The sequence below is a fragment of the Kaistia defluvii genome, assembly GCF_026343955.1.
Lineage (GTDB): Bacteria > Pseudomonadota > Alphaproteobacteria > Rhizobiales > Kaistiaceae > Kaistia > Kaistia defluvii.
Genome location: NZ_JAPKNI010000009.1, coordinates 1 through 113,875 on the forward strand (window position 1 = coordinate 1; position 113,875 = coordinate 113,875).

A 113,875-nucleotide genomic window follows, 5' to 3' on the forward strand; every position below is an offset into this window, starting at 1 on the left:
AGGCTCAAGGACTTCCGCCGCGTCGCCACCCGATACGACAAGCTGGCCAGAAACTACCTCTCCGGCGTGCTCCTGGCCGCAATCCGCGCCTACTGGCTCAATTGAGTCCGGACCCTAGAGAAAGGCGGGGCGGGGAGCTACTGGCGGGCCAGTTCTTCGGCGCGGCTGCGCTTGCGCAGGCCCTTCTGGCGCTGGAAGGCGACGTCGACCGAGCCGACCGTCATGCCGAGCATCGAGATGACGCCCTTGTTGACGATGCTGTCTCGGCCGGTGCGGCGGATCGTATCCTCGAAATGCAGCTGCAGCTTGCTGCCATTCCTGCCGCGTGTGATCAGGTCGTAGGACATGCGGATGGCGTCCTCGCCCACCACGACCTTGGCCGTGCCGACGACATCGTCGCGCGTGCCGACATAGGTGTTGGGACCGGTCTTGCGGAAATGCCAGGTGCGGCGGTCGAGCGCGCCATTGTCGAAGCGGAAGACCTGGTCGAGCACGAACTTGCCGCCGGCGCTGCGTCCCTTGGTGGTGACGACGAAGCCGCGATCGACCCCGGCCAACTGGCTCTTGAAGCGGCCGACTCCCGTCGCCTCGCCGCGAAACGCCTCTTCCAGCGTCGGCCCGGCCTGGGCCGTGCCCAGCCCGGCGCCGGAAAGCAGCAGCACCAGCAGGAGGACGAGTGGATGCGCGATCTTCATTGCAAAGGCCCCGTGCATGCGCCCGATGCCCATGCCGCAGCCAGTCTAGCCTGAGTTTTTGCGTTTCGTCAGCCTTCGCGGCGCAATCGCCGCCGGAAGTCAGCCCGACGCGCTGACGGGCGCGGCGGCGGCGCTCTCGGTGAGCACGGCAAACAGCGCCGACTGGTCGCTGGAGGCGCGCAGCTTGTTGGCGAGCCCCGGCTCGCGCAGAAGGCGCGCGATGCGGGCCAGCGCCTTCAAATGGTCGGCTCCGGCATTTTCCGGCGCCAGCAGCAGGAAGATCAGATCGACGGGCTGATCGTCGAGTGATTCGAAATCGATCGGCTTGGGAAGGCGGGCGAACACGCCATGGATCCGCGTCAGTTGCGGCAGCTTGCCATGCGGAATCGCAATGCCGTTGCCGACGCCGGTCGAGCCCAGGCGTTCGCGTTGCAGCAGGGTGTCGAAGATCTGCCGTTCGTCGAGACCGGTCAGTTTCGCAGCCTTTTCGGCCAGTTCCTGAAGAGCCTGCTTCTTGCCATTGGCTTTCAGGGCCGGGACGATGGCGTCCAGGCTGATGAGATCACTGAGGTCCATGACTTGGTTCAAAAATGCCTCGGTTCAAACCTTCAAGACCCGTCGTTTCGGCGCACTCCCCGAGCGCGCCGAAATTCCATTCCGAGTTTACGCGGAATTAGCTGACGACGGAATCCCCTTTGCCGGCCTGGGCCGGGTCGATCCACCCAATATTGCCGTCGCGCCGGCGGTAGACGATATTCACGCCACCATGCCCGGCATGCCGGAATACCACGACCTGCGACTGTGCCAGATCCATCGCCATCACGGCGCCGGACACCGACATGGTCCGCAGGGCCTTCGTTTCCTCGGCGATGACCATGGGGTTGTAGTCGGCCGCCAGTTCCTCGTCCTCGTCCGGCGTTGCCGCCAGCACGGTGTAGTTGGCCTCGATATCCTGCGCGCCATTGCGCGGATGATGGTCCTTCAGCTTGCGCTTGTAGCGCCGCAACTGCTTTTCGATCCGCTCCGCGGCCTGGTCAAAGGTCGGGTAGATCTCGTGCCCGCGCCCCTCGGCGTGCAGGTCCGCTCCACTGTCGAGATGCAGGGCACAGTCAACGCGATAGCCGGTTCCATCACGCTCCAAGACGACACGGCCCGAGAAGCCGCCGGCGAAATATTTGCCGATCGCGTCACCAACGCGGCCTTCCACATGCGTGCGGTAGGCGTCGCTGATTTCGATATTCTTACCGGAGATGCGCAGAGACATGGATTTCTCGTACCCCTTGGTCGTCGTTGCGAACCGAAGCTCCCTCGCGCAATCGCGTGAAGCAGCCCCGTCGGGCACGTCGCGTTCCGGCGTCACCAAGGCCTGCCGACTTCGAGCCGATTTCCTCCCGGCTCAGAGGCCTCGGCTGCCGTTGGCGCCGCGCCCTTCTAGGGACAGCATGCCGGGAAGTCAAGAAAGGCGGCCCGGCAAGCAATCTCCCTGTGTTGAAGCTGGTCCTTCTGCGCCCGCAAGGCAAGGGGCAGACGCCTAAACTTTAAGTCGCCAGAAGGGCTTGCTTTTCCCGGCGGCGCTGAACGGAGGAGGGAATCCGCAACGCTTCGCGGTACTTGGCGACGGTGCGCCGCGCAATGTCGATGCCGGAATCACGCAGCATCTTGACGAGTGTATCGTCGGAAAGAACATCATCCGGTGTCTCGCCGTCGATCAGCGCCTTGATGCGGTGGCGGACCGCCTCGGCCGAGTGCGCCTCGCCGCCCTCGGACGAAGCGATCGAGGCCGTGAAGAAATATTTCAGTTCAAACACGCCGCGCGGCGTCGCCATGTACTTGTTCGAGGTGACGCGCGAGACCGTCGATTCGTGCATGGCGATCGCCTCGGCCACGGTCTTCAGGTTGAGCGGCCGCAGATGCGCCACGCCCTGGGCCAGGAACGCGTCCTGCTGGCGCACGATCTCGGTCGCCACCTTCAGGATCGTCTTGGCCCGCTGGTCGAGGCTCTTCACCAGCCAGTTGGCCGTCTGCAGGCACTCGCTCAGATAGGTGCGGTCCTCGCCCTTCGAATGGCGCGCGACATTGGCGTAGTAGCTCTGGTTGACCAGCACGCGCGGCAGCGTGTCGGTATTGAGCTCGATGCGCCAGCTGCCATCCGGCGCGGCGCGCACCACCACGTCCGGCACCACGGGATGGATCGGCGCCGAGCCGAAGGCGCTGCCGGGCTTGGGGTTGAGGGCGCGCAATTCGCGCAGCATCTCGGCCAGGTCCTCGTCGTCGACGCCGCAAAGCCGCCTCAGCGCGGCGTGATCGCGACGGGCGACAAGATCGAGATGGGCGAGCAGAATCGCCATGGCGGGGTCGTAGCGGCCACCTTCGCGCAGCTGGATGGCCAGGCAATCGGCCAGATCCCGCGCACAGACGCCCGTCGGCTCGAAGGTCTGCAGCACGGCCAGGACCTGCTCGACCAGCGCCAGCGGCGCGCCCAGGCGGGTCGCGACGGCCTCCAGGCTGCCGCGCATGTAGCCGGCCTCGTCGACCTCGTCGATCAGCGCCTGGCCGATCAGCCGCAGGCCGGGGTCGGTGACGGCGAGGCCGAGCTGGTCGCCCAGCGCGCCGGCCAGCGACTTCTCCTCGGCGACGAAGGCCTCGAGGTTGTAATCGTCGCTGCTGACCGAATGGCGATCGGACGGGGTCGCCCAGGGATCGGGGGCCGGCATGGCCGCGCCCTCGCCCGCCGGGGCGCCATGGTCGTCGGGAAAGACATTGGCGAGGTCGGTATCGAGCCGCTCGGCGATCGCGTCGGGCGAGACCTCCAGCCGGGTCTCCAGCCAGTCCGGCCGGTCGTCGGCGACATCGCCGGCGATGTCGCGATCCTCGGCCGCGTCCGACGCGCCCTCGACCGGCAACGCGATGCCGGCGCTGTCGTCACGCTCGTCGCGCTCGAGCAGCGGATTGCGCTCGAGTTCGGCATCGACATAGGCGACGAGGTCCAGATTGGAAAGCTGGAGCAGCTTGATGGCCTGCATCAGCTGCGGTGTCATCACCAGGGACTGGCTCTGCCGAAGCAGGAGTTTTTGTGAGAGAGCCATTCTTCGGCAGCGAATCCCGGATGTGGTCCAAGGCTTTTTGCCCTATGGCCACGGACCGTCCCGCCCGGTGGCCCAAGACTTGCTTGGTTCATCCATTCGTATCGCAAGCCGCGCCGGCTTCAAAGCGTAAACTGCTCTCCGAGATAGAGCCGTCGCACGTCCGGGCTGGCAACGATATCCTCCGGCCGGCCTTCCATCAGCACCTCGCCGGCGTGGATAATGTAGGCGCGGTCGATCAGACCCAGCGTCTCGCGCACATTGTGGTCGGTGATCAGCACGCCGATGCCGCGCTGGGTCAGGTGGCGGACCAGCGTCTGAATGTCGCCGACCGCGATCGGATCGATGCCGGCAAAGGGCTCGTCGAGCAGCATGAAGGCCGGGCGGCTGGCCAGCGCGCGGGCGATTTCGCAGCGCCGGCGCTCGCCACCGGACAGCGCGATGGCCGGCGACTTGCGCAGATGGCTGATGTGGAACTCCGCCAGCAACGAATCGAGTTCTTCCTCGCGCTTGTGGCGGTCGGGCTCGACAACCTCGAGCACGGCCATGATGTTCTGCTCGACCGTCATGCCGCGAAAGATCGAGGTTTCCTGCGGCAAATAGCCGATGCCGAGGCGCGCGCGGCGATACATGGGCAGGTTTGTGACGTCGTTGCCGTCCAGTTCGATGCGGCCGTGATCGGCCTGCACCAGGCCGGTGATCATGTAGAAGATCGTCGTCTTGCCGGCGCCATTGGGGCCGAGCAGGCCGACCGCCTCACCCCGCGCCACGGCGAGACTGGCCGAATTGACGACGCGGCGGCGGCGGTAGCTCTTGCCGATGCCATGGGCGACGAGCCAGCCGGGACCGCCGGCGTCCTGGGCATAGCGGGTGACTTGCGGCTCGGCGGCGCGCATGGCGGCAAGATCGGCCGTTGCCGGTCCCCGGCGCTTGAATAGGCTCGAAAAAATGTCCGGCGCTCCGTTCGATGCCCCGGCGCTGCCGGCTGCTGTTTGTCATCGGGACGATCCCTGCGGGATTCCGGCGTCCAGCGACGCCCCGCATCGGGCCGCCGCGACACGGCCGCCCGATGGCGCTACGCGACGGCTAGGGCGTCTTGCCCGGCGCCGAACCCGGCGTGAAGATGCCGCGAATCCGGGCGCCCGGCTTCTGGTCGACGCGGGCGCGGCCGGTGGTCATGTCCCAGGTCAGCTTGTTGCCGGTGATGACGTTGGGGCCCTGGCTCAGCACGACATTGCCCGAAAGGGTGACGAGCTTGCCGACCATGTCGACGACGGCGGTGTCGCCGGTCGCGGTCTGGGCGCCGGAATTGACGTAGACCTTGCCGCTCGCCTCGATGCGGGTGAAGCTGCCGGCGCCGGGAAGGCTGCCTTCGAGCTGCGATGCCTCCTTGGCGGCAGGCTTTGCATCGGCCGCGTCCGTCGCCTTGGCATCCGCAGCCTTGGCATCCTTGGGCGCCGTCTTCGAACCGGCCGAGAAGATCGAGATCTTGCCGGCCTTCAGCACGCTGTCGCCGCGCGTGACGGTGACGTTGCCGGTGAAGGTGGAGATCCGCTGCCCGTCCTTTTCCACCACGTCGAGCGAATCCGCCTCGACATTGACCGGGCCCTTCTGGCCGGTCTGGAAACCCTTGAACAGATCGGCGGACGACTGCGCCCGGGCTTCGACAGCGCCAAGCGCCATCGGCAGGAAGGCGAGTGCAAAGACGAGGCGGTGGGACAGTTTTGTCATTCGATCACCGAAGGTGCGGCGGGCTGCGGGGAAGGCGAGTCGGCAGGGGCAGAGTATGTCACCTTTACCCCATTTCTGAACAGAACGCGCTTGCCGCGATCCTGAACTTCGACGCTGTTGGCCTGGATGCGGCTTCCCTGGGCGGTGAAGTCGATCGGCTGGTCGGAGCGCATGGTGCCGGCCTTCATGTCGATGTCGGCGTTCTGCAGCGTGCCGGCAATGCCGGTCGAGGTCGACAACGTGATCGCCTTGTCGAGGTACAGGCGCTGCTTGTCGGCATAATAGGTGCCAGTGGTCGCCACGACCTTGGCCGTGCCGCCGGCATCGTCCATGCCGATGGTGGCGCCGATCTTCTGCAGCGTGACGACCTTGGTATCCTTCAGCGACTGCTCGGCCCGGTCGGCCTTGAGCTCATAGGCGCGGCCATTGTTGGTGAAGCCCGAGACATGCGGGTTTTCCATCACAACGGCGTTGTTGGTCACGTCGATCGAGCCGAACGAGACGCCCTCCGGCAGGCTCGGCACGAAATAGGTGAAGACGAAGAAGGCGCCGGCGACCAGCACGCTGACGGTGGGCAGGGCGATCTTGAGGATGCGCACGAAGCGGCTGTGGCGCATGGCCGCGCGATAGCGTGTGTCGACGCCCGGGCGGGCGTCCACATATCGGCCAGGGCCTCCTGCTGACCAGGTCGGGTCAGTCGACGCGCTCATGCACTCTCCGCTCTTTCATCGCTTCCCCGCCGCAGCGAGCCTGCGACACCATATGGATATCCGACGGCGCAAACCAAGGCGCGACGCAACGTCGCCCTGCGTTCAGGAATGCGCGAAGATATCCTGTTCCGGCCAGCCTGCAAGGTCGAGCGCCGCGCGCGTCGGCAGGAAGCGGAAGCAGGCCTCGGCCAGCTCCGTCCTGTTCTCGCGCGCCAGGCGCTCGTCGAGCCGGGTCTTCAGGCCATGCAGATACAAGACATCGGAGGCGGCATAGGCAAGCTGCGCCTCCGTCAGCTTCTGCGCCGCCCAGTCGGAACTCTGCTGCTGCTTCGACAGATCGACGTCGAGCAGTTCCTTGACCAGATCCTTCAGGCCGTGCCGGTCGGTATAGGTACGGGTCAGGCGCGAGGCGATCTTGGTGCAATAGACCGGATTGACGGTGATGCCGAAGGCATGACCAAGCACGGCGACGTCGAAGCGGGCAAAATGGAAGATCTTGGTGACGCCGGGATCGGTCAGCAGCTTGACCAGGTTCGGCGCTTCGCGTTGGCCCTGCGCGATCTGCACGACGTCGGCCGAGCCGTCGCCCGGCGACAGCTGCACGACACAGAGCCGGTCGCGATGCGGATTGAGCCCCAGAGTCTCGGTATCGATCGCGACCGATGCGCCATAATTCGAGAGATCGGGCAGATCGCCGCGATGCAGGCGGATCGTCATGACAGAAAAAATCCTCAGATTTCGGAAGCGTTTGCGTTTTCCTAGCGAAGCATGTCGACTTCTGCAATGACGCAGGTCACAGCGACGCGGGTGCAGCGCCCCGAAGCCGCGCAGACGGAGGAACGCCACCATGCCCAACCCGCCCGGCGAGCCCGCCACCGACCCGGTGCGCTGGGGCATTCTGAGCACCGCCCGCATCGCCCGCCAGCGGGTCGTGCCGGCCATGCTGAAGAGCCCGTCGACGCGTGTCACCGCCGTCGCGTCGCGCAGCCTCGACAATGCCCGCAACTTCGCCGCCGCCTTCGATATTCCCAAGGCCTATGGCTCGTATCAGGAACTGATCGACGATCCCGAGATCGACGCGATCTACAATGCGCTGCCCAACCATCTGCATGTCGAGACGACCCTCGCCGCCGCCGCCCGGGGCAAGCATGTCCTGTGCGAAAAGCCGATCGGGCTCGATCTCACGGACGCGCTGCGGCTGAAGGCCGTGCCGGCCGGGATCCTGGTCGGCGAGGCCTTCATGATCCGCCACCACCCGCAATGGCAGGAGGTGCAGAAGCTCCTCGCCGCGGGCCGGATCGGCACGATCCGTGCCGTACAGACCTTCTTCGCCTTCCTGAACGTCGACCCGGCCAACATCCGCAACCGGCCAGAGACCGGTGGCGGCGCCATTCTGGACATTGGCTGCTACGCCATCGCCTCGGCCCGGCTGATCTTCGGCGCCGAGCCGCTGCGCGTCCTGGCGCTGATCGACCGCGACCCCACGATGCATACCGACCGCACCACCTCCATCCTCGCCGATTTTGGTGGCGGCCGGCAATTTTCGGCGACGCTGTCGACCCAGGCCTTCCGCTATCAGCGCGTCGGCATCGTCGGCAGCGAGGGGCGGATCGAGATGGAGACGCCGTTCTCTGCGCCGACCGACGAGAAGTCGCGGATCCTGCTCGACCTGCACGGCCCGGGCCAGCCGGCCGAGACCATCACCTTCCCCCCGGTCGACCAGTATGCCCTGCAGGCGGAGGCATTTTCGCGCGCGGTGCGTGGCACGGGACCGTGGCTCTACGGGCTCGACGATGCGCTGGCGAACATGGCGGTTCTGGACGCGCTTTTCCGCTCGGAACGGTCGGGAACGTGGGAGAAACCTCAGCGTCTGGCTGCGGCAACGGGACCGTGAAGGATCGGTTGCCGACGTTCTTGAAGCGCCGGCCCGGCACAACCATATTGGGACCACGGGAAGGTTCCCGTCGGATGCCTCGTGGAGGGTCCGGTTACAAGGTCGCTTAGTGAAAGGACTTTGTGGATGTCGCGCGTTTCCGCGTTCTCCAGTCCGTTGCTTCTGGGATTCGACGAGATCGAACGGGTTCTCGATCGGGTCGCGAAGGCATCGGGCGACGGATATCCGCCTTACAACATCGAGCGGATCACCAAAAACGGTGCGCGCGACGAGTGCCTGCGGATCACGCTGGCCGTGGCCGGCTTCAGCCGCGAAGCACTCGAAGTCACCGTGGAAGAAAATCAGCTCGTCATCCGCGGCCGCCAATCCGATGATCGGGAGCGGATCTACCTTCACCGCGGCATCGCGGCACGACAGTTCCAGAAGACCTTCGTGCTGGCCGACGGGATCGAGATCATCTCGGCGGAGTTGAAAGATGGACTACTTGCCATCGATCTCGCCCGGCCCACGCCGGAGCGTGTGGTGCGCAAGATCGAGATCGGCGTTCGCGACTGAGGTCGCCGGTCCTTCTCGCTCTCAATGAGGAGACATATCATGTCTGCACGTATCGCCATTTCGCCCGAGAGCCTTGCGGGCCTCGGCAACGGCCAGATCGCCTATGTGAAGGCGGTCCAGTCCGAGAATATCCGCGACCTGTTCCCCGATGCGCCTGAACTCGCAGCCGGCCAGAAGTTCTGGGCCCTGCTCGACGCGCGCGGCACGCCGCTGATGATTTCCGACAGCCGCGACGCGGTCGTCATGAACGCGCACGAAAACGACCTCGAAGCGGTGAGCCTGCATTAGGCTCGCTTCCCCGCCGCGCCGGCCTCCCCCGGCGGCGGCGGACTACCAGACGATGCCAGGCATCGGATCCTTCCCGCGGGAAGATCCGGTGCCTTTTGCATTTTGGGGGACGGCCCGGTTGTCTTGACGGTCATGGGGCGGCGCGCCCCTCCCTCGCCGCCCGAACCAGGTCCGGACGGCTTTCTGCATTCAACCAGGTCAGGAACGCAGGACGCCCTGCGTCGCCTTGCCGACCTGGGCGACGATCTTGGCGGCGACTGCCTCGATCTCTTCGTCGGTCAGCGTCTTCTGCGTCGGGCGCAGCGTCACCTCGATGGCGATCGACTTCTTGTCCGCGCCGAGCGCCGCGCCCTCGAACACGTCGAACACCGAGACGCTGGAGATCAGCGCCTTGTCGGCGCCCTGCGCCGCCTTGACCAGCTTCGCCGCCTCGACCTTGCGATCGACGACGAAGGCGAAGTCGCGCGTTACCGGCTGGTAGGGCACCAGTTCCAGCGGCGGCTTGGTCTTGGTCGGACGGGCGCGCGGCACGGGAATGGCGTCGAGCAGGATCTCGAAGCCGACCAGCGGGCCGGAAACGTCGAGCGCCTCCAGCACGGAGGGGTGCAGTTCGCCGAACCAGCCGATGATGTTCTGCGGACCCAACTGGATCGTGCCGGAGCGGCCGGGATGGAACCAGGACGGCGCGCCCGCGACGATCTGGAACTTGTCCACCGGCGCGCCGAGCACGTCGAGCAGCGCCAGCGCGTCGGCCTTGGCGTCGAACACCGAAACCGCCGGCGCCTTGCCCTGCCAGTGGCGGCCGGCGCCGTTCACCGTCGCGCTCAGGCGACGGATGCCGGTGGCCGCGGTCAGCTGGTCTGTCGGCCTGGTGCCGCGGAAGATCTGGCCGACTTCGAACAGGGCCAGATCGGCGACGCCGCGATCGGCATTGCGCTGGGCGGCCAGCAGCAGGCCGGGCAGCAGGCTTGGCCGCATGTCGGACAGGTCGGCCGCGATCGGATTGGCCAGCGCCAGTTCCGGCTTGCCGCCGCCAAAGGCTTCGGCCACCGGCTTCGCCACGAAGGACCATGTCACCGCCTCGACCATGCCGCGCGCCGCGAGGCCGCGCTTGGCGCGGCGGGTGCGGGTCTGGGCCAGGGTCAGGACCGGCTTGGTGACGTTGTCCGACTTCGGCAGGGGCGTCGAGGGCACGCGGTCGACGCCGAGGATGCGCATGACTTCCTCGACCAGATCGGCCTTGCCGTGGACATCCGGCCGCCAGGACGGCACGCCAACGGTCAGCGACGGCGCGCTACCCGAAACGGAGAAGCCGAGCGCCGTCAAAACGTTGCGGATCTCGTCCTCGGCCGGATCGATGCCGGCCAGGCGCTTCACTTCCGTGACCGGGAAGGCGATGGTGAGATGCGGCTCCGGCACGCTGCCGGACACCACGACCTCGCTCGCCTCGCCGCCGCACAGATCCTGCACCAGGCGGGTCGCCAGCTCCAGGCCAGGCAGCATGAAGGCCGGATCGACGCCGCGCTCGAAGCGGTAGCGCGCATCCGAGTTGATGCCGAGCTTGCGGCCGGTCTGGGCGATGTTGAGCGGGTCCCACAGCGCCGATTCGATCAGCACGTCGACGGTGTTCTCGTCGCAGCCGGAAGCCGCGCCGCCCATGATGCCGCCGAGCGACTCGATGCCATTGTCATCGGAGATGACGACGATCGACGGGTCGAGCGCATAGGTCTTGCCGTCGAGCGCGAGCAGGCTTTCGCCTTCCTTCGCCCGGCGCACGACCAGATCGCCCTTGACCTTGGCCGCGTCGAAGACGTGCAGCGGGCGATTGCGGTCGAAGGTCAGGAAGTTGGTGATGTCGACCAGCGTGTTGATCGGCCGGAGCCCGATGGCGCGCAGCTGGCGCTGCAGCCATTCCGGCGAGGGGCCGTTCTTGACGCCGCGCACCAGGCGCAGCGCGAAGGCGGGCGTCAGCGACGGCGTGTCGCCAAAGTCGAGATGGACGCGGACCGGCGACGGGAATTTTCCCGCGACCGGAGCGACCGAGCGATCCTTCAGCGTGCCAAGGCCGGCGGCCGCCAGATCGCGCGCCACGCCGTGGATGCCGAGGCAATCCGGGCGGTTCGGCGTGATGGCGATGTCGATGACGGGATCGCCGAGGCCGGCATAGTCGGCGTAGGGCTGCCCGACCGGCGCGTCGGCTGGCAGTTCGATGATGCCGTCATGATCTTCCGACAGCTCCAGCTCGGCCGCCGAGCACAGCATGCCGTGGCTCTCGACGCCGCGGATGGTGCCCACCGTCAGGGTGATGTCCTTGCCGGGGATGTAGGTGCCGGCCGGCGAGAAGACGCTCTTCATGCCGGTGCGGGCGTTGGGCGCGCCGCAGACGACCTGCACGGGATCGCCCGAGCCGGTATCGACCATGCAGACGCGCAGCCGGTCGGCATTGGGGTGCTGAACCGCGGAGACGACATAGGCGATGGTGAACGGGGCGAGCAGCTTGGCCTTGTCCTCGACGCCCTCGACCTCGAGCCCGACGCGGGTCAGCGCATCGGTGATCTCGTCGAGCGAGGCGGTGGTCTCAAGATGCTCCTTGAGCCAGGAAAGCGTGAATTTCATGGGTCTTTCCTTACGAGCTCAGGCCGCCGACGAGCGTCGGCAGGTCCAGCGGACGGAAGCCGTAATGATTCAGCCAGCGCTGATCGGCGTCGAAGAAGGCTCTGAGGTCCGGCATGCCGTATTTCAGCATGGCGATGCGATCGATGCCCATGCCGAAGGCGAAGCCCTGGTAGACGTCAGGATCGAGGCCGGCGAAGCGGATGACGTTGGGGTGGACCATGCCGCAGCCGAGGATTTCCAGCCAGTCGTCGCCCTCGCCGAAGCGCACTTCATTACCGACGCGCTTGCAGCGGATGTCGACTTCCATCGACGGCTCGGTGAAGGGGAAGAAGGACGGGCGCATGCGCATCTCGACCTTGTCGACCTCGAAGAAGGCGCGGCAGAACTCTTCCAGCAGCCACTTCAGGTGACCGATATGGCTCGACGTGTCGATCACCAGGCCCTCGACCTGGTGGAACATCGGCGTGTGGGTCTGGTCGCTGTCGTTGCGATAGGTGCGGCCGGGCGCGATGATGCGGATCGGCGGCTTCTCGCGCTCCATGGTGCGCATCTGCACCGGCGAAGTATGCGTGCGAAGCAGCAGGCGGTCGCCGTTCTCGTCCGGATTGAAGAAGAAGGTGTCGTGCATTTCGCGCGCCGGATGGCCGACGGGGAAATTCAGCGCGGTGAAATTGTAATGGTCGGTCTCGACATCCGGGCCCTCGGCGATGGCGAAGCCGAGATCGCCGAAGATTGCCGTGATCTCGTCGATCACCTGGGAGATCGGATGGATGCGGCCCTGCTCGATGGGGCTCGGCCGGAGCGGCAGCGTGACGTCGACCGCTTCCGACGCGAGGCGCGCGGCGAGGCCGGCTTCCTTCAGCGTGATGCGGCGGGCGGTGAGGGCTTCGGCGACACGGTCGCGAAGTCCGTTCAGCGCCGGTCCCATGACCTTGCGCTCTTCCGGCGTCATGGCGCCGAGGCCCTTCAGCCGCTCGGAGACGGAGCCCTTCTTGCCAAGGGCTGCGACGCGGATGGTCTCGATGGCGGCTTCGTCGGAAGCGCCGTCAATGGCCGCGCGGATGTCGCGTTCGAGAAGTTCGAGATCGGACATGTCATTCCTCATGGGCGCCCGTGGAGCGCCGGATCATCGTCAGTTCGATCCGAAGAGGAATGCTCGCCGGATCACGCCAAACGCCGCAGCCGCTGTTCAAGCGGCGGCGGCGCGGTTGCGTTCCGGCCCCGGAAAGTCCGGCAGGAGGCCGCCCGGAGGCGGCCGCCCAACTCAGGCGGCCTGCTTCTGCAGCGCGCCCTGAGCCTGATCGACCAGCGCCTTGAAGGCTGCCGGCTGGCTGATTGCCAGTTCGGCCAGCACCTTGCGGTCGACTTCGATACCAGCCTTTGCGAGGCCATCGATAAATCGGCTGTAGGTCAGGCCCTCGGCAACTTCGCGGACGGCCGCGTTGATGCGCTGGATCCAGAGAGCGCGGAAATTGCGCTTCTTGGCCTTGCGGTCCCGGAACGCGTACTGGGCGGCCTTATCGACGGCTGCCTTGGCGGTCCGGATCGTATTCTTGCGACGGCCGTAGAAGCCCTTGGCGCGCTTCAGGACCTTCTTGTGCTTGGCGTGGGAGGTTACGCCCCGCTTAACTCGCGACATGGTTCAAACTCCAGGTAAGGGGGACGGTTCAGCCGTTCAGGAACTGCTTGACGATCTTCGCATCCGCATCCGAAAGCACGGTGGTGCCGCGTGCATTACGGATAAACTTCGCGGTGCGCTTGATCATGCCATGGCGCTTGCCTGCCTGGCCTGCCTTGACGCGTCCGGTACCGGTGAGCTTGAAACGCTTCTTCGCGCCGCTCTTGGTCTTCAACTTGGGCATTTTGCTCATCCTTAATCATGCTGCCGAGATGAGAACCACCCTCGCCCGTCTTGCAACGGGCGACTGAATGGTCGCTTCGGCATGGAAGCATTCGTGAGCCGACGCGGCATGCCCTGAGAAAATCGTCAACGAATTGACGTTCCTCGCGCCGGGCGGCTCGGAAACGGCGGATCTATAGCGGGAGACGATGGGCGTGGCAAGGTCCTGATGAAAGGGCGGGCCGATGATTCCGGTCCGCCGACTTGTCAGGCCTGCAAAGCCATGGGGCGACGTCCCTGCGAACGTCGATCCCGGGCTGCGTATCCGCCTAGCGCGGGGCCAGAACCATGATCATCTGGCGGCCTTCGAGCTTCGGTTCCGCCTCGACCTTGGAGATCTCGGCCGTCTCGTCGCGAACCCGCTCGAGAAGCTTCATGCCAAGATGCTGGTGCGCCATTTCGCGGCCACGGAAGCGGAGCGTCAGCTTGACCTTGTCGCCCTCTTCGAAGAAGCGCTTGATCGCCTTCATCTTGACCTCGTAATCGTGGTCATCGATGGCGGGGCGCATCTTGATCTCTTTGACCTCGACGACCTTCTGGTTCTTGCGAGCCTCGTTGGCCTTCTTCTGGGTCTGATATTTGAAGCGGCCGAAATCAAGGATCTTGCAGACCGGCGGCTCGGAATTCGGCGAGATCTCGACGAGGTCGAGGCCTGCTTCCTGGGCAGCAGCCAACGCATCCTGAATCGGGGTGACGCCAACATTCTGGCCGTCTTCACCGATCAACTGAACTTCACGGACACCACGAATATCGCGGTTGATACGCGGCCCATCCTTAGTGGGTTCCTGCGCTTTGAACGGACGGCGAATGGGGGCACTCTCCTCTAACGTTAATGAATCTGGCCGGATTGACTAAATGGGTACGGTCCCCTTGTTTGGCTAGGCCCCGGATTCGGAGGCGAGACAAAAAGCGGACACGTGGGTCAAAGATCCCGGACAGCCCGGCAAACCTCTGCCAAGCTGCCGGGAAAGTCAACCAAAAGCCGCCATTCCGCCCCCTCCGGGCGCAGCGCGGCGCATATTTCGAGTCGTGGATGAGAAATTGATACAGCCAGAACCCCGAACCATCCCCGTCGGCACCGGTGCCGAGGCGCGCGAGATCGCCGTGCTGGCGCGACCGGGACAGGCGCCCGGCGTGCTTTTTCTCGGCGGCTTCATGTCCGACATGATGGGCTCCAAGGCCGAGGCGCTCGACCAGTGGGCGGCGGAAACCGGCCGGGCGCTGACCCGCTTCGACTATTCCGGCCATGGCCGCTCGGGCGGCGACTTTGCCGACGGCACCATCACCCGGTGGCTGGAAGAGGCCCGCGCCGTGCTCGACCAGGCGGAAGGACCGCAGATCCTGGTCGGCTCGTCGATGGGCGGCTGGATCGCGCTGCTGCTGGCGCTGGAGATGACCAAGGCCGCGCCCGGCCGCATCGCCGGGCTGGTGCTGCTGGCGCCGGCCGTCGACATGACGCGCGACCTGATCCACGCCCGCATGACCCCGGCCGAGCGGGCCGAGATGGAGGCGACCGGCGCGCTCCGGCAGCCCAGCGCCTATTCCGACCAGCCCTATCTGATCACCCGGAAACTGATCGACGACGGCGAGAGCCATCTTCTCGGCCACAGGCCGGTTGCGCTCGGCGCGCCGGTCCATATCATCCAGGGCGTCCTCGACGAGGAAGTGCCGTGGCAGGTCGCGATCGACCTTGTCGCGCAGCTCGCCCAGGACGATGTGGTGCTGACGATCATCAAGGATGCCGGCCACCGGCTGTCGCGGCCGGAGGATCTCAAGAAGCTGATCGCCGCGGTCGAGGCGATCGCCTGAGCGGAATTTTGCGGGGAACCGGGATGCCGGATCGCCCGAAACAGGATCGGAGCAAGGCATGGCGACACGCGGCTTCATCGGCAAGCGGCCCACCGACGGCGTCGGCGACAGGCTGCCGCCGGGTCAGTACCTGACCGAGGACTTCCCCGTCCTCTCGGCCGGACCGACGCCGCGTGTCGGGCTTGCCGAGTGGCGCTTCACCCTCAAGGACGGCGTCCGGCCGGTGATGAGCTGGGACTGGGAGGCCTTCAACCGGCTGCCGCAGTCGAAGCTGACGCGCGACATCCATTGCGTGACGAAATGGTCGAAGTTCAATACCGCCTGGTCCGGCGTGATGGTCGACGACATCCTGGCGGAGGCCGGCATCGCCGCGCCCAGCGAATGGACGCTGGCGCATGCCTATGACGGCTACACCACCAATGTGCCGACCGAGGATCTGGTCGGCGGCAAGGCGATGGTGGCGACGCATTTCGAGGGCAAGCCGCTGATCGCCGACCATGGCGGCCCGGCGCGGCTGCTGGTGCCGCATCTCTATTTCTGGAAATCGGCCAAATGGGTGAACGGCCTGCAGTTCACCCGGCGCGACGAGGCTGGATTCTGGGAGCTGCGCGGCTATCACATGCGCGGCGACCCGTGGCGCGAGCAGCGCTTTACCGGAGATTGAGATTCCGCCTTGAGCAGCCTTCCCGACATTGCGCCGCAGCCCGCCCGGCTGGTCTGGCAGCCGGCCGCCGTGGTCGCGATCACGCGCGAGACACCGCGCGTCAAGATCTTCCGGCTGAAGCCGGCGGACTGGCATGGCTTCACCGCCGGCCAGCATGTCGACGTGCGCTTGACGGCACCGGACGGCTACCAGGCCGAGCGCAGCTATTCGATCGGCTCGGCGCCGGACGGCAGCGGCGAGATCGAGCTGGTCATCGACCTCATCGACGAAGGCGAGGTGTCGCCCTTTTTCCATGAGGTCGTGGAAATCGGCGACGAGATCGAGATCCGCGGACCGATCGGCGGCCATTTCATCTGGCGCGCCGAAGATGGCGGCCCGCTGCTGCTGATCGCCGGCGGCTCCGGCCTGGTGCCGCTGATGTCGGTGCTGCGCTACCGCGCCCAAGCGGCGCCCGAAATCCCGGCGGCGCTGATCTATTCCGCCCGCCGGCGCGAGGACCTGATCTGGTGCGGCGAGCTGCTGCGCCGCGCGGCCGAGGATCCGAATTTCAGCCTGTTCGCGACGCTGAGCCGCGAGACGGCCCCGACCGAGGGCATCCGCCACGGCCGGATCGACCGCGCGCTGGTGGACGCCGCGCTGGAGAGCCTGCCGGCTCCGCCGAAAACCACCTTCCTCTGCGGCTCCAACCCCTTCGTCAGCGCTGCCTCGACCTTCGCGCTCGATGCCGGAATCCCCTTCGCCAGCATCAAGGCCGAACGCTATGGGGGCTGAGCCGCACGCGATCGTGGCCTCTGCCGTCCCCGAGACCATCGACGCCCGCGCCACCGACGACGTGCTCGCCTTCGCGGCCCATCTCGACTGCACGGCAGCGGCCTGGCTCGACAGCCTCGGCCCGGGCGCCCGGCGCGACGGCAGGCGCGTCGCCTATGTGCTGGTCGGCACGGCGGAATATGCGCTGGGCCTGGACGTGCTGGTGCGCTCGCTGCGCGCCGTCACCGACCTGCCGATCCTGCTTCTCGCGGCTGGCGGCTGGAAGCCGGCGTTTCAAGCCCCGAACCTGGCCGTGCTGGCCGTGCCGGAAATCGTCAAGCTGGACCTGGAAGGAAGCATGGCGGCGCGGTTTCGCCGCACACTGACCAAGCTCTGGACGTTCGGCTTCGTCTCGCTCGACCGGCTGGTTTATCTCGACGGCGACTGCCTCGTGCGGCAGCCGATCGACGACCTGTTCGACGGGGCGGGCTTCGCCGCCGCGCCGGACCTGCTCAGCAACCAGCCGTTTCCGGTGTTCAACTCCGGCGTCTTCGCGCTTTCCCCGGATCCTGCGCTACGCAACGCGCTGTTCGAAGGCCTGCCGGCGACGCCTTCCTTCGACGGTGGCGACCAGGGCATCCTCAACGCCTTGCTCGGCAACGATGTCCGCTGGCTGCCGATCCGCGACAATTACCTGCGAACCTACGAGCCGATCCTGTCGAGCGCGGCCAGCGCGGCGCGCGTCCTCCACTATTCCGCCAAGAAGCCCTGGACGGTTGCCTCCGAAGCGGTCGGCGACCCCGCGCTGCTGGGGCTCGATGATGTCTGGACCGAAAGGCTCGATCGCGCCGGGCTGATGGCGATGGTCACCGCCTGGCGGCGCAGCGTCGCCGACAGCGAGATCGCCGCCAATGCGGCGCTCGGGCGGGTCGAGGCGGACCTCGCCCTCCAGCGCCGCCGGTTCAACCGGCTGATGCGCCGCGTGCTGGCCGGCCTCGGCCTCGTCGCCCTGTTGCAACTGGCCCTGCTCGGCGTGTGGCTGTTCGGCTGATCAGCCGCGCCAACTGCCATCCTTCCAGAGCGCGGCGATCCCCTCGCGATAGGTCGGATAGGCAAGCCGCACGCCGAGATCGGCGGCGAGGCGCTGGTTGCCGACGCGCTTGTTCTCGCCATAGAAGGACCGCGCCATCGGCGACAGATCGGCGGTCTCGAAATCGATCGCGGGCGGCACGGGCTTGCCGGCGATCGCGGCCGCGAAGGCCACCACGTCCTGCGGCGGACCCGGCTCGTCATCGGTGACGTTAAACACGCCGGAAGCCTTCTGCGCCGCCCCGGCCGCCACCGCGGTCGCGATATCGGCCACATGGATGCGGTTGAACACCTGCCCCGGCTTGACCAGGCGCCGCGCGGTTCCCTCCGCGATCTGCACCAGCGCGTTGCGGCCGGGACCATAGATGCCGGACAGGCGGAACAGCGCCACGGGCACGTGGCGTTCCTCGGCGAGGATCTGCCACTCCGTCTCGGCCCGCACCCGCTCGACCGAGCGGCCGGACTGCGGATTGGGCGGGGTCGCCTCGTCGACCCAGGCGCCGCCATGGTCGCCATAGACGCCGACGGTCGAGAGATAGCCGATCCATTCGAGGTTTTCCGCGCCGATCAGCGCCTCGCGCAGCAGGGCGATCACCGGATCGCCGGCCGTGCCCGGCGCGATCGACTGCACGACATGCGTCGCCCGCCGGGTCGCCGCGATCACCGCGTCGCTGGCAGTCTCGCCGTCGAAGACCAGTGCGTCGATGCCAGCCTCGCGCAATCGCGCCGCCTTCTCTTCCGTGCGGACCGTTCCGCCGACCGAGGCGTAATCGCCCTTCACCCGCTGCGCCAGCGCCTGGCTCGAAAAGCCCAGCCCGAAGATGAAGAGGTGCTTGCCGGTCATGCTGTCTCCGCGGGCCTGGGAAGGAAACCCGGTCTATCGCCCATCCGGGCGGGCGTACAAGCCCCTTCGCGGCGCGGTCCTCAGGCGTGGCGGACGGAGGCCAGCGCCTGGGTCAGGGCGGTCGCGAAGGATTCGCGATCGTCCGGATTGAGGAAACCGCCGATCGCAAGCCGCCTGCCATGCGAGGCGAGCGCCATGCGGATGATGCCCCAATCCGGCACGCGCTCGACCTCCAGCCGGGCCCAGTAGGGATTGAAATCGAAGGCCTCGGCACGGCCGTTCGGCGCGATCCGGCGCACCGTCAGGTGCTCCTGCGTCATCTCGACGATCTCGCAGGCGCGGGCCGAGCGATAGTTGAGGCGGAAGGCGAACTGGATGGCAAGGATGTCGAGCCCGAAAAAGGCGGCGATCGGCCAGGCGCCCATCGACCAGAACAGCAGCGCGCTGCCAAGGCAGGTGAAGACGACGACCATCATCAGCGCCGCGAAGCCGCGCGGGGTCAGCGATCGGTACGGCGTCAGCGTCGCCCGGAACAGCACGTTTCCGGGCGCCTGCGGCGCGGTCTGCGGCATGTCGACATTGCGGTCGCTCATGGGGTGTCAGTATAGAGGATGTATGTCCGATGCACAGCCTCTCCCGCCATCCGCGCCACCGCGCCGCAAGGCCCCGCGCGCCCTGAAGCGCTTCACCAAGGCGGAGGTGGCCGAGGTGTTCGCACGCTTCGAGGCGCGCGACCCGGAGCCGAAGGGCGAGCTCGAAAGCGTCAACACCTTCACGCTGCTGGTCGCCGTCGTGCTGTCGGCGCAGGCGACCGACGCCGGCGTCAACAAGGCGACCCGGGCGCTGTTCGCCATCGCCGACACGCCGGCCAAGATGCTGGCGCTCGGCGAGGACAGCGTGCGGGACTACATCAAGACGATCGGCCTCTACCGCACCAAGGCTAGGAATGTCATGGGTCTCTGCCGGCAATTGGTGGAACTGCATGGCGGCGAGGTTCCCGATGACCGCGCCGCGCTCGAAGCGCTGCCCGGCGTGGGCCGCAAGACGGCGAATGTCGTGCTCAACATCGCCTTTGGCCATCCGACCATCGCCGTCGACACGCATATCTTCCGGATCGGCAACCGCACGGGCCTCGCCCCCGGCAAGACGGTCGAGGCGGTGGAAAAGGAGCTGAACCGGATCATCCCGGCGCGATACATGCTGCACGCGCATCACTGGCTGATCCTGCACGGCCGCTACGTCTGCAAGGCGCGCAAGCCCGACTGCCCGGTCTGCCTCATCAACGACCTCTGCCGCTACCCGGACAAGACGCTGGCATAGCCGGGCTTTTCGCGCGCCCTGACCAACCCGGGCCGGCCGTCATCCTCGCGACAGCGAGCGCTCCGATCTCCAACATCCTGAGGCGCTTTGCGTAGCGAAGCCTCGAAGGACGCACCGCATCAGGGCAAATCTTGATAACGGCGCGCTCTGCGTGCTTCGAGACGGCCCTCCGGGCCTCCTCAGCATGTTGAGGAGGGTGTTATGCGAAGGTCTACCTTGGGAGGCGAAAAAGCCTCAGATCCCGATGCCACGCGCCATCATCGACGCGAAGATCACCACCAGCACCAGCATCGCCGTCTCGGCATGCACCAGCCGGCGCACGCCGGCGATCTCGGCCGCCGAGGGTGCGAAGCCCGGCTCGGCCCTGGCCCGCTTGCGCCAGGCGAGGATGCGGCGCGTCGGCTGGATCGAGATCACGCCCAGCGCCGCGAAGGCGAGAATCTTCGCCCAGAACACGGGATTGCCGATATAGAATTCGGCGCCCTTCAGGCCGAGGAACACCCGGCCGAAACCCGCCAGGATCAGCAGCGCCGCCGCCCCGCCATAGATCGCATCGACCCAGCCGAGCTTCTCCAGCGCCGCGCCGGCCAGCCCCGGCTTCAGCAGCATCAGTTCCATCGTCAGCACGGTGACGATGGCGAAGACGAGCAGGAAATGGGCGATAGCGAGCAGCAGATCGACGAGCATGAGAATGTCCCCCGTGGCGCGGAACCCCGAACCGGCCGCCTATCCTGTCGAGATTTCGGCCGGGCGGGAACCCGTCACGCGCTTGTGCACATGCGTCATGAAGGCGGTGGCGAAGAGCGGCGTCAGCAGGTTGAGGATCGGGATCGCCAGGAAGGCGGCGATGACGAATCCGGCGAACAGCACCGTCACCGCATTGTCGCGCCGAAGCTGCCTTGCTTCCGCGACGGGACGAAAGCGCGACGCGGCGGATTCAAAGAATTCGCGCCCGAGCAGATAGCCATTGCCGAGGAAGAAGGCGACGAGGTTGACGCCCGGGATCAGCAGCAGGAACAGGCAGACGATGTTGACCAGGATCACCGTCGCGGTGAAGCCGAGCGTCGAGACGACGCTGTCGATGAAGGAAAGCCCCCGTCCCGGCGGATCCTGCGGATAATGCGTGGTCTCGACCACCGCCGCGATATCGTCGGAAAACAGGCCCGCCATCAGCGCCGAGACCGGCGCGATCAGGAAGCCGAGGCCGATGACCAGCCCGAAGCCGGTAACGATGGCGACCGAGGTGTTGATCCAGGGCTGGCTCGGCCAATCGGCGAAATGCACCACCAGCGCCTGCAGGCCGAACCAGACGCCGATCAGCAGCACCAGGGTGAGCCCGAGCGTCTTCCACAGCACGGCGCGGAAGGGCGGCGTCCAGATATCGCTGAGAGCCAGCCAGGCAGCCGAAAGCATGTTTGGAACCTCCCCCGATCGACGCACGCAGATAGGATGCGGCCTCGCCCCGCGCAAGGCAACGCGCGCGGGCGCTTACGGGCGCGGCGAGATCCCGACTTCGCGCAGGAGATCGAGCGTCGCCGCGACGACCGGGGCGACGGGAATGTCCGTCATGGCGGAACCGCCAAAATCCTGCGCGCGCACGATGCGCGAGGCCGGCGTATTGGGTGCCCAGCGCTCCGGCTTGGTCGGACCGAACAGGCTGACCACCGGCACGCCGGCGGCGCCGAACAGATGACCGAGGCCGCAATCATTGGCCACCAGCAGTTTGATCGAGGGCGCCAGCGCCAGCGGCGCGTCGAGCTTTCCACGCGGGGCTTCGATCGCCATCGCCGTCATGTCGACGACGTCGACATCCGGCGCCGTCTCGGCCAGCACCGGCAGCGCCGCGCGCTCGTCCGGCCCGGCGAGCAAAACGGGCCGGTAGCCAGCGGTCCGCAGTTCCCGCGCCAGCGCAACAAAACGTTCGAGCTGCCAGTTCTTCCAGGCCTTGTTGCTGCCAAAGGCAAAGCCGATCCAGGGCTCCGGGGGCGGCAGAATGGTTGCCGCCAGCGCTTCGGCGCCGGCGCTCGCGGCGATCCGGCCCGTGGCATCGACGGTATCGAACGCCTGATGCGCCAGGTTGAGCGCGCGTTCCCCGATATGGGCCGGCCGCCGCCGATCCCACCAGGGCGCGCCGACGCGGCGGTTCAGCCCGGGCAGGCAGACGTAATATTCGTCCGCCGTCAGCGCCAGCCGCGCCGCCAGCACACTGGCCACGCGGGTGCGCGTATCGAAGATGGCGCTGAAGGCCGGCAATTGCTTCAGCGTGCGAAACCCCTGCAGCAGCGGTTCCGTGAAATGCAGCTGCGACATCACCCGGGCGATCTCGCCCTCGACATAGGGCAGGACGGCCGCCTCCATGGCGGTGTCATGCGCCGAGATCCACCAGATGGCGCGATCCGGCCGGGCATGGCGGATCGCCCTGAGCAGCGGCAGCTTGAGGATGACGTCGCCCAGCCCCTCGCGCTCGACGATCACCGCGATCGGACGGTTCGCGGCGGAGTCTCCGGTGGTCTGGCTCATCATCCTGCCCATTCCAATATAGTGCGTGCCGCCGCGCGCCGGTACGGCGGGAACCGTCCGCGGCGCACTCTGTGAGGTGCGTTTGTGTCGGGCTTGCGACGAGCCGCCGCGCGACACGGCCAGACGCAGCGTTTCTCCCGCGCCGCAGGGTGGTTGCACGGCGAACGACCGACTGTATAGTCCGCCTCCGTCACTCCCGCCGGCCAAGGGCCGCTTGCTCTATCAGGATTTTCTCATGACGGAAGCCCGCTACGACGTTCTCGGCATCGGTAATGCGATCGTCGACATTCTGGCGCGGGCGGAAGAGGACTTCCTGGTCGAGCAGCAATTGTCCAAGGGCTCGATGCGGCTGGTCGACATGACCGAGTCGAAGCGGCTCTACGCCGCCATGGGTCCTGCGATCGAGGCATCGGGCGGCTCGGCCGGCAATACCGTCGCCGGCGTCGCCTCGCTGGGCGGCAAGACCGCCTTTGTCGGCAAGGTCGCCGACGACGAGCTGGGCGCGATCTATGGCCACGACATGCGTTCGATCGGGGCCACCTTCGACGTGGCGCCGCTGGTCGGCGGCGCGCCGACGGCGCGCTGCATGATCTTCGTCACGCCGGATGGCGAGCGGACGATGAACACCTATCTCGGCGCCTGCCATGCGCTGACCCCGGACGACATCGACCCGGTGCTGTTCGCCGATACCAAGATCACCTATTTCGAAGGCTTCCTCTGGGATGCGCCCTCGGCGCGCGACGCCTTCTTCAAGGCGGCCGACATCGCCCATTCCGCCGGAAGGCAGGTGTCGCTGACGCTTTCCGACGCCTTCTGCGTCGACCGCTTCCGCGGCGATTTCCTGCGCCTGCTGCGCGACGGCACGATCGACATCCTGTTCGCCAACGAGGTCGAGCTGAAGTCCTTCTACGAGACGTCGAGCTTCAACACGGCGCTGAAGGCGCTGCGCCAGGATTGCCGCATCGCCACCGTGACGGTCGGCGCCGAGGGCTCCTATGTCGTGACGCCGGACGGCATCGAGCATGTGCCGGCCACGGTGGTGGAGGACGTGGTCGACACGACCGGCGCCGGCGACCTCTACGCCTCGGGCTTCCTCTACGCCGTCGCCAAGGGCCTCGACCTCCGGACGGCGGCGGCGCTCGGCTCGCTGGCGGCCGGCGAAGTGATCAACCATATGGGCCCGCGCCCGGCGACCTCGCTGATCGACCTCGCCCGCCAGTCCGGCTACGCACTCTAGTTTTCCGCAGCGGATAGGGTGCCGCGCCCCCCCGAACCGTAGCGGCGCAGGGCGGTGGTGCTTGGGGCCGTTCGGAGTGGGGTGAGGTAGGCGGCTCAGAGTTTTCCCCAGCCCCGAATTATCCCGAACGATCGCATCGTCTCGTGATTGACAAGCCCCCGGCCTCCCCGTATTCATCCCCCCGCGCCCAGATGGCGGAATTGGTAGACGCGCACGGTTCAGGTCCGTGTGACGAAAGTCGTGGAGGTTCGAGTCCTCTTCTGGGCACCAATTTCACGCAAAAAGCCCCGTATTCCGAACAGGATGCGGGGCTTTTGCTTTTTGGGATCCTCGCGGCTGCCCACCTAGTCGCTGGCGCCGTTGAGCCATGGCCGCCAAGCAGCGCCGCATTTCGAACCGCTGCGGATAAGCCGTTAGACGAGCTTAGAACGGACTCCCCCAGCACCGCCGAGATGCAGGAGGTTGCATCCACGCCGAGCCCCCTCTCTGACCCAGCATTGCGAGCGCGAGCGCGAGCAGGGCCGTCAGGGCCCCAGTTCAGCAACCAGGAAGCCCGGCCGCCGCTCAATGCGCATCTTGCGCCAGCGCATCAAGGAGATTGGCGACGGCGCGCACGGTCGAGCGCTCGACCGAGGCGTCGGTGAAGCCGCCGATATGGCTGGTCAGCACCACCTTCGGATGATCGAGCAGCGGCGAGGGAGCCGGCGGCTCGGTCTCGAACACGTCGGTCGCGTAGCAGGCCACTTGTCCGGAATCGAACGCCCGGAGCAGCGCCTCGGCATCGACCAGACCGGCGCGCGCCGTGTTGACCAGCACCGTCGCCGGCTTCATCGCGGCGATCCGCTCGGCCGTGAGCAGCGGCCGGCCGTCCTCAGGCAGCGGCGCGTGCAGGCTAACTGCGTCGACGCCGGTCATCGCCCCGTCGAGATCGACGCGGGAAAAATTCGAATGGACGATGCGGTCGGCATTGGCGAAGGGATCGTATCCGCGCACCTTGGCGCCGAGGTCGAGGCAAAGCTGTGCCATCGTCGCGCCGATCGCGCCGAGGCCGACAATGCCGATGGTCGCATCGCACATCTCGCGGCCGATCTGGCGCGGCCATTCACCCTTGCGCATGCCTTCATGCGTCCAGACGATCTGGCGCAGCCCCGCCAGCGTCAAGGCGAGCGCCAGCTCGGCGACGCCGCGCGCATTGGTGCCCTCGGCCCGGCGCAGCTCGATGCCGCGATCCTCGATCGCGCGCAGCGGTAGATTGTCGACGCCGGTGCCATTGCGGCTAATGACCCGCAACCGGTCGGCGGCCTGCAGCACGCGCTCGCTCACCGGCTCGACGCCGGCAAGCCAGCCGACGCAGCCGGGCAGTGCCGCCATCAGCGTCGCCTCGTCGGGGGTGGCACCCGGCGCCGGCATGGCCAGGCTGTAGCCGGCCGCCTCGAGCCTGGCGAGCGCCGGATGGCCGCCCTTCGACAGCGAGCGCGGCGTGATCAGGATCCGGTTCATCGTCAGCGCCCCGTCGCCCGCGCGGCGATGGCGGCTATGGCGTCGAACTCGGGACCGGAGACCGGGATCTCGATGTCGAACACTTCGGCGATCACCTGGGTCCAGCCATGGATGAAATAGGTCCATCCATCCTCGACCTGCAGCTGCCGCTCCTTCTCCTGCGCGTGCGCCTGGTCGAGGAAGACGAGATCGCCGCGATAGTTGAGCTCCCAGACCACGGCCCCCTCGGGAAACACGCCGTTGTCGGTGAGCGGCGAGCCAGGCGCGTCCTTGCCGAGGCCGGTGGCGTTGACGACGAGGCTGCCCGGCTTCAGGCCGGCCAGGATCGCGTCATTGTCCTCCGGCCGGGGCGCCAGCCGATATTCGACCGGGATGTCGGTACCGATGGCACGATGGATCGCCTCGATATGGTCGAGGCGCGCCTGCGAGCGGTTCGAGACGACGATGCGCGAGGGACGGTCGGCGCCGCGCGAGGGCTGCATCAAGTGCCAGGTCAGCGCAATGGTCGAGCCGCCGGCCCCCATCGAGAACAACTCTGCGCCGGTATCGGCGAAATGGTTCGGCAAGAGGAAACCGTCGATCGAGAGGCCCGACGAGATCGGGTCCTTGGCATGGCAGATCAGCCGGCCGCCGCGCTTCGAGAGGCAGCTCGTCTCCTCCATCAGCAGCGCATGCGGGTCGATCTCGTCGAACATGTCACGGCAGGCGGCGAAGAGATCGAGCTTGTGCGTGGTCACCAGCGCGCCGAGCGAGAGCGGATCGTCCCTCAGGAAGGCGACCGCCTCGCGATAACGCTCCGGCTCGTCATGCGGCACGAAGTCGATGCCCTGGATCGCGACGTCGCCGAGGCCGAGATGGCGCGCCCATTCCGGAAACACCTTCATGATCGAGGATTTCGCGGTGGTGACGCCGATGAAATAGAAGGTCGGTCGCGTCGCGGGCTGGTAGCTCATGAGTTTCCCCGGATTTCGGCGATGCGCGCCACGGCGGCGCGCGCATTGGCGGTGATCTTCGGCCAGTTGCCGGCGGCAATGTCGGCGCGCGTGGCGATCCACGTGCCGCCGACGGCGGCGACTTCCGGAATGGCGAGCCAGTCCGCCAGATTGGCCATGCTGACGCCGCCGGTCGGATTGAAGCGGATGCCGGTGTGGAGATAGGGGGCTGCGATGTTCTTCAGCATGGACGGCCCCCCTGCTGGCATGGCCGGGAAGAACTTCACCATCCGGCAGCCGGCGCGAAGGGCTGCCTGGAGGTCGGTCGGCGTCATGATGCCGGGCGCGATAGGAAGGCCGCGTTTGGCGGCATGGGCGAGCACGCCGGCGTCGAGGCCGGGCGACAGGGCGAAGCGGGCGCCGGCATCGGCCGCCTGGTCGAGCTGCGCCTCGTCGAGCACCGTGCCGGCGCCGACCAGAAGCTCCGGCCGCGCCCTGGCGATCGCCTCGATCGTGGCGCGCGCGGCGGCAGTGCGGAAGGTGATCTCGGCGACCGGCAGGCCGCCCTCGATCAGCGCGTCGGCAAGCGGCAGAGCGGCGGCCGGATCGTCGAGCGCGATCACCGGCACCACCGCATGGGCGGAAAGGGCATCGAAGATGGACATGGCACTCAGTCCTGCGTGGCGAGAATGGCGTCGATCTCGGCTTTTGTGCGCGGCCGATAGTCGGCGTTCAGCACGGCTTTCCATGAGGCGCCATCGGCGACGATGCGCGTCGCCATGCCGCCGGAGCGGGCGATCAGCCCGTAATCCTGGCCGGAATCGCTCGGGTAGCAGAAGCTCATGACGAGGGGCGAAGCGCCCGTATTGACCGAGCGGTGGATCCAGAGCGGCGGCACATAGACCATCACGCGCGGTCCGATCTCGAGGATCTTCGTCTCGCCCTCCGGCGATTCGAGCAGCATGAGCCCCTCGCCCGCCTCGCCATAATACGTCTCGGGGCGGTTGCCGATCGCGTGGATATGGCCGCGCGTGACGAAGAACTCGTCGCCGATCCTGCCCGGCTCCATGAAGGTGGTGCCGAAGATCAGATCGCCGCGCGCGGCGGCGGGGCGCACTTCGTGGACGGTGTAGACGACGCGGTCGCCCCCGCGGGCAACGGAGTCCGCGAACGCGGCTTTGTCGGCGTAGATCCCGTCGAGATCGGCGAGGCGCTTCTGGTAGCGGCCGGTGGCGGCGGATAGCACGCCACTGGCCGGATCGATGCGGTGGGATGTGGGGGCAATGGCCATAAGGGTCTCCAAATCGGTAGCAACACTACTCAATCGGTATCGCAATGCAATTGATTTGGATGCAGCTCGATTAATTTCGGATGGTTTCGATACAAATTGATCTTGATACCCGAAAATTATGTAGTATCAGTACGTAGCCGGCGCGGATGGTGTCGGCGCTTGCCGGGCGCAGGCGTCCTCGCCCAACCACGTCGGCCTCGCTCGTCGGGCTACCGAATTTCGGGAAACAAAGCGGCAGATGGCAAAGAGCCAAGCCGCGCTCACCGCTCTGGGAGGAGCTTCATGACCCACACCATCGCCAAGTCGGCCCCGGGCCTGCGCGCATCGTTGCTGGCGCTCGCTTCCGCCGCCGCCCTGTTGACGGCAGCCGGCGGCGCCCTCGCCGAGGACGTTGCACCGATTGCCGGCCGCCCCGAGCCCGTCGCCAACGAGGCCGGCACCAAGGCCAAGATCGCGATCATCGGCTTTGCCAATAATCCCTACTGGGTCGCGGTCCAGAAGGGCGCCGAGACCGCCAATGACGTGCTCAAGTCGCGTGGCGGCGAAGTGCGCTGGATCGTCGGCGGCGCCAATATCGACGTGCCGACCGTCAACCAGGCGATCAATGCCGCCGCCACCCAGGGGTATAACGGCATCGGCTTCTTCATCGCCGGCGAAGGCAATTGCGCGCTGGTCAAGAAGCTCGTCGACGAGAAGAAGATCGCGATGGGCGCCTACAACACCCTGTTCCCCTGCGTTGAAGAGGCCGGTGGCGTCATCAACTATGCCCAGGACCAGGTCACGGCCGGCAAGAACGCTGCCGCGGAACTGATCAAGGCGGTCGGCGACAAGGAAGGCAAGGTCGGCGTCATCGTCAGCCAGTTCACGGCGCCGGGCTCCGAGCAGCGCCGCAAGGGCTTCGTCGAGGGCTTGCAGGGCTCGAAGCTGACCGTCGTCAATGACGGCATCGAGGCCAAGGACTCGGCCGGCGCCACTTTCGCCGCCGCCAAGGACTTCCTGACCTCCACGCCGAACCTCGTCGCGCTCTATGCGACGGCCGGCGGACCGTTCGGCGCGGCCCAGGCCGTCAAGGCGGCCGGCAAGCAGGATGCCGTCAAGGTGATCGGCTACGACTTCACCAAGGAGAATGTCGCCGCGATCCGGGATGGCAGCATGTTTGGCGTCACCGGCCAGGACGAGTTCGGCCAAGGCTACAATGTAGCGATCGCGCTGTTCAACAACATCGTCGCGCAGCAGAAGGCCGAACCGGTTCTGCAGCCGGCCGTCAGCCTGTTCATGACCAAGGAAACGGTGGACCAGCTCGACCCGGACAAGCTCCCGCTCGGCACCGTTCCGAAGCTCTGAGCGAAAAGACTAGAGTTCGTCATGCAGGACCGGGTTGAACGTATGTCCATCGAAGATGAAATCGCCCTCGAGGTCGTCTCCGTCGACAAACGCTTCGGCTCGGTCCATGCGCTTTCGAATGTCAGCATGCGGTTTCGCCGTGGCAGGGTCACGGCCCTGCTCGGCGAGAACGGCGCCGGCAAGTCGACGCTGATCCGCGTCTGCTCGGGCGTCCACCAGCCGGACTCGGGCGAGGTTCTCGTCTCGGGCAAGGCGGAGCGGATGTCCGGATCTCTGGCTGCCAAGCGGATGGGCATCGCGGTGGTGCAGCAGGAGCCGCAGCTCGTCAGCCAGATGACGGTTGCTGAAAACATCTTCCTGGCCCGTCTTGGCTCGCGGGCGGGCACCGGCCTGCATCATCGCACCGGATTGGTCGGGGAAGCGGAGACGCTGCTCGCGGGTCTCGGCCTCGACAAGGAGCTCCCCGATCTCGGTGGCCGCTGCGCCGGGCTTTCGGCGGCCGAACGCCAGCTTGTCGAGATCGCCCGGGCGCTTGCCGCCGACCCGCACGTCCTGTTCCTCGACGAGCCCAATTCCAGCCTGACCCGCAAGGAGACGGACCGCCTGTTCGACATCGTCCGCCGCCTGCGCGATCGCGGCACGGCCGTTGTGCTCGTCAGCCATCGTCTTGGCGAGGTCTACGAAATCTCCGACGAGGTCATCGTCATGCGCGACGGCCGCAAGGTGGGCGAAGGATCGGTCGACGCGCTGCCGAAGCAGCAGGCCATCCAGTTGATGGCCGGCGAGCGCCTGAAGGCGGCGCTCGATCTCGCCGAGAGCGCCACACCGAAGGCGTCGCCCGCCGACGCCGCGCCCGTTCTTTCGGTGCGCGACGCTTCGGGGCTCGCCTTTTCCAATGTCTCCTTCGATATCCAGGCGGGCGAGATCGTCGGCATGGCCGGGCTCGTCGGCTCCGGCCGAACCGAGATCATCCGCGCCATCATCGGCGCCGACCCGCTCTTTGGCGGCGACGTCCGCCTCAACGGAAAGTCCGTGCGCTTCGGCTCCCCCCGCTCGGCGCTGCGCGGCGGCATCGCTTTCATCACCGAGGAACGGCGCACCTCGGTCTTCTACGGCCACAGCATCAGCTTCAACCTGACGTCGAACGTGCTGGAGCGGTTCGGCCACTTCGGCTTTTTCAGCGAACGCAAGCGGCGCGCCTTCGCGCAGGAGAGCGCGAACGAGATCGGCGTGAAGGCCGACAATGTCGATGTCGGCATCCGCACGCTTTCCGGCGGCAACCAGCAGAAGGTGCTGCTCGCCCGGGCGCTCGCTTCCAATCCGTCGCTGCTCATCCTCGACGAACCGACCCGCGGCGTCGACGTGCGCACCAAGGCGGACATGTATCGCCAGATCCGCACCCTCGCGCATGAAAAGGGACTGGCGGTGTGGTTCGTCTCCTCCGAACTCGACGAGATCCTCCAGCTGGCCGACCGCATCGTGGTGGTGCGCGGCGGCGAGGTCGTCGACAGCCTCGCCCGGGGACCGGAGGCGGCCCGGGTCGTCGCATCGGCGCTGGGCGAGAAGATCGAGGACGCCGCGACCACCGTTCTCACATCGGGCATGGCCTGACATGAGCGCCGCGCCCAAGGAGCCCGCACGCAGAGGCGGCCCCGAAACCATGATGAACAAGGGTAATAGGATGAGTATCGCCAGCCTGAAGCGTCTGCCTCTGCTCAGGGGCCAGGAGGCCGGGCTGATCGGCGTGATCCTCGGCCTTTCGATCGCCTTCTCCTTCGTCAATCCGAGCTTCCTGACGACGGACAATCTGCGCAATGTTCTGGTCGCGGTGGCCGTGGTCGGCATCATGTCGATCGGCCAGTGCTTCGTCATCATCGCCCGCGAGATCGATCTTTCCGTTGGCTCGGTGATGGGTCTCAGCGGGCTCTGCGGCGCCTGGCTGATGGCGGCCGGCCTCAATCCGTGGCTCGCCATCGTGCTGGCGATCGGCGTCGGCGCCACCGCCGGCCTGGTCACGGGCCTGATCGTGGTGGTGTTCCGCGTCAATTCCTTCATCGCGACGCTCGGCATGCTTTCGGTCGCGCGCGGCCTGACCCAGGTGATTTCCGGCGGCCTGCCGATCATGGTCGACCCGTCCGTGATGTTCATCGGCCAGGGCACGTTCTTCGACATCCCCGTCCAGGTGCTGATCTTCGTCGGCCTCGGCATCATCTGCCAGTTCATCCTGACCCGCAGCGTGGTCGGCCAGCGCATCGTCGCCGTCGGCGACAATGACGAGGCGGCGCGCCTTTCCGGCATCCCGATCAACACGACGCGCATCGCCGTGTTCGTCGCCAGCGGCGCGCTCGCCGCCATTGCCGGCATCGTCTACACCACGCAGGTCAGCGTGGCGGAGGCCCAGGCCGGCACCGGGCTCGAGCTCGACGTGATCGCGGCCGTCGTCATCGGCGGCGCCAGCCTCTCCGGCGGGCGCGGGTCGATCCTCGGCGCGATGCTGGGCGCCTATCTGCTCGGCGCGCTGCGCAACGCCTTCATCCTGCTGGAACTCTCGCCCTTCCTGCAGCAGATGAGCGTGGGCATGGTCATCGTTCTCGCCGCCATCTTCGACCAATTCCGGCAGGGCTCTTTCCGGCATGCGAACGTCATGCCATCGTTCCTGCACATTTTCCGCTCCCGCACGCGGTAGCGCCGGCCGGATCGGCTCAGGGATCAAATGACGATGCAAACTCACGTCTCCGCCTTTGTGGGCGGGACCGGCAACATCCTCGAAGTTGCCCGTGCTCTGCGCGATGAACTGAGGAAATCCGACCGCAAGGTCTGCGATGCGATCATCAGCGATCCGCGTCGCATCCTGTCCTCGACCGTGGCGGAGACGGCGCAGCTTGCCGGCGTCAGCCAGCCGACCGTGATCCGCTTCTGCAACGCGATCGGCTGCGACGGCTTCCAGGATTTCAAGCTTCGCCTGGCGCAGAGTCTGGCGCTCGGCGTGCCGGCGACCCATTCGGTGATCACCGATGCCGACAGCCCGAACGAAGTCGCGCGCAAGATCTTCGACTACACGATGACCAGCCTCGACTGGGCCCGCAACCGCCTCGACTCGGCGGCGCTGGTCCGTGCCGTGGAAGCGCTGGTGCTGGCGCCGCGCATCGAGTTTTTCGGCTTCGGCGCGTCGGGCATCGTCGCCATGGACGCCCAGCAAAAGTTCCCGATGTTCGGCGTTCCCTGCGGCGCCGAGATCGACTCGCACCAGCAGGTGATGGTCGCCTCGTTGCTGAAGCCCGGCGACGTCGCCGTCGCAATCTCCAATACCGGCACGACCCGCTCGACCGTCGAGGTGGCCAAGCTTGCGCGCGAGAACGGCGCCACCGTGATCGGCATAACCGGCAATGAGGGCCCTCTCGCCGACGCCTGCGACATCGTCCTGCTGACCGAAACGCTCGAAAACACCAACATCTATACCCCGACCATCTCCCGCATCGCCGCCCTTGTCGTCGTCGATATCCTGTCGACGGCCGTGGCGCTGCGGCGTGGCGAGGCGCATGTCGAAAGCTTCAAGCGGATGAAGAAGACCCTGAGCCAGATGCGATCGACTGCCCGGATCTGACGGCAACGACCTTCCGGGACGACCGGCGCGCCGTGGCATCCCATGCCCGGCCTGCCGAGCGAAACCACAACCCCTTAAAAAGCGGCGATCCCATCATGTCCTCTACCCCGACGAGCCTCAGCGCCACCGACCTCGCGCAGAGGATCGATATCAGCGCGGTGCAGGCCTTTCACACCGAGGCGGATGTCCGCGCGCTCGCAGCCCTCGCCATGGAGAACGGCTTCATCGCGGCGCATGCGCTGCCGAACTTCGTGCCGCTGCTCCGTTCGCTCATCCCACAGGGAGGCGCCACGCTGGTCGGCGGGCCGATCGGCTTCCCGTCGGGCGGCCACATGACCGCGATCAAGGCGGCAGAGGCTGCCGCGCTGCGCGAGGCCGGCGCCGACGAACTCGACATGATGCTGAATGTCGGCCGGCTCAAGTCGGGCGACCTCAACTATGTCCGCGACGAGATCGCCGCGGTGCTCGAAGCAGTCGCGCCCGTTCCGCTGAAGGTCATCCTCGAGCTTCACCACCTGACCGATGCCGAGATCGAAACGGCCGCCGACATCGTCGCATCAAGCGGCGCGGCCTTCGTCAAGACCGGCACGGGCTGGACGCCGGCCGCGGCGACGCTGCCGCGCATTCGACGCATCGCCGCCGTGGTGGCGGGACGCGCCGGCATCAAGGCCTCGGGCGGCATCCGCGATCTTCCGACCATCGCCGAGATGGTGGCGATCGGCGTCACCCGCTTCGGCATCAACACGGCCTCGGCCATCGAACTGGTGCGCGGCATCGACGCCCTGCCAGGCCAGCGGCTGGCGATCGTCCCCGTCGGCGAGAAGGCCTGATCCATGGCCCGCACGGTCCTCGCACTCGATCTCGGCACGGGCGGCGTCAAGTCGGCGCTCTACGACGCCAGCGGTGTCTGTCTTGCCGAGCGGGTGCAGACCTATCGCACCTATTTTCCGGCGCCCGGCCTGCACGAGCAGGACCTTGGCGAATGGTGGGATGCGGTCTCGACCAGCATCCGCGCGCTTCTCGGCGCCGAGGGTGTGGATCGCTCGTCAGTGGGCGCGGTCAGCATCTCCGGGCACAGCCTCGGCTGCATTCCGCTCGGAGACGACGATCAGCCGCTGATGCAGCGCGTGCCGATCTGGTCGGATGCGCGCGCCGATATCGAGGCCGAAGCCTTCTTCCGCCGCTTCGACTATGAGCGCTGGTACGGCCTGACCGGCAACGGCTTTCCCGCCCCGCTCTATCCGATCTTCAAGATCCTCTGGCTGAAGGCGAACCATCCCGAGATCTTCGCGCGAACCCGTTCGATCGCCGGCAGCAAGGATTTCATCAACCTGCGCCTCTGCGGCCGCCATGCGACGGACCCGTCCTACGCGTCGGGCAGCGGCGCCTATGACCTGCATGCCCGAGCCTTCTCGGCCGAGATCCTCGATGCCGCCGGCGTCGACCGAGACCTCTTCCCGACAATCGTGCCCTCGACCGCAATTCTCGGCACGATCCTGCCCGGGATCGCCGCCGAGCTTGGCCTGCCGGCCGATCTCGTGGTCGTGGCCGGCGGCGTCGACAACAGCTGCATGGCGCTCGGCGCGCGCACCTTCTCCGAAGGCGATTTCTACGGCTCGATGGGCTCCTCGAGCTGGCTGACGATCTCGTCCGCGAAGCCGGTGCTCGACAGCCGCGTCCGCCCCTTCGCCTTCGCCCATGTCGTGCCGGACCAGATCATCTCGGCCACCTCGATCTTCTCGTCCGGCACCAGCCTTGCCTTCGTCAAGGACATGCTGATGCCGGGTGAAGCCGTCGGCTATGACGAGGTGTTCACGCTGGCCGCCAGCGCGCCCTTCGGCGCCAACGGCCTTCTGTTCGTGCCGACACTCGGGGGAGGGACTAGTTTCGAGGGCGGGCAGGATGTTCGCGGCGCATTCGTCGGCCTCGATCTCGGCCATGGCCGGGCCGACATGCTGCGCGCCACGATCGAAGGCATCGCGCTGGGGCTGCGGGTCGCGCTCGACGAATTGCGACGCCTTGCCGGCGTCAGTCGCAAGATGACCATCGTCGGCGGCGGCGCGCGCAGCGCGGTGATGCGGCAGGTGTTGGCCGACATGCTGGATTGCACGATCGTGAAGACCTCGATCGACCAGCAATCCGCCTCGCTCGGCGCCGCGGCGCTGGCGATGGTGGCGACCGGAAGCTGGTCCGACATGAGCCCGCTTATCCGACTGCACGTGGTCGAGGACCGCCATGAGCCGGACGCCAGAACGGCGGATCTGGCCGGACGAATGGTGCAGGCCTATCGGGCGGCCGCCGAGGCCCAGCGGGCCCTGGCCCCCCTGCTCGCCGGTCTCCGCGCCTGAATGGCGGAGCCGGTCAGGGACAGCATGGCTATCTGATCAACGTCTACCAGCTTCGTCCGGAAAGCCGGGGCGAGGTCTCTGCCGGAGGCGGTCGCGGCAATCGAGGCTGACGACGCCATCCGCGTCGTGCTGGTGCGCGGGCCGGTGGGCGCGCCTTCAGCGCCGGTGCGGATATCCAGCGAATTCGCGCATGGCTACTCCGATCCCGGCCGCACCGAGGCCTGTAGGGCGGCGGTCCGGGCCGCGCAGGCCGCGCTTTCCAGGCTTTCGTCGAGAAGCGGAAGCCGAATTTCGGCTGAACATCGCCCCGCTCAGCCGGAGCGGCCTCGCCCCAGCGGATCGCTTGCCGATCTGATGGCCCAAGCATCGAATGCCGTTGCAGCGCTGTGCGTGGTTGCAGAAGGGCATGCTCGCGCCCTTGCCCGGCGCGCGCCATACGCGAGCCGGCACAACCGGGATATGATACGCTTCCCTCGCTGGGGCGGTGAGACCACCGCGCGGTCACGCCGTCAGGAACGGATGTGCGAAAGCGGCAGATGTCCCTGCCGGGAACCGACACGTCAGAACCGCGCAGCAGCGTCCTGGGCTGCCCCCTTGCGAAGGAGCGCATCATGCCGAATGCCCGTCTCGCCTACATGCCCCTCATGACCTACCCGGACATCGCGCCGGACGAATCCATCGTCGCGGCCGTGGCGCTGGCCGAGGCGCTCGAATGCGAACTGCATGCCGCCACCTTTTCGGTCGAAATCCCCCCTGTGTCGTCGCCGATGGGCGGCTTCCTGCTGAATATTCCAGCCCTCATCCGAACGACCGAAGAGAACAGCCTCGCTGACTGCAATCGCCTTCAGGCGCTGATCCAGCAGCAGGCGGCCCGGATCAAGGTGCAAGTCTCCAGCCGGAAGCTGATGCTGGGCGAGGCCGGACAGGCTGCGGCCGTCCAGGCCCGTTATTTCGATTTCGCGCTGTTGCCCTGGGCCCGGGACAGGCCCGTCCTGCAGGAACTGGCGGAAGCGATGATCTTCGAATCCGGTCGCCCCGCCATCCTGGTTCCCCCATCGGCCACGTCGGCGCCCATCCGGCAGGTGGCGATCGCCTGGGACGGCAGCCGCGTCGCCGCACGCGCCGTCGCCGACGCCCTGGCCTTCGTGACGAGGGATGTGGAGGTCCTGGTCCTGTCGGTTCCCGACGAAAAGTCGCTGCAGGGAAACGATATCGCGGAGGCCCTGACATCGTCGCTGGCCCGACGCGGCATCACGGCCCGCAGCCGGACCGTCCCGCTCGCCGAAAGGGAGATCGCGGAGGCGCTTCAGGACGCCGCGATGGAAGCGGGCGCGAACCTGCTGGCAATGGGCGGATTCGGCCACACGCGCATTCGCGACTTCATCCTGGGCGGCGCCACCAAGGGCGTCCTCTCGGACCTGCAGATGCCGGTCCTGCTTTCCCACTGACGGTGGCCACGAAAAGCGCATCGACCGGCCGGCATCGCGGCGTGGACGCGCAGCAGGCCGGCCATCGCGAGGTCGGACCAGAGCGAGCCGGCCTGTCGATGGCGGCGCGGCGCCCCGGCCATGACGGGTTGGGTTTGACGTCCGTCACGTTTCCAGAATCAATAGGCCCACCTTAGGGAACGCTCGGCAGCGGGCGCTTGGGCGGGGCAGACATGACGTGGATCTGGAGCGGCCGAGGCAAGCCGCTGGACATCTTCCTGGTTCTCGCGGCGATCGCTGCCCTGGCCTGGATCTCGGCGACGCCCGCAAACGCCTGTTCGGGCTGCGGCTGCCGCGGCGGGCCGGGCTATCGCGGGCCGAATGGGCGATGCGTCAGTTGGGCCAATATCGGCCGGGTCTGCGGCTCGCCGCCGAGCGAACGCTGTTCGCCGGAGGGGCCGAATGCCGGCGCCGAGGAGGCGGCCCGGCAGGGCGCGCGCCTTCGAGGCCTGGAACCCGCCAGCCGCCCGCAGGACACGCCGCCCGAGCCGAAGCCGGAATAGTCTGGATCAGCCGGCGGTGGCGCGCGCCACCGCCGGCCGTATGGGTCAAGCCGGAGTCGGGGCGTCGGCGCGCAGCAGGCCGGCCATCTTCAGATCGGACCAGAGCGAGGCCGGCACCGGCCGGTCGAAGGCGGCGCGGTTGCGCCTCGTCTCCTCGGCCGAGACCGAGCCCATGACCAGCGAGGCGACCGCGGGGTGGCCGAGCGGGAACTTCAGCGCCGCGTCGGCAAGCGTCACGCCATGCGCCTCGCACACCTTCTGGATCGCCGCCACCCGCTCCAGGATCTCCGGCGGGGCGTCGCGGTAATTATACTTGGCGCCGGGCACGGGGCCGGTAGCGAGGATGCCGGAATTGAACACGCCGCCCAGCATCATGCCGATGCCCTTCTCCTGCGCCAGCGGCAGGAAGCTGTCGAGCGCCGGCTGCTCCAGCAGGGAGTAGCGGCCGGCCAGCAGCATGGCGTCGAAATCGCCGGCGCGGGCGAAGCGCTCGCACATGTCCGCCTCGTTCAGGCCGACGCCGATCGCGTCGATCACCTTCTCCGAGCGCAACTGCTCCAGCGCCTTGTAGGCGCCCTCCATCGCGGCCTTGAAATGGCCCTCGACCGCCGCCGCGCCATGCGAATAGACGTCGACGTCATGGATCAGCACGATCTCGATCCGGTCGACGCCGAGGCGGATCAGCGACTGCTCGAGCGAGCGCATGGCGCCGTCATAGGAATAGTCGAGCCGGGCGGGATGCGGCTGGCCGCCAGCGAAGTTCGGCGGCTGGGTGTTGCCATCGGCGGGCTGGTGCAGCGGGTCCATCCAGCGACCGACCTTGGTCGACAGCACGAAGGACTTGCGCGGCACGCCGCGCAGCACGGTGCCGATGCGGTGCTCGGCCAGGCCGTGGCCGTAGAAGGGCGAGGTGTCGTAGAGCGTGACGCCGGCCTCGACGGCCGCCGCGACGGCGCCGCGGGCGGTTTCGTCATCCAACCGGTGATAGAGGTCGCCCAGCGGGGCGGAGCCGAAGCCGAGGGTCGTGACCGGAATCCCCGTGCGTCCGAGCGGGCGCGTCTCAAGTGCCATGGCGTTTCATTCCCTTTGTCTTTTTGGAGCACGGGAAATGACTGCCGCGACAGCGGCGACCGCGCCGGTCCGGCTTCGGTCGCGTCTGGCTGCGGCGAAAGCCTCCCGTCCTCCTCGCGGCGACAGGTTTCTCGATGACCGCCGCCGGCGTCAAGCCAAGATCGCGAACGGACACGAACGAGCGGACGTGAAAAGGCCGCCCTCATCGGGCGGCCTGGAGAGACATCGAATACCCGGAAGGCAGAACGGACCGCCGCGGCCATCGAGTCACATCATCTCGTGTTGATGCCGCTGCCGTCCGAAAAGCTGCTGTCCTCCTGGAGACCGACGGTGCCGTTGTCATTCTTGGTGACGATCACATGCTCGCCGCCATAGACGCCGCGCAGCAGCATCGGCTGGCTGACCTGGAACGTGCCGGCGCCCTCGACGGTGACGGTTCCGGTGGAGGGATTCACGTTCGAGACGACGCCGCCATAGGTCTCGGCCGCGAGGGCCGGTCCTGCAGCGAGCAGACCGGCGACGGGAAGAAGAAACAGGATCTTGCGCATGATGTTCATCCGTTGTTTGCCCCCACGATAGAGACATGGCGCTGGCCGGACGGCCGACAATCGGCGACAGGCATCATGAACAAATTTTAATCCGGCATCCATATAATTGGCTTGGGTGCTGAATCGACCGGGGCCTCCGAAACCGCAGGATCCCGCCGTGAATTACCGATGCGGCTTGGCGCCAGCCTGCAGATCGCGGCAACAGCACCGACGGTTGAGAGCGGAAAAACGCGCCTTTCCGGGCCGAAGAGACGCCCTCCTGCTGTCCCGCCGCGCGATCATGAACCGGATCGCAGCGAGGTCGGCGCGCAGCCGTTCGTGTCCGGCTTGGGCAGCGATAGCTTTCGCCGAGGCAAATTCCATCCCCGCCGCCCCAAACGCGCGCCCACGCCGGCAAGAGCCCGGCTGGCAAGAGCCCGGCCGGACGCCTCGCCTATTCGCGCGAGGCGAAAGCGCGGCGGCGGAACGGGAGGGAAGGGTATCGATTTCCGTCGACGCCGCGCGCCGGGGCGGGTTCCCCCGTCCCGGAAACGCGCCCGCCTTCCTCAAGCCTGTCGCCAGGCGCCTCGGCGGCGGGAAAGGAGCGGATCAGTAGTCGCCGGCACCGGCATAGGAACTGTCTTCCTGGACGCCGATGGTGCCGTTGTTATTGAGGGTCACGATGACATGTTCGCCCGGAGCGAGATTGCGCAGCAGCCGTGGATCGGCAACCTGGACGGTGCCGCCACCGACAATCGACAACTCGCCCGTATACGGGTCGGCCCGCGCCACCACGCCGCTCATCGTTTCGGCGGCAAGGGCCGTGCCGGGCACGAGGAGCAGGCCGGCAAAGAGAAGAAACAGCAGTTTCTTGTTCATGGCTGATCTCCAACGTTTCGTTTCGGAGCGCCCCTCGCGCCCTATACCGGACGCCGGTCTCAACATGGGGATTCCGCGCCGCAGCCTCAAAAGATCTCAAGGGAATGTGAACGCGCCGGTGGGCAGCAGGGCTTCGCCGGAAGCCAACGCCCTGCCAGGACCGGGGCGCCCGGCGCGGCGGAACGTTTTTGGGCGAAGCGGGTGTCGGTTCGTGTAAAGAAAAGGCGAGCGACAGAGCATTGCAGCCTTCCCCATGCCCATGGCAGGCGGAAGGGCTCCAGAGTGGCAGCAGGCGGGGATTTCAGAAATGCGTTTGGCGACGATGGCTTGGTTGGGAGCGGGCCTGCTGGCGCTTTCGGGCGCCGCGCAGGCCGACGATGCCGCAGCGGCGCGCGGCGCGAAGGTCGTCGAGCAATGGTGCCGGATGTGCCATCTGCGCGCGCATGACAAGCCCGACAAGACCATGGCGCCGCGCTACGAGGACATCGTCCGCCGCCCCGGCCGCGACGAGGCCTATTTCACCCGCTTCCTTGCGGAGGATCATTTCCCCATGACGATCTATCGGCTGTTTGACGACGAAAAGCGCGACGTCGTGGCTTATCTGATGTCGCTGAAGACGCGCTGAGCCAACAAATCCGGCCCCGGCCGGAACTTCCCGCGACCCGATCCGCCCCGGCCCATTCCAGGTGTCGGGGCGGGCGACACGCCAGCCAACCCCAGAACGCGAAAAGCCGCCCGGAAGGGCGGCTTTCGTTCGCTTCAGTTGCCTGAAGGGTGGAATTGGTGGAGCCAATCGGAATCGAACCGACGACCTCTTGAATGCCATTCAAGCGCTCTCCCAACTGAGCTATGGCCCCACTCGTTCCAGAAGTCGGAGGGGTTGGGACCCCCCCGGAACGGCGCAACTCTTAAGCCGCGCTCTTTTTCAAATCAAGCGCCAATTCCAAAAATCGAACCGGTGCCTGTGGATAGCCTCAGGACTCCTCGTCCTCGACGCCACCGATGATGTCGGCAACATCGTCGCCTTCCTCTTCCTCGTCCTCGATGAAGACATCGTCGGCCTCGTCATCGGCGATTTCGACGTCGTCGTCATCGCTCTCGACCGCGACGGCGCCGCCCGAAGCCTCTTCATCGGCTTCCTCGAGGCTGACGAACTCGGCGCCCTTGGCGACGTCGTCCTCGACCTCTTCGTCCTCATCGTCCGTCACATTGGCCGGACGCGCCTTGGCCGGTCCGCTCTCGAAGAACGAGCGGGGATACGAAACGCCCGTAAAGGGCGAAACGATTGGATCTTTGTTCAGGTCGTAGAACTTCTTGCCCGTCTCCGGGTCGACCCGCTTGGTGCCGAGTTCCGCTTTCGCCACGTCGTGCCTCATCGGTTAAAAGAGCGGCTGTCCCATAATGACTCGTATCGGCGCTGTCAAAAGCAATTCTGACACGGACGCCAACTCGCGCCCCGCCGGGTCCTCAACTCGGGTGACGGCAGCGGACAGGCGTGCTATCCGACGACCGTCCGTTCTGGTCTCTGAGCCCGCATGCGCGACCCCGAATTCGCCCGTGCCGAATGCCCGAGGTGCCGACCCGATGCCATCCACGTCCCCATCGCCCGCCCCGCTGGCCGCGGCTTCTGCCGGCCCGCTCGTGGGGCGCGTCCGCGTGCCGGGCGACAAGTCGATTTCGCATCGTGCGCTGATGTTGGGCGCGCTGGCAATCGGCGAAACGACGATCGACGGGCTGCTGGAAGATAACGACGTTCTGGCGACCGCAGAGGCCATGCGTGCCTTCGGCGCCATCGTGACTCGAGCCGATCCGGGCCGCTGGCGGGTGCGCGGCGTTGGCGTCGGCGGTTTCCTCGAACCGGAAGACTGCATCGATTTCGGCAATTCGGGCACCGGCGCCCGGCTCGCCATGGGCCTGGTCGCCAGCCAGGCGATCAGCGTTACCTTCACCGGCGACGCATCGCTGCGCGCGCGGCCGATGGGCCGCATCCTCGATCCGCTTCGTCGGATGGGGGTGCAGGTGCTCGCGCGCTCGAAGGATCGCCTGCCTTTGACCCTCAAGGGTCCCGATATCACGCTGCCGATCGAATATCGCGTGCCGGTGCCGTCGGCGCGGGTCAAATCGGCCGTGCTGTTCGCCGGCCTCAACACGCCCGGCATCACCACGATCATCGAACCGACCCCGACGCGCGACCACACCGAGCGGCTGCTCGAGCGGTTCGGCGCGGCGCTCGAGATCGATCGCAACGAGGATGGCGAGCGGGTGGTCCGGCTGGAGGGCCGCCGCGATCTGAAGGCGCAGCCCCTCGTCATTCCCGGCGATCCGAGCTCGGCCGCCTTCCTGATCGTCGCGGCGCTGCTGATCGACGGTTCGGACCTGACGATCGAATCCATGCTGCTGAACCCGATGCGCATCGGCCTGATCGAGACGCTGGTCGAGATGGGCGGCGCCATCGAGATCGACAATCGCCGCACCGTCGGCGGCGAGGCGGTCGGCGACGTGCGGGTGCTGGCGAGCCGCCTAAGGGGCGTCGTCGTGCCGGCGGAGCGGGCACCCTCGATGATCGACGAATACCCGGCGCTCGCCATCGCCGCCGCCTTCGCCGAGGGGGTCACGGTGATGAACGGCATCAGCGAGCTCCGGCTGAAGGAATCCGACCGGATCGCGGCGCTGGCCGCCGGCCTCGGCGCCAATGGCGTCACCGTCGAGGAGGGGCCGGAATCGCTCGCCGTCACCGGCGGCGCGGCGCGGATCGGCGGCGGCATCGTCGCCACCCGTCTCGACCACCGCATCGCGATCAGCTTCCTGGTGCTGGGCCTCGCCGGGCACGCCCCCGTGACGATCGACGATTCCCGGGCGATCGACACCCACTTCCCTGAATTCCAGGCCCTGATGAACGGGCTTGGTGCGCATTTCGAAAGGGCGGAGCCCGCCGCAGCATGATCATCGCCATTGACGGACCCGCCGCCGCGGGCAAGGGCACGATCGCCCTGAAGCTGGCCAAGCACTATGGCCTCAACCATCTCGATACCGGCCTGCTCTATCGCGCCATCGGCCGGCTGATGACCGAACAGGGGCTGGACGTCGACAATGCGGCCGAGGCCGGCGCCGTCGCCCGCAAGCTGAAGGCAAAAGACCTGAACCACCCGGACCTGCGCGGCCGCGAGGCGGGCGAGCTGGCCTCGCGCGTCGCCGTGCATCCCGAAGTCCGCGCCGCGCTGGTCGACTTCCAGCGCGATTTCGCGCGCACGCCGCCCGGCGCCGTGCTCGACGGGCGCGATATCGGCACCGCGATCTGCCCCGAGGCGGACATCAAGATCTTCGTCACGGCCTCGCCGGAAGTGCGGGCCCGCCGCCGCACCGACGAGCTCAACGCCAAGGGCCGCGATGTGCCCTATGAGCGGATCCTGGCCGAGATCCTGGAGCGCGACGAGCGGGATTCGCACCGCTCCGCGGCGCCGCTGCGCCAGGCCGACGACGCGGTGCGGCTGGATACGACGGCGCTGGATGCCGACGCCGCCTTTGCCGCCGCGATCGAGATCGTCGACGCCGGACACGAGTGATTGAACGTTTTACGGCGCCGGAAGGGCTGAAATCGGCCAGTTTTGCCTTGCCGCATGGGCATCAAGCCTATATAGAGCCCCAGATCCGCGAAGTCTCGACGTCGGTCCCCATCCCCGGATGGAGGCCTGGCGGCTGGAATTCATGGAAAAACACCCGAATCCAGGTCCGGAAGCGTCGGTCCGCCACATGCGGTTGCCCCGATTTCCGTCGAGGGCAGGATCGAGATCTCGGGTTTCAGCAACACCAACCGCCGACGCATGCCAGAAATGGCACCAGGAGATTTCATGGCTGTTACCAACCCGTCCCGCGAAGATTTCGCCGCCCTTCTTGAAGAGTCCTTCGCCAACGAAGACCTCTTTGAAGGCAGCGTCGTCAAGGGAACGATCGTCGCCATCGAGAAGGACCTCGCCGTCATCGACGTCGGGCTCAAGACCGAAGGCCGCGTGGCGCTCAAGGAATTCAATGGCCCGGGCCGCGACAACGCGCTCAAGGTCGGCGATGTGGTCGAGGTCTATCTCGAGCGCGTTGAAAATGCTCTCGGCGAAGCCGTTCTCTCGCGCGACAAGGCTCGCCGCGAAGAGAGCTGGATCCGTCTCGAGGAGCAGTTCAACAAGAACGAGAAGGTCACGGGCGTCATCTTCAACCAGGTCAAGGGCGGCTTCACCGTCGACCTGGACGGCGCCGTTGCCTTCCTGCCGCGTTCGCAGGTCGACATCCGCCCGGTGCGCGACGTCGGCCCGCTGATGCACACGCCGCAGCCCTTCCAGATCCTCAAGATGGACAAGCGTCGCGGCAACATCGTCGTCTCGCGTCGTACCGTGCTTGAAGAGACCCGCGCCGAGCAGCGTTCGGAGCTCGTCCAGAGCCTCGAAGAAGGTCAGATCATCGAAGGCGTCGTCAAGAACATCACCGATTACGGTGCGTTCGTCGACCTTGGCGGCATCGATGGCCTGCTGCACGTCACCGACATCGCGTGGCGCCGCATCAACCATCCGACAGAGGTGCTCTCGATCGGCCAGACCGTCCGCGTGCAGATCATCCGCGTCAATCACGAGACGCACCGTATCTCGCTCGGCATGAAGCAGCTCGAGGCCGATCCGTGGTCTGGCATCGAAGCCAAGTACCCGGTCCAGGCCAAGTTCTCGGGCCGCGTCACGAACATCACCGACTACGGTGCGTTCGTCGAGCTGGAGCCGGGCATCGAAGGCCTGATCCACGTCTCCGAGATGTCCTGGACGAAAAAGAACGTTCATCCGGGCAAGATCGTCTCCACCTCGCAAGAGGTTGAGGTCATGATCCTCGAAGTCGATCCGGTGAAGCGTCGTATCTCGCTCGGTCTCAAGCAGACCCTGTCGAACCCGTGGGAGAGCTTCTCGGAGAAGTTCCCGATCGGCACGATCGTCGAAGGCGAAGTCAAGAACAAGACCGAGTTCGGTCTGTTCATCGGCCTCGACGGCGACGTCGACGGCATGGTCCACCTGTCGGATCTCGACTGGAACCGTCCCGGCGAGCAGGTCATCGACGAGTACAACCGTGGCGATATCGTCAAGGCGCAGGTTCTCGACGTCGACATCGACAAGGAGCGTATCTCGCTCGGCATCAAGCAGGTTGGCGGCGATCCGTTCGTCGAAGCTTCCGGCGAGCTGCGCAAGGGTGCCGTTGTCACCTGCGAGATCACGGCTGTGACCGAAGGCGGCCTGGAAGTCCGGATTGCGGATTCCGACCTGACCTCCTTCATCCGTCGCGCCGATCTGTCGCGTGATCGTTCGGAGCAGCGTCCGGAGCGTTTCGCCGTTGGCGAGAAGGTCGACGCCCGCATCACCAACTTCGACAAGAAGGCCCGCAAGGTCGCCGTCTCGATCAAGGCGCTTGAAATCGCCGAAGAGAAGGAAGCGGTTGCGCAGTTCGGCTCGTCGGATTCGGGTGCGTCGCTCGGCGACATCCTCGGCGCTGCCCTCAAGGCACGCCAGGGCACCGACGAGTAATCGTCACCGCCTTTCGAACTCAAGGAAACGCCCCGGCTCGTCCGGGGCGTTTTCGTTTTGGGCGGCTATTTTTTCGAAATCGCCAGTGCCGACAATTGCTTGGCACGGTCTTGTTTGATTTCGCAGTGCAAAACATATAACCCGTACAGGGTCTTCGAGATCGACCGGGAGCGCATGGATGAGCATCGACGCGGATCAGATCCTGGATCGCCGACGCCTGAGGCGAAAACTCACGACCTGGCGTGTCGTGGCCTTCGTGGCGGCGGCGCTCGCCATTGTCGGCGGCGGCCTGCTCGCGGCCGGTCCCGATGCGCTGGGCGGACGCTCGCGGCCGCATATCGCGCGGCTGACCATTTCCGGCTTCATTTCCGAAAACCGCGCCGAACTCGACCTGATCGACAAGATCGGCAAGAGCGACGCCGTCCAGGGCGTCATCGTCTCGATCAATTCGGGCGGCGGCGCCACCGCGGGCGGCGAAGCGCTCTATGACGCGATCCGCAAGCTGTCGGACAAGAAGCCCACGGTTGCCGCCATCCGCACCGTCGGCGCCTCCGCCGCCTACATGACCGCGATCGCCGCCGACCATGTCGTCGCCTACCGCACCTCCATCACGGGCTCGATCGGCGTGCTGTTCCAGTCGCCGGAAGTGAGCGAGGCGATGGCCAAGCTCGGCATCAAGCTGACCGAGGTGAAGTCGTCGCCGCTCAAGGCCGCGCCCTCGCCCTTCGCGCCGCCCACGCCCGAGGCGCTGGCCGTGATCGACTCGATGATCCGCGATACCTACAACTGGTTCGTCGACATTGTCGCCGAGCGCCGCAATCTCGACCGGCCCAAGGCGCTGCAACTGGCCGATGGCCGCGTCTTCTCGGGCCACCAGGCGCTCGAAGCCGGCCTGATCGACGAAATCGGCGGCGAGGAGACGGCGATTGCCTGGTTGACGACCAAGAAGGGCGTCGATGCGCGGTTGCGCGTGGTCGACTGGGAGCCGGAAAGCAGCGGCAGCCCGTTCTCCTTTTCCAGCGCCGCCTTCGTCTGGCTGGCGCGCCAGGCCGGCTTCTCGCCCGACCTTCTCTATGCTTCCGGCGTCGCGGGCCTGCTGCCTTCCAGACTCCAGCTTGACGGTCTCCTATCCGTTTGGCACGCTCCTACCGGTCTGAACGACGCTGAGGGGGCGCCGCGGTGATCAAGTCCGAACTGGTGCAGAAGATCGCCGAGCAAAATCCGCATCTCTATCAACGGGATGTGGAGCACATCGTGAACTCGATTCTCGACGAGATCATCGATGCGCTGGCCCGAGGCGACCGGGTCGAGCTCCGTGGCTTCGGAGCTTTCTCCGTGAAGAACCGCCCGGCGCGACAGGGCCGCAACCCGCGCACCGGCTCGAAGGTCGAGGTCACGGAAAAATACGTGCCGTTCTTCAAGACCGGCAAGGAGATGCGCGAGCGTCTCAACGACGAGGACTAGATCACGACCGGTTCGACAGGTCGCGCGCCAGCGCCTTGAACCAAACGTGATCTGGAATGTTATTGGCGCAGGCACTAGCCGGATTTCCGGCGTCCGGCTCGAGGCAATGTTGATGAAGAAGTTCCTTGCGGTCGTGATCCTGGTTCCGATCGCAATCATCGCGGTGGCGCTCTCGGTCGCCAACCGCCATGCCGTGGCGCTGTCGCTGGATCCGTTCAATTCGACAGATCCCGCCGTCGTCATCAGCATGCCGCTGTTCGTCCTGGTCTTCGGCGCGATCGCGCTCGGCGTCCTGATCGGCGGCGTGGGCGCATGGCTCGGCCAGGGCCGATGGCGCCGCCAGGCCCGCAAGCTCCGGCACGAGTTGCAGGACACGCGCCTCGAGAACACCCAGTATCGCGCCGCCGCCAGCGCCAGCCCGGCGACCACCCTGCCCGCGCCCCGCCGCGTCGCCTGAACGGCGGAATCCCGCCCCTTCCGCCTTTTCACGTGAAACGGGCTGCCGTGCACCCCGGCATGGCCCTGCCGCGTGGATGCAAACCGCGCCTTTCCCGGCACGGTGCGGACGGCCTTCCGCCAGCCCCACGTCAGGCGTCGTGCGATCCGCTCCGGGAAACGCCGGGGCGATCGCGGACTTTCCATCGCGGACTTTCCTTGGACTTGCCGCCTCTTTCGTGCCAAACCGTTGCGCCAAACCATGACCGTGACATCGCCGCCGCTCGTGAACCCATGGCTGATCGTGAATCCATGACCGTGACCGTCAAAATCTGCGGCCTCTCGACCGAGGAGACGCTCGACGCCGCGCTGGACGCCGGCGCCGACATGGTCGGCTTTGTGTTTTTTCCCAAGAGCCCGCGCGCCGTTTCGAACGAGCGCGCCCGGCAGCTTGCCGACCAGGCGCGCGCCAAGGCCGAGATCGTCGCGCTCACCGTCGACATGGACGATGCAGCGCTGGCCGCGATCGTCGAAACGGTGCGGCCGGACTGGCTGCAGCTGCATGGCGGCGAGAGCGTCGAGCGTGTCGCCGAGATCCGCCGCCGCTTCGGCCTGCCCGTCTTGAAGGCGCTCGGCATTCGCGAGGCGGCCGATCTCGCCGGGATCGGCGCCTATGCCGCTGTCGCGGACCGTCTGCTGCTCGACGCCAAGCCGCCCAAGGGCGCGACGCTGCCGGGTGGCAATGGCGTGTCCTTCGACTGGCACCTGCTGGATGCGCTTGACCCCGGCCTTGCCTATATGCTTTCCGGAGGCCTCGACGCCGGCAATGTCGCGCAGGCGCTGGCGGTGACGCAGGCCTCCGGCATCGATGCTTCCTCGGGCGTGGAAAGCGCGCCCGGTATCAAGGATCCCGACCGGATCCGCGCCTTCATCGCCGCCATTCGCGGCTTTCGACCCAACCCTGACCACAGCCGGGCTATGGCCGGCGAGAGGATTTCGTCGTGACCGTTGCTGTCGAGCCCAATTCCTTCAAGACCGGCCCGGACGAGCGGGGCTATTTCGGCATCTATGGCGGCCGCTTCGTCGCCGAGACGCTGATGCCGCTGATCCTCGAGCTGCAGCAGGCCTATGACGACGCCAAGGCCGATCCGGCCTTCAAGGCCGAATTGCAGGCGCTCTCGACCTATTATGCCGGCCGCCCGTCCAAGCTCTATTTCGCCGAAGGCCTGACCAACCATCTCGGCGGCGCGCGCATCTTCTTCAAGCGCGAGGACCTGAACCACACCGGCAGCCACAAGATCAACAACTGCCTCGGCCAGATCCTGCTCGCCAAGCGCATGGGCAAGACGCGGATCATCGCCGAGACCGGCGCCGGCCAGCACGGCGTGGCGTCAGCCACCGTCTCGGCCCGCTTCGGCCTGCCCTGCGTGGTCTATATGGGCGCCACCGACGTCGAGCGTCAGGCGCCGAACGTGTTCCGCATGAAGCTGCTGGGCGCCACCGTCAATCCGGTCACCGCCGGCAACGGTACGCTCAAGGACGCGATGAACGAGGCGCTGCGCGACTGGGTCTCGAATGTCGAGGACACCTACTATCTCATCGGCACGGCGGCAGGCCCCCATCCCTATCCGGAGATGGTGCGCGACTTCCAGTCGGTGATCGGCATCGAGGCGCGCGCGCAGATGCTGGAGCAGGAAGGTCGCCTGCCCGACATGATCATCGCGGCGGTCGGCGGCGGCTCGAATGCCATCGGCCTGTTCCATCCGTTCCTCGATGACAAGGATGTCGAGATCGTCGGCGTCGAGGCCGGTGGCCACGGCATCGCCGTCGAGAACGGCCATGCCGCCTCGATGACCGGCGGCCGCCCCGGCGTGCTGCATGGCAACCGCACCTATCTGCTGCAGGATGCCGACGGCCAGATCCTCGAGGGACATTCGGTCTCGGCCGGCCTCGATTATCCCGGCGTCGGCCCCGAGCACAGCTGGCTGCGCGACACCGGCCGCGTCCAGTACGTGCCGATCGTCGACCAGGAGGCGATCGACGCGTTCCAGGTCTGCACCCGCGTCGAGGGCATCATTCCGGCGTTGGAATCGGCGCATGCGATCGCCCAGGCAATCAGGGTCGCGCCGAGTATGGCCAAGGACAAGATCATCGTCATCAACCTGTCCGGCCGCGGCGACAAGGACGTCCACACCGTGGGCAAGCTGCTCGGCATGGACATCTGACCGATGCCGGCGGCGCGGCTCCCGACCTGTTCTTCCCCTCCCCCCGAGGGAAGGGTAAAGAGGGCACCGTTCCGCGTTTCGCTTCCCCGTCGACTTGACGTCACAAAGCATCGAGCCTAGGCCCATTGTCATGACTGAAACCCGTATCGATCGCCGCTTCGCGGCCCTCAAGGCCGAGGGCCGGCCGGCGCTCGTCACCTTCATGACCGCCGGCGACCCGGATCCCGCCACGACGCTGGCCCTGCTGAAGGCGCTGCCCGGCGCCGGCGCCGACGTGATCGAGCTCGGCATGCCGTTTTCCGATCCGATGGCCGACGGCCCGGCGATCCAGGCTGCGGGCCTGCGCGCGCTGAAGGGCGGGCAGACGCTGGTCAAGACGCTCGACCTCGTGCGTGAATTCCGCCAGTTCGACGACGCCACGCCGATCGTGCTGATGGGCTATTACAACCCGATCTACAGCCACGGCTCGGAAGCCTTCGTCGCCGAGGCCAAGGCCGCCGGCGTCGACGGGCTGATCATCGTCGACCTGCCGCCGGAAGCCGATGACGAGCTCTGCATCCCGGCGCTGGAGGCGGGGCTGAACTTCATCCGCCTCGCCACGCCCACCACCGACGACAAGCGGCTTCCCGCCGTGCTCGAAAACACGTCGGGCTTCGTCTACTACGTCTCGATCAACGGCATCACCGGTTCGGCAGCCCCCGACGCTTCGCGCGTCGCCGAATCCGTTGCACGGATCAAGCGTCACACCCATCTACCGGTTGCCGTCGGTTTCGGCGTCAGGACAGCCGAGCAGGCAGCAGCGATCGGCGCGAATGCCGATGGCGTCGTGGTCGGCTCGGCGATCGTATCGGCCATTGCGGCCTCGCTCGACAGCGAGGGCCGTGCCACGGCCGCCACCATACCCGCCGTCCTGGCCCTCGTATCCGAGCTTTCGGGCGGCGTTCGCGCTTCCCGCAAATCGGTCGCCGCCTGAACAAGGATTACGCGATGAACTGGATCAACGACGTCGTTCGTCCGAAGATCAAGAGCCTCCTGAACAAGCGCGAGGTTCCGGAAAACCTCTGGATCAAGTGCCCCGAGACCGGCGAGATGGTGTTCCATCGCGACCTCGAGGCCAACCATTACGTGATCCCGAATTCGGGCTATCACATGCGCATGAGCGCGCCGAAGCGGCTCGCCTATTTCTTCGATGACGGCCAGTATGAATCCATCGCCGTGCCGGAAGTGGCGATCGATCCGCTGAAGTTCCGCGACGAGCGCCGCTATACCGACCGCCTCAAGGACGCCCGGACCAAGACCGGCCTGCAGGACGCGATCCTGGTTGGCGCCGGCACCGTCGAGGGCGTGCCGATGGTCACCGCCGTGCAGGATTTCGACTTCATGGGCGGTTCGCTCGGCATGGCCGCCGGCGAAGCGGTCATCGCCGGCATGGAAGCGGCGCTGAACCGCAAGCAGCCCTTCGTGATGTTCGCCGCCTCCGGCGGCGCGCGCATGCAGGAAGGCATCCTCTCGCTGATGCAGCTGCCGCGCACCACCGCCGGCGTCATCGCGCTGCGCGAGGCGAAGCTGCCCTATATCGTCGTGCTGACCAACCCGACCACGGGCGGCGTCACCGCTTCCTATGCCATGCTGGGCGACATCCAGATCGCCGAGCCGGGCGCGCTGATCGGCTTTGCCGGCCCGCGCGTGATCGAGCAGACGATCCGCGAAAAGCTGCCGCCCGGCTTCCAGCGCTCGGAATTCCTGCACGAGCACGGCATGGTCGACCTGGTCGTTCACCGCCATGAACTGCGCCAGACGATCGCGCGGCTCTGCGGAATCCTGACGCCGCAGCCGGCCAAGCCGATCGACAAGCCCGAAGCCAAGGCGAAGGCGAAGTCCGCGCCGGCACAGGATGTCGCGCTGGCGTCCTGATCGGCGTCACACAACGCCCATCAGACCATCACGGTCGGCGGCCCCCGGGCCGCCGCCGGCATTGCGTGGAACCTCGCCACGCCACGGGATCGCGTCATGGACCGCATCATGGACCGCAGCACCGTCATCCTGGAGCGCCTGTTCCAGCTCCACCCCAAGGAAATCGACCTCTCGCTCGACCGGCTGAAGCCGCTGATGGCGAAGCTCGGCGCGCCCGAGACGAAGCTTGGCCCGGTGCTGCATATCGCCGGCACCAACGGCAAGGGCTCGACCACCGCCTTCCTGCGCGCGATGCTGGAGGCGGCCGGCCTCTCCGTGCATGTCTACACCTCGCCGCATCTCGTCCGCTTCCACGAGCGCATCCGCCTCGGCAAGCCGGGCGGCGGCCGCTTCGTCGACGAGGCGGAGCTGGTCGACACGCTGCTCGACATCGAGAAGGTCAATGACGGCGCGCCGATCACGCATTTCGAGATCACCACCGCCGCCGCCTTCAAGCTGTTCGCCGACCATCCGGCCGATGTGACGCTGCTGGAAGTGGGCCTGGGCGGGCGCTATGACGCCACCAACATCATCGACCATCCCGATGTCGCCGTGATCACGCCGATCTCGGTCGACCACGAAAAGTTCTTCGGCGGCGCGCTGGACGGCATCGCGCATGAGAAATCCGGCATCATCAAGCGCGGCCGCCCGGTCGTGGTGGCGCCGCAGCCGGGCATCGTGCTCGACGTGATCGAGCGCGACGCGGCGCGGCTGCGCGCCCCGACCTTCATCGGCAACCGGGACTGGGTGGCGCATGCCGAGCGCGGTCGGCTGGTCTACCAGGACGAGGACGGGCTGCTCGACCTGCCGCCGCCGCGCCTGCCGGGCCGGCACCAGTTCGTCAATGCGGGAGCGGCCATCGCGGCGCTGCGCAAATCGAGCCTCGACGTGCCGACGGCGGCGATCGAGGCCGGATTGCAGAACGTCGAGTGGCCGGCCCGGATGCAGCGCCTGACCAGCGGCAAGCTGGTCGACCAGGCGCCGGCGGAATCCGAGATCTGGCTCGATGGCGGCCACAACCCCGGTGCCGGCGTGGTCATCGCCGAGGCGATCGCCGACCTCGAGGAGCGCGTGTCGCGGCCGCTCTACCTGATCGCCGGCATGCTGGTGACCAAGGACCCGGTCGGCTTCTTCCGCCCCTTCGCCGGATTGGCGCAGCATGTCTATACGGTGCCGATCGAAGGCTCGGCCGCCGGGCGCGACCCGCTGGAGCTTGCCGCCGCCGCCGAGGCCGCCGGCATCCCCGCCGAGGCGACGTCCGGCGTCGAGGCGGCACTCGCCGCGATCCGGAAGCTGCTGCCGCCCGGCATCGCGCCCCGGATTCTGATCTGCGGCTCGCTCTATCTCGGCGGCACGGTGCTGGCGGCGAACGGAACGCTACCAAAGTGACCGGAAGCGGTCGCTGCTAACCCGGCCATCAACCCAGACGAGAACGGGGCCCATCGGGCCCCGTTTCCATATTGCAAATCTGTCGGCAAGCGATCAGATCGCGCCCTTGATCCAGTCAGCCAACCGGCTCTTCGGCGCGGCGCCAACCTGGATCGAGGCCGGCTCGCCATCCTTGAACAGGATCAGCGTCGGGATCGAGCGCACGCCATAGCGCACGGCAATTTCCGGATTCTCGTCGATGTTGAGCTTGGCGATGGTCACCTTGCCCTGCATTTCGGTCTGGATCTCTTCCAGCGCCGGGGCGATCATGCGGCAGGGACCACACCATTCCGCCCAGAAATCGACAACAACCGGGCCGGATGCACCCAGAACGTCGGCGTCGAAGGAACTATCCGTTACTTTGGCAGTCGCCATGGCAAGCCTCAAATGGGATGGAGGAGAGTGGTTCTAAGGTAGGAACCCGCCTCTTGCCGGTCAAGGCAAAGGGATTTCACGCCGCGGTAATGGCAGCCATGCGACTATCGAGCAACTCCGACGGGATCGCCATCAACAGCGGGATCTCGGTCCAGAGCAGCGCCGTTTCGATCGGCCGGTCGGGATAGAGCGTCTGAAGCAGCGCCCGGTAGAGCGCCAGCTGCGCCAGATGGGCGTCCGGCACCTCGGAGAGCTCCCGCGGCGCCGGGCGGTTGGTCTTGTAGTCGACCAGGATCACCCGGTCCGGCAACACGACGAGCCGGTCGATCCGACCGGAGACGGACGCCGTGCCGCTCCGGGTCTCGATCGATCCGGCGATCGGCACCTCGGCGCGGCTCTGCGGCCCGAACAGGGCGGAGAAGCTGTCATCGTCGAGGATCGGCAGGATGCGCTCGAGCAGGCCCTGGCGGGCGCTCTCTGGCCATTCACGGCCAACCACCTCCAGATAGCGCGTGGCGATGGCGGGGCGCTGCTCGGGCGGCTGGTCGGGCAGCGCCTGCAGCAGGCGGTGGATGATCCGGCCACGATCGAGCGCCGTCAGCGCCGCCGGATCGAGCCTTGCATCCAGCGCCGTTACCGGCGGAAAGGCCGGCTCGGCCTCCGCGAACCCAACCGCAGCCGAAGGGGTCAGTCGCTTCGGCTGGGTGGGCGGCGGCGGCGGATTTTCAGCCAGCCAGTCGGGCAGCGGCGCGATGGGGCGCTCGCCGGACCCTGCCGTCTCGGCGGCCGGCGGCACCGCCTGGCGGCTCCAGTCCTGCCGCCATTCGATCGTGTCGAAGCTTTCGCTCGGCAGCTCGACCGGCACGATCCGGCCATCGACGCCAAGCGCCTTGCCGACCAGTTCGTGCCAGAGCAGATCGGCGCCGGTATTCGCCTTGACCGTGCCGCAGACGATCAGGTGATCGCGCGCCCGTGTCAGCCCGACATAGAGCAGCCGGCGATATTCTTCCCGCGCCTTGTCGCGCAGCGTGTCGATCGCCTGCTCGACAATCCTGGGCTTCCGGGCGCCGGGCGCGACCCAGATCAGCGGCGCGCCATCGGCATCGTCGGGATCCTCGGCCAGCGCAACGATCTTCGGGTCATGGCTCGCATGCACCGGCTTGGAACCGGTATCGACGAGGAAGACGATGTCGGCCTCGAGCCCCTTGGCGCCATGCACGGTCATGACGCGGATCTCGTCGCGGGCGAGGTCGGCGTCGCGCTTGATCTCGGTCGCCGCCTCGCGCATCCAGCCGACAAAGCCCTGCAGGGACGGCACCGAGGCCTGCTCATGCGCCAGGGCCTGCGCCAGGAACTCGTCCAGCACGTCGTCGGCCTCGGGGCCCAGCCGGGCCAGCAGCCGCTTGCGGCCGCCATCGGGCCCGAGGATGCGGGCGAAGAAGGCGTAGGGGCTCATGAACTCGGCCCGGCTGCGCCAGGTCTTCAGCCGCGCCGAGGCGGCCATCGCGGCCGGATCGGTCGAGCGGTCCAACGCATACCAGAGCGAGCCGCCGCGCGGATGCGCCAGCTCGAACAGCTGCTCCTCGGTGAGGCCGATCAGCGGGCTCTTCAGCAGCGCGGCGAGCGCGAGGTCGTCGCGCGGCTGCAACAGGATCTCCGCCAGCGCCAGCAGGTCGAGCACGGCGATATGGCTTGCCAGCGCCAGCCGGTCGGCGCCGGCGACCGAGAGGCCCGCCGCCTTCAGCGCGCGGTTGATCGCGTCGGTCTGCGGCCCGCGCTTGCGCGTCAGCACCAGGATGCCGCCCTCGCGGATCGGCTTGCCGGTCGCGGCGATCGTCGCCTTGTCCCGCTTCCAGCCGGCGACGGTCTCGGCGATGCGCTCGGCCAGCCGCACTTCCGGGCTCTTTTCATCGAGCCGGTCGAGTGGGGTGTGCCAGTCGTCCGGCTGCGGCGGCTTGTCGGCCTCGATCGGCGGCCAATAGGTGACGCGGCCCGGATCGAGCCGGCGCGCCGCGGCATGGACCGGGGCCGCCTTTGCCTGCGTCAGGCCGGCATGGGCGTCCTCGGGGCGGAAGATCGCGTCCACCGCGGCCAGAACGTCCGGGGTCGAGCGGAAGGAGAGCTGCAGTTCGAGTTCGTGGAACAGCGCGCCCGCCTCGCGCGCCCCCCGGCCGATCGCCTCGCGCTGCCGCGCAAACCACGCCGGAACCGCGCCCTGGAACGAATAGATCGACTGCTTCTCGTCGCCCACGGCGAAGAAGGTGCGGATGATGTCGCGCGCACTCTGGCCCGAGAAGAACTCGCCGGCCAGCCGCTCGATCACCTGCCACTGGCGAGGACTGGTGTCCTGCGCCTCGTCGACGAGGATATGGTCGAGGCCGCGGTCGAGTTTGTAATGCACCCAGGCGGCGGCGTCCGAACGCGCCAGCAGATTGGCGGTCTTCACCACCAGATCCTGGAAATCGAGCGCGCCGCGCAGCTGCTTGGCCCGCTCATAATGGCCGATCACCGCGTCGCCGAGGATCAGCAGCGCACTGGTGACGGCATAGGCCTCGGCCGCGGCGATGCGATCGAGCAGGAACTCGATGCGCTCGCGCTCCGCCTGCAGTATTTCTTCGAGGCCAGGCCAAGCGGTCCGGACGCCCTTGGCCGTCAGGCTGCCGACCACGCGAAGATCACCATCCTGCTTCATCCAGAAGCCGAGCCAGGCTGCCGCGCGGCCTTCCATCGTCTCGGCCGTCAGGATCGGCGCCAGGCGCGCCGCGCTCTTCTGGTCATTGACGCCGCTGGCCGAAAGCCGGTCGACGAGCTGCTTCAGCTCGGCCTCGTCGAGGGGGATTTCCGAGCCGATGCGCTCGCGCAGGCTTTCCGCCGTCTCGCCCGAGCCGAGGCCGAGCGCCCGGCGCAGATCGCGCAGGCCATTGGCGAGATCGCCCGACCGGACGATGAACTCGCGCACCGCATCGCGCGAGGCGACGATCGCCGCCAGCGCCGCATCGATGCCCTGGTCACTCGCCGCCTCCAGCACCCGCGCAAAGGCCTGGCCCTCCGCCGTGTCGGCCTCCAGCGAGGCGCGCGCGATCACCTGGCGCTGCGCTTCGGCGATCAGGATCGACGCGCCGCGATCCTCCAGCACCTCGAAGCTGCCCGCGACATTGGCCTCGAACGGGAACTGGTGCAGCAGCCTTTCGCAGAAAGCGTGGATGGTCTGGATCTTCAGCCCGCCCGGCGTCTCCAGCGCCCGGGCGAAGAGCCGGCGTGCGGTGATCCGATGCCCCGGCAAAGCGGGCGCGCCCTGATAATCGGCCAGGATCGCCGCCAGTTCCGCGTCGGGCATGGTCGTCCAGCCGGCGAGGATCTCGAACACGCGGCTCGACATTTCCGCCGCCGCCGCCTTGGTGAAGGTCAGGCACAGGATGGAGGACGGGTCGGCGCCATTGAGCAGCAGCCGGATGACGCGGCGCGCCAGCACATAGGTCTTGCCCGAGCCGGCATTGGCGGAAACCCAGGCCGAGGCCTCCGGATCCGTTGCCCGCGACTGGGTATCCCTCGTCTTGTCGTCGACCGAGATCACGCCGCTCATTCGCCGCCCTCCTCGGCGTCGCCCAGCGCCCATTCCCGGATCCGGGCGAGATGATCGTAGGGGCTTTCGAAACGGGTCTCGAACATCGGCCGGGCGCGGGAGACATAGGCGCGCTTCGGATCGTCAAAGGCTTCGATCAGCGAATAGAGCCGCGCCCTGGCCTCGTCACCGAGTTCATCGGCCGTCTTGTCCTTGGTGACCGCCGAGGAGAAGGGATCGCCCTTGCCGACCTTGCCGAGGCCGATCCAGCCGAGCGTGGACACGGAGACGCCGGCCTCGACCTGATCGAAGCCCCCGCCGCGCGCCATCGCCACTTCCAGCGCCAGCTGCGGCGCGAGGCCGGTCGAAAGCTGCTTGGCGCTTGGCGGCGAGCCGGTCTTGAAATCGAGGATCTCGAGCGAGCCGTCGAGCCGGATATCGACGCGATCGGCGCGGCCGGTGAGCTTGAATTCGCCGGCCGGCGCGGGGAACGCCCAGGCGCCGCCGATCTCGGCATGGCGGTGGGCGACCGAAGCCCGGCTCGCCTCCCAGCCGATGAACCATTCGGCGATGACGAGGAAGCGCGGCCACCACAAAGCGTAGACGGCCGGGAACGCCTCGATCCGCGCGAAGACGCGGCGGCCGATGATCGTCAGCGCCGTCAGCGCCGAGGCGTCGAACGGGCCCTTCCATTCCTGGATGAAATCGCCAAGGGCCTCATGGATCAGCGTGCCGCGCAGCGCCACGTCCGGCACCACGCCGATCGGATCGAGCGGGTCGAGCTTCAGGATGCGACGGGCATAGATCGCATAAGGATCGCGGATCAGCGTCTCGATCTCGGTGACCGACAAGCGGCGTGGCCGGGCCTCCAGCGGCGGCAGCGGCGCGGGGCGGCGGATCGGCACCGGGCGGGCCGTGCGGTCGAGCGCACGCGCCCAGTCGAGATAGCGCAGTCCGCGGCCGGCCAGCGCCTTAGCCTCGCTCTTGCCTAGGCGCGCCAGCAGGCGCTGCAACCAGCGCGCGGCGACGGTGGGCGTGCCGCCGCGACGCTCGGCACGGGTGACGACAACTTTGCCGGCTGACAAGGCGCTGGTGAAATCATGCGCCGACTGGCCGAGCTTGCGCTCCGGCGCTTCCAGCCCCAGCTCGGCCCGCATCGAGCGCGACAGCCAGGGGTCGGTGCGGGTCTCGGACGGCCAGACGCCCTCGTCGAGCCCGCCCAGCACCATCAGATCGACCTGCTGCAACCGGGCCTCGAGCGTGCCCCAGATGAACAGGCGCGGATCGGAGCCCGGTCGGGCCGGCACGCCTACTCCGGCCATGGTCGCGTCGAGGAAGCCCGGATATTCGTAGCCGGCCATATCGAGCGCCTGGGCATCGTCGCTCATCAGGCCAGCGAGAAGGGTCGCCAGGGCCTGGCCGGATTCCTCGGCCCACAGCACGTCGGCGCTGCCATCGTCGCGCGCGGCGACGAGGTTGAGCGCGGCGACGACGGCCGATGTCATCGCCTTGGCGTCGGAGGCACTGACGCCTTCCATGAGTCGGCTAAGCGGCTCGATCGCCTCGGCCATCCGGCCGGCGAGATCGCGCGCCGCCTGCCACTCGGTCGCGCCGAGCCGCTTGACGGCCGCCGGCGCATAGCGCGCGGTCGGCAGGTCCGCCTCGGCCCGGTCCAGCGCCTCGACCAGCCCGTCGAGGCCGTCGGAGAGCAACTGGCCGCGAAACAGCACCAGGTCGAGAATATCGATCGCGGCGCGACAGGCCGCGCGACCGAGCCCGAACGAGGCGAGCGGATGCTTGGCGAGCGCCAGCAGATCGACCGGCGCGCCGTTCGACTTCGCCGCCGCGACCAGCAGACGCGCGAGCGTGCCGGGCGACGAGGTCATCAGCGGACGGCCGGCGGAATCATCGACCGACAGTCCGAAACGGCCGAGCTCGATGGCAACGCGGCCGGCGAGGCGACGATCCGGGGTGACCAGCGCCGCCGTCCGGCCCGGCTCGCGGATCGCCTCGCGCATGGCAAGCGCGATAGCGACCGCCTCTTCCTGCTCGGTGCGGGCGACAACCAGCGCGACATCGCCGATGGCCGAGGCCGCGACCGGCGGCGCGGTGGCCCAGTCCTCGGTGGTCTCGGCCGGGCGCATCGCTTCCGAAATCAGGCGGACGCGCTCGGCCATGTCCGGCGTCATCGCGCCGAGCGGGACGATCGCGTCGCGTTCCACGCCGATGGTCTCGATCAGATGCTTCAGGCCGTATTGCGGATGGCCGGGCGCCGAGCGGGCCGGCGCCGCGAGGCCGCCGATCGCCACCCAGCCATTCGCGTCGAGCTCCGTATCGATGCCGGGCATGACCACGGCGCCGTTCGGCAGATGGGCAATGACCGAGAGGAGCTCCGCGACGGCGGGAATCGAGCCGGTCGAGCCGGCGGCGATGACGAGGCCGCGCGGCGGCGAGGCTTCGAGGCGGGCGGCGGCGGCGCGCAGCAGATGATCGCGGCGGACGGAGGGATCGGCAAGGCTGCGCTCGCTCAGGAAGGCCGGCCATTGCTCGCCGACGATGCGCAGGAAATCGAGCGAGATCTGCCAGTAGCGGGCGAGGTCGTCGGGAACCAGCGTCTCCAGCTTGTCCCAGGCGATGCCCGTCGTCTCGATGTCATCGATCAGCCGGGCGAGGTCGCCGGCGAGATGAAACGCATCGGCGGCCGAAGCCGGCACCAGCACGCGGTCGTCCTCGGAGAGCGACAGCAGTTCGCGCCGCACCGCCCGGCCCCAGGCGAGCGTCAGCCGCGTCAGCACCAACAGGCGGTCGAGGCGGGAGATCGCCTCGGGCAGGACAAGACGGCCATCCGGATCGTCGGCGGCGGCTTCGAGGATCTGGTCCTCCTCGTCGACATCGCCGATCGGCCGGATCGCCGGCAGGATGGCGGCGCGGCCGCCGAGCCGCTCCAGGATCTCGGCATGCAGCGAGCGCGCGGCGCGGCGGGTCGGCACGAGAATGGTGATATCGGCGAGCGCCAGCGGATCCTTAGCCGGATTCGCAATCGCCCCGAACCGGCCCGAGAACAGCGCGTCGACCAGGGTCGGCAGGAAGGGCGTGCCCGGCGGGATCGTGAAGACGCGCGGGTCCGACCTTGCCATCGTGCCTCAGGCTGCGCTTTCGGAGACCGACATCTCGGCCTCGCGGATCGCTTCCGGTGTGCCGACATGCAGCCAGGTGCCGTCCATGCGGATGCCATACAGCCGGCCGGCCTCGATGGCCCGGTCGAACAGCACATTGAGCGAGAACGAGCCCTGCGGCGCATCGGCGAACAGGCGCGGCGACAGGATGGCGGTGCCGGAATAGACAAAGGGCGCGACGGTGCGCTCGATGCGGCGGGCGAGCCGGCCGTCCTTGTCCATGATGAAATCGCCGGGGCCGGGATAGCCGATCGCGGTGACGGTCGGCGCCAGCATCAGCAGGGCGTCCATGCGGCTGTCGTCCCAGGCGCGGGCGAGCCAATCGAGATTGGGGCGCGGCCCCTCGATCCAGAACGAATCGGAATTCATCACGTAGAACGGCTCGTCGCCGAGCAGCGGCAGTGCCTTGGTGATGCCGCCGCCGGTCTCCAGCAGCGCGCCGCGCTCGTCCGAGATGAGGATCTTGGGCGCCTTGCGCTTCTTGACGTGGGTCTCGACGAGATCGGCGAGGTAGTGGACGTTCACCACCACCTCCTCGACACCCGCCTTGGTCAGCCGGTCGAGCGCGTGATCCATCAGCGAGCGGCCCGCGATCTCGATCAGGGGCTTGGGAACGGTTGCCGTGACGGGCCGCATGCGCTTGCCGATGCCGGCCGCGAGCACCATGGCCCGCTTCGGATGGATCGGCGTCTTTGAGGGGGAGGTTGGCATATCGGTCTCGGGCAGTTCCGTTGTTCTTGGCTGTATCGCCGGCCGCCTCGCGCAGAGGCCGTCAGTCGTCCAGCGGCAGGTATCGTTCATACCAGAGCGCCAGGCCGGAAAGAACCGGATGGCGCAGGCACCGCTTCAGATAGCCCCTTACACGGGGAATGTGACGGAGATATTGGGGCTTGCCGGCCGCCGCCGCCAGTCGGGCAAAACCGCCCAGCACCTTGGTCGCGCGCTGCGCGCCCGAGATCGCATAGGCCTCGCGGAAGGCCGCCTCGTCGAAAGCGCCCAGCGCCTTGCGCGCAGCGACATAGCGATCGGCAAGCGCGGTTTCCAGCGCCGGCTCGACCGAAACGCGCACATCCTGCAGCAGCGAGGCGACGTCATAGGCCGAGGCGCCGATCATCGCATCCTGATGATCGAGAATGCCGATCCGGCGCAGGCCCTCGCGCTCCGGCAGCCAGAGCAGGTTGGGCGAATGGAAATCGCGCAGCAGCCAGCTCTTCTCGGTCGCGTCGATCCGGGCGAACAGGTCGCGCCAGACGGCGACAAACTCGGCTTCCGCCTCGTCGGACAGAGAGGCGCCGGTCGCGTGCCTGGCGAACCAGCGCGGCAGCAGGTCGACCTCGATCATCAGCGCTTCAGCATCGAAGGGCGGCACGATGTGGCGGGTGCCGTCCGGCAAGGGCAGCTCGACCGGACGGGGCGTCGCGTGCAGGGCGGCCAGCACGTCGACGGCCACGCCATAGCGCTCGGCATCCGGCTGTCCGTCGACCAGCACGCCCTCATCGCCCAGATCCTCGACCAGCAGCAGCCCGGCCGGCATGTCGGCGGCGAGGATCGCGGGCGCCGAGAATCCGGCGGCGCGCAAGCCGTCGCTCATCGCCACGAAAGGACGGACGGTCGTGGCGCGGTGGGCGAGATCGTCATAGGTGCGGCCATCGCGGACTATCGGGCCCGGCGGCCGTTCCGGCGCGTCCATCAGCACGGCGCGCCTGCCTTCTGGCGCCTCGACCCGCTCGTAAGCGCGCGTCGAGGCATCGCCCTGCAGATGACGGCGGGAAGCCCCGGCAAAACCGCCCTGATCGAGAAAAGCGCGGATCGCCAGCGTGCGTTCCAGCCGCTGCGGCCAGTCGCCGCCACCCGACAGCGTCGCCATCCGGCCGGCGCCATGGATGTCGAGCGCGATCTCCAGCCGGTTGGCCGGGAGGCTTTCCTCGGCCCGCTCCGGCCATTCGACCAGCACGACGCCCTCGCTCACTGCCTCGTCGAAACCGATCTCCTGCATCTCGTCGATCGAGCCGAGGCGGTAGAGATCGAAATGGGCGATCGGCAGGCGGGTGTCATAGGTCTGGACGATGGTGAAGGTCGGGCTCGGCACCTCATAGGCTGCATCCGCCGCCACGGCGCGGATCAGCGCGCGGGCAAAGCTCGTCTTGCCGGCGCCGAGATCGCCACGCAGCGCGATGACATCGCCAATGGCGAGCTTGGCCGCGACATCCTCCGCCAGGCGGAGGGTCGCCGCCTCATCCGGCAGCTCGACCCGGATCGGCTGCAGCGTGCTCATTCAGCGGCAACGGCCAGCTCGGTCGGCCGGATCGGCAGATGCACGCTGACCTCGGTGCCGCGCCCTTCCTCGGAGCGGATGCTGACGGTGCCGCCATGCAGCTCGACGAAGCTCTTGACGATGGCCAGGCCCAGGCCGGCGCCGCCGCGCGCCGAGCCGGCGGCGCGGCTTTCGAAGCGGTCGAACACCGAATCGAGGAACTCCGGCGGAATGCCCGGCCCCTGGTCCTCGACGCTGAACACGATCGCATCGGCCGAACGCTCGGCGCGAAGCACGATCGAGCTGCCATGCGAGGAGAAGCCGACCGCGTTGGAAAGCAGATTGTAGAGGATCTGGCGGACGCGCTTCTCGTCGGCGACGAAGCTGCCGATGCCGGACGGGATATGAGTCTGCAGCACCAGCTGCGATTCCTGCAGCCGGTCGCGCACGCCCTCGATCGCCGCGGCAACCGTGCGCTCGACATCGACCTCGCCGAGATCGAGGGCGATGATGCCGGCATCGACGGTGGCGAGATCCAGGATGTCGTTGACGATGGCGAGCAGCGAGCCGCTCGAGGACAGGATGTAGCCGGTATATTCCTGCTGCTTCTCCGTCAGCGGCCCGATCGAGACATCGGAGAGCAGCTGGGTGAAGCCGATGATGTTGGTCAGCGGCGAGCGCAGCTCGTAGGACACGTGCTGGATGAAGGCGTTCTTCAAGCCGTCGGCCGCTTCCAGCGCGTCATTGCGCTCGGTCAGCGCGCGCTCGACCTGCACCGTGTCGCTGACATCGATGAAGGTGACCATGGTCTGACCGCCCGGCAGCGGCACGGTGGCATAGTCGATGACCCGGCCGTCGGAGCGTTCCATCCGGCCCTGGGTCGGCGCCCTGCCCTCGTCGAGGCCGGCCACCGAGGTGGTGAAGCGCGTCCACGCCTCGGGCGCATCGTGCAGGCGCCGGCAGGCGCGCTCGATCTCGCCGATATGGGGACGCGTCGAGAGAAATTTCTGGTCGAGATGCCAGATGCGGGCAAAGGCCGGGTTGTCGAGGCGCAGGCGGCCATCCGAACCGAACACCGCCACCCCCTCCGCCAGATGGTCGAGCGTCTCGCCCTGGACCTGCGACAGCGCATTGTAGCGGCTCTCGAGCGCCAGCTGCTCGGTGACGTTCTCATAGATCCAGGTAATGCCGCCCTGCGGATGCGGATTGGCGAGCACGCGCAGCGTCTGGCCATCCGGCAGGTGCCACCAATGCTCGCGCGCGTCGAGCGACTGATAGGCGGTGAGCAGCTCGTTGCGCCAGCTCTTGAAGTCGGCCTGTTCCGGCAGCTTGCGGCTGGCGCGCATGCGCTCCAGCACGGCGCTTTCATCCGGCTGGCCGTCGAGGAAGCCGGCATCGAGGCTGAAAAGCTCGCGGAAGGCGGCGTTGTAGGAGCGCAGACGCCGATCCGAGCCGAAGACCGCGACCGCGGTGGCGAGCTGGTCGAGGGTTCGCGCATGGAACTCGACCAGGCGCTTCATCTGGCTCTGCACCGTCTCCAGCTCGGTCGCGTCGATCGCGATGCCGGCGCTTCCGGTGCCGGAAACGACGTCGACCACGTCGAAGATGCGACGCGCGCCGGCGACGATCGCCGGAAGCCGGCGCTCGAACACGGGCTGCTGGTCATGACCGGCGCCGATCGCCTCGCGACCGGCGGTATCGAGAAATTCGAGATTGCGGCTGGCTGCGTCCGCGGCATCCTGCGCCTCGACCGCCCGCGCGAACGCGTTGTTGACCCAGGACAGCTTGCCGTCCTTGCCGCGAATCCAGACCGGCATCGACGTCGCCTGGAGCAGCGCGCGCATCGCCTCGACATCGCCGGTCAGGCGCTGGTGCCGCGCCTCCAGCTCGGCCAGGGCGAGCCGGTCGCCGGAAAGGTCGCGGAAGCGCGCCACGGCGCGGCCGCCGGCCGTGCGGCCCACCGCCTCGATGAAGCGGCCATTGGCGGTCTCGAGCGCGATGGTGAAGGTATCGCCGCGACGGCGCAATTGTTCCAGCGCCGCATCCAGGCGGCCGGCGGCGTCGGGCGTCAGCCAGGTGCCGAAGGCGAGGAAGGCGGCGCGCTCCTCGGGAGCGGCGCAGGCCTTGGGCAGGCGGCCCATCACCAGCGGCGGCTCGCCGGGCGCGCTCCAGGCGACCAGGCGCTGGTCATCGGCGTCGACCAGCGCTTCGGCCCGGTCGGCCGTGGCCTTGAGATCGGCGAGACGGTGCTTGAGGGCGGCGTTCTCCGCCTCGGCGCGAGCGCGCGCCCGCAACAGCGCCACGGCGCTGAGCACCGAGAAGGCGACGACGCCGAGCAGCGCACTCGCCATCGCGGTCTTGCCGGCATCCAGCGATCCCGTCGAAGGCTCGGCGGCCAGCGCCTCGCCGGCAACCAGCGCGATGCCGGTCAGCGAGGTCGCCGCGAGCATGGTGTGTCGCAGAGTCGGCAGGACGAACCTCCAGCGGCCTGCGCCGCGAGTTCCGTCCAAATTCCTGCGATGCCAAAGCATGTGCGGCAGGGCCCTTCCGCCGTCAGAGAAATGAAATCGACCCGTCCCGGCGCCGATGACGAACTCCGGCCTCACGCGAATCAACCCCAATGTAGCGGGTACGGGAATCCGGTGTGAAGCCGATGACGACGAGAAAAAGGCCATGCGGGGGACCCGCATGGCCTGGGATTGTCAGTTGATCGTGGTTAACCGCCAGTTAAGACGGAGCGCCATCAAAATATAGCGCCTGCAAACTTGGACAGCCACGACCGGTAGAGATCGGCTGCGACCGATCGTCAGGGCCGAATTAATCGGTCAGTAACGATAGTGGTCCGGCTTGAACGGGCCGGCCGGCGCGACGCCGATATAGGCCGACTGCTTGTCGCTGAGCTTGGTCAGCTTGACGCCGATCTTGTCCAGGTGCAGCGCCGCGACCTTCTCGTCGAGGTGCTTGGGCAGCGTGTAGACCTTCTTCTCGTACTGGCCCGGCTTGGTCCAGAGTTCGATCTGCGCCAGCGTCTGGTTGGTGAAGGACGCCGACATCACGAAGCTCGGATGGCCGGTGGCATTGCCCAGATTGACCAGGCGGCCTTCCGACAGAAGGATGATGCGGTGGCCGTCGGCGAACTCGATCTCGTCGACCTGCGGCTTCACATTGTTCCACTTGAGATTGCGCAGCGCCGAAATCTGGATCTCGCTGTCGAAGTGGCCGATGTTGCAGACGATGGCGCGGTCCTTCATGTCCCGCATATGGTCGATGGTGATGACGTCGACATTGCCGGTCGCGGTGACGAAGATGTCGGCGCGCTTGGCGGCGTCGTCCATCGTCGTAACCTCATAGCCTTCCATCGCCGCCTGCAGGGCGCAGATCGGATCGACTTCGGACACCAGCACGCGGCAGCCGGCCTGGCGCAGCGACGCGGCCGAACCTTTGCCGACATCGCCGAAGCCGGCGACCATGGCCACCTTGCCGGACATCATGACGTCGGTGCCGCGGCGGATGCCGTCGACCAGCGACTCGCGGCAGCCATAAAGGTTGTCGAACTTCGACTTGGTGACCGAATCGTTGACGTTGATGGCCGGGAAGAGCAGCGTGCCCTTCTTCTGCATCTCGTACAGGCGGTGAACGCCCGTGGTCGTTTCTTCGGTGACGCCCTTGATCGAGCGGGCGATCTCGCCATACCAGCCGGGCTTCGAGACCAGGCGCTTCTTGATCGCGGCGAAGAGGACTTCCTCTTCCTCGTTCTCGGGCTTGTCGAGGAAGGCGGTGTCGCCGCCCTCGGCGCGCAGGCCGAGATGGACCAGGACCGTGGCGTCGCCGCCATCGTCCAGGATCATGTTGGGGACGCCGCCGTCATGCCATTCGAAGATGCGGTGGGTGTATTCCCAGTAATCCTCGAGGCTCTCGCCCTTGATGGCGAAGACCGGGATGCCGGAAGCGGCGATCGCGGCGGCGGCGTGATCCTGGGTCGAGTAGATGTTGCACGAGGCCCAGCGCAGGTCGGCGCCGAGCGCCTTCAGCGTCTCGATCAGCACGCCGGTCTGGATGGTCATGTGCAGCGAGCCGGCGATGCGGGCGCCCTTCAGCGGCTGCGACGGGCCGAATTCGGCGCGCACGCTCATCAGGCCGGGCATCTCCGTCTCGGCGATCGAGAGTTCCTTGCGGCCCCAATCGGCGAGGCCGATATCCTTGATGGCGAAGTCGTTGGCGGCAACCATCTTGCTGATCTCCATGCGTTGGGTTTGTCGCGCTTATAGCGGAGACAGCGCCGGGCAGCAATCAGGATATAAAGATGTCTTTATGTCGCCAGCAGGAAGCGGCGTCGGACGGCGCTATTCCTCTTCGCCGAACCGGTCGGCCACCAGCGCCGCGATGGCCTCGAGGGCGGCTTCGGCATCCGGGCCTTCGGCCGCGACGCGGATCGACGAGCCGATGCCGGCCGCCAGCATCATCAGGCCCATGATCGAGGTGCCGCCGACCGTGTTCTGGTCCTTCGACACGGTGATCGAGGCCTCGAAGGAATCGGCGCATTGCACGAACTTGGCCGAGGCCCGGGCGTGCAGGCCCTTGCGGTTGAGGATCGGCAGGTCGCGATAGAGTCCGGTCGTGTCGATGTCTGTCATGCTGGGCGCTTCAATGTCCTGCCAGAACCTGGCTGGCCACATTGATGTATTTGCGGCCGGCTTCCTGCGCGCCGATGACGGCGTCGGCCAGAGGCTTGTCGATGCGGACGCTGGCGAGCTTGATCAGCATCGGCAGGTTGACGCCGGCGATCACCTCGACACGGCCGGCTTCCATGACCGAGATCGCCAGATTGGAGGGTGTGCCGCCGAACATATCGGTCAGAAGGATGACGCCACTGCCATCATCGACCCGAAGCACGGCTTCCAGGATGTCCTGACGCCGCTGCTCCATGTCGTCTTCCGGACCGATCGCGATCGTCTCGATCTGCGTCTGGCGACCAACCACGTGTTCCAGAGCCGCCCGAAATTCGGTTGCGAGCTGGCCGTGGGTTACAAGGACGAGCCCGATCATGCCCTTCGAATACCTGCTTTTCTCAGTTCGGGCTCCGATGGAAGCCCAGGAAAACGTCGAGACCGCTTTTTGTGGCGGCCGGTCATGATCGGCCATGGCGCCGCATCTTGACCGAACCCTACCGCAACGCAAGAAAAAAGCGGGGCGCTCTCCATACGAACAAGAACGATACTAGACAATCGCTGAACGGAACGCCAATGCGGCGCGAACCCGGATCCAGCCATCCGCCTGCCCCAGCGGAAGGGCGAGCCGGCGGACCGCGACGCCCTCGATCTGCGCCGTGCGATCGGCCTCTTCCGGCATGCGGGCGCATCGCTCGATCGGTTCGAGATCCACAACAAGATCGATCGAAACCGGCGACAAATACGGCACGGTAACAAGGCCCTGGCCCCGAATCTCCAGAAGTCCGGCCAGAATGCCGGGCACGCTGGCCTGCAGGCGCCCGGCCACGGCGGCGAGGTGGACGCGGTCATCCGCCACCAGCCGGCTCGCCGGCCGGTCGGCCATCAGTAGCGCCAGAAGCAGCGACGATTTTCCACACCCGGAAGGCCCGCGGATCAGCACGCCCGCGCCATCGACCCACACGGCGCTGGCGTGGACCGTGCCCGCCATCGCGGTCACGCGTCGGCCGCGGGCAGGCGGACGGTGAAGCGCGCGCCGACGATCTCCGCGCGGTCCGCCTTTGTCAGTTTGCCCTTGGGACGGTTCTCGGCCCAGATCCGGCCGCGATGCGCCTCGACGATCTGCTTCGAGATCGAGAGGCCAAGGCCCGAATTCTGGCCGAACGCCTCCTGCTCGGGCCGGTCGGTATAGAAGCGCTCGAAGATCCGCTCGATCTGCTCGGCGCGGATGCCCGGCCCGTCATCCTCGACGACGACGTCGACGGAGGTGCCGCTGCGGCGGACGAACACCCGCACGGCGCCGTCCGGACGGCAGAAGGAACGGGCGTTATCGATCAGATTGGTGAACACCTGCGCCAGCCGGCTGTCATGGCCCAGCACGATGAAGGCATCGGTCTCCTCCGCCTCGGCGATCTCCAGCGCCACGCGCGGTCCCTCCGGCGGGGTGGTGTCGCGCGCCATCGACACGACGGCCTCGACCACGGCGGCGACATCGACGGGCGCCGCATCCTGGCGGGCCAGTTCCGCATCCAGCCGCGACGCGTCGGAAATGTCGCTGATCAGGCGGTCGAGACGGCGGACGTCGTGCTGGATGATGTCGTTCAGGCGCTTCTTGGAAGCGGCCGTCTTGGCGAGCGGCAAGGTCTCGACGGCGCTGCGCAGCGAGGTCAGCGGGTTCTTCAGCTCATGGCTCACGTCGGCGGCGAAGCTCTCGATCGCCTCGATCCGGTTGAACAGCGCGCCCGTCATCTCGCGAAGTGCCTGCGACAGGTGGCCGATCTCGTCGCGACGGTTGGAGAAATCCGGGATCTGCGGGCGGGCCGTGACGCCCCGGCGCACGCGATCGGCCGCATCGGCCAGCCGGCGCAACGGCACGGCGATGGTGCTGGCAAGCAGGATGGAAAGCAGCACGACCACGCCGGCCGAAACCAGGAAGACGCGCACGATCGCCATGCGCTCGGCATGCACGATCTGGTCGATGTCGCCTCCCTGCGTCGACAGCAGCAGCACGCCCAGAACCGAGCGATAGCGCTGGATCGGCACGGCGACAGAGACGATGAGTTCGCCGCGATCGGTGATGCGGACAATCGAGGAGGGCCCGCCATCCAGCGCGGTGGCGACTTCCGGATAGCCGCGGCCGTTCGAGCCACCGAGCTCCTGGTAGATCGGCAGGTCGTCGCGCTGCAGATGGACGTTGAACCACTGCCAGATGCGGTCGAGCAGCGCCGGCTCCTCGTCGGCCGGGGGCAGGTCGAAGCGCAGGATCTGGCCGCGCGAATAGAGATGGCGGGAATCGACGACCAGGCTGCCGTCGCGATCATAGATGCGGGCGCGGGTGCGGGTCGGCGAGATCAGCCGGCGCAGGACCGGCGCGACCCGCTCGGGATTGATCGGGAAATCCAGCCCCTCAATCGAGTTCTCGCCGGGCACCAGGCTTTCCCCGGCCTGCAGTTCCAACAGTTTGTCGGGATCGATGGTGAGATTGTTGGTCTCGACCGTCGCCGAGGCGGCGATCGCGCCGGCAATGATCTCGCCCTGGGTCAGCAGACTCTCCAACCGGGCATCGATCAGGCCGGCGCGGAACTGGTTCAGATAGAGAATGCCGGAGACGAGGACGATCAGCGCCGCCAGATTGAGGATGATGATGCGGCGCGTCAGGCTCGAAAAGGCGTGCGGGCCGATCGAACGCACCATGCGGCCGAGCACGCGGCGCAACATGCGCAGGCGAAACCGCCACGGTCGCCTGCGCGTCGCTACAGTCGGCTCCTCGATGCTGATCGTCATGCCTCTCTGCGCAGCCCGACTTCGCGTCAGGCCTCCTTGAAGCGATAGCCGACGCCGTAGAGCGTCTCGATCATGTCGAAGTCATCGTCGACGACCTTGAACTTCTTGCGAAGCCGCTTGATGTGGCTGTCGATGGTGCGGTCGTCGACATAGACCTGATCGTCATAGGCGGCGTCCATCAGCGCGTTGCGGCTCTTGACGACGCCGGGACGCTGCGCGAGCGCATAAAGGATCAGGAACTCGGTTACGGTAAGCGTGACGGGCTGGCCATTCCAGGTGCAGGTATGGCGCTCCTGGTCCATGGACAGCGCGCCGCGATCGAGATTGCGGGCGGCGTCCGGCACCTTGGCGGGCGTGACCGCCTCGCGCGGCTGGAAGCGGCGCAGCACGGCCTTGACGCGCTCGACCAGCAGGCGCTGCGAGAACGGCTTCTTGATGAAGTCGTCGGCGCCCATCTTCAGGCCGAACAGCTCGTCGATCTCGTCATCCTTGGAGGTCAGGAAGATGACGGGGAGGTCGGTGCGCTGGCGCAGGCGGCGGAGCAGCTCCATTCCGTCCATGCGCGGCATCTTGATATCGAGAATGGCGAGATCCGGCAGCGATTGCTGGAAGCCATCGAGGGCAGAGGCGCCGTCCGTGTAGGTCTGAACGCGATACCCCTCGGATTCCAGTGCAATCGACACGGAGGCGAGGATGTTTCGATCGTCGTCGACCAGAGCGATCGTCGGCATAGATGGGCTTCTCCCGAAAGCTGCCCCGAATGGGCGTTGACCGGCCTGTCGGCAAGCTGGTGTCGCGTAAGCTGCAAGCCCCACCTAAACGTCGCAGGATTACGCGGAAAATATGGCGCGCAGCCTAGCGGATTTAAACCGGCGACGCCAACCATCCGGAAAAGTTCCATCCGATGAGAGACATACAAACATGATAATGGTAATCAGCTTTCGAGATCGCTAGTCCCAAGGAAGGCAATATGCTCGAGAATGCACCCTTCGATCCGGTCGCAACCGGTCGTGCCGTTATCCGCAGCACCATCGCCGGCAGCCTCGCCACGCTGGATGAAGCCGGCAATCCGTTCGCGACGCTGGTCACCATGGCGACCCTGCCCGATGGCCGCCCGATTCTCAGCCTGTCCGACCTGGCCGTCCACACCCACAATCTGAAGCGCGACCCGCGTGCCTCGATGCTGCTGGTCGCCCCCGGCGGCGAGGGCGGCAACCCGCTTGCCGGCGCCCGCATCACCCTCGTCGGCACGTTCGAGCGCAGCGACGATCCCCATGTCGCCTGGCGCTATGCGCTGCATCAGGGCAAGGCCGCCAGCGCCTCCGCCCTGCCCGGTTTCCACCATTACGTGATGAACGTCACCGGCTCGCATCTCGTCGCCGGCTTCGGCAATATTGCGCAAGTTCCGGCAAAGGATCTGATCCAGGATCTCTCGGACTGCGAAGATCTCCTGGCCGGCGAGAAGATGGTCGTCGAGCATATGAATGACGATCACGCCGACGCCATCGCGCTTTACGCGATCAAGCTGCTCAATCTTCCCGGCGGGGCCTGGCGCATCACCGGCTGCGACCCGGAAGGCATTGACATTGCTACCAGCAAGCTGCGCGCACGCTTGCCTTTTCCGGCCCGCGCGACCTCGGTCGCCGAGGCCGGCGGCTACCTGAAGTCCTTCGCAAAACAGGCGAGATCGCTGGAACAATAATGTTATTTTGCAAACAAATAGAATATTCTGTTTGTTTGGAGTTCAAATTATTGGGTTCTGCCTCTCCGTTGCTTGGGGCTGGACCGATTAAATCGTTTTAATGAGGTCACAATAACTGGAGCCATCCGGTTTTTGTTGCAGTTGCGAAATCCGATCCACTAGGTTCTGGCCTGTCGGCAGCATCGGCCGCCGACGGAGCCGGTGTCCCGCTCTTGTGCGGTGCACCCTTTCCCGGAGCGAGGCCTCGCGAAGGAAGCGAGCGCCTCTCAGAGGAGACGACCCTGTGAGCGAGAACGGCATTCGCAATCCTGCCCATGGCGCCGAGCAGTTCGGCTTGAAGTGGCTGGCCGGTCTCTATTGGAACTATGGGGCGCCGGCTCTCTATGAGGAATCGCTGCGCCGCGGCGAGGCCATCGTGTCGATCGATGGCGCGCTGACGGTCGAGACGGGCGTGCATACCGGCCGCTCGCCGCAGGACAAGTTCGTCGTGCGCGACGCGCTGACCGAGAATGCGGTGTGGTGGGACAACAACAAGCCGATGTCGGCGGCCCATTTCGACACGCTGCATGCCGACATGCTCGCCCATGCCGCCGGCCGCGAATTGTTCGCCCAGGATCTGCAGGGCGGCGCCGACCCGGCGGAAGCCGTCGCGGTGCGCGTCTTCACGGAAAAGGCCTGGCACTCGCTGTTCATCCGCAACCTGCTGATCCGTCCGGATGCGGCGTCGCTCAAAGCCTTCGTGCCGAAGCTGACCATCCTCGACCTGCCGAGCTTCAAGGCCAATCCGGAACGGCATGGCAGCCGCACCGAGACGGTGATCGCCTGCGACTTCACCCGGGGCATCGTGCTGATCGGCGGCACGTCCTATGCCGGCGAGATGAAGAAGGCGGTCTTCACCTATCTGAACTTCACCCTGCCGCCCAAGGGCGTCATGCCGATGCACTGCTCGGCCAATGTCGGGCCGGACGGCGACACGGCGGTGTTCTTCGGCCTGTCGGGCACCGGCAAGACCACCCTCTCGGCCGATCCGACCCGCACGCTGATCGGCGACGACGAGCATGGCTGGGGGCCGGAAGGCGTCTTCAACTTCGAAGGCGGCTGCTACGCCAAGACGATCAAGCTCTCGGCCGAGGCCGAGCCGGAGATCTTCGCCACCACCAAGCGCTTCGGCACGGTGCTGGAAAATGTCGGCATCGACCCGGTCACCCGCGAGGTCGACTTCAACGACGCCTCGAAGACGGAGAATACCCGCGCCGCCTACCCGCTCGACTTCATCCCGAATGCGAGCGCCACGGGCCGGGCCGGCCATCCGAAGACGATCGTCATGCTGACCGCCGACGCCTTCGGCGTGATGCCGCCGATCGCCAAGCTGACCGCCGAGCAGGCGATGTACCACTTCCTGTCCGGCTACACCGCCAAGGTCGCCGGCACGGAAAAGGGAGTCACCGAACCGCAGGCGACCTTCTCGACCTGTTTTGGCGCGCCCTTCATGCCGCGCCATCCGGCCGAGTATGGCAATCTGCTGCGGAGCCTGATCGCCGAGCACGGCGTGTCGTGCTGGCTGGTCAATACCGGCTGGACCGGCGGCGCCTATGGCACCGGCCGCCGCATGCCGATCAAGGCCACCCGCACGCTGCTGACGGCCGCCCTGAACGGCTCGCTGGATGACGGCCGCTTCTACACCGACCGCACCTTTGGCTTCCAGGTGCCGACGGACGTCGCCGGCGTCGAGCCGCATATCCTGCATCCGCGCAAGACCTGGGCTGACAAGCCCGGCTATGACGCGCAGGCGGCCAAGCTGGTCGGCATGTTCCTGAAGAACTTCGAGAAGTTCGAAAGCCATGTCGACGCGGAAGTGGTTTCCGCCGCACCGGGCATGGTGGCCTAGACCGATCGGGACGGCCTTTTCGAAGGACCGCGCCTTCGCTACCCTCCCAGGCTGACCTGCGCAGCCTGGGAGTTTCTCATGCCACCGCCGATACCCGTGGAGCTCGAGCCGCATTCGCCGGACTGGCTCGAAGCCGCAGCCCGTGAGGCGCAACGCCTCGCGGAGGCGCTCGGTCCCTACCTCGTCGCGGTTCACCACATCGGATCGACCGCGATCCCCGGCATCGCCGCCAAGCCCATTCTCGACCTGATCCCCGAAGTCCGCTCGCTCGCCGAGTTCGACGCCTGCCAGCCCGTCCTGTTGCAACTCGGCTATGAGTGGTGGGGCGAGTACGGCATGGCGGGTCGACGCTACGCGACGCTGACCGACGGCGCGACGGGACGGCGCTGCATCCAGCTCCACGTGTTCGCGACCGGCTCGCCGCATATCGAGCGTCACCTGGCCTTCCGCGACTTCCTCCGCGCGCATCCGCCGAAGGCTCGGGAGTACGAGGCGGTCAAGCTCCGGAGCCGGGACCAGCACCCCGACAATTCGCACGCCTATTCCGACGCCAAATCGGCATGGATCCTCACAACCGAAGCCGAGGCCATTTCGTTCTACCGCGGCGGCTGAGACGGCAGGCGGCGACCGACGATGAAGGCCAGCCTCCCTGCAGTCCCAACAAAGACTGGCAGCCACTCCTCGACTATGGAAACCGCGCGCTCGCTATATTCGGTGAGGTCCCATCCGCGTGCTGCTACGAGCCATCGCCCGCGGGCAGGCGCAGCTTAATAGGCGACCACTCTGCTGGCAGACTCCTTACGTCCTCAGTCGCCCCAATCGGGTCGATCGCTGTCTGGCAGTGTGGCAGTCACCACGCTAACCTCATGCGCCATAAATCGTAGGGGCGCGGGAATGTCGCAACGCTTTGATCGTGTCGTCAGCCTTGGTCAAAGCTGCCGCGCCAAGTTCCACCTGGAACGGCATTGGGGGACTGCGCGGCAGAACGGCAGCGATCAGGTCCTGGTCAAGACAGTGTTTGACTGGCAGGTGACTCCCAACGAGACGCTGCTGGTCTACATGGCCAATGACTTTCGCGGCATGATGGAGCGCGCGGATCTCGGATATCGGGACGGCCGGGTGGTCAACAATCGTTACGGCACACTCCACCTGCACGATTTTCCACCGAACCCGGTTCTAGCCGATCATTTCGACGCTTCGCGCAGCCGGCATGACCATCTCTGCGCACGCACCCGCGATGCCTTCGCCTCGCCGCTGACGACCCTGTTCGTGCGCTACGAGACCATGTCTCCCCACAGCGAGCGTCGCCTGCGCCGTTCCATTGCGCGTCTCCGCGCAGGCCGGCCGTTCAGGTTGGCGGTGATCAGCGACGACGGACAGACGCCAACGGATCCGTCCCAGGACTGGCAAGGCAACTGGCACCATTGGGATGCGGAACTCGCTCGCTTCGAAATCGCGACCGAGGGTCCGGTGCGAAGTAGCTTTACCACAAACTTGCGCATGGCAATGGGCCGCGCTGCCGCAAGCATCCGGCCGAGACGCTCCTGAGCGGGGTACCCCAGTCGATACGCGGTCCCAGATGGCCCGGGTTCCTTCGCGGCTTGCCTGCTGGCGACGAAACGAAAAAGGGCCCGGCGATTGCGCGCCGGGCCCTTTCGGATTTCGCGGAGGAGGCGGCGATTACTCGCCGGCGGCTTCCGTCTTTTCCTTGATCTCTTCGCCGGTCGTCTGGTCGACGACGCGCATCGAGAGGCGGACCTTGCCGCGCTCGTCGAAGCCCAGCAGCTTGACCCAGACCTTGTCGCCTTCCTTGACGACGTCCTGGGTCTTCGCCACGCGCTGGTTGGACAGCTGCGAGATGTGGACCAGGCCGTCCTTGGCGCCGAAGAAGTTCACGAAGGCGCCGAAATCGACGGCCTTCACGACGGTGCCCTGGTAGATGGCGCCCACTTCCGGCTCGGCTGCGATGCCCTTGATCCAGTTCAGCGCGGCGGTGATCGCCTTGCCGTCCGACGAGGCGACCTTGACCGTGCCGTCATCCGAGATGTCGATCTTGGCGCCGGTCTTTTCCACGATCTCGCGGATGACCTTGCCGCCCGAACCGATCACTTCACGGATCTTGTCGGTGGGGATCTGGATGACTTCGATGCGCGGAGCATGCTCGCCCAGCGACGGACGCGCGGTGGTCAGCGCCTTCGCCATCTCGTTGAGGATGTGCTCGCGGCCGCCCTTGGCCTGGTCCAGAGCGACCTTCATGATCTCTTCGGTGATACCGGCGATCTTGATGTCCATCTGGAGCGAGGTGACGCCCGCTTCCGAACCGGCGACCTTGAAGTCCATGTCGCCGAGATGATCCTCGTCACCGAGAATGTCGGAGAGAACCGCATAGCGGTCGCCCTCGAGGATCAGGCCCATGGCGATACCCGCCACCGGACGCTTCAGCGGCACGCCGGCATCCATGAGGGACAGCGAGGTGCCGCAAACGGTTGCCATGGACGACGAGCCGTTCGATTCCGTGATCTCGGAAACGACGCGCAGCGTGTAGGGGAACTCGTGGTGGTTCGGCAGAACCGGGCGGACAGCGCGCCAGGCGAGCTTGCCGTGACCGATTTCGCGTCGGCCGGGCGAACCCATGCGACCGGTCTCACCGACCGAGTAGGGCGGGAAGTTGTAGTGCAGCAGGAAGGTTTCCTTGTAGGTGCCTTCCAGCGCGTCGATGAACTGCTCGTCATCGCCGGTGCCCAGCGTGGCAACCACGAGGGCCTGGGTCTCGCCACGCGTGAACACGGCCGAACCATGCGTGCGCGGCAGGACGCCGACTTCCGAGACGATCGGACGGACCGTCTTCAGGTCGCGGCCGTCGATGCGGCTGCCGGTGTCGAGGATGTTCCAGCGAACGATCTTCGCCTGGAGTTCCTTGAAGACGGCACCGATCTTTTCCTTGTCGAAGCGGGGCTCTTCTCCCTCGGGGAAGAAGTGCGCCATCACCTTCGCCTTGACGGCGTCGACGGCGGCGTAGCGGTCCTGCTTGACGGTGTTCTTGTAAGCAGCGCGCAGTTCCGACTCGGCGAGGCCGAGCATCTCCGTCTCGATCGCCGAGAGATCGGCGGGAACGAATTCGCGCGGCTCCTTGGCGGCCTTCTCGGCGAGCGAGATGATCGCATCGATCACCGGCTGGAAACCGCGATGACCGAACATCACGGCGCCGAGCATCGTCTCTTCCGAAAGCTCCTGGGCTTCCGATTCGACCATCAGCACGGCGTCCTGGGTGCCGGCGACGACCAGATCGAGCTTGGAGCTCTCGTGCTGCTCGAGCAGCGGGTTCAGGACGAACTCGCCATCGATCAGGCCGACGCGGGCAGCGCCGACCGGGCCCATGAAGGGCACGCCGGATATCGTCAGGGCTGCCGAAGCGGCAACGAGCGCGACGATATCGGGATCGTTCTCGAGGTCATGGCTGAGGACGGTCGTGACAACCTGCGTCTCGCAACGGAAACCGTTCGGGAACAGCGGGCGGATCGGACGGTCGATCAGGCGCGAGGTCAGCGTCTCCTTCTCGGAGGGACGGCCTTCACGCTTGAAGAAGCCACCGGGGATCTTGCCCGCGGCGAACGTCTTTTCCTGGTAGTTGACCGTCAGCGGGAAGAAGTCGATACCCGGCTTCGGCTGCTTGGCGGCGACAACGGTCGCCAGCACGGTCGTCTCGCCATAGGTGGCGAGAACGGCGCCATCGGCCTGGCGGGCGATCTTGCCCGTCTCGAGGACGAGCTGACGGCCGCCCCATTCAATTTCGACGCGTTGAACATCGAACATGGCAAATTCCTTTCCTGCGCGGATGCGCCAAAAGAGCCATGAGCAAGACGGCTAGAGGCTTTCGACCTTGCGAGGACAAAGCATCCGGCGATCCTGCCATGGCTCGACCGCTGATCCGCGGGCAATTCGCGCGGCAGCCCCATGCCGCCGCGCCGTACAGGCGTCTTTGGAGGCGGGCCGGAGGCCCGCCTGTCTCAGCGACGCAGGCCGAGGCGCTCGATGAGCGTCTTGTAGCGCTGCTCGTCCGTCTTCTTCAGATAGTCGAGCTGGCTGCGACGCTGGCTGACCATCTTGAGCAGACCGCGGCGCGAATGATTGTCCTTGGCATGACCCTTGAAGTGCTCGGTCAGGTTGACGATCCGCTCGGTGAGCACGGCAACCTGCACTTCCGGCGAGCCGGTATCGTTCTCGACGGTGGCGAATTCCTTGATCAGTTCCGCCTTGCGAGCAGCTGTGATCGACATCGGTTATCCCTTTCCTGGGCTCTAGTCCCGGCTTTCGTGCCGGAAATTCATAAGGTTTGATCGATCCCTGCACGCCCTCCCCGGACCGGCCTCCCGGCCGCGGGACGCTGACGCAGCGTCGATCTCTGACGTACCGGATGGCCGAAACCGTCGCGGTCGCCGCTCGTTCGACGGCCAGTGCCGGGATGTCGTCCAGCACGGTCGTCGCTCCAAGCGACTTCGCCCAGGCGGTCAGGACCGTCCGGGAGCGCGGCCTATATGGCCGAAACGGGGCTCAATAGCCAGCAGAAACTTGGGCCGGGCCTCGATCACGCGCCGACGAACACGCGCGAGGGATGGAACTCGCCGCGCTCGACCTCGCCGATCGCGATCAGCGTCCCGGCCACCGTCGCGAACACCGTCTCGCCATTGGCGGGGGCATCGCGGCCACGCAGCAACACGCTCTGGCCGTTGCGAAGCCGCACGGCGTCGGTCTCGGAAAGCCGCACTTCGGCCAATTCGCCGAGCGCGAAAGCGACGGGATCGAGATGCGTGTCGCAGCCTTCGCTGCCGCCCTCTTCATGGGTCGCGCGCAGATCGTCGAGCTTGACCATCGAGGCCTCGTCGAACGGACCGACCAGCAGGCGGCGCAGCCCGACGACATGGCCGCGCGTGCCGAGCGCCCGGGCCATGTCGCGGGCAATCGCCCGCACATAAGTGCCCTTGCCGCATTCGGCCGAGAAGACGGCGGTATGCTCGTCCGGCATGTCGACGAGATCGAGACGGTGGACCTGGATCGGACGCGCCTCGAGGACGACGTCCTCGCCGTCGCGGGCGAGGTCATAGGCCCGTTCGCCCTCGACCTTGATCGCCGAGAAAGCGGGCGGCACCTGCATGATCTCGCCGGTGAACTCGCCGAGGATCGCCTCGATCGCTTCGCGGGTCGGCCGCACGTCGGAGGTGGCGACGGGCTGACCCTCGGCGTCGTCGGTGCGGGTTTCCTCGCCCCAGCGAACGGTGAAGCCATAGATCTTGCGGCCGTCCATGATGAAGGGGACGGTCTTGGTCGCCTCGCCGAGCGCGATCGGCAGGCAGCCGGTCGCCAGCGGGTCGAGCGTGCCGGCATGGCCGGCCTTCTGCGCGCCGAACAGGCGCTTCACCACCGAGACGGCCTGGGTCGAGGTCATGCCCAGCGGCTTGTCGAGGCTGAGCCAGCCGGAAACCGGCCGGCCCTTCTTCTGGCGTTGGCCCATGATCTACTCTTCGTCGGAATCGTCGTCGTGCGCGGCGGACTCAATGTCCTGGCGGACCACCGGATCGTGGCGCAGCAGGGCATCGATGCGCGCCGCCTCGGCAAAGGAGGTGTCGAGCACGAATTTGAGGTCGACGGCGAACTTGATCTCCATCCGCCGCGAAACCTCGCCGCGCAGATATTTGCGATGCAGTTCCAGCGCCGCCACGACCGCGTCGCCATTCTGCCCGCCGAGCGGCATGATATAGCAGGTCGCCATCTTGAGATCGTTCGAGACCCGGACTTCCGGGACGGTCACGATGATGCCGTCCAGCGCGGGATCGCTGAGATCGCCGCGCGAAAGCACCTCGGACAAGGCATGTCGGACGAGTTCGCCGACGCGGAGCTGGCGCTGGCCCGCCACGCCGATCTTCTTGCCATTGGCAGCCGTTCTGGCCATTCGGAAATACTCCATCGCGCCATTCAGACAGCGCGTGCGGTCCCCTCCGGGGAGAGATCCGCCTCAAGCCGCGACCTTCGTCCGGCCGATCCAATTGCGAACGGGATGAACGTGCCCGCAAGGGGCGCGTTCATCCCGCACTTCACTACCCAGACGACCGCTCCTAGAGCGAGCGCTTGATCTCTTCGACGCGGTAGCACTCGATGATGTCGCCAGCGCGCATGTCTTCGTACTTCTCGAAGGCCATACCGCATTCCTGGCCCGCCGGCACTTCCTTGACTTCGTCCTTGAAGCGCTTGAGCGTCGACAGCTTGCCGTCGTGAACGACGACGTTGTCGCGGATGAGGCGGACATTGGCGCCGCGCTCGACCGTACCATCGGTGACGCGGCAACCCGCGACCTTGCCGACCTTGGAGATGTTGAACACTTCCAGGATCTCGGCATTGCCCAGCATCGTCTCGCGCCGCTCGGGCGTGAGCAGGCCGGACATCGCTGCCTTCACGTCATCCACGAGGTCGTAGATGATGTTGTAGTAGCGGATCTCGATGCCTTCGCGGTCGGCCACATCGCGCGCTTGCTTGTTGGCGCGGACGTTGAAGCCGATGATCGCCGCGTTCGACGTCGCGGCCAGCGTGACGTCGGACTCGGTGACGCCACCGACGCCGGACAGGATGATGCGAGCCTGCACTTCATCCGTGCCAAGCGCTTCCAGCGCGCCGGCGATCGCCTCGACGGAGCCCTGCACGTCACCCTTGATGACGAGCGGGAATTCCTTGAGGCCGGCGCTCTGACGCTGGTTCATCATCTCGGCGAGCGAGCCGCGAGCCGTCGTCTGACGGGCCACTGCCTTCTCGCGCTTCTGACGGGCACGGTAGTCCGCGATTTCACGGGCACGCGCTTCCGTCTCGACGACGGCGAAGCGGTCACCGGCGGCCGGCGCGCCCTGGAAGCCCAGGACCTCGACCGGCGTCGACGGCTCTGCCACGGTCATGGCGGTGCCGCGATCGTTCAGGAGCGCGCGGACGCGGCCCCATTCCGAGCCGGCGACGACGATGTCGCCCGGACGCAGCGTGCCGCGCTGGACGAGGACCGTCGCGACGGGGCCGCGGCCCTTGTCGAGCTTGGCCTCGATGACGGTGCCTTCGGCCGAACGGTTGGGATCGGCCTTGAGGTCGAGCACTTCGGACTGCAGCAGGATGGTCTCGAGCAGCTTGTCGAGGTTCTCGCCGGTCTTGGCCGAAACCTCGACGTCCAGCGTCTCGCCGCCCATCGATTCCACGAAGATCTCGTGCTGCAGCAGCTCGGTGCGAACCCGGGTCGGGTCGGCCGAGGGCTTGTCGATCTTGTTGATCGCCACGATGACCGGCACCTTGGCGGCGCGGGCATGGTTGATCGCCTCGATCGTCTGCGGCATCACGCCATCATCGGCGGCCACGACCAGGATCACGATATCCGTCGACTTGGCGCCGCGGGACCGCATCGCCGTGAAGGCGGCGTGGCCGGGCGTGTCGATGAAGGTGATCTTGTGACCGTTCTGTTCGACCTGATACGCGCCGATATGCTGGGTGATGCCACCGGCCTCGCCCGTCTGCACATTGGTCTTGCGGATCGCGTCGAGCAGCGACGTCTTGCCGTGGTCGACATGGCCCATGATCGTGACGACGGGAGCGCGGGTGATGAGTTCACCCGGCTCGTCGCTGGTCGCGAACAGGCCTTCCTCGACGTCGGAATCGGCGACGCGGCGAACCGTGTGGCCCATGTCCTCGGCGATGATCTGCGCCATATCGGCGTCGATCACGTCGGTGGCCTTGAGCAACTGGCCCTGCTTCATCAGGAACTTGATCACGTCGACGGCGCGCTCGGCCATACGATTGGCGAGATCACCGATCGAGATCGTCTCCGGCAGGATGACCTCGCGAGAAACCTTCTCGCGCGGGCCCTGCGACATGTGACGATTGCGTTCCCGCTCGCGGCGACGGCGAACCGAAGCCAGCGAACGCTCGCGCTCGGAATCGTTCAGCGCGTTGGAAAGCGTCAGGCGACCGCGCGAGTTGCCTTCTTCCTTCTTGACGGGCTTGGGATCGACGGCCTTCGGACGCTTGGCGGTCGACGGACGCAGACCGCCGGAGCGATCCTCCTCGTCGGCGCCACGGCCGGCCGGACGGGCACCGGGAGCCGAGGTGCGCTGCACCGGCTTTTCGGTGGCGTTCGGATCGCGCTGCGTCGGCGCGGCGGGACGACCCGCCGGCTGAGCCGCGGCCGGCTGGCGTGCGGCCGGTGCGGGGTTCTCGCTGAGGCGACGGCGCGCCGCGTCCTCGGTCTTTTCGCGAATCGCGGCCTCGGCGGCGCGGCGAGCATCTTCCTCGACCTGGCGCTTGGCAGCCTCTTCCCGCTCCTTGGCGAGACGGACTTCCTCCTCGGCGCGACGGATCGCGTCGATCTCGGCCTGACGGCGCTCTTCCGCATCGCGGACGCGCGCATCGGCCAACGCCTTGGCGCGGGCATCGAGTTCGTCGGTCGAGAGCTGGCGCAACACCATGCCGGATCGTCCGCCCTGCGGGCGCGGCGACTGCACCGGCGCTGCCGGGCCCTGCCGCGACGGCGCGGAGGACTGGATCGGCTTCACCGACGACGTCGGAGAAGGAGCCGGCGACGGACGCGGGGCAACCGGCGCTGCCGCGGTCGGCTCGCCCTTGCCATGCATCAGCACCCGCTTCTTCTTCTCGACGACAACGGTGTTGGTCCGGCCATGCGAAAAGCTCTGGCGCACAGTACCGCGCTCCGGATCGCGGCCCTTGAGGCTCAGTGTCTTCTTCGCGCCGCCAAGATCCTTGTCGCCGCTATTGTTCGTATCGTTCATTCGGTCTTCTGTCCTGCGGGGTCTTCGGCCATTGCCGACACGTTCGGTTCACGCACTTGCGGCGCATCGATCGCGCCAACGTCATCGCCGAGAGCAACGAGCCCGTCTTCACCCAGAAAACAGGCGAGCGCGGCGACACGCTCTATCACATTTTCACTCGCCCGGCCCACGAGCAGAGCTGCATGTATCACATTTGACCGGCCCAATGCCAAATCCAATTGCTCCGATCGGAACATACGGATGATTGGGACTGCGCCAGCCCTTCCAAAGCGACGTTTCAGAGCCGCCTCGATCTTCGCGCGACCGTCCTCGGCCGCCTCTTTCGCCTGCACGATACCGGCGACCCCGTCTCGGGCGATCGCCGTCTCGACCTTGGCGAAGCCGGTGACGATCTCACCGGCCTTGCGTGCGAAGGACAGAGCCGAAAGGGCCGCGTCCTCCAACAAATTCTCGATGCGGCCGGCCATTCCCGGCTCGACCGTGACCTCTTCCTTGAAGCCGCGGGCGAAAAGCCGCTTCTTCTCGGCCAGCGCCACCATGTCGGCGCGGGCCGTCACCCAGACGCCCCGGCCCGGCAAGCGGTTCCGGAGATCCGGAACCACCTTCCCTTCCGGGTCGATGACGAACCGGATCAGCTTCTCGGTCGGCATCGTCTCCCTGGAGACGATGCAGCTTCGTGTCGTCGGCTCGCTCTTGCGCGGCAAATCGATTCTCCGCGTTCCGAACGGCCTCAGGCCTCGGCCTCTTCGCCCTCGACGCTGGCTTCCAGTTCCGCCGCGGCTTCGTCCTCTGTGATCCAGCCGGCCTTGACGCGAGCGGTCATGATCATGTTCTCGGCATCGCTGCGGGACAGGCTGAAGCTGTCGAGCACGCCGCCGTGACGGGTGGTCTCGCCTTCGTTCCGTTCCGCCCAGCCGACCAGATCGTCCGGCACGTAGCCGGCAAAATCCTCGACCGTCTTGACGCCGTCCTTGCCGAGCGCGACGAGCATCGAGCTCGTGAGGCCCGGAATTTCCTTGAGTTCGTCGGCGACGCCGAGCTTCTTGCGCTCCTCGTCATGCTCGGTTTCGAGCTTGTCGAGATAGTCGCGGGCGCGCTGCTGCAGTTCCGCCGCCGTCTCCTCGTCGAAACCTTCGATCGAGGCCAGTTCATCCGGCTCGACGAATGCGATTTCCTCGAGCGAGGCAAAACCTTCGGAGGCGAGAAGCTGGCCGACGACTTCATCGGCATCGAGCGCCGTGTTGAACAGCACCGAACGCTCCTGGAATTCCTTCTGGCGGCGCTCGGATTCTTCCTGCTCGGTCAGGATGTCGATGTCCCAACCCGTGAGCTGCGAGGCGAGGCGGACATTTTGGCCGCGACGACCGATCGCAAGGGATAGTTGGTCATCCGGGACCACAACTTCAATACGCGAGGCTTCTTCGTCGAGCACGACCTTGGCGACCTCGGCCGGCTGCAGCGCGTTGACGATGAAGGTGGCCGCGTCCTGCGACCACGGAATGATGTCGATCTTCTCGCCCTGGAGCTCGTTGACGACGGCCTGGACGCGGCTGCCGCGCATGCCGACGCAGGCGCCGACCGGATCGATCGAGCTGTCGCGCGAGATCACGGCCATCTTGGCGCGCGAACCCGGATCGCGGGCGACCGACTTCACCTCGATGATGCCGTCATAGATTTCCGGCACTTCCTGGGCGAACAGCTTGGCCATGAACTGCGGATGCGTGCGCGACAGGAAGATCTGCGGGCCGCGCTGTTCGCGGCGCACGTCGTAGACATAGGCGCGGATACGATCGCCATAGCGGAAGGCTTCGCGCGGAATCATCTCGTCACGACGGACGATGCCTTCGCCGCGGCCGAGATCGACGATCACATTGCCGTATTCGACGCGCTTGACCGAGCCGTTGATGATCTCGCCGATGCGGTCCTTGAACTCGTCGAACTGGCGGTCGCGCTCGGCTTCGCGGACCTTCTGGACGATGACCTGCTTGGCCGACTGGGCCGCGATGCGACCGAAGTCCATCGGCGGCAGCGCTTCGGCGATGTAGTCGCCGACGCGGGCCGCCGGGTTCTGGTCGGTCGCGAGGTCGAGCGAAATCTCGATGGCCGGATTCTCGACCTGTTCGACGACCTGAAGCAGGCGCTGCAGCCGGATCTCACCCGTCTTCGGGTTGATCTCGGCGCGCACGTCGGTTTCCGAACCGTAACGCGAGCGAGCCGCCTTCTGGATCGCATCCTCCATGGCGGCGATCACGATCTGCCGGTCGATCACCTTCTCGCGGGCGACCGCGTCGGCGATCTGCAGAAGTTCGAGGCGGTTGGCGCTGACTGCCATCGTCCTGTCTCCGTTAACCTGAACCTGATGACGGCGTCGCGATCAAGCGTCGCTGGTCTCGTCTGTTAAATCATTGTCGTCGATGTCGATGTCGGCGGGCTGCTGGCGCTTGGCTTCGCGCAGCGTCTCGGCAACCAGGGCGTCGGTCATGATCAGCCGTGCATCGGCAATCGTGTCGAGCGGCAGCCAGACCCGGTCCGGCGCGCCTTCCGGCGCATCCTCGAGCTTGATGCCGGTGGCATCGCCATCGAGACCGATCAGAATGCCGCGATAGCGCTTGCGTCCCTCGACGGGGACGCCCAGTTCGATCTTGGCTTCGTGGCCTGCCCAGCGCACGAAATCCGTGCGGCGGACCAGCGGCCGGTCGATGCCGGGCGAAGAGACCTCGAGATGGTAGGCGCTCGAAACCGGGTCCTCGACGTCGAGGGCCGGCGAGATGTTGCGGCTGATGATGCCGCAATCTTCCACCGTCATCGAACCGTCCGGACGCTCGGCCATGATCTGCAGCGTCTGGCCATTGCGGTTGGAAATCTTGACGCGCACCAGACGATAGCCGAGCCCCTCGATGATGGGTTCGACAATCGCCGCGACGCGGGCGTCAAGCCCCGTCTCGGTGACAATGCGTGCTTCGTTTTCCAGGGCGACGTCCGCCAAAGGCATGCTCCGTTCAAGATCTCGCAGGGTGCGTTCGGCCCGAGCGGGCCCGGGGGTCCACTCTCTCTTACGAACCGATCGTTTGAGATGAATGACTGGCGTATAGGCCCACAGGCGCCTGAATGCAAGCAAAACTGGCTTGAACGGCCTGAGCGATGGATCGTTTCGACGCTGGAAGCGGGTGGATGGCCGCGCCTGGACGGCGCTCAGCGGCGCTGGAAGGTCAGATAGCTGCCCTGACGGCCTTCACGGAACGCCTTCTGCTCGTAACGCGTGCCGGGCCAGCCGTCCCATGGCTTGCGCCAATCGTCGGCATCGCGCGCCGTCCAGCTGAATTCCGCGTGATCGCGGACATGCAGAAGCGTCCATTCGACATAGGATTCGATGTCGGAGGCGAAGCGGAACAGGCCGCCGGGACGCAGCACGCGGGCGAAGCGCGTCAGGTTCTTCTCCGACACGAAGCGGCGCTTCCAGTGACGGAATTTGGGCCACGGATCGGGATAGAGAAGGTCGATCGCCGCCAGGCTCGCCGGCGGCAGCCAGTCGAGCAGCTCGGCCGCGTCGCGGTCGAAAAGGCGGACATTGGCCAGTTCGCCGGCATCGATGGCCGAGGCCGCCTTGGCCATGCCGTTGACGAAGGGCTCGACGCCGATGCGGCCGACCGTCGGCTCGGTGGTCGCGCGATGCACGAGATGCTCGCCGCCGCCGAAACCGATCTCGAGCACGACGTCGCCGACCGGCGCCTCGAACAGGGAAGAGAGCACGGCGGGGGCGGGCTCCGAGACATCGACGCTGAGCCGCGCCAGGACGTCGGCGAGGGTTTCAGCCTGACCGGCGCGGAGATTGTGTCCCTTGCGCCGGCCATAGAAGGAATCGCGCCGCAGCGCGTGGTCGGGCGTGGTCACAGCGATTTACGGATCGCATCCACGAGGTCGGTCCGCTCCCAGGAGAAGCCGCCATCCGCTTCCGGCGCGCGGCCGAAATGGCCATAGGCCGAGGTGCGGGCATAGATCGGCCGGTTCAGCTGGAGATGCTCGCGGATGCCGCGCGGCGACAGGTCCATGACCTCGGCCAGGACCTTCTCGACGCGGCCTTCCTCGACCTTGCCGGTTCCGTGCAGATCGACATAGATCGACAGCGGCTGCGACACGCCGATGGCGTAGGAGAGCTGGATGGTGCAGCGCTCCGCGGCGCCCGAGGCCACGACGTTCTTGGCGAGATAGCGCGCCGCATAGGCGGCCGAGCGATCGACCTTGGTCGGATCCTTGCCGGAGAAGGCGCCGCCGCCATGCGGCGCCGCGCCGCCATAGGTGTCGACGATGATCTTGCGGCCGGTCAGGCCGGCGTCGCCGTCCGGGCCGCCGATGACGAACTTGCCGGTCGGGTTGACATGCCAGATGGTGTTGGCGCCGATCCAGCCCTCGGGAAGCGCTTCGCGGATATAGGGCTCGACGATGGCGCGAACGTCATGCGACGACAGGTGCTCGTCGAGATGCTGGGTCGAGAGCACGATCTGCGTGACTTCGACCGGCCTGCCATTGTCGTAGCGGACGGTGACCTGGCTCTTGGCGTCGGGCCCGAGCGCATGCGTCTCGCCCGAGCGGCGGGCGTCGGAGAGGCGCTTCAGGATGCGGTGCGCATAGAAGATCGGCGCCGGCATCAGTTCCGGCGTTTCCGAGCAGGCGTAACCGAACATGATGCCCTGGTCACCGGCGCCTTCGTCCTTGTTACCGGCCGAATCCACGCCCTGGGCGATATCGACCGACTGGGCATGGAGATGCACGTCGACAGCGGCGGTTTCCCAATGGAAGCCGTCCTGCTCGTAGCCGATATCCTTGATCGCCAGGCGCGCGACATGGGAAACGAGGTCACGGGTGATCGTGGCGGGACCCCGGGTTTCACCGGCGATCACCACCCGATTGGTGGTGGCCAGCGTTTCGCAAGCAACCCGAAGATGGCTCGGATCCCAGCCCTGCTCCGGCCCGATGCGGAAGAAGGCATCGACGATTTCGTCGGAGATACGGTCACAGACCTTATCAGGATGTCCTTCGGAAACAGACTCACTCGTGAACAGATATGACGTTCTCGACACCGCAACGGACCCCGTGCAGAAAAATGGCCGAAGCAGGTGCTTCGGCGATACCAAGGAGCTTTTTTAGCCAGTACCGCCAGTGGGTCAAGCCGCAAAGGCCTCATTGGCGCGGATCAGCGGAAACGGAGCACGTAGTTCCGACGCGGACCGGTCCTGCGCAAGCGGAAACCCAGTCTTCCAGCTCTCGCGCGGCCGGAGCCGGCGAAGCAATCAGTCGTCGGTCTCTTCGCCGGCGACGGCACGCACCAGTTCGACGATGCGACGGCGAACCTTGGTGTCCTTGATCCGCACGAACGCCTTGTTCAACTGAAGGCCTTCCGTACTGGTCAGGAAATCGGTGACGAAGGCAGCAGGGCGGGATTCGGCAAATCCGACCTCGGTCGAGGAACCGGGGGCATCCTCGAAAAAGAACGAGACCGGCACTTCCAGCACCTGCGCGATGTGCTGGAGACGGCTGGCACCAATACGGTTGGTGCCCTTCTCATACTTCTGAATCTGCTGGAAGGTGATGCCGAGGCTCTCGCCCAGCTTTTCCTGACTCATGCCCTGCATCATGCGGCGTAGCCGGACGCGCCCACCCACGTGCGTATCAACCGGATTGGGCTGCTTCTTATTAGCCATCAAGGGCTTTCTCTCCTAAGACCCATGCTGCACTGTCCGGAATATTCCGTAGGGGCCTTTGGCCCCGACTAGTCCGCGCACCTGCACTCGACGATCGGCAAATGGACCGCCGATCCAATAAGCCCCGCCCGCGCGCAAAATGCAGCCACGCAATCTGCCTGTCAATTGCGTTGTTTAGTCCGGGTGAAACCACGAGTAGAGACGACAACGAGAGCGAGTATCATCAAGGCGAAATAAAGACTGTCGCGATACTTGGAATAGATTGTCGGCCTTAGCGCAACAGGAAGCGCGCCGTCGAGAACGGCCACCAATTCAACGCCGCGTTGTGCCCGGACCCGACCATAGGAATCGATGATTGCCGAGACGCCGGAGTTCGCCGCCCGCACCACCGGCAGACCTTCCTCGACCGCCCGAACGACGGATTGCTGGAGATGCTGCCAGGGGCCCGGAGTGTCGCCAAACCAGCCATCATTGGTTAGATTAACGATCCATGCGGGTCGATTTTCGGCGTCAACCACGCTGCCGGGAAAGATTATCTCGTAACAGATGAGTGGACTGAAGGAGGGCGCATCGGGCAGGTCGAGCGTCAAGCGGCGATCGCCGGCATCAAATCCACCCGGCAAAGCAATCATTTGACTGATACCGAGCCGCCGAAAGATCGCTTCGAGCGGCAGGTACTCGCCGAACGGAACTAAGTGCACCTTATCATATGATTGCCGTATAAACCCGTCGGAGTCGATGACCTGGAGGCTGTTGAAGACGCGGGTCTCGACGTCCTCGCCCACAACCGCCTCGGCCCTGGCCGCCCCGGTGATCAGCGTGGTGCCCTCGGGCAGCAGCGCGCCGATTGCGGCGAGCGCGTTCGGATTCTGCGCCAACAGGAACGGAAAAGCCGTCTCCGGCCAGATCAAATGGGTGAAGGGGGCGGGTTTGCCGTCCTCCATCCCGGTTGCACTGAGGCTCAGATAGCGCCCGAGTATTTCATCGTCCCGGCCGGACGCCCATTTCTCGTCCTGTGCGATCCTCGGTTGTACCAGGCGCAGGCGAATGTTGGGGACAGTCGCATCATCGGCCGCCGCGAGCCGTGCCGCGCCGAAGCCGACATTGGCCAGGAACAGCGCCACGAGCCCAAAGAAGGCGCAGCGATCGGCAAAACGGTACGCGGGATCGCGGCTGAACCACAGCACCGGCGCCGCGGCGATCAGGAAGGCGAAGAAGGTGACGCCCCAGATGCCGATCCAAGACGCGATCTGCATCAGGACCGGTGTCGGCATCATGGCGTAGCCGAAGGCATTCCAGGGAAAGCCGGTCAGAACATGACCGCGCAGCCATTCCGTCAGGCTGAGCGCCGTCGCCAGCACGACCAGTCGCGACCAGTCCGGCGTCCAGAACAGGCGCGCGATTCCGGCGCCGAGCCCCCAGAACAGGGCAAGACCGGCCGGCAGCGCCAGCACCGCCGCCGGCATCAGCCAGGCGAAGGCCGCCGCGTCGACCAGGAAGGCGGCACCGATCCACCAGAGCCCGCCGACGAAATAGCCGAAGCCGAAGCTCCAGCCGACGGCGAAGCCGGACCGGAAACGCGCCAGCGGGGCCGCGTCGGCCCGGGCCGGTGCGGCATCCAGCAACAGGACGAAGACGGGGAGCGTGATCCAGAGGACCGGAAACCAGCCGAGCGGCGGCAGGGCCAGGGCCGAGGCGGCGCCGGCGAGGATGGCGGCGGCAACCCGCCGCCATCCCCGGGCCAGCAAATGGATGCGAGGCCGGCCGGGGGCCGCCAGACTGTTCGAGCGAGTGGCCATGATCTCCCGGACCGCGAATGGACGGCGCGAAGGCGCGGCGTCGAGGGATGCGGGACCGAGGCCCCGCGGTCAAGCCGCCGCTGCGTCGGGCCTGCGTATGCGCAGGCGCTTCACCCGCCTCGGATCGGATTCGAGGATTTCGAACTGCAGGCCACCCGGCACCTCGACATTCTCGCCGGGCGCGGGGATGCGGCCGAGAAGCGTGAAGACCACGCCGCCCAGCGTATCGACATCGTCATGCTCGGAACCGAGATCCAGACGGGTACCCATGGTCGCCTCGAGGTCGTCGAGATCGGCGCGCGCATCGGCGAGGTAGGAACCGTCCGCCTCGCGCGTGATCATCGGCGCTTCGTCGTCATGCTCGTCCTCGATGTCGCCGAAGACGATCTCGACCACGTCCTCCAGCGAGACCAGGCCGTCGGTGCCGCCATATTCGTCGATCACGACCGCCATCTGGACGCGCTTCGCCTGCATGGTCGAGAGCAGGGTCGCGGCCGGCATCGAGGGCGGCACGAACAGGACCTCGCGCACGACCGGAGTCTTCTCCAGGCCGACATTGAGATCGATCAGCGACAGGTCGAGCCCGCCCTCTGTCGAGGCGGTGGACATCATGTAGTCCATCAGGTCCTTGATATGGACCATGCCGATCGGGTCATCGAGGGTTTCGCGATAGACCGGCATGCGCGAATGGCCGGAATCGCGGAAAGCCGCCACGGCCTCGCCGATCGTCTGGTCGACATCGAGCGCCAGGATGTCGGCGCGCGGAATCATGACGTCGTCGACGCGCACCTCGCGCAGATGCAGGATGTTGCGCAGCATGCGGCGCTCTTCGGCGGAGAAGGTGTTGTCCGCCTCGCCGGCATCGAGCGCATCTTCGATATCGTCGCGCAGCGAGCCGGGTGCCTTCAGGCCCACCGCCTGGCGGATGCGATCCAGCCAGCTCTCGGGCGCACGTTCGACCTCGCGCGTGTCAGGCGCAGCGGTCTGACTACTCGGGGGTTCAGGGTTCGATTCAGCGCTCGAACCGGGCGTCTCGGTATCACTCATCGTCCGTCGTTTGTCAGTGTTCTATCGGTCGCCATCATCACAGCAGAGGTTCGGCGTAGGGATCGGCGATGCCGAGCCGGGCGAGGATCTCCGTCTCCAGAGATTCCATGCGTTCCGCTTCGTCATCCTCCAGATGATCATGCCCGAAGAGGTGAAGCAACCCGTGCACCACCAGATGGGTCAGATGGTCCTCGAATGCCAGTCCCATCTCGGCCGCTTCGGCGACGACTGTTTCACGTGCAACCACGATATCGCCCAGCAGCGGACCGAAGCGCTTGGAGTCCGGCGGGCTTCCGGGGAAGGACAGGACGTTGGTCGCCTTGTCCTTGTCGCGGTAGTCGGCATTCAACTGCCGGACATGCTCGTCGTCGGTGAAGACGACCGACAGTTCCGATCCCTTGACCGCCGGCAGATGGCCGACGGCAAAACTCGCCTCGACCGCCTGCGCCACAAGGCGGGCAAGCTGGCTCTCCTCGGGCCAGTCGCCGGCCTCGACCATCAGGTCGATCGCGATCGGCACGGTATCCACGCTCATGCCTGGCCTCCGGAGCGGGGACCGCGCGCGGGCGGCTGGACCGGACGCGGCGGCGCCTTGTCATAGGCCCGCACGATGCGGCCGACGAGCGGATGGCGCACTACGTCGACATCGGTGAACTTGATCTGGACGATTCCGGGCACGTCGCGCAGCAGGTCGCTCGCTTCCGCCAGGCCGGAAACCTGTCCCGGCGGCAGATCGACCTGGGTCGGATCGCCGGTGACGATCATGCGCGAGCCTTCGCCGAGACGGGTCAGGAACATCTTCATCTGCATCGAGGTGGTGTTCTGCGCCTCGTCGAGGATGACGACGGCGTTCGCCAGCGTCCGCCCGCGCATGAAGGCGAGCGGGGCGACCTCGATCATGCCGGAGGTCAGGCCGCGCTCGACCTTGTCGGGCGGCATCATGTCGTAGAGCGCATCATAGAGCGGGCGGAGATAGGGATCGACCTTCTCCTTCATGTCGCCGGGCAGGAAGCCGAGCCGTTCGCCCGCCTCGACCGCGGGACGCGACAGGATCAGCCGCGAGACGTCGCCGCGCTCGATCAGCGCGGCGGCATAGGCGACCGCGAGATAGGTCTTGCCGGTACCGGCCGGGCCCATGCCGAACACGAGTTCGGCCCGGTCCATGGCGCGGATATAGGCGTCCTGGGCCGGGTTGCGGGCCATGACCGTGCGGCGCCGGGTGGAGATCTGCGCCATGGCCAGCCGGCCCTTCGGCTCCAGGCTCGGCAGGCTCAGCTGCTCGTCATCGGCGATCGCCATGCGGATGGCGCCCTCGACATCGGCGGGGCCGACCTCGTGGCCCTGCTGCAGGCGGACATAGAGCAGGTCGAGCGCAAGCCGCGCCTGCGCGCAGGCTTCCGGACGGCCACGCACCGTCACCTGGTTGCCACGCGCGACCGCCTCGACCCCGAGCTTCTGCTCGAGGATGGCGAGGTTCTGGTCGAACTGGCCTAGGAGCTCGCTCGCCAGCCGGTTATCGTCAAAGGCGATCACGACATGGGTTATGTCGGATGCGTGCGACATGTCGGCGGCGCGGCCACCCGGCAGACCGGATGGCGTATGGGAGCGTGCATTCACGTAATGACCTCCACGGTGCTTTGTGTCGCGGCCGGCCGGACATCCGGCTCGACCAGGGTGCCAAACAGGGAATTCGAACCGAGACTGTCGATGACGACCCGGCCGATCGTTCCGATGCGGCTGGTGTCGGCGTCGACCAGGACGGCCTGCAGATAGGGCGAACGGCCCATCAGCTGGCCAGGCATGCGGCCCGCCTTCTCGAACAGAACGTCCATGACCGTCCCAACGCGCGAACGGTTGAATTGTGTCTGCTGGTCGAGAATAAGGGCCTGGAGACGCGAAAGCCGCTCCGACATGCGCCGGTCGTCGACATGGCCGGCATGGTTGGCGGCCGGCGTGCCGGGACGCGGGCTGTACTTGAACGAATAGGCGGCGGCATAGCCAACCGTCTCGACCAGCCGCATCGTCGCCTCGAAATCCTCGTCCGTCTCGCCGGGAAAACCGACGATGAAATCGGACGATAGTGCGATATCGGAGCGCGTGGCGCGGATGCGGTCGACCAGGCGGAGATAATCCTCCGCCTTGTGCTTGCGGTTCATCGCCGCGAGGATCCGGTCCGAGCCCGCCTGCACCGGCAGGTGCAGATAGGGCATCAGCGCCGGCAGATCGCGATGCGCCTCGATCAGCGCATCATCCATGTCGCGGGGATGGCTGGTGGTATAGCGCAGGCGGTCGAGACCGGGGATCTCGGCCAGGCGATAGAGCAGCTGCCCCAGGCCCCATTCGCGGCCGTCCGTGCCGACGCCATGCCAGGCATTGACGTTCTGGCCCAGAAGCGTCACCTCCCGCACGCCGGCATCCGCCAGCCGCGTCGCTTCGTCGACGATCCTGTCGACCGGGCGCGAAACCTCCGCGCCTCGCGTGTAGGGCACGACGCAGAAGGTGCAGAACTTGTCGCAGCCTTCCTGGATGGTGAGGAAGGCCGTGACGCCGCGGGCGCGGGTTCGCTCCTTCGTCGCCGCGGGCAGGCGCTCGAATTTCTCGGCGAGCGCGAATTCCGTCTCGACCGCCCGCTTGCCGCCGGCGACGTCGCGCAGCAGCTGGGGCAGGTGCTGATAGGATTGCGGCCCGACCACGAGATCGACCACCGGCGCGCGCCGGGCGATTTCGGCGCCCTCGGCCTGCGCGACGCAGCCGGTCACGCCGACGGTGAGCTGACGGCCGTTGCGGGCCGCCTCCTCCTTCATCACGCGCAGGCGCCCGAGCTCGGAATACACCTTCTCGGCCGCCTTTTCGCGGATATGGCAGGTGTTGAGCAGGATGAGGTCGGCGTTGTCGACCCGGTCGGTCGCTTCGTAGCCATCGCTTGCCAGGGCATCCGCCATACGATCGGAATCGTAGACGTTCATCTGGCAACCATAGGTCTTGATGAAGACGCGCTTCTTTTCTTGGGTTCCGGTCATTGATCCGGTTATCTACCGCCACGGTTCGGCTTGGCACGATCGCTGCCGGCGGATCACCCGCCGTCGCCTGTCCCTTCCTATCCGCTTTCTGTCTCGCTGAGAATAGGCGCGTCCGGTGACGCTGCCGTGACCGTGATGTTCTTGAGGCCCCGCGCCCGGATGGAACGCACCATGGCGCGCACTTCCGCCTCGGCCGCGGCCGTCACCTGCTTGCGATCGGCATCGGGCCCGAACCGGATCGGCGTGCCAAAGGCGACCACGGCGTCGACGGCGCCGATCTCGATCAGCGACACCAGATGCGGCGCCAGATCCATATGGCCGTGCCAGGCGATCTCGGCCATGCGCGAGCGATCGATCGGCAGGCCCTGGAAGCCGACATAGACGATGGCGACGGGCTGGATGGTGATCGGCTGGTCGGCGCCACTCGCCTCGCGGGCCGCGCCGACGAGGGCGCTGCGAAACGGCAGAACGGTAATGCCGTCGCCGGTCGTTCCCTCCGCGAACAGCACCAGCGCCTCGCCGCCCGCAAGGCGCGCCGCGATGGCGCTGTTGGAGGCGGCGGTGGCGGTGCGGCGGGTGCGATCGATGAAGACACTGCGCTGCAGGCGGGCCAGCCACTTCACCACCGGCCAGCCGCCGACCTCGCTCTTGGCGATGAAGGAGACCGGCAGCAGGCTGCCGAGCGTGACGATATCGACCCAGGAGGTGTGGTTGGAGACGATCAGCAGCGGCCGGTCGGTCACCGGTTCGCCCTCGATGCGGACCTTGAGGCCCAGACACCGGGCGGCGACGCGCTGCCACCACATCGGTACCCTGGCGGCGAGCGCTGGGCGGAAGCGCATGGCAAACAGCTGGAGCGGCAGCAGGACCAGCGTGGTCAGCAGCAGGCTCACCAGGATGATGGCGAGCCGCAGCTTTCCCATCAGGAGCGGCCCTTCGGGGTCTTGTCGTCGATCGGCACGGCATAAAGCTCCAGGCGGTGATCGACCAGCCGGTAGCCGAGCCGGCGGGCGATCAGATCCTGCAGCGCCTCGATCTCCTCGCTGCGGAATTCGATGACGTCGCCGCTGCGCAGGTCGATCAGGTGGTCGTGATGCTCGTCGGAAACCGCCTCATAGCGGCTGCGGCCATCGCGGAAATCGTGCCGCTCGATCATGCCGGCGTCCTCGAACAGCTTCACCGTCCGGTAGACGGTCGAGATCGAGATGCGCGGATCGACGGACGAGGCGCGGCGGTAGACTTCCTCGACATCGGGATGGTCGGTGGCGACATCGAGCACGCGCGCGATGATGCGGCGCTGCTCGGTCATGCGCATGCCCTTCTCGACGCAGGCATCTTCCAGGCTCGTTGGATGCTGTAGCTCAGGTGTCACGCTCATCTCCTGCCCCTCGGACCTCGCACGAAACGTCGGCGCTTAGCGGAGTTGCAGCCGCATGACAAGCGCGGTGCCGCCCGGCCCCTGGCCATCGGCATAGTAACCCTTCCGGCGTCCGACTTCGACAAATCCAAGCGATCTGTAGAGGGAGACGGCGCTCGCATTGTTCTCGTCGACCTCGAGAAAGACCTCGGGGACAAGTTCGCGGTAGAGCGCCCGCAGCGCGTCTTCCATCAGCAGGCGGCCATAGCCACGCCCGCGGGCGCCCGGCGCCACGGCGATCGTCAGCACCTCGGCCTCGCCCGCGACGGTGCGCACCAGGATGAAGCCCTGCGGCCGCCGCGTGCCAAACAGCGATTCCCGCCGCAGCACATGACCCGTCACCGTCTTGTCGGCGATCAGGCCGTCGATCTCGTCGGCGCTCCAGCCGCGGCGGAAGCCGGCCGCGTGGATCTCGACCAGCGCGTCGACATCGGCAGGGTCCACGGCGTCGAGGATGATGCGGGGCCGCAGCAGAAGGTCCATCATTGGCGCGCAATTCCCTTGTGAAGCTGCGGCTTGGCGTCAGGGGGCTTGAGGTAGAGCGGCTTCGGCGGGTGGCCCGCCGGATCGAGGCGCCCCCCCAGCGAAAGCAGCGTCGCGATATCCGGCGCCGAACGGTCGTGGACCACCCGATCCGGGCGCTCCAGTCGGATCGCGCCCGCCCCCGCCAGATCGGCGTCCGATTCGGCGGCGAGCGCCGCGAAATGGCCGATCGAGGCGAGCGCCGCCTCGCCGGCCGGCTCCAGCGTCGCCGAAAACAGCTGGCCATAGAGTTCGTCGCCACGGGCCGGCAGCAGGGCGAGGATCGGCCGATCGCTGGCGGGCGGGCGCAGGCTCGCGGCTAGGGCGGCATGGCTGAGCAGCGTGCCGACGCCGACGACCGGAACGCGGTGGACCAGCGCCAGGCCGCGCGCGGCGGCGATGCCGACGCGCAGGCCGGTGAACGAGCCGGGCCCGACCGAAACGGCGATGCGGCGGATCGCCGATACCGCCACGCCGGCCTCGGCCAGCAGCGCGGCGATCTCGGGCATCAGCCGCTCGGCATGGCCCTTGCCGATGGTCTCGGCGCGCAAAAAGACAGCCCCGCCGGCCGAAAGGCCAACGGAGCAATTTTCAAGGGCGGTATCGATGGCAAGCAGGGTCATCAGACCCGGATAGAGCCAGAAGGCGGGGCTGTCGAGCGCCGCGGATCAGGAAACTGCCTCAACCTCGCGAACTTCCGGCACGAAATGACGCAGGAGGTTCTGGATGCCGTGCTTGAGGGTCGCCGTCGAGGACGGGCAGCCGGCGCAGGAGCCGCGCATGTTGAGATAGACGACGCCATCGCGGAAACCCTGGAAGGTGATGTCGCCGCCATCCTGCGCCACGGCCGGACGGACCCGCGTCTCGATCAGTTCCTTGATCGTCTCGACCAGCTCGGCGTCGCCCTCCTCGAAGAACTCGCCCTGGTCGGGGGTATGCGGCTTCAGCGTCGCCATGACCGGAACACCGGCCATGAAGTGCTCCATGATCGCGCCGAGGATGGCGGGCTTCATGTGCTGCCACTCGCCCTCCTTCTTGGTCACGCTGATGAAGTCATGCCCCAGGAACACGCCGGCCACGCCATTGACGGCGAACAGACGCTCGGCCAGCGGCGAACGCTCGGCCTCGTCGGGATCGCGGAAATCGGCCGTGCTTTCCGGCAGGACGAGCCGGCCGGGCAGGAACTTCAAGGTCGACGGATTCGGCGTCGCTTCGGTTTGGATGAACATGATGCGGGCTCCGTGCGATCTTGTTTAGAACATTTCTAGAAGCGCATAGTAGTCACTGCGACCCTTCCGTCCAAGCGGAATCAGGGCCTGAGCGCTAAAATCGTAGTCTTGCAGTCAGGTTTCAAGCGATGGCGGCGATGTCGTCGTCGGAAAGCGTGCCGGGCACGATGGTGATCGGCACCGGGAAGGTTGCCGCCAGCTTGCCGGCGATCGAGGAAACCAGCGGGCCCGGGCCTTCCTTGTCGGTGCCGGCGGCCAGAATCAGGATGGCGATATCCTCGTCCGCCTCGATCAGCGCGGTGATCTGCTCGGCGCGGGTGCCCTCGCGAATCACCAGCTCCGGCTCGATCGAGGAGTGGCGGCGGGCGAGATCGGCGAAGCGGCCGAGCGTCGTCTCGGCCTCGTCCATCGCCTCGGCGCGCATGATGTTTTCCACACCGATCCAGTGCTGGAAGCCGGTCGGCTCGATCACGTAGAGCAGCACCAGGCCGCCGCTGGTTCGATCGGCGCGGCGCGCGCCATAGATGACGGCGCGCGAGCATTCGGGCGTGTCGTCGATCACCGCCAGAAACTTGCGGCGGTGACCGGTCTCGGTGCTCTTGCGCTTCATCAGCATGGTTCGATGCTGCCATTCGGCGAGCTTGGCCGCAAGCCGCCGAAAAGCCCGCTACTTGCGGCGGATGAAGCCGACGACGTCCTTGACGCCGTCGAGGATCGGGCGGGCGATCGCGTCGGCGCGCGCCGCGCCATCGGCGAGGATCGCGTCGATATGGCCGGGATCGGCCATCAGGCGGCGCATCTCGCCGCCGACGGGGCCGAGCTTCTCGACCGCGAGATCCGCCAGCGCCGGCTTGAAGCCGGAGAACTGCTGGCCGCCGAACTGGCGCAGAACCTCGTCCTTCGACAGGCCGGACAGCGCGGCATAGATGCCGACGAGGTTGTCGGCCTCGGGACGGCCCTTCAGCCCCTCGACATCGCCGGGCAGCGGCTCGGCATCGGTCTTGGCCTTGCGGATCTTCTGCGCGATGCCGTCGGCGTCGTCGGTCAGGTTGATGCGCGAATAATCGGACGGATCCGACTTCGACATCTTCTTGGTGCCGTCGCGCAGCGACATGATTCGGGTGGCCGGGCCGGTGATGACCGGCTCGGTGATCGGGAAATAGGCATCGCCGAAGCCATGCGCCGCGATCGATTCCGAGTAGTCATTGTTGAACTTCTGCGCGATGTCTCGCGTCAGTTCGAGGTGCTGCTTCTGGTCCTCGCCGACGGGCACATGCGTCGCCTGGTAGGCGAGGATGTCGGCCGCCATCAGGCTCGGATAGGCGAGAAGGCCGAGCGAGGCGTTTTCCTTGTCCTTGCCGGCCTTGTCCTTGAACTGCGTCATGCGGTTCATCCAGCCGATGCGCGCGACGCAATTGAAGATCCAGGCCAGTTCCGCATGGGCGGAAACCTGGCTCTGGTTGAAGACGATATGCGACACGGGATCGATGCCGGCAGCGACGAAGGCGGCGGTGACCTCGCGGATCTGCCGCGTCAGCTCGGTCGGATCCTGCCAGACGGTGATCGCGTGCATGTCGACGACGCAATAGATGCACTCATTGGCGTCCTGCAGGGCGACGAAATTGACGATCGCGCCGAGATAGTTGCCAAGGTGCAGATTGCCGGTCGGCTGGACGCCGGAAAAGATGCGCGTCTTGAATTCGGTCATCAGAAACCCCGTTTTTCCGGCGCGTTATGGCGCGACGTGTCGATGCGCGCAAGCGCGGAAGGTTAGCGGCGCCGACGGTTGCGCAGCTTGCCGACGATCGTGCCGAAATGGACGACGCCGGTCAGCTGGCAGAACAGCGCGAACAGCACGAGCCCGATCCCGCAGATCGTGCCCATGGCGACGGCACGGAACAGGATCCGCTGGTCGGCGAAATAGGGCTCGGCCCACCAGGCGGCGAGGAAGATCGAAAGCCCCATCGCCATCGCGGCGACCAGCACCATCGGCATGTTGCGCTTGACCTTGTCGTCGAACAGGAAATGCCCGCGCCGGTGCAGCGCCCAGCCGAGCAGCGCCGCATTGACCCAGCCCGAGAGGCTGGTGGCGATGGCAATGCCGACATAGGTCAAGGATGGGAACAGCGCCAGCGAGCCGACGATGTTGACGGCGACGCCGATGGCGGCGAACCACATCGGCGTCTTGGTATCCTCGCGGGCGAAGAAGCCCGGCGACAGCACCTTGATCAGCACGAAGGCCGGCAGGCCGACGGCATAGCCCATCAGCGTATGGGCGGTGGCAAGCGTATCGTCCAACCCGAATTCGCCGCGCTGGAACAGTACCTGGACGATCGGCTTGGCCAGCACGAACAGCGCGATCGCGGCCGGCAGGGTCAGCGTCATCGCGAATTCGAGGCTGCGGTTCTGGGTGTAGTGAACGAGATCGGTGCGTCCCGAGCGGACATGGCGCGACAGGTCCGGCAGCATGACGACGGCGATGGTCGCGCCGACAATGCCGAGCGGCAGCTGGTACAGGCGATCGGCATAGCCGAGGATGGCGATGGCGCCCGGTGCGAAGGAAGCGATCATCGTGCCGATGACGATGTTGATCTGGGTGACGCCGCCGGCGATCAGGCCCGGCACGGCGAGGGTCGTCAGCCGGCGCACCCCGGCGGTCAGGCGCGGCCAGCGCAGCTTCAGCAACAGGCCGTTGCGCCAGGCGTCGACGATGACGACGGCCAGCTGGAACACGCCGCCGATCAGCGTCGCCCAGGAAAGCAGAATGCCGGCCTCGGCCGTATTCTCCAGCCTGTTGAACAGGATGTAGGCGAGCGCCGCCACCAGCACGACGTTGAGCAGGGCGGGCGCCATCGCCGCCGCCATGAAGCGGCCCTGCGCGTTGAGCACGCCGCTATAGAGCGCCAGCAGCGAGATCAGCGTCAGATAGGGGAAGGAGATCCGCGTCAGCAGCACGGCGAGATCGAATTTCGACGGATCGGACACGAAGCCGGGCGCCATCACATACATGAGCGGCACCATCGCGATCAGCGCGATCACGGTGAGCACGATCAGGAAGGCGAACAGCGCCGACAAGGCCTCGGAGCCGAACTGCTTGGCTTCGTCGATGCCATCCGCCTCGAGCTTTCCGGCAAACAGCGGAATGAAGGCCGAGGAAAACGCCCCTTCGGCGAACAGCCGGCGAAACAGATTGGGAAACCGGAAGGCGACCATGAACGCATCGGCCACCGGTCCGGTGCCGAGCGCGGCCGCCATGAACATGTCGCGGACGAAGCCGAGAAGCCGGCTCGATGTCGTCGAGCCACCGACGGTGACAAAGTTTTTCAGCAGAGACATTGCCACCTGGCGGATCGAAGGAGGACGGGGCCGCCCGCACCCGCGGGCGGGCCGAGTTACGCCTTTGGTTGCTGGAAAATCAAGGCAAAGCGAAGGCTTCGCCGGCGCGCCGCCTCAGCCGGCCTTGCGGGTCGACGTCTTGTCCTGCGCCGTGACGCCTTCGAAGGCCTGATGCAGGCGGCGGCGGATGCTCGCCTCGCGGTTGGCATTCATCACCTTCCGTCCAGTGAGATCGGTGACATAGAACACGTCGACCGCCCGTTCGCCGAAGGTGACGACATGCGCCGAGGCGATGTTGAGGTTCAGATCCGAGATCGAGCGCGTTAGATCATAGAGCAGCCCAGGGCGATCCAGCCCCGATGCCTCGATCGCCGTGAACTGGTTCGACCAGGAATTGTCGAGCAGGATCCGGGTCTCGACGCTGAAGGCCTTGATCTTGGCCCGCGGCTTCGCCTTCTTGGCGATCGCCTCCGGCAGCGCGACGGCGCCCGAAAGGGCCTGCTCGATCAGCGCGCCGACCTTCAGCGCGCGGGTCATCTCCTCCTCGTCGGTATCGAACTCCCGCGCGATGAAGATCGTGTCGATCGCGAGCCCGTCGGTGGTCGTGAAGATCTGCGCGTCGACGATGTTGCCGCCCGCCGCCGTGCAGGCGCCGGCGATCATCGACAGCAGGCGCGGATGATCCGGCGCCAGCACGGTGATCTCGGTGATGGCCTCGAAGGCATGCGTCGACACTGCCGTCGCCAGCGTCTGGCCGGACCGGTCGGCGTTGCGGATCAGCGAGGCGTGGGCGATCTTGCGCGGCAGGTCGACGCGCAGCCAGTAGGCGGGATAGTGGCGGTCGCGATAGGCGTCGAGTTCGGCCTGCGGCCAGTCCTTCAGGGCCTCGACCAGTTCGGCCTTGGCCGCCGCGACGCGCTCGTCGCGCGATACCTGGCTGTGGCCGCCGGTCAGATGCGGCTCGGTCTCGTAATAGAGCGTGCGCAGCAGCTGGCCCTTCCAGCCGTTCCACACGCCCGGCCCCACCGCCTTGATGTCGGCGATGGTCAGGATGAGCAGCATCTTCAGCCGCTCCAGGCTCTGCACAACGGCCGCGAAATCCTGGATCGTCTTGCGGTCGCCGAGATCGCGCGACTGCGCCGTCATGCTCATCAAGAGGTGATGCTCGATCAGCCAGGCGACCGTCTCGGTCTGCGCCGGCGTCAGCCCGAGGCGCGGCCCGAGCCGGCGCGCCACCCGGGCGCCGGCGATGGAATGATCCTCCGGCCGGCCCTTGGCGACGTCGTGCAGGAACATCGCCACGTAAAGCGCGGTGCGATCCTGGATCGTCGGCATCACCATGTTGGCGAGCGGATGCTCCTCGCTGCGCGCGCCGGCATCGATCTCGGCCAGCACGCCGACGGAACGGATCAGATGCTCGTCCACCGTATAGTGATGGTACATGTTGAACTGCATCATCGCCACGACCTTGCCGAAATCCGGCACGAAGCGGCCGAGCACGCCGGCCTCGTTCATGCGGCGGATGACGGTTTCGGGCTGGTTGCGCGAGGCAAGCAGTTCGAGGAACAGCCGGTTCGCCTCGGGGTCGTCGCGCAGCTTGCCGTCAATCAGCTTCAGCGAGCGCGTCACCTCCTTCATCGCGTCGGGATGGAAGGCGAGGTTGTGCCTGTCGGCGAGGTGGAAGATGCGGATCAGGTTGACCGGGTCGCGCGCGAAGATGTCGGGCGCCGCCATGTTGATGCGGTCATGCTCGACGATGAAATCACTGGAATCCGTGATCTTGCGGCGGCGGCGGCGCGAGCCGAAATTGAAGAAGCGGTTCAGCAAAGGCGCCGGCTTGGCGTTCTCCTCCTCCAGCCCGGCGCAGAAGATCATCGTCAGGTCGCCGACATCCTTGGCGACCAGGAAGTAGTGCTTCATGAAGCGCTCGACATCCTTCATCCCGGGATGCGAGGTGTAGCCGAGGCGAACCGCCATCTCGCGCTGGACGTCGAAGGAAAGCCGCTCTTCCGGCCGGCCGGTCAGGAAATGCAGGTGGCAGCGCACCGACCAGAGAAAATCCTCGGACTTGCGGAACAGCGCCAGTTCGGAGCGCGAGAACAGGCCCGCCTCGACCAGCGCGTTGCCCGAGCGGACATGGTAGAAATACTTGGCGATCCAGAACAGCGTGTGCAGGTCGCGCAGGCCGCCCTTGCCTTCCTTGACGTTGGGCTCGACCAGATAGCGCGAGGCCCCCTGGCGACGGTGACGCTCGTCGCGCTCGGCGAGCTTCGCGGCGATGAACTCCGGACCGGTGCCCCTGACCACCTCCGCGTCAAAACGCTGCGTGAGTTCGTCGAACAGCTTCTCGTCGCCCCAGAGAAAGCGGGATTCGAGGATCGCCGTGCGGATCGTCATGTCGCCGCGCGACAGGCGGATGCATTCTTCGAGGTTGCGCGTGGCATGGCCAACCTTGAGGCCGAGATCCCACAGCATGTAGAGCACGAATTCGACGACGCTCTCGCCCCACGGCGTCTGCTTGTAGGGCAGCACGAACAGGAGATCGATGTCGGAACCGGGCGCGAGCATGCCGCGGCCATAGCCGCCGACGGCGACCAGCGCCATGCGCTCGGCCGAGGTCGGATTCTCGGCCGGATAGATGTGGCGGATGGCGACCTCGTAGATCGCGCCGATCACGTCGTCCTGCAGCTTCGAGAGCGTCCGCGCGCAGGCGCTGCCATGACCATCGGCGATCAGCTGCGCCTCGGCGGCGGCTCGGCCGTCGCGCAGCACCTGCTTCAGATGGGCGAGCACGGCCGACCGCAGCGCCGCCTTGTCCCGTCCAGGCGCCAGCGCGTGCAGTTCCGCCGCGAGCGGGGAGCGGTCGAGGAGCGCGGTATCGGATCGGGTCATGGAGGCAATCGGCGTTGGGGCATGGGAAATCAGGCCGAACCGTAGACCGCTTTCCATGCCCGCGCCAATAGATGGCGGCGCGTCAGGGGTGACGCGGCCGCAGCGCCTTCAGCCGATAAAGCGCCTCCAGCGCCTCGCGCGGGGTCATTTCGTCCGGCTGCAGCCCGTCGAGCGCGGGGCCGAGCGTATCTTCCGCAACGACAGGCTGCGGTTTCGCCGCCAAAGCCGCGAAAAGCGGCAAATCGTCGATCAGCGTCGCCGCGGGGGATTTCCGGTCGGTTTCCTCCAGATGCGAGAGCACGTCGCGCGCCCGCGCCACCACGGAGGCCGGCAGGCCGGCGAGCTTCGCCACCTGGATGCCATAGGAGCGATCGGCGGCGCCGGCGACGATCTCGTGCAGGAAGACGACGTCGCCGTTCCATTCCTTGACCCGGACGGTGGCGTTCTCCAGCCGGTCGAGCCGCTGCGACAGCGCCGTCAGCTCGTGATAATGCGTCGCGAACAGGCCGCGCGAACGGTTGACCTCGTGCAGATGCTCGATCGCCGCCCAGGCGATCGACAGGCCGTCGAAGGTCGCCGTGCCACGGCCGATCTCGTCGAGGATGACCAGCGAGCGGTCGGTCGCCTGGTTGAGGATCGCCGCCGTCTCGACCATCTCGACCATGAAGGTCGAACGCCCGCGGGCGAGGTCGTCGGCCGCGCCGACGCGGCTGAACAGCCGGTCGACGATGCCGATATGGGCGCTGTCCGCCGGCACGTAGGAGCCGATCTGGGCGAGGATGGCGATCAGGCCGTTCTGGCGCAGGAAGGTCGACTTACCGGCCATGTTCGGACCGGTGATCAGCCAGATCCGGCCGGGCTTGCCCTCCTTGCGCGCGCCGAGTTCGCAGCCATTGGCGACGAAGGCGACGCTGCCCTCGCGCTTCAGCGCCTGCTCGACCACCGGATGGCGGCCGCCCTGGATCGAGAAGGCGAGCGAGGGATCGACCACCGGGCGGGCGTAGTTGTCGGTCTCGGCGAGCGTCGCCAGCGCCGCCGTCACGTCGATCACGGCGAGCGCCGCTGCCACCGCCTTCAGCGCGTCCGAGACACCGACCACATGCGCCAATAGCGCGTCAAAAGTCGCCTGCTCGATCGCCAGCGCCCGGTCGCCGGCGGAAGCGATCTTCGCCTCCAGCTCGGCCAGTTCGGTGGTGATGAAGCGCATGGCGCCGGCCATGGTCTGGCGATGGATGTAGCGGCCGGCATGATCGGCGCCGAGCAGCCGCTCGCCATATTGCTGCGGCACCTCGATGAAGTAGCCGAGTACGTTGTTGTGCTTGATCTTCAGCGCCTTGATGTCGGTCTCGGCCGAATAGGTCGCCTGCAGCCCGGCGATCACCTGGCGGCTCTCGTCGCGCAGCGCCCGCGTCGTGTCGAGATCGGCGTCATAGCCCGGACGGACGAAGCCGCCGTCGCGCTTCAGCAGCGGCAATTCGTCGGCCAGAGCGCCCGCCAGTTCGGCGGCGAGGTCGTGCGGCGCGCCGAGCAGCGCGGCGCGGGCGGCGACGAGTTCGTCGGGCAGCGCCGCATCGGCCTCGCCGAGCACCTCGGCCAGGCGCGCCGCCGCATCGAGCGAGAAGCGGATGCCGGCGAGATCGCGCGGGCCGCCGCGATTGAGCGACAGGCGCGACAGGGCGCGGGCGAGATCGGGGCTCGCGCCCAGCGCCTCGCGGATCACGCCCCGGCGACGGCCGAGCTTCAACATGTAGTCGAGCGCGTCGAGGCGGCGCTCGATCAGCGCGGGGTCGGTCGAGGGGCTGGAAAGCCGCTCGGCCAGCAGCCGCGATCCGGCGCCCGTCACGGTGCGGTCGATGGCGGCGAGCAGGCTGCCGCGCCGTTCGCCCGACAGCGTGCGCACCAGCTCCAGATTGGCGCGGGTGGCCGCATCGATCAGCATCACGGCGCCGTCGCTCTCGCGCACCGGGCGCGACAGCGGCGGCCGCTCGCCGATCTGCGTCTTCTCAACATAGGCGAGCGCCGCCGCCGCCGCCGAGAGCTCGACGCGGGAGAAGGAGCCGAGCCCGTCCAGCGTGTTGACGCCGAAATAGGCGGCGAGCCGGGCGCCGGCGGTCGAACCGTCGAAGAAGGCGCCGGGCAGCGGCGTCACCGCGACGGCAAGCTCGCGCACAAAGGGGCCGAGCGTATCGTCGGCGAAGAAACTGTCGGGCACCAGCAGCTCGCGCGGGTCGACGCGGGCGATATCGGCGGAGAGCCGCAGCTGGTCGGTCTCGGCCAGGCGGAAGTCCCCGGTCGAGATATCGATCCAGGCGATCGAAAAGCGGTCGCTGCCATCCGCCGCCGCGCCGCGCAGCCGCGCCACCGCGGCGAGGTAGTTGTTGCGGCCGGCGTCGAGCAGCGTGTCCTCGGTCAGCGTGCCCGGCGTCACCAGGCGCACGACGCCGCGCTTCACCACCGATTTGCCGGGCCGCTTCTTCGCCTCGGCCGGATCTTCCTGCTGTTCGCAGACCGCGACCCGATGTCCCAGCGAGATCAGCTTCTGCAGATAATCATTGGCGGCATGCACCGGCACGCCGCACATCGGGATGTCATCGCCCAGATGCTTGCCGCGCTTGGTCAGGGTGATGCCGAGCGCCCGCGAGGCGATCTCCGCATCCTCGAAGAACATCTCGTAGAAGTCGCCCATCCGGTAGAAAAGCAGGCTGCCGGGATTGGCTGCCTTGATCTCGAGGAACTGCTCCATCATCGGCGTGGGACGGAGCGCGGCGGCGTCGGGGGCGGAGCGGGGATCAAGCATGGCGCGACGCTAGCAAAACGTTGAAGGTGTTTCACCCTCGCCACCGCGATCGGCATGCTTGAGATCACAGAAACCGGTGATATCGTCCGCATCCGCATTTTTGAGACGGCGAATGCCGTCCGCCCCGGAAACGCCTGACGCCGAGCCCTCTCCATGACCGAAACCAAACGCCCCGCCAAGAGCGGCCCTGTGCTGACCGACAAGGAGGCGCTGGACTTCCACGCCCAAGGGCGGCCCGGCAAGCTGGAAATCACGCCGACCAAGCCGATGGCGACCCAGCGTGACCTGTCGCTCGCCTATTCGCCCGGCGTCGCCGTGCCGGTGCACGCCATCGCCGCGGATCCCTCCAAGGCGTTCGACTACACGACGCGCGGCAACATGGTCGCCGTCATCTCGAACGGCACGGCGATCCTCGGCCTCGGCAATCTGGGCCCGCTGGCCTCGAAGCCGGTGATGGAAGGCAAGGCGGTGCTGTTCAAGCGCTTCGCCGACGTCGATTCGATCGATCTCGAGATCGATACCGAGGACGTCGACGCCTTCGTCAATTCCGTCCGCTATCTCGGGCCCTCCTTCGGCGGCATCAACCTCGAGGACATCAAGGCGCCGGACTGCTTCATCATCGAAAGCCGCCTGCGCGAGTTGATGGACATCCCGGTCTTCCATGACGACCAGCATGGCACGGCGATCATCGCCACCGCCGGCATGATCAACGCGCTGCACCTGACCGGCCGAGACATCAAGACCACCAAGCTGGTCTGCAACGGCGCGGGCGCTGCCGGCATCGCCTGCATCGAGCTGGTCAAGGCGATGGGCATGCCGTCGGAAAACGTGCTGCTGTGCGACACCAAGGGCGTGGTCTACCAAGGCCGCACCGAGGGCATGAACCAGTGGAAGACGGCGCATGCCTCGCCGACCGACGCCCGCACGCTGGAAGACGCGATGCAGGGCGCCGACATCTTCTTCGGCGTCTCGGCCAAGGGCGCGCTGACCGCCGACATGGTGCGCTCCATGGCGCCGCGGCCGATCATCTTCGCCATGGCCAATCCCGATCCGGAGATCACGCCGGAGGCAGCGGCCGAAGTCCGCGACGACGTCATCATCGCCACCGGACGCTCGGACTATCCCAACCAGGTCAACAACGTCCTCGGGTTCCCCTACATCTTCCGCGGCGCGCTCGACGTGCGCGCCACCACGATCAACGAGGAGATGAAGATCGCGGCGGCGCAGGCGCTGGCAGCGCTGGCTCGCAAGGACGTGCCGGACGAGGTCGCCGCCGCCTATCAGGGCGTGCGCCCCCGCTTCGGGCCGCATTACATCATCCCGGTGCCGTTCGATCCCCGCCTGCTTTCGGAGATCCCGGCGGCCGTCGCCCAGGCCGCGATGGATACCGGCGTCGCGCAGAAGCCGATCGAGGACATGGCGGCCTACAAGATCGAGCTGTCCGCCCGCCGCGACCCGATCGTCGGCACGCTGGCACGGATCTATGAACGCGTCCGCCGCAACCCGAAGCGCGTCGTCTTCGCCGAGGGCGAAGAGGAGCAGGTGATCCGCGCCGCCGCCAGCTTCGTCGCCCAGGAACTGGGTACCGCGATCCTGATCGGCCGCGAGGACATCATCCGCGAAACGGCCGCGAATGCCGGCATCGACCTGGTCGCCGGAATGGAGATCCACAATGCCCGGCTCTCCAAGCGCAACCCGGCCTATATCGACTTCCTCTACGCCCGCCTGCAGCGGCAGGGCTATCTGCACCGCGACAGCCAGCGCCTCATCAACACCGACCGCAACTATTTCGGCGCCACCATGGTGGCGCTGGGCGATGCGGACGCGATGGTCTCGGGCGTGACGCGCAACTACTCGACCGTGCTTTCCGATGTCCGCAAGGTCATCGACACCAAGCCCGGCCACCGGGTCATCGGCGTCTCGATCACGCTGGTGCGCGGCCGCACCGTCGTGGTCGCCGACACCGCCGTGCACGACATGCCCTCGGGCGAGGAACTGGCTGATATCGCCATCGAGGCGGCCGGCGTCGCCAAGCGGCTCGGCTACGAGCCGCGCGTCGCCATGCTGGCCTATTCGACCTTCGGCCAGCCGGAGAGCGAGCGCTCGCGCCATGTGCGCGAGGCGGTGCAGATCCTGGAAAAGCGCCGCGTCAATTTCGAGTTCGACGGCGAGATGGCGGCGGACGTGGCGCTGAATCAGAAGGCGATGGCGGCCTATCCGTTCTGCCGGCTTTCCGGCCCGGCCAACGTGCTGGTGATGCCGGCGTTCCACTCGGCCTCGATCTCGACCAAGATGCTGCAGGAACTGGGCGGCGCCACGGTGATCGGTCCGCTGCTGGTCGGCCTCGACAAGCCGGTACAGATCCTGTCGCTCGGCGCGCGCGACAGCGACATCGTCAACATGGCGGCGCTGGCCGCCTTCAATGTCGGCGGCTGATCCCCGTCACGGCACGTGATCCAAGCGGCGCGGAGACCTGACGGTTTCCGCGCCGTTTTCGTGTCAGGCCGCGAGGCTTTCCGAGCGGACCCGGCGCACGCCGGCCCGGTCCATCACGGCGATCGCCTCGGCGAGCGACCCCTCGGTGTCGATGGCCCGGCAGGCATCCTCGATCACCGTCGTCTTGAAGCCGTGCGCGCGGGCATCCTGCGCCGTCCAGGACACGCAGAAATCGGTGGCAAGGCCCACGACGAAGACTTCCTCGATGCTGCGCTCGAACAGATAGCCGGTGAGGCCGGTCGGCGTCTTGCGATCGGCCTCGAAGAAGGCCGAATAGCTGTCGGCATGGGCGTGATAGCCCTTGCGCAGGATCAGCTGGGCATGGGGAATGTCGAGGCCCGAGGCCACCGCCGCGCCATGCGTGCCCTGGATGCAGTGGTCCGGCCACAGCACCTGGGGACCATAGCGCAGGCTGATCGTCTCGAAGGGCTTGCGGCCGGCATGAGCCGAGGCAAACGAGATATGGCCGGCCGTGTGCCAATCCTGCGTGATCACGACATTCTTGAAACGCCGGGCCAGGTCATTGACCAGCGGGAGGATCGCGTCACCGTCCGTCACCGCCAAGGCACCGCCCGGCAGAAAGTCGTTCTGGATATCCGTGACGATCAGGACGCTGTTTGAATCGAACAAGGCGTTTCCTTTATGGGCGCAAGAACGTTTGACAGCCTTAGTTAACGAAGAATTGCCGGTGCGGGAATAGGGCCGTCAGGTTTCGTGATACGGCGCAACGTCAGATTGATTCGCCCGCCCTGCGCCAGCAGTGTCGAGGTGGCCGGATAGATCCGGTCGACCCCGTGAAAGGCGAGCCTTGCCTCGCCGCCCAGCAGCACCACGTCTCCCGAAGAAAGACGGAGCGACCGGGTCGGATCGGCGCGCCTGGTTCCGCCGATGCGGAACAGGCAGGTGTCGCCGAGCGAGACCGAAAGGACCGGGGCCGCGAACTCCTCTTCGTCGGCATCCTGGTGGAGGCCCAGGCGGGCATCCGCATCATAGAAATTGATCAGACAGGCTTCCGGCGGTTCGGGATAATCGGCCAGTTCCCGCCAGAGATCGAGCAGCATCGGCGGGATGGCGGGCCAGGGCTCGCCGGTCAAAGGATGGTTCGGCTGGTAGCGATAGCCCGTCTGGTCGGAGACCCAGCCGAGCACGCCGCAATTGGTCATCCGCACCGAAAACGGCTTGCCGGTGCGCGGCATGCTCGGCCGATAGAGCGGCGCGGCGACGACGACGGCCCGGATCGCGTCGCGCAGGGCCTCCTGGGCAGAACGATCGAACCTACCCGGCACGAGCCGGAACCCTTGCAAAGACGGCGTATGCCGCTCACCTGTGACCATTGCTGGAGATTGTACCCCTGGAACGAAAGATGGGCCTCAATCGGAATGAGAGCCGCCTTGCGGCGGTTTAGGCATCTTCTTATATACGCGCAGAACCTGCGTAGGCCGGCATGCTTTGCCGATACCGCGCAAATCACAGTGTTCATGGGGGCCGTACGGGCACCTGCCCGGCACGGCGGAAGCCTCGAAGAGGGTCCGCACGGCCCGCCAAAAGGAGAGAGAATATGGCTAAGGTCATCGGCATCGACCTCGGAACGACGAATTCCTGCCTGAGCGTCATGGACGGCAAGACGCCCAAGGTCATCGAGAACGCGGAGGGCGCGCGCACGACGCCGTCCATGGTCGCCTTCACGGATGACGGCGAGAAGCTGGTTGGCCAGCCGGCCAAGCGCCAGGCGGTCACCAATCCCGAACATACCTTCTTCGCGGTGAAGCGACTGATCGGTCGCCGCTACGACGACCCGATGGTCGAGAAGGATAAGCACCTCGTCCCCTACAGCATCGTCAAGGGGCCGAACGGCGACGCGTGGGTCGAAGTCGACGGCGAGAAGTACTCGCCGGCGCAGATCTCCGCCTTCATCCTGCAGAAGATGAAGGAAACCGCAGAAGCCTTCCTCGGCACCCCGGTCGAGCAGGCCGTCATCACGGTTCCCGCCTACTTCAACGACGCGCAGCGTCAGGCCACCAAGGACGCCGGCAAGATCGCCGGCCTCGAAGTGCTGCGCATCATCAACGAGCCGACGGCGGCAGCCCTCGCCTACGGCCTCGACAAGAACGACGGCAAGACGATCGCGGTCTATGACCTTGGCGGCGGCACCTTCGACATCTCGATCCTCGAGATCGGCGATGGCGTCTTCGAGGTGAAGTCGACCAATGGCGACACGTTCCTTGGCGGCGAAGACTTCGACATGCGCCTGGTCGGCTACCTCGCCGACGAGTTCAAGCGCGAGCAGGGCATCGACCTGCGCGGCGACAAGCTGGCGCTGCAGCGCCTGAAGGAAGCGGCCGAAAAGGCCAAGATCGAGCTTTCCTCGGCACAGCAGACCGAAATCAACCTGCCCTTCATCACGGCAGACGCCAAGGGTCCGAAGCACCTTGCGATCAAGCTGACCCGCTCGAAGTTCGAGGCGCTGGTCGACGATCTGGTGCAGCGCACGGTGGCTCCCTGTAAGGCGGCTCTCAAGGATGCGGGCCTGACCGCGGGCGAGATCGACGAAGTCGTCCTGGTCGGCGGCATGACCCGCATGCCGAAGATCCAGGAGATCGTGAAGCAGTTCTTCGGCAAGGAACCCCACAAGGGCGTCAACCCGGATGAAGTCGTCGCCATGGGCGCCGCGATCCAGGCCGGCGTGCTGCAGGGCGACGTCAAGGACGTCCTGCTGCTCGACGTGACCCCGCTTTCGCTCGGCATCGAGACGCTGGGCGGCGTGTTCACGCGCCTGATCGAACGCAACACGACGATCCCGACGAAGAAGAGCCAGGTGTTCTCGACGGCTGAGGATTCCCAGTCCGCCGTGACCATCCGCGTCTTCCAGGGCGAGCGCGAAATGGCCGCCGACAACAAGATGCTCGGCCAGTTCGACCTGGTCGGCCTGCCGCCGGCGCCGCGCGGCGTGCCGCAGATCGAGGTCACCTTCGACATCGACGCCAACGGCATCGTCAACGTGTCGGCCAAGGACAAGGGCACGGGCAAGGAGCAGCAGATCCGCATCCAGGCCTCGGGCGGTCTTTCCGACGCCGACATCGAGCAGATGGTCAAGGACGCCGAGAGCCACGCGGCCGAAGACAAGAAGCGTCGCGCTGTCGTCGAGGCGAAGAACCAGGGCGAAGCGCTGGTCCATTCGACCGAGAAGTCGCTGGGCGAATACGGCTCCAAGATCTCGGCCGCCGACAAGTCGACGATCGAGACGGCCATCGCCGATCTGAAGACCGCGCTCGAGGGCGACGATCCGGAAGCGATCCAGCAGAAGACCAATACGCTGGCTCAGGCTTCGATGAAGCTCGGCGAGGCGATGTATGCCGACGCCGAGAGCCAGAAGAGCGAAGGCAACCCCGAAGCGACCGGCTCCGACGACGTCGTCGACGCCGACTTCGAGGAAGTGGACGACACCAAGAAGTCGTCCTAAGCACGCGTCGCATCAACGTGGAGGCCCGGCGCAGCGCGCCGGGCCTCTATCCTATCCAGGCACGGCCTCCGCTTGTGCCGTCCACCCTTGAGTTTCGGCTCCGAATTTGAGTTCCGACTCGTTTGCACCACGGGCACCATGGCAAAAGTCGATTATTATGAGTTGCTGGGCGTCGCGCGCGATTGCGACGACAAGGGCCTGAAGGTCGCCTTCCGCAAGCTCGCGATGCAGTATCACCCGGACAAGAATCCGGGCGATCACACCGCCGAGGCCAAGTTCAAGGAAATCAACGAAGCCTACGAGATGCTCAAGGACCCGCAGAAGCGCGCGGCCTATGATCGTTTCGGCCATGCCGCGTTCGAGAATGGCGGCGGCGGTCCTGGCTTCTCCGGCGATTTCTCCTCGTCCATGTCCGACATCTTCGACGACATCTTCGGCGAGTTCATGGGCGGCGGACGCCGCGGCGGCGGCGGTGGCCAGCGTTCCGGTGGCCGCGAGCGCGGCGCCGACCTACGCTACAACATGGAAATCACGCTCGAGGAAGCCTTCTCCGGCAAGACCGCGGAAGTGCATGTCCCGACCAAGGTCGCCTGCGACGCTTGCAACGGCACCGGCGCCAAGCCCGGTTCGCACCCCAAGGTCTGCACGACCTGCGAGGGCCATGGCCGCGTCCGCGCGGCGCAGGGCTTCTTCTCGATCGAGCGCACCTGCCCGACCTGCCAGGGCCGCGGCGAGATCATCTCCGACCCCTGCGACAAATGCGCCGGTTCCGGCCGCAAGACGCAGGAGCGCACACTCTCCGTCAACATCCCGGCCGGCATCGAGGACGGCACCCGCATCCGCCTGTCCGGCGAGGGCGAGGCCGGCCTGCGCGGCGGCCCGACCGGCGATCTCTACCTGTTCCTGTCGGTCAAGCCGCACAGCCTGTTCCAGCGCGAAGGCGCCGACATCTTCTGCCGCGTGCCGATTTCGCTGACGACGGCGGCCCTTGGCGGCCAGTTCGACGTGCCGACCGTCGATGGCGGCAAGACCCGGGTCAAGGTTCCGGACGGGACCCAGACCGGCAAGCAGTTCCGCCTGAAGAGCAAGGGCATGCCCGTCCTGCGCTCCAGCCAGATGGGCGACATGTACATCCAGGTCGTCGTCGAGACGCCGCGGAACCTGTCGCGCCGCCAGCGCGAGCTGCTGGAGGAATTCGAGAAGGCGTCATCGGAAGAAACCAATCCGGAATCGGCAGGATTCTTTGCCCGGATCCGAGACTTTTTCGGCGGTACCTGACACGATGGCGCGTCACAGGATTGCCGCGAAGCCTCGTGCATAGTCCGCTCTCTCAACGTTCCGGGTGCTGAATGTCCTCAATCCAGAAGCGGAAGTTCAAGGCGCTTGTGGCGGACGAAGTCCGCTTCTTTCGGAGCTGGATGGGCAAGCCCCTGTCCATGGGCGCGGTCAGTCCTTCCGGCAAGGCGCTGACCAAGCTGATGGCGAGCTTCATCGATCCCGAGGATACCCTGCCGATCATCGAGCTCGGGCCCGGCACCGGGGTCGTCACCAAGGCGCTGCTGGAGCGGGGGGTGGCTGCCGAGCGCATCACCTCGATCGAATACAGCGCCGATTTCTGCCGGCTGCTGGAAAAGCGGTTCCAGGGCGTGCGGATCATCCAGGGCGACGCCTACGCCTTCAACGAATCGCTTGCCGGCTGCGTCGATGGCCCGGTCGGCGCGGTGATCTCCAGCCTGCCGCTGCTGACCCAGCCGCCCAACCGGCGGAGCGCGCTGATCAGCGCCGCCTTCGCCCGCCTGCAGCCGGGCCAGCCCTTCATCCAGTTCTCCTACGGCCTGAATTCCCCGATCCCGCCCGATCCCGACCTCTTCTCCACCTCGCATACCGGCTGGGTGATGAAGAACGTGCCGCCCGCCCGCGTCTGGGTCTATCGGCGCACCCACTGATCCCGCGACATCCGTTTGCCCGCCCTGGATGCCCTGCCCCCTGCCCGAGCCGCCCCGCGGCTTCCGCGTCGCGCGAACGTGCGCAGCGTGACGTGGATCCGAGACTTGCCAACCGGACGTTGCCGCGCGAATTGATCCCGACACGCCGCCGGAAGCGCGGCGGAACCAGAAGGCCCGACCCATGCCCCTGCTCGATATTCGCGACCGCCTGATCGTCGGCCTCGACGTCCCCACCGTGGACGCGGCGCAGGAGATGGTCGCGACCCTTGGCGATACCGTGACCTTCTACAAGGTCGGCCTGCAGCTCTGCTTCGCCGGCGGCCTGACCTTTGCCGAGCGGCTGGTCGACCAGGGCAAGAAGGTATTCCTCGACGTCAAGCTGCTCGACATCGACAATACGGTCGAGCATGCGGTGCAGAACATCGCCAAGCTCGGCATGCATTTCTGCACCATCCACGCCTACCCCAAGGCGATGCGCGCCGCCGTGCAGGGCAAGGGCGACAGCGATCTGCGCCTGCTCGCGGTGACGGTGCTGACCTCGATGGACGAGAGCGACCTCGCCGCCGCCGGCTATGCCGTGGGACCGGCGGAACTGGTGGCGCGCCGCGCCGCCGACGCCCGCGCCGCCGGCATGAACGGCATCGTCTGCTCGCCGGAAGAGGCCGGCGCCATGCGCGCCGTCGTCGGCGCCGGCATGGCGATCGTCACGCCCGGCATCCGCCCGGCCGGATCGATCGTCGGCGACCAGAAGCGGA

General features: G+C 66.7%; 104 protein-coding genes, 2 tRNA genes and 1 pseudogene (1 of these 107 cut by a window edge). 40 read left to right on the top strand and 67 right to left on the bottom strand.

Going from position 1 to position 113,875, the window contains the following annotated elements:
• Positions 1-105 (top strand): annotated as a pseudogene (locus OSH10_RS19045) (IS5/IS1182 family transposase); the annotation flags it as partial.
• 32 nt (positions 106-137) lie between these two features.
• On the opposite strand, the gene OSH10_RS19050 reads toward OSH10_RS19045, so the two are convergent.
• From OSH10_RS19050 to OSH10_RS19085, 8 genes are all read right to left on the bottom strand, one after another.
• Positions 138-695 carry a DUF3833 family protein gene (locus OSH10_RS19050; protein WP_266333621.1) on the bottom strand — a complete coding sequence of 186 codons (558 nt, stop codon included), beginning with the start codon at positions 693-695 and terminating at the stop codon, positions 138-140.
• Positions 696-794: 99 nt separating this feature from the next.
• The gene (ptsN, locus tag OSH10_RS19055) at positions 795-1,271 is read right to left on the bottom strand and encodes a PTS IIA-like nitrogen regulatory protein PtsN (protein ID WP_266333623.1); all 477 of its coding nucleotides are present in this window, start codon (positions 1,269-1,271) and stop codon (positions 795-797) included.
• A 97-nt stretch (positions 1,272-1,368) separates the two neighbouring features.
• The gene (hpf, locus tag OSH10_RS19060; protein WP_266333625.1) at positions 1,369-1,959 is read right to left on the bottom strand and encodes a ribosome hibernation-promoting factor, HPF/YfiA family; all 591 of its coding nucleotides are present in this window, start codon (positions 1,957-1,959) and stop codon (positions 1,369-1,371) included.
• Between the two features lie 274 nt (positions 1,960-2,233).
• Positions 2,234-3,781 carry an RNA polymerase factor sigma-54 gene (gene rpoN, locus OSH10_RS19065; protein ID WP_266333627.1) on the bottom strand — a complete coding sequence of 516 codons (1,548 nt, stop codon included), beginning with the start codon at positions 3,779-3,781 and terminating at the stop codon, positions 2,234-2,236.
• Between the two features lie 119 nt (positions 3,782-3,900).
• Positions 3,901-4,674, bottom strand: coding sequence for an LPS export ABC transporter ATP-binding protein (gene lptB, locus OSH10_RS19070; protein ID WP_266333629.1), 774 nt, complete (start codon positions 4,672-4,674; stop codon positions 3,901-3,903).
• A gap of 190 nt (positions 4,675-4,864) precedes the next feature.
• Positions 4,865-5,509 carry an LptA/OstA family protein gene (locus OSH10_RS19075; RefSeq protein ID WP_266333631.1) on the bottom strand — a complete coding sequence of 215 codons (645 nt, stop codon included), beginning with the start codon at positions 5,507-5,509 and terminating at the stop codon, positions 4,865-4,867.
• A complete protein-coding gene (gene lptC / locus OSH10_RS19080; RefSeq protein ID WP_266333633.1) occupies positions 5,506-6,219 on the bottom strand; it encodes an LPS export ABC transporter periplasmic protein LptC in 714 nt (237 codons plus the stop codon). Before lptC ends, OSH10_RS19075 begins: the two co-directional genes overlap by 4 nt.
• Positions 6,220-6,321: 102 nt before the next feature.
• Positions 6,322-6,936, bottom strand: a complete 615-nt coding sequence (locus OSH10_RS19085) for a ribonuclease D (RefSeq protein WP_266333634.1) — start codon at positions 6,934-6,936, stop codon at positions 6,322-6,324.
• Between the two features lie 130 nt (positions 6,937-7,066).
• On the opposite strand from OSH10_RS19085, the gene OSH10_RS19090 reads away from it, so the two are divergent.
• The 3 genes from OSH10_RS19090 (at position 7,067) to OSH10_RS19100 (ending at position 8,956) form a co-directional block, all read left to right on the top strand.
• Positions 7,067-8,113 carry a Gfo/Idh/MocA family protein gene (locus OSH10_RS19090; RefSeq protein WP_266333636.1) on the top strand — a complete coding sequence of 349 codons (1,047 nt, stop codon included), beginning with the start codon at positions 7,067-7,069 and terminating at the stop codon, positions 8,111-8,113.
• Between the two features lie 126 nt (positions 8,114-8,239).
• Positions 8,240-8,668: an Hsp20 family protein gene (locus OSH10_RS19095; protein ID WP_266333638.1), complete on the top strand. Its 429-nt coding sequence runs from the start codon at positions 8,240-8,242 to the stop codon at positions 8,666-8,668.
• Between the two features lie 39 nt (positions 8,669-8,707).
• Positions 8,708-8,956, top strand: coding sequence for a BQ00720 family protein (locus OSH10_RS19100; RefSeq protein WP_266333640.1), 249 nt, complete (start codon positions 8,708-8,710; stop codon positions 8,954-8,956).
• 198 nt (positions 8,957-9,154) lie between these two features.
• Here OSH10_RS19100 and pheT read toward each other — a convergent pair whose 3' ends face one another.
• From pheT to infC, 5 genes are all read right to left on the bottom strand, one after another.
• Positions 9,155-11,572 (bottom strand): phenylalanine--tRNA ligase subunit beta, encoded by a 2,418-nt coding sequence (gene pheT, locus OSH10_RS19105; RefSeq protein ID WP_266333642.1) that lies wholly within the window; start codon positions 11,570-11,572, stop codon positions 9,155-9,157.
• 10 nt (positions 11,573-11,582) lie between these two features.
• Complete coding sequence (gene pheS, locus OSH10_RS19110; protein WP_266333644.1) at positions 11,583-12,665, bottom strand: phenylalanine--tRNA ligase subunit alpha; 1,083 nt, start codon at positions 12,663-12,665, stop codon at positions 11,583-11,585.
• A gap of 171 nt (positions 12,666-12,836) precedes the next feature.
• Complete coding sequence (gene rplT / locus OSH10_RS19115; RefSeq protein ID WP_266333646.1) at positions 12,837-13,211, bottom strand: 50S ribosomal protein L20; 375 nt, start codon at positions 13,209-13,211, stop codon at positions 12,837-12,839.
• Between the two features lie 28 nt (positions 13,212-13,239).
• Entirely contained in the window at positions 13,240-13,434 is a 195-nt protein-coding gene (rpmI, locus tag OSH10_RS19120; protein WP_266333648.1) for a 50S ribosomal protein L35, read from the bottom strand.
• 307 nt (positions 13,435-13,741) lie between these two features.
• A complete protein-coding gene (infC, locus tag OSH10_RS19125; RefSeq protein ID WP_266333937.1) occupies positions 13,742-14,281 on the bottom strand; it encodes a translation initiation factor IF-3 in 540 nt (179 codons plus the stop codon).
• Between the two features lie 235 nt (positions 14,282-14,516).
• Between infC and OSH10_RS19130 the strand changes: the two genes are divergently transcribed.
• The 4 genes from OSH10_RS19130 to OSH10_RS19145 are packed head-to-tail and all read left to right on the top strand — an operon-like array spanning position 14,517 to position 17,746.
• On the top strand, positions 14,517-15,281 hold the full coding sequence (locus tag OSH10_RS19130) for an alpha/beta hydrolase (protein WP_266333939.1): 765 nt from the start codon (positions 14,517-14,519) through the stop codon (positions 15,279-15,281).
• A 58-nt stretch (positions 15,282-15,339) separates the two neighbouring features.
• Positions 15,340-15,945, top strand: coding sequence for a sulfite oxidase-like oxidoreductase (locus tag OSH10_RS19135; RefSeq protein WP_266333650.1), 606 nt, complete (start codon positions 15,340-15,342; stop codon positions 15,943-15,945).
• A gap of 9 nt (positions 15,946-15,954) precedes the next feature.
• Positions 15,955-16,716 (top strand): ferredoxin reductase, encoded by a 762-nt coding sequence (locus tag OSH10_RS19140; protein WP_266333652.1) that lies wholly within the window; start codon positions 15,955-15,957, stop codon positions 16,714-16,716.
• Positions 16,717-16,729: 13 nt separating this feature from the next.
• On the top strand, positions 16,730-17,746 hold the full coding sequence (locus OSH10_RS19145) for a glycosyltransferase family protein (RefSeq protein ID WP_266333654.1): 1,017 nt from the start codon (positions 16,730-16,732) through the stop codon (positions 17,744-17,746).
• Here the strand turns inward: OSH10_RS19145 and OSH10_RS19150 are convergent, their stop codons facing one another.
• Together OSH10_RS19150 and OSH10_RS19155 are read right to left on the bottom strand one after the other, a co-directional pair.
• Positions 17,747-18,628, bottom strand: coding sequence for an SDR family oxidoreductase (locus tag OSH10_RS19150; protein ID WP_266333656.1), 882 nt, complete (start codon positions 18,626-18,628; stop codon positions 17,747-17,749).
• Positions 18,629-18,708: 80 nt separating this feature from the next.
• Positions 18,709-19,221: a DUF2244 domain-containing protein gene (locus OSH10_RS19155; protein WP_266333658.1), complete on the bottom strand. Its 513-nt coding sequence runs from the start codon at positions 19,219-19,221 to the stop codon at positions 18,709-18,711.
• A gap of 22 nt (positions 19,222-19,243) precedes the next feature.
• On the opposite strand from OSH10_RS19155, the gene nth reads away from it, so the two are divergent.
• Positions 19,244-19,948, top strand: coding sequence for an endonuclease III (gene nth, locus OSH10_RS19160; RefSeq protein ID WP_266333660.1), 705 nt, complete (start codon positions 19,244-19,246; stop codon positions 19,946-19,948).
• Between the two features lie 234 nt (positions 19,949-20,182).
• Here nth and OSH10_RS19165 read toward each other — a convergent pair whose 3' ends face one another.
• From OSH10_RS19165 to OSH10_RS19175, 3 genes are all read right to left on the bottom strand, one after another.
• Positions 20,183-20,635 (bottom strand): DUF2214 family protein, encoded by a 453-nt coding sequence (locus OSH10_RS19165; protein WP_266333661.1) that lies wholly within the window; start codon positions 20,633-20,635, stop codon positions 20,183-20,185.
• A 39-nt stretch (positions 20,636-20,674) separates the two neighbouring features.
• Positions 20,675-21,361 (bottom strand): sulfate transporter family protein, encoded by a 687-nt coding sequence (locus OSH10_RS19170; protein ID WP_266333663.1) that lies wholly within the window; start codon positions 21,359-21,361, stop codon positions 20,675-20,677.
• A gap of 75 nt (positions 21,362-21,436) precedes the next feature.
• Entirely contained in the window at positions 21,437-22,471 is a 1,035-nt protein-coding gene (locus OSH10_RS19175; RefSeq protein WP_266333665.1) for a glycosyltransferase family 9 protein, read from the bottom strand.
• A 232-nt stretch (positions 22,472-22,703) separates the two neighbouring features.
• Between OSH10_RS19175 and OSH10_RS19180 the strand changes: the two genes are divergently transcribed.
• The gene (locus tag OSH10_RS19180; protein ID WP_266333667.1) at positions 22,704-23,705 is read left to right on the top strand and encodes an adenosine kinase; all 1,002 of its coding nucleotides are present in this window, start codon (positions 22,704-22,706) and stop codon (positions 23,703-23,705) included.
• Between the two features lie 185 nt (positions 23,706-23,890).
• A tRNA-Leu gene (locus tag OSH10_RS19185) sits at positions 23,891-23,975 on the top strand.
• Positions 23,976-24,269: 294 nt separating this feature from the next.
• On the opposite strand, the gene OSH10_RS19190 is transcribed toward OSH10_RS19185, so the two are convergent.
• From OSH10_RS19190 to OSH10_RS19205, 4 genes are read right to left on the bottom strand one after another with little or no spacing between them, the layout of a single operon-like run.
• Positions 24,270-25,205: an NAD(P)-dependent oxidoreductase gene (locus tag OSH10_RS19190; RefSeq protein ID WP_266333669.1), complete on the bottom strand. Its 936-nt coding sequence runs from the start codon at positions 25,203-25,205 to the stop codon at positions 24,270-24,272.
• A 2-nt stretch (positions 25,206-25,207) separates the two neighbouring features.
• Positions 25,208-26,158: a shikimate dehydrogenase family protein gene (locus OSH10_RS19195; RefSeq protein ID WP_266333671.1), complete on the bottom strand. Its 951-nt coding sequence runs from the start codon at positions 26,156-26,158 to the stop codon at positions 25,208-25,210.
• Complete coding sequence (locus tag OSH10_RS19200) at positions 26,155-26,802, bottom strand: bifunctional 4-hydroxy-2-oxoglutarate aldolase/2-dehydro-3-deoxy-phosphogluconate aldolase (RefSeq protein WP_266333688.1); 648 nt, start codon at positions 26,800-26,802, stop codon at positions 26,155-26,157. The genes OSH10_RS19195 and OSH10_RS19200 overlap by 4 nt, the downstream gene beginning before the upstream one ends.
• A gap of 5 nt (positions 26,803-26,807) precedes the next feature.
• Positions 26,808-27,428: a glucose-6-phosphate isomerase family protein gene (locus OSH10_RS19205; RefSeq protein ID WP_266333690.1), complete on the bottom strand. Its 621-nt coding sequence runs from the start codon at positions 27,426-27,428 to the stop codon at positions 26,808-26,810.
• 282 nt (positions 27,429-27,710) lie between these two features.
• On the opposite strand from OSH10_RS19205, the gene OSH10_RS19210 reads away from it, so the two are divergent.
• The 8 genes from OSH10_RS19210 (at position 27,711) to OSH10_RS19245 (ending at position 36,714) form a co-directional block, all read left to right on the top strand.
• Positions 27,711-28,772 (top strand): sugar ABC transporter substrate-binding protein, encoded by a 1,062-nt coding sequence (locus OSH10_RS19210; RefSeq protein WP_266333692.1) that lies wholly within the window; start codon positions 27,711-27,713, stop codon positions 28,770-28,772.
• A 42-nt stretch (positions 28,773-28,814) separates the two neighbouring features.
• Positions 28,815-30,383 (top strand): sugar ABC transporter ATP-binding protein, encoded by a 1,569-nt coding sequence (locus OSH10_RS19215; protein ID WP_266333694.1) that lies wholly within the window; start codon positions 28,815-28,817, stop codon positions 30,381-30,383.
• 70 nt (positions 30,384-30,453) lie between these two features.
• Positions 30,454-31,458 (top strand): ABC transporter permease, encoded by a 1,005-nt coding sequence (locus OSH10_RS19220; protein WP_266333696.1) that lies wholly within the window; start codon positions 30,454-30,456, stop codon positions 31,456-31,458.
• A gap of 27 nt (positions 31,459-31,485) precedes the next feature.
• Positions 31,486-32,376 carry an SIS domain-containing protein gene (locus OSH10_RS19225; protein WP_266333698.1) on the top strand — a complete coding sequence of 297 codons (891 nt, stop codon included), beginning with the start codon at positions 31,486-31,488 and terminating at the stop codon, positions 32,374-32,376.
• 95 nt (positions 32,377-32,471) lie between these two features.
• Positions 32,472-33,206, top strand: coding sequence for a deoxyribose-phosphate aldolase (deoC, locus tag OSH10_RS19230; RefSeq protein WP_266333700.1), 735 nt, complete (start codon positions 32,472-32,474; stop codon positions 33,204-33,206).
• A 3-nt stretch (positions 33,207-33,209) separates the two neighbouring features.
• A complete protein-coding gene (locus tag OSH10_RS19235) occupies positions 33,210-34,724 on the top strand; it encodes a xylulokinase (RefSeq protein WP_266333702.1) in 1,515 nt (504 codons plus the stop codon).
• Positions 34,725-35,335: 611 nt separating this feature from the next.
• Positions 35,336-36,172 carry a universal stress protein gene (locus tag OSH10_RS19240; protein WP_266333704.1) on the top strand — a complete coding sequence of 279 codons (837 nt, stop codon included), beginning with the start codon at positions 35,336-35,338 and terminating at the stop codon, positions 36,170-36,172.
• A 212-nt stretch (positions 36,173-36,384) separates the two neighbouring features.
• Complete coding sequence (locus tag OSH10_RS19245) at positions 36,385-36,714, top strand: hypothetical protein (protein ID WP_266333706.1); 330 nt, start codon at positions 36,385-36,387, stop codon at positions 36,712-36,714.
• A gap of 45 nt (positions 36,715-36,759) precedes the next feature.
• Here the strand turns inward: OSH10_RS19245 and OSH10_RS19250 are convergent, their stop codons facing one another.
• The 3 genes from OSH10_RS19250 to OSH10_RS19260 all read right to left on the bottom strand — a co-directional run bounded on the left by OSH10_RS19250 (position 36,760) and on the right by OSH10_RS19260 (position 39,191).
• Positions 36,760-37,785 (bottom strand): aldo/keto reductase, encoded by a 1,026-nt coding sequence (locus OSH10_RS19250; protein ID WP_266333708.1) that lies wholly within the window; start codon positions 37,783-37,785, stop codon positions 36,760-36,762.
• Positions 37,786-38,057: 272 nt separating this feature from the next.
• On the bottom strand, positions 38,058-38,333 hold the full coding sequence (locus OSH10_RS19255) for a hypothetical protein (protein ID WP_266333710.1): 276 nt from the start codon (positions 38,331-38,333) through the stop codon (positions 38,058-38,060).
• Positions 38,334-38,921: 588 nt separating this feature from the next.
• Positions 38,922-39,191 (bottom strand): hypothetical protein, encoded by a 270-nt coding sequence (locus OSH10_RS19260; protein ID WP_266333712.1) that lies wholly within the window; start codon positions 39,189-39,191, stop codon positions 38,922-38,924.
• A gap of 307 nt (positions 39,192-39,498) precedes the next feature.
• Between OSH10_RS19260 and OSH10_RS19265 the strand changes: the two genes are divergently transcribed.
• A complete protein-coding gene (locus tag OSH10_RS19265) occupies positions 39,499-39,816 on the top strand; it encodes a hypothetical protein (RefSeq protein WP_266333714.1) in 318 nt (105 codons plus the stop codon).
• 156 nt (positions 39,817-39,972) lie between these two features.
• On the opposite strand, the gene OSH10_RS19270 is transcribed toward OSH10_RS19265, so the two are convergent.
• Both OSH10_RS19270 and OSH10_RS19275 read right to left on the bottom strand, forming a co-directional pair.
• A tRNA-Ala gene (locus OSH10_RS19270) sits at positions 39,973-40,048 on the bottom strand.
• A 117-nt stretch (positions 40,049-40,165) separates the two neighbouring features.
• Positions 40,166-40,555, bottom strand: a complete 390-nt coding sequence (locus OSH10_RS19275; RefSeq protein ID WP_266333716.1) for a TIGR02300 family protein — start codon at positions 40,553-40,555, stop codon at positions 40,166-40,168.
• Between the two features lie 220 nt (positions 40,556-40,775).
• Between OSH10_RS19275 and aroA the strand changes: the two genes are divergently transcribed.
• From aroA to OSH10_RS19330, 11 genes are all read left to right on the top strand, one after another.
• A complete protein-coding gene (aroA, locus tag OSH10_RS19280) occupies positions 40,776-42,134 on the top strand; it encodes a 3-phosphoshikimate 1-carboxyvinyltransferase (protein WP_266333718.1) in 1,359 nt (452 codons plus the stop codon).
• On the top strand, positions 42,131-42,754 hold the full coding sequence (cmk, locus tag OSH10_RS19285) for a (d)CMP kinase (RefSeq protein ID WP_266333720.1): 624 nt from the start codon (positions 42,131-42,133) through the stop codon (positions 42,752-42,754). The genes aroA and cmk overlap by 4 nt, the downstream gene beginning before the upstream one ends.
• Positions 42,755-43,039: 285 nt before the next feature.
• Positions 43,040-44,740, top strand: a complete 1,701-nt coding sequence (gene rpsA, locus OSH10_RS19290; protein ID WP_266333722.1) for a 30S ribosomal protein S1 — start codon at positions 43,040-43,042, stop codon at positions 44,738-44,740.
• Between the two features lie 178 nt (positions 44,741-44,918).
• Entirely contained in the window at positions 44,919-45,923 is a 1,005-nt protein-coding gene (sppA, locus tag OSH10_RS19295; RefSeq protein ID WP_266333724.1) for a signal peptide peptidase SppA, read from the top strand.
• Positions 45,920-46,204: an integration host factor subunit beta gene (gene ihfB / locus OSH10_RS19300; protein WP_018182303.1), complete on the top strand. Its 285-nt coding sequence runs from the start codon at positions 45,920-45,922 to the stop codon at positions 46,202-46,204. Before sppA ends, ihfB begins: the two co-directional genes overlap by 4 nt.
• A 112-nt stretch (positions 46,205-46,316) precedes the next feature.
• Positions 46,317-46,661: a LapA family protein gene (locus tag OSH10_RS19305; RefSeq protein ID WP_266333728.1), complete on the top strand. Its 345-nt coding sequence runs from the start codon at positions 46,317-46,319 to the stop codon at positions 46,659-46,661.
• A gap of 290 nt (positions 46,662-46,951) precedes the next feature.
• The gene (locus OSH10_RS19310) at positions 46,952-47,644 is read left to right on the top strand and encodes a phosphoribosylanthranilate isomerase (RefSeq protein WP_266333730.1); all 693 of its coding nucleotides are present in this window, start codon (positions 46,952-46,954) and stop codon (positions 47,642-47,644) included.
• The gene (gene trpB / locus OSH10_RS19315) at positions 47,641-48,864 is read left to right on the top strand and encodes a tryptophan synthase subunit beta (RefSeq protein ID WP_266333732.1); all 1,224 of its coding nucleotides are present in this window, start codon (positions 47,641-47,643) and stop codon (positions 48,862-48,864) included. Before OSH10_RS19310 ends, trpB begins: the two co-directional genes overlap by 4 nt.
• Before the next feature lie 130 nt (positions 48,865-48,994).
• Positions 48,995-49,837 (top strand): tryptophan synthase subunit alpha, encoded by an 843-nt coding sequence (gene trpA / locus OSH10_RS19320; RefSeq protein WP_266333734.1) that lies wholly within the window; start codon positions 48,995-48,997, stop codon positions 49,835-49,837.
• A gap of 14 nt (positions 49,838-49,851) precedes the next feature.
• The gene (gene accD / locus OSH10_RS19325) at positions 49,852-50,778 is read left to right on the top strand and encodes an acetyl-CoA carboxylase, carboxyltransferase subunit beta (protein WP_266333736.1); all 927 of its coding nucleotides are present in this window, start codon (positions 49,852-49,854) and stop codon (positions 50,776-50,778) included.
• 108 nt (positions 50,779-50,886) lie between these two features.
• Entirely contained in the window at positions 50,887-52,206 is a 1,320-nt protein-coding gene (locus tag OSH10_RS19330; protein WP_266333941.1) for a bifunctional folylpolyglutamate synthase/dihydrofolate synthase, read from the top strand.
• Positions 52,207-52,299: 93 nt separating this feature from the next.
• Here OSH10_RS19330 and trxA read toward each other — a convergent pair whose 3' ends face one another.
• The 12 genes from trxA to OSH10_RS19390 form a co-directional block, all read right to left on the bottom strand.
• A complete protein-coding gene (gene trxA / locus OSH10_RS19335) occupies positions 52,300-52,620 on the bottom strand; it encodes a thioredoxin TrxA (RefSeq protein WP_266333738.1) in 321 nt (106 codons plus the stop codon).
• 76 nt (positions 52,621-52,696) lie between these two features.
• On the bottom strand, positions 52,697-56,203 hold the full coding sequence (gene addA, locus OSH10_RS19340; protein ID WP_266333740.1) for a double-strand break repair helicase AddA: 3,507 nt from the start codon (positions 56,201-56,203) through the stop codon (positions 52,697-52,699).
• A complete protein-coding gene (addB, locus tag OSH10_RS19345) occupies positions 56,200-59,319 on the bottom strand; it encodes a double-strand break repair protein AddB (RefSeq protein ID WP_266333742.1) in 3,120 nt (1,039 codons plus the stop codon). The genes addA and addB overlap by 4 nt, the downstream gene beginning before the upstream one ends.
• A 6-nt stretch (positions 59,320-59,325) precedes the next feature.
• Positions 59,326-60,069 carry a nucleotidyltransferase family protein gene (locus tag OSH10_RS19350; RefSeq protein WP_266333744.1) on the bottom strand — a complete coding sequence of 248 codons (744 nt, stop codon included), beginning with the start codon at positions 60,067-60,069 and terminating at the stop codon, positions 59,326-59,328.
• Positions 60,070-60,130: 61 nt separating this feature from the next.
• Positions 60,131-61,633 (bottom strand): tRNA (adenosine(37)-N6)-threonylcarbamoyltransferase complex ATPase subunit type 1 TsaE, encoded by a 1,503-nt coding sequence (gene tsaE, locus OSH10_RS19355; RefSeq protein ID WP_266333746.1) that lies wholly within the window; start codon positions 61,631-61,633, stop codon positions 60,131-60,133.
• Entirely contained in the window at positions 61,630-64,062 is a 2,433-nt protein-coding gene (locus tag OSH10_RS19360) for a PAS domain-containing sensor histidine kinase (RefSeq protein ID WP_266333748.1), read from the bottom strand. Before OSH10_RS19360 ends, tsaE begins: the two co-directional genes overlap by 4 nt.
• A 375-nt stretch (positions 64,063-64,437) precedes the next feature.
• On the bottom strand, positions 64,438-65,841 hold the full coding sequence (gene ahcY, locus OSH10_RS19365; protein WP_266333750.1) for an adenosylhomocysteinase: 1,404 nt from the start codon (positions 65,839-65,841) through the stop codon (positions 64,438-64,440).
• A gap of 114 nt (positions 65,842-65,955) precedes the next feature.
• Complete coding sequence (locus tag OSH10_RS19370; RefSeq protein WP_266333752.1) at positions 65,956-66,246, bottom strand: HPr family phosphocarrier protein; 291 nt, start codon at positions 66,244-66,246, stop codon at positions 65,956-65,958.
• A gap of 10 nt (positions 66,247-66,256) precedes the next feature.
• Positions 66,257-66,658, bottom strand: a complete 402-nt coding sequence (locus OSH10_RS19375) for a PTS sugar transporter subunit IIA (protein ID WP_266333943.1) — start codon at positions 66,656-66,658, stop codon at positions 66,257-66,259.
• A 171-nt stretch (positions 66,659-66,829) separates the two neighbouring features.
• A complete protein-coding gene (locus OSH10_RS19380) occupies positions 66,830-67,270 on the bottom strand; it encodes an HPr kinase/phosphorylase (protein WP_266333945.1) in 441 nt (146 codons plus the stop codon).
• Between the two features lie 5 nt (positions 67,271-67,275).
• Positions 67,276-69,063, bottom strand: coding sequence for a stimulus-sensing domain-containing protein (locus OSH10_RS19385; protein ID WP_407660733.1), 1,788 nt, complete (start codon positions 69,061-69,063; stop codon positions 67,276-67,278).
• A 26-nt stretch (positions 69,064-69,089) separates the two neighbouring features.
• Complete coding sequence (locus OSH10_RS19390; RefSeq protein WP_266333754.1) at positions 69,090-69,794, bottom strand: response regulator transcription factor; 705 nt, start codon at positions 69,792-69,794, stop codon at positions 69,090-69,092.
• A 239-nt stretch (positions 69,795-70,033) separates the two neighbouring features.
• Here OSH10_RS19390 and OSH10_RS19395 point away from each other — a divergent pair, with 239 nt between their 5' ends.
• From OSH10_RS19395 to OSH10_RS19410, 4 genes are all read left to right on the top strand, one after another.
• The gene (locus OSH10_RS19395) at positions 70,034-70,765 is read left to right on the top strand and encodes a HugZ family pyridoxamine 5'-phosphate oxidase (protein ID WP_266333756.1); all 732 of its coding nucleotides are present in this window, start codon (positions 70,034-70,036) and stop codon (positions 70,763-70,765) included.
• A 283-nt stretch (positions 70,766-71,048) separates the two neighbouring features.
• Positions 71,049-72,653 carry a phosphoenolpyruvate carboxykinase gene (locus OSH10_RS19400; protein ID WP_266333758.1) on the top strand — a complete coding sequence of 535 codons (1,605 nt, stop codon included), beginning with the start codon at positions 71,049-71,051 and terminating at the stop codon, positions 72,651-72,653.
• A gap of 78 nt (positions 72,654-72,731) precedes the next feature.
• Positions 72,732-73,265 carry a GrpB family protein gene (locus OSH10_RS19405; protein ID WP_266333760.1) on the top strand — a complete coding sequence of 178 codons (534 nt, stop codon included), beginning with the start codon at positions 72,732-72,734 and terminating at the stop codon, positions 73,263-73,265.
• Positions 73,266-73,547: 282 nt separating this feature from the next.
• Positions 73,548-74,201: a hypothetical protein gene (locus tag OSH10_RS19410; RefSeq protein WP_266333762.1), complete on the top strand. Its 654-nt coding sequence runs from the start codon at positions 73,548-73,550 to the stop codon at positions 74,199-74,201.
• Positions 74,202-74,333: 132 nt separating this feature from the next.
• Here the strand turns inward: OSH10_RS19410 and pnp are convergent, their stop codons facing one another.
• From pnp to mutS, 26 genes are all read right to left on the bottom strand, one after another.
• Positions 74,334-76,466: a polyribonucleotide nucleotidyltransferase gene (pnp, locus tag OSH10_RS19415; protein WP_266333764.1), complete on the bottom strand. Its 2,133-nt coding sequence runs from the start codon at positions 76,464-76,466 to the stop codon at positions 74,334-74,336.
• Positions 76,467-76,660: 194 nt separating this feature from the next.
• Positions 76,661-76,930 (bottom strand): 30S ribosomal protein S15, encoded by a 270-nt coding sequence (rpsO, locus tag OSH10_RS19420; RefSeq protein WP_266333766.1) that lies wholly within the window; start codon positions 76,928-76,930, stop codon positions 76,661-76,663.
• A 308-nt stretch (positions 76,931-77,238) separates the two neighbouring features.
• On the bottom strand, positions 77,239-78,162 hold the full coding sequence (gene truB, locus OSH10_RS19425; protein WP_266333768.1) for a tRNA pseudouridine(55) synthase TruB: 924 nt from the start codon (positions 78,160-78,162) through the stop codon (positions 77,239-77,241).
• 3 nt (positions 78,163-78,165) lie between these two features.
• On the bottom strand, positions 78,166-78,600 hold the full coding sequence (gene rbfA, locus OSH10_RS19430) for a 30S ribosome-binding factor RbfA (protein ID WP_266333770.1): 435 nt from the start codon (positions 78,598-78,600) through the stop codon (positions 78,166-78,168).
• A 163-nt stretch (positions 78,601-78,763) separates the two neighbouring features.
• Entirely contained in the window at positions 78,764-81,460 is a 2,697-nt protein-coding gene (gene infB / locus OSH10_RS19435) for a translation initiation factor IF-2 (RefSeq protein ID WP_266333772.1), read from the bottom strand.
• Positions 81,457-82,164, bottom strand: a complete 708-nt coding sequence (locus OSH10_RS19440) for an RNA-binding protein (RefSeq protein ID WP_266333774.1) — start codon at positions 82,162-82,164, stop codon at positions 81,457-81,459. The genes infB and OSH10_RS19440 overlap by 4 nt, the downstream gene beginning before the upstream one ends.
• A gap of 26 nt (positions 82,165-82,190) precedes the next feature.
• Positions 82,191-83,792: a transcription termination factor NusA gene (gene nusA / locus OSH10_RS19445; RefSeq protein ID WP_266333775.1), complete on the bottom strand. Its 1,602-nt coding sequence runs from the start codon at positions 83,790-83,792 to the stop codon at positions 82,191-82,193.
• A gap of 42 nt (positions 83,793-83,834) precedes the next feature.
• Complete coding sequence (gene rimP / locus OSH10_RS19450; protein WP_407660734.1) at positions 83,835-84,452, bottom strand: ribosome maturation factor RimP; 618 nt, start codon at positions 84,450-84,452, stop codon at positions 83,835-83,837.
• Positions 84,453-84,652: 200 nt separating this feature from the next.
• Complete coding sequence (trmB, locus tag OSH10_RS19455; RefSeq protein ID WP_266333777.1) at positions 84,653-85,351, bottom strand: tRNA (guanosine(46)-N7)-methyltransferase TrmB; 699 nt, start codon at positions 85,349-85,351, stop codon at positions 84,653-84,655.
• Positions 85,348-86,538: a methionine adenosyltransferase gene (gene metK / locus OSH10_RS19460; protein ID WP_266333778.1), complete on the bottom strand. Its 1,191-nt coding sequence runs from the start codon at positions 86,536-86,538 to the stop codon at positions 85,348-85,350. Before metK ends, trmB begins: the two co-directional genes overlap by 4 nt.
• Positions 86,539-86,748: 210 nt before the next feature.
• Positions 86,749-87,162 carry a helix-turn-helix domain-containing protein gene (locus tag OSH10_RS19465; RefSeq protein ID WP_266333780.1) on the bottom strand — a complete coding sequence of 138 codons (414 nt, stop codon included), beginning with the start codon at positions 87,160-87,162 and terminating at the stop codon, positions 86,749-86,751.
• Positions 87,163-87,320: 158 nt separating this feature from the next.
• Positions 87,321-88,958 carry an apolipoprotein N-acyltransferase gene (gene lnt / locus OSH10_RS19470; protein WP_266333782.1) on the bottom strand — a complete coding sequence of 546 codons (1,638 nt, stop codon included), beginning with the start codon at positions 88,956-88,958 and terminating at the stop codon, positions 87,321-87,323.
• A gap of 69 nt (positions 88,959-89,027) precedes the next feature.
• Positions 89,028-90,005 carry a hemolysin family protein gene (locus OSH10_RS19475; protein WP_266333784.1) on the bottom strand — a complete coding sequence of 326 codons (978 nt, stop codon included), beginning with the start codon at positions 90,003-90,005 and terminating at the stop codon, positions 89,028-89,030.
• 37 nt (positions 90,006-90,042) lie between these two features.
• Positions 90,043-90,540, bottom strand: a complete 498-nt coding sequence (ybeY, locus tag OSH10_RS19480) for an rRNA maturation RNase YbeY (RefSeq protein ID WP_266333786.1) — start codon at positions 90,538-90,540, stop codon at positions 90,043-90,045.
• Positions 90,537-91,568, bottom strand: coding sequence for a PhoH family protein (locus OSH10_RS19485; protein ID WP_266333948.1), 1,032 nt, complete (start codon positions 91,566-91,568; stop codon positions 90,537-90,539). The genes ybeY and OSH10_RS19485 overlap by 4 nt, the downstream gene beginning before the upstream one ends.
• Positions 91,569-91,618: 50 nt before the next feature.
• Positions 91,619-93,025: a tRNA (N6-isopentenyl adenosine(37)-C2)-methylthiotransferase MiaB gene (gene miaB / locus OSH10_RS19490; protein ID WP_266333788.1), complete on the bottom strand. Its 1,407-nt coding sequence runs from the start codon at positions 93,023-93,025 to the stop codon at positions 91,619-91,621.
• A 77-nt stretch (positions 93,026-93,102) separates the two neighbouring features.
• Positions 93,103-93,948, bottom strand: a complete 846-nt coding sequence (locus OSH10_RS19495; RefSeq protein ID WP_266333790.1) for a lysophospholipid acyltransferase family protein — start codon at positions 93,946-93,948, stop codon at positions 93,103-93,105.
• Positions 93,948-94,403: a Fur family transcriptional regulator gene (locus OSH10_RS19500; RefSeq protein WP_266333792.1), complete on the bottom strand. Its 456-nt coding sequence runs from the start codon at positions 94,401-94,403 to the stop codon at positions 93,948-93,950. The genes OSH10_RS19495 and OSH10_RS19500 overlap by 1 nt, the downstream gene beginning before the upstream one ends.
• A 36-nt stretch (positions 94,404-94,439) precedes the next feature.
• Positions 94,440-94,928: a GNAT family N-acetyltransferase gene (locus OSH10_RS19505; protein WP_266333794.1), complete on the bottom strand. Its 489-nt coding sequence runs from the start codon at positions 94,926-94,928 to the stop codon at positions 94,440-94,442.
• Positions 94,925-95,587, bottom strand: a complete 663-nt coding sequence (tsaB, locus tag OSH10_RS19510) for a tRNA (adenosine(37)-N6)-threonylcarbamoyltransferase complex dimerization subunit type 1 TsaB (protein ID WP_266333795.1) — start codon at positions 95,585-95,587, stop codon at positions 94,925-94,927. The genes OSH10_RS19505 and tsaB overlap by 4 nt, the downstream gene beginning before the upstream one ends.
• 45 nt (positions 95,588-95,632) lie before the next feature.
• Positions 95,633-96,193 carry a NifU family protein gene (locus OSH10_RS19515; RefSeq protein ID WP_266333796.1) on the bottom strand — a complete coding sequence of 187 codons (561 nt, stop codon included), beginning with the start codon at positions 96,191-96,193 and terminating at the stop codon, positions 95,633-95,635.
• A 121-nt stretch (positions 96,194-96,314) separates the two neighbouring features.
• Positions 96,315-96,809, bottom strand: a complete 495-nt coding sequence (locus OSH10_RS19520; protein WP_266333797.1) for a universal stress protein — start codon at positions 96,807-96,809, stop codon at positions 96,315-96,317.
• Between the two features lie 51 nt (positions 96,810-96,860).
• Positions 96,861-97,901 (bottom strand): tryptophan--tRNA ligase, encoded by a 1,041-nt coding sequence (trpS, locus tag OSH10_RS19525; RefSeq protein ID WP_266333798.1) that lies wholly within the window; start codon positions 97,899-97,901, stop codon positions 96,861-96,863.
• Positions 97,902-97,963: 62 nt separating this feature from the next.
• Positions 97,964-99,529 carry a murein biosynthesis integral membrane protein MurJ gene (gene murJ / locus OSH10_RS19530; RefSeq protein ID WP_266333799.1) on the bottom strand — a complete coding sequence of 522 codons (1,566 nt, stop codon included), beginning with the start codon at positions 99,527-99,529 and terminating at the stop codon, positions 97,964-97,966.
• Between the two features lie 114 nt (positions 99,530-99,643).
• Entirely contained in the window at positions 99,644-102,430 is a 2,787-nt protein-coding gene (locus tag OSH10_RS19535) for a [protein-PII] uridylyltransferase (RefSeq protein WP_407660737.1), read from the bottom strand.
• 73 nt (positions 102,431-102,503) lie between these two features.
• Positions 102,504-105,218, bottom strand: a complete 2,715-nt coding sequence (gene mutS, locus OSH10_RS19540) for a DNA mismatch repair protein MutS (RefSeq protein ID WP_266333801.1) — start codon at positions 105,216-105,218, stop codon at positions 102,504-102,506.
• Positions 105,219-105,371: 153 nt separating this feature from the next.
• On the opposite strand from mutS, the gene OSH10_RS19545 reads away from it, so the two are divergent.
• Complete coding sequence (locus OSH10_RS19545) at positions 105,372-107,654, top strand: NADP-dependent malic enzyme (protein WP_266333802.1); 2,283 nt, start codon at positions 105,372-105,374, stop codon at positions 107,652-107,654.
• A 63-nt stretch (positions 107,655-107,717) separates the two neighbouring features.
• Here the strand turns inward: OSH10_RS19545 and pncA are convergent, their stop codons facing one another.
• Positions 107,718-108,344, bottom strand: a complete 627-nt coding sequence (pncA, locus tag OSH10_RS19550; RefSeq protein WP_266333803.1) for a bifunctional nicotinamidase/pyrazinamidase — start codon at positions 108,342-108,344, stop codon at positions 107,718-107,720.
• A gap of 41 nt (positions 108,345-108,385) precedes the next feature.
• Entirely contained in the window at positions 108,386-109,048 is a 663-nt protein-coding gene (locus tag OSH10_RS19555; RefSeq protein ID WP_266333805.1) for an alpha-ketoglutarate-dependent dioxygenase AlkB family protein, read from the bottom strand.
• Positions 109,049-109,272: 224 nt separating this feature from the next.
• On the opposite strand from OSH10_RS19555, the gene dnaK reads away from it, so the two are divergent.
• The 4 genes from dnaK to pyrF all read left to right on the top strand — a co-directional run.
• Positions 109,273-111,174, top strand: a complete 1,902-nt coding sequence (dnaK, locus tag OSH10_RS19560; protein ID WP_266333807.1) for a molecular chaperone DnaK — start codon at positions 109,273-109,275, stop codon at positions 111,172-111,174.
• Positions 111,175-111,312: 138 nt separating this feature from the next.
• Positions 111,313-112,452, top strand: coding sequence for a molecular chaperone DnaJ (gene dnaJ, locus OSH10_RS19565; protein ID WP_266333809.1), 1,140 nt, complete (start codon positions 111,313-111,315; stop codon positions 112,450-112,452).
• A gap of 71 nt (positions 112,453-112,523) precedes the next feature.
• Positions 112,524-113,120, top strand: a complete 597-nt coding sequence (locus OSH10_RS19570) for a class I SAM-dependent methyltransferase (protein WP_266333811.1) — start codon at positions 112,524-112,526, stop codon at positions 113,118-113,120.
• A 181-nt stretch (positions 113,121-113,301) separates the two neighbouring features.
• Positions 113,302-113,875: the 5' portion of an orotidine-5'-phosphate decarboxylase gene (pyrF, locus tag OSH10_RS19575; protein WP_266333813.1), read on the top strand. The gene runs 134 nt beyond the window's last position; 574 of the gene's 708 nt are visible here — the first part of the coding sequence; it begins with the start codon at positions 113,302-113,304; its stop codon lies beyond the right edge, outside the window.

Excerpts from the sequence above, each read along its gene's own strand:
- OSH10_RS19310 (WP_266333730.1), top strand. The coding sequence starts at position 46,952 with ATGACCGTGACCGTCAAAATCTGCGGCCTCTCGACCGAGGAGACGCTC.
- OSH10_RS19385 (WP_407660733.1), bottom strand. The coding sequence starts at position 69,063 with ATGACGATCAGCATCGAGGAGCCGACTGTAGCGACGCGCAGGCGACCG.
- OSH10_RS19135 (WP_266333650.1), top strand. The coding sequence starts at position 15,340 with ATGGCGACACGCGGCTTCATCGGCAAGCGGCCCACCGACGGCGTCGGC.
- tsaE (WP_266333746.1), bottom strand. The coding sequence starts at position 61,633 with ATGAGCACGCTGCAGCCGATCCGGGTCGAGCTGCCGGATGAGGCGGCG.
- OSH10_RS19380 (WP_266333945.1), bottom strand. The coding sequence starts at position 67,270 with ATGGCGGGCACGGTCCACGCCAGCGCCGTGTGGGTCGATGGCGCGGGC.
- OSH10_RS19330 (WP_266333941.1), top strand. The coding sequence starts at position 50,887 with ATGGACCGCAGCACCGTCATCCTGGAGCGCCTGTTCCAGCTCCACCCC.
- rimP (WP_407660734.1), bottom strand. The coding sequence starts at position 84,452 with ATGCCTTTGGCGGACGTCGCCCTGGAAAACGAAGCACGCATTGTCACC.
- pnp (WP_266333764.1), bottom strand. The coding sequence starts at position 76,466 with ATGTTCGATGTTCAACGCGTCGAAATTGAATGGGGCGGCCGTCAGCTC.
- OSH10_RS19210 (WP_266333692.1), top strand. The coding sequence starts at position 27,711 with ATGACCCACACCATCGCCAAGTCGGCCCCGGGCCTGCGCGCATCGTTG.
- infB (WP_266333772.1), bottom strand. The coding sequence starts at position 81,460 with ATGAACGATACGAACAATAGCGGCGACAAGGATCTTGGCGGCGCGAAG.
- trxA (WP_266333738.1), bottom strand. The coding sequence starts at position 52,620 with ATGGCGACTGCCAAAGTAACGGATAGTTCCTTCGACGCCGACGTTCTG.
- OSH10_RS19370 (WP_266333752.1), bottom strand. The coding sequence starts at position 66,246 with ATGACAGACATCGACACGACCGGACTCTATCGCGACCTGCCGATCCTC.
- OSH10_RS19195 (WP_266333671.1), bottom strand. The coding sequence starts at position 26,158 with ATGAGCTACCAGCCCGCGACGCGACCGACCTTCTATTTCATCGGCGTC.
- ahcY (WP_266333750.1), bottom strand. The coding sequence starts at position 65,841 with ATGGTTGCCGCCAACGACTTCGCCATCAAGGATATCGGCCTCGCCGAT.
- deoC (WP_266333700.1), top strand. The coding sequence starts at position 32,472 with ATGTCCTCTACCCCGACGAGCCTCAGCGCCACCGACCTCGCGCAGAGG.
- OSH10_RS19205 (WP_266333690.1), bottom strand. The coding sequence starts at position 27,428 with ATGGCCATTGCCCCCACATCCCACCGCATCGATCCGGCCAGTGGCGTG.
- OSH10_RS19090 (WP_266333636.1), top strand. The coding sequence starts at position 7,067 with ATGCCCAACCCGCCCGGCGAGCCCGCCACCGACCCGGTGCGCTGGGGC.
- nth (WP_266333660.1), top strand. The coding sequence starts at position 19,244 with ATGTCCGATGCACAGCCTCTCCCGCCATCCGCGCCACCGCGCCGCAAG.
- rbfA (WP_266333770.1), bottom strand. The coding sequence starts at position 78,600 with ATGGCCAGAACGGCTGCCAATGGCAAGAAGATCGGCGTGGCGGGCCAG.
- OSH10_RS19555 (WP_266333805.1), bottom strand. The coding sequence starts at position 109,048 with ATGGTCACAGGTGAGCGGCATACGCCGTCTTTGCAAGGGTTCCGGCTC.
- aroA (WP_266333718.1), top strand. The coding sequence starts at position 40,776 with ATGCCATCCACGTCCCCATCGCCCGCCCCGCTGGCCGCGGCTTCTGCC.
- lnt (WP_266333782.1), bottom strand. The coding sequence starts at position 88,958 with ATGGCCACTCGCTCGAACAGTCTGGCGGCCCCCGGCCGGCCTCGCATC.
- trpS (WP_266333798.1), bottom strand. The coding sequence starts at position 97,901 with ATGACCGAATTCAAGACGCGCATCTTTTCCGGCGTCCAGCCGACCGGC.
- OSH10_RS19240 (WP_266333704.1), top strand. The coding sequence starts at position 35,336 with ATGCCGAATGCCCGTCTCGCCTACATGCCCCTCATGACCTACCCGGAC.
- trpA (WP_266333734.1), top strand. The coding sequence starts at position 48,995 with ATGACTGAAACCCGTATCGATCGCCGCTTCGCGGCCCTCAAGGCCGAG.
- OSH10_RS19570 (WP_266333811.1), top strand. The coding sequence starts at position 112,524 with ATGTCCTCAATCCAGAAGCGGAAGTTCAAGGCGCTTGTGGCGGACGAA.
- OSH10_RS19395 (WP_266333756.1), top strand. The coding sequence starts at position 70,034 with ATGCTCGAGAATGCACCCTTCGATCCGGTCGCAACCGGTCGTGCCGTT.
- OSH10_RS19225 (WP_266333698.1), top strand. The coding sequence starts at position 31,486 with ATGACGATGCAAACTCACGTCTCCGCCTTTGTGGGCGGGACCGGCAAC.
- lptC (WP_266333633.1), bottom strand. The coding sequence starts at position 6,219 with ATGAGCGCGTCGACTGACCCGACCTGGTCAGCAGGAGGCCCTGGCCGA.
- OSH10_RS19085 (WP_266333634.1), bottom strand. The coding sequence starts at position 6,936 with ATGACGATCCGCCTGCATCGCGGCGATCTGCCCGATCTCTCGAATTAT.
- OSH10_RS19375 (WP_266333943.1), bottom strand. The coding sequence starts at position 66,658 with ATGATCGGGCTCGTCCTTGTAACCCACGGCCAGCTCGCAACCGAATTT.
- OSH10_RS19200 (WP_266333688.1), bottom strand. The coding sequence starts at position 26,802 with ATGTCCATCTTCGATGCCCTTTCCGCCCATGCGGTGGTGCCGGTGATC.
- accD (WP_266333736.1), top strand. The coding sequence starts at position 49,852 with ATGAACTGGATCAACGACGTCGTTCGTCCGAAGATCAAGAGCCTCCTG.
- cmk (WP_266333720.1), top strand. The coding sequence starts at position 42,131 with ATGATCATCGCCATTGACGGACCCGCCGCCGCGGGCAAGGGCACGATC.
- murJ (WP_266333799.1), bottom strand. The coding sequence starts at position 99,529 with ATGTCTCTGCTGAAAAACTTTGTCACCGTCGGTGGCTCGACGACATCG.
- OSH10_RS19495 (WP_266333790.1), bottom strand. The coding sequence starts at position 93,948 with ATGGGAAAGCTGCGGCTCGCCATCATCCTGGTGAGCCTGCTGCTGACC.
- rpoN (WP_266333627.1), bottom strand. The coding sequence starts at position 3,781 with ATGGCTCTCTCACAAAAACTCCTGCTTCGGCAGAGCCAGTCCCTGGTG.
- OSH10_RS19485 (WP_266333948.1), bottom strand. The coding sequence starts at position 91,568 with ATGTCGCACGCATCCGACATAACCCATGTCGTGATCGCCTTTGACGAT.
- OSH10_RS19475 (WP_266333784.1), bottom strand. The coding sequence starts at position 90,005 with ATGAGTGATACCGAGACGCCCGGTTCGAGCGCTGAATCGAACCCTGAA.
- OSH10_RS19405 (WP_266333760.1), top strand. The coding sequence starts at position 72,732 with ATGCCACCGCCGATACCCGTGGAGCTCGAGCCGCATTCGCCGGACTGG.
- OSH10_RS19100 (WP_266333640.1), top strand. The coding sequence starts at position 8,708 with ATGTCTGCACGTATCGCCATTTCGCCCGAGAGCCTTGCGGGCCTCGGC.
- OSH10_RS19220 (WP_266333696.1), top strand. The coding sequence starts at position 30,454 with ATGAGTATCGCCAGCCTGAAGCGTCTGCCTCTGCTCAGGGGCCAGGAG.
- OSH10_RS19265 (WP_266333714.1), top strand. The coding sequence starts at position 39,499 with ATGCGTTTGGCGACGATGGCTTGGTTGGGAGCGGGCCTGCTGGCGCTT.
- OSH10_RS19175 (WP_266333665.1), bottom strand. The coding sequence starts at position 22,471 with ATGATGAGCCAGACCACCGGAGACTCCGCCGCGAACCGTCCGATCGCG.
- sppA (WP_266333724.1), top strand. The coding sequence starts at position 44,919 with ATGAGCATCGACGCGGATCAGATCCTGGATCGCCGACGCCTGAGGCGA.
- ptsN (WP_266333623.1), bottom strand. The coding sequence starts at position 1,271 with ATGGACCTCAGTGATCTCATCAGCCTGGACGCCATCGTCCCGGCCCTG.
- OSH10_RS19410 (WP_266333762.1), top strand. The coding sequence starts at position 73,548 with ATGTCGCAACGCTTTGATCGTGTCGTCAGCCTTGGTCAAAGCTGCCGC.
- dnaJ (WP_266333809.1), top strand. The coding sequence starts at position 111,313 with ATGGCAAAAGTCGATTATTATGAGTTGCTGGGCGTCGCGCGCGATTGC.
- truB (WP_266333768.1), bottom strand. The coding sequence starts at position 78,162 with ATGGGCCAACGCCAGAAGAAGGGCCGGCCGGTTTCCGGCTGGCTCAGC.
- OSH10_RS19150 (WP_266333656.1), bottom strand. The coding sequence starts at position 18,628 with ATGACCGGCAAGCACCTCTTCATCTTCGGGCTGGGCTTTTCGAGCCAG.
- rpmI (WP_266333648.1), bottom strand. The coding sequence starts at position 13,434 with ATGCCCAAGTTGAAGACCAAGAGCGGCGCGAAGAAGCGTTTCAAGCTC.
- pheS (WP_266333644.1), bottom strand. The coding sequence starts at position 12,665 with ATGTCCGATCTCGAACTTCTCGAACGCGACATCCGCGCGGCCATTGAC.
- OSH10_RS19390 (WP_266333754.1), bottom strand. The coding sequence starts at position 69,794 with ATGCCGACGATCGCTCTGGTCGACGACGATCGAAACATCCTCGCCTCC.
- rpsO (WP_266333766.1), bottom strand. The coding sequence starts at position 76,930 with ATGTCGATCACAGCTGCTCGCAAGGCGGAACTGATCAAGGAATTCGCC.
- OSH10_RS19255 (WP_266333710.1), bottom strand. The coding sequence starts at position 38,333 with ATGCGCAAGATCCTGTTTCTTCTTCCCGTCGCCGGTCTGCTCGCTGCA.
- OSH10_RS19095 (WP_266333638.1), top strand. The coding sequence starts at position 8,240 with ATGTCGCGCGTTTCCGCGTTCTCCAGTCCGTTGCTTCTGGGATTCGAC.
- OSH10_RS19505 (WP_266333794.1), bottom strand. The coding sequence starts at position 94,928 with ATGATGGACCTTCTGCTGCGGCCCCGCATCATCCTCGACGCCGTGGAC.
- OSH10_RS19180 (WP_266333667.1), top strand. The coding sequence starts at position 22,704 with ATGACGGAAGCCCGCTACGACGTTCTCGGCATCGGTAATGCGATCGTC.
- pheT (WP_266333642.1), bottom strand. The coding sequence starts at position 11,572 with ATGAAATTCACGCTTTCCTGGCTCAAGGAGCATCTTGAGACCACCGCC.
- OSH10_RS19075 (WP_266333631.1), bottom strand. The coding sequence starts at position 5,509 with ATGACAAAACTGTCCCACCGCCTCGTCTTTGCACTCGCCTTCCTGCCG.
- OSH10_RS19215 (WP_266333694.1), top strand. The coding sequence starts at position 28,815 with ATGTCCATCGAAGATGAAATCGCCCTCGAGGTCGTCTCCGTCGACAAA.
- OSH10_RS19500 (WP_266333792.1), bottom strand. The coding sequence starts at position 94,403 with ATGAGCGTGACACCTGAGCTACAGCATCCAACGAGCCTGGAAGATGCC.
- ybeY (WP_266333786.1), bottom strand. The coding sequence starts at position 90,540 with ATGAGCGTGGATACCGTGCCGATCGCGATCGACCTGATGGTCGAGGCC.
- rpsA (WP_266333722.1), top strand. The coding sequence starts at position 43,040 with ATGGCTGTTACCAACCCGTCCCGCGAAGATTTCGCCGCCCTTCTTGAA.
- rplT (WP_266333646.1), bottom strand. The coding sequence starts at position 13,211 with ATGTCGCGAGTTAAGCGGGGCGTAACCTCCCACGCCAAGCACAAGAAG.
- OSH10_RS19050 (WP_266333621.1), bottom strand. The coding sequence starts at position 695 with ATGAAGATCGCGCATCCACTCGTCCTCCTGCTGGTGCTGCTGCTTTCC.
- OSH10_RS19155 (WP_266333658.1), bottom strand. The coding sequence starts at position 19,221 with ATGAGCGACCGCAATGTCGACATGCCGCAGACCGCGCCGCAGGCGCCC.
- OSH10_RS19235 (WP_266333702.1), top strand. The coding sequence starts at position 33,210 with ATGGCCCGCACGGTCCTCGCACTCGATCTCGGCACGGGCGGCGTCAAG.
- OSH10_RS19165 (WP_266333661.1), bottom strand. The coding sequence starts at position 20,635 with ATGCTCGTCGATCTGCTGCTCGCTATCGCCCATTTCCTGCTCGTCTTC.
- OSH10_RS19515 (WP_266333796.1), bottom strand. The coding sequence starts at position 96,193 with ATGTTCATCCAAACCGAAGCGACGCCGAATCCGTCGACCTTGAAGTTC.
- hpf (WP_266333625.1), bottom strand. The coding sequence starts at position 1,959 with ATGTCTCTGCGCATCTCCGGTAAGAATATCGAAATCAGCGACGCCTAC.
- OSH10_RS19250 (WP_266333708.1), bottom strand. The coding sequence starts at position 37,785 with ATGGCACTTGAGACGCGCCCGCTCGGACGCACGGGGATTCCGGTCACG.
- OSH10_RS19190 (WP_266333669.1), bottom strand. The coding sequence starts at position 25,205 with ATGAACCGGATCCTGATCACGCCGCGCTCGCTGTCGAAGGGCGGCCAT.
- lptB (WP_266333629.1), bottom strand. The coding sequence starts at position 4,674 with ATGCGCGCCGCCGAGCCGCAAGTCACCCGCTATGCCCAGGACGCCGGC.
- OSH10_RS19545 (WP_266333802.1), top strand. The coding sequence starts at position 105,372 with ATGACCGAAACCAAACGCCCCGCCAAGAGCGGCCCTGTGCTGACCGAC.
- OSH10_RS19170 (WP_266333663.1), bottom strand. The coding sequence starts at position 21,361 with ATGCTTTCGGCTGCCTGGCTGGCTCTCAGCGATATCTGGACGCCGCCC.
- OSH10_RS19520 (WP_266333797.1), bottom strand. The coding sequence starts at position 96,809 with ATGCTGATGAAGCGCAAGAGCACCGAGACCGGTCACCGCCGCAAGTTT.
- nusA (WP_266333775.1), bottom strand. The coding sequence starts at position 83,792 with ATGGCAGTCAGCGCCAACCGCCTCGAACTTCTGCAGATCGCCGACGCG.
- OSH10_RS19260 (WP_266333712.1), bottom strand. The coding sequence starts at position 39,191 with ATGAACAAGAAACTGCTGTTTCTTCTCTTTGCCGGCCTGCTCCTCGTG.
- addA (WP_266333740.1), bottom strand. The coding sequence starts at position 56,203 with ATGAGCGGCGTGATCTCGGTCGACGACAAGACGAGGGATACCCAGTCG.
- miaB (WP_266333788.1), bottom strand. The coding sequence starts at position 93,025 with ATGACCGGAACCCAAGAAAAGAAGCGCGTCTTCATCAAGACCTATGGT.
- OSH10_RS19360 (WP_266333748.1), bottom strand. The coding sequence starts at position 64,062 with ATGCTCGCGGCGACCTCGCTGACCGGCATCGCGCTGGTTGCCGGCGAG.
- dnaK (WP_266333807.1), top strand. The coding sequence starts at position 109,273 with ATGGCTAAGGTCATCGGCATCGACCTCGGAACGACGAATTCCTGCCTG.
- OSH10_RS19350 (WP_266333744.1), bottom strand. The coding sequence starts at position 60,069 with ATGCCAACCTCCCCCTCAAAGACGCCGATCCATCCGAAGCGGGCCATG.
- tsaB (WP_266333795.1), bottom strand. The coding sequence starts at position 95,587 with ATGACCCTGCTTGCCATCGATACCGCCCTTGAAAATTGCTCCGTTGGC.
- OSH10_RS19305 (WP_266333728.1), top strand. The coding sequence starts at position 46,317 with ATGAAGAAGTTCCTTGCGGTCGTGATCCTGGTTCCGATCGCAATCATC.
- OSH10_RS19245 (WP_266333706.1), top strand. The coding sequence starts at position 36,385 with ATGACGTGGATCTGGAGCGGCCGAGGCAAGCCGCTGGACATCTTCCTG.
- mutS (WP_266333801.1), bottom strand. The coding sequence starts at position 105,218 with ATGCTTGATCCCCGCTCCGCCCCCGACGCCGCCGCGCTCCGTCCCACG.
- addB (WP_266333742.1), bottom strand. The coding sequence starts at position 59,319 with ATGGCAAGGTCGGACCCGCGCGTCTTCACGATCCCGCCGGGCACGCCC.